Annotated in this window: 107 protein-coding genes and 5 tRNA genes (2 of these 112 cut by a window edge); 41 read left to right on the top strand and 71 right to left on the bottom strand. The window is 57.8% G+C overall.

All coding sequences use genetic code 11. From position 1 onward, the window contains the following. The 9 genes from nrdF to leuA form a co-directional block, all read left to right on the top strand. Positions 1 to 141 carry the 3' portion of a class 1b ribonucleoside-diphosphate reductase subunit beta gene (nrdF, locus tag P346_RS08965; protein WP_023333169.1) on the top strand. 819 nt of this gene lie to the left of the window's left edge, so only the last 141 of its 960 coding nucleotides appear in the window; its start codon lies off the left edge, out of view; its stop codon occupies positions 139 to 141. A 331-nt stretch (positions 142 to 472) separates the two neighbouring features. Further along, positions 473 to 1,684, top strand: coding sequence for a glycine betaine/L-proline ABC transporter ATP-binding protein ProV (gene proV / locus P346_RS08970; RefSeq protein ID WP_032660399.1), 1,212 nt, complete (start codon positions 473 to 475; stop codon positions 1,682 to 1,684). Beyond that, complete coding sequence (gene proW / locus P346_RS08975; protein WP_032660396.1) at positions 1,668 to 2,738, top strand: glycine betaine/L-proline ABC transporter permease ProW; 1,071 nt, start codon at positions 1,668 to 1,670, stop codon at positions 2,736 to 2,738. Before proV ends, proW begins: the two co-directional genes overlap by 17 nt. Before the next feature lie 9 nt (positions 2,739 to 2,747). Further along, on the top strand, positions 2,748 to 3,743 hold the full coding sequence (gene proX / locus P346_RS08980) for a glycine betaine/L-proline ABC transporter substrate-binding protein ProX (RefSeq protein WP_032660394.1): 996 nt from the start codon (positions 2,748 to 2,750) through the stop codon (positions 3,741 to 3,743). Positions 3,744 to 3,951: 208 nt separating this feature from the next. Then, positions 3,952 to 5,136, top strand: a complete 1,185-nt coding sequence (locus P346_RS08985; protein WP_029742048.1) for an MFS transporter — start codon at positions 3,952 to 3,954, stop codon at positions 5,134 to 5,136. A 313-nt stretch (positions 5,137 to 5,449) separates the two neighbouring features. Further along, positions 5,450 to 5,980, top strand: a complete 531-nt coding sequence (gene mprA / locus P346_RS08990; RefSeq protein ID WP_023308933.1) for a transcriptional repressor MprA — start codon at positions 5,450 to 5,452, stop codon at positions 5,978 to 5,980. Between the two features lie 126 nt (positions 5,981 to 6,106). Continuing rightward, positions 6,107 to 7,279 carry a multidrug efflux MFS transporter periplasmic adaptor subunit EmrA gene (gene emrA, locus P346_RS08995; protein ID WP_029742047.1) on the top strand — a complete coding sequence of 391 codons (1,173 nt, stop codon included), beginning with the start codon at positions 6,107 to 6,109 and terminating at the stop codon, positions 7,277 to 7,279. A 16-nt stretch (positions 7,280 to 7,295) separates the two neighbouring features. After that, a complete protein-coding gene (gene emrB, locus P346_RS09000; protein ID WP_032660391.1) occupies positions 7,296 to 8,843 on the top strand; it encodes a multidrug efflux MFS transporter permease subunit EmrB in 1,548 nt (515 codons plus the stop codon). Positions 8,844 to 9,040: 197 nt separating this feature from the next. Next, on the top strand, positions 9,041 to 10,696 hold the full coding sequence (gene leuA / locus P346_RS09005) for a 2-isopropylmalate synthase (RefSeq protein WP_032660389.1): 1,656 nt from the start codon (positions 9,041 to 9,043) through the stop codon (positions 10,694 to 10,696). Here the strand turns inward: leuA and P346_RS09010 are convergent. The 19 genes from P346_RS09010 to mltB form a co-directional block, all read right to left on the bottom strand. Next, on the bottom strand, positions 10,683 to 11,447 hold the full coding sequence (locus P346_RS09010; protein WP_032660386.1) for an AraC family transcriptional regulator: 765 nt from the start codon (positions 11,445 to 11,447) through the stop codon (positions 10,683 to 10,685). The genes leuA and P346_RS09010 overlap by 14 nt on opposite strands. A 54-nt stretch (positions 11,448 to 11,501) precedes the next feature. Further along, the gene (gene luxS, locus P346_RS09015; protein ID WP_032660384.1) at positions 11,502 to 12,017 is read right to left on the bottom strand and encodes an S-ribosylhomocysteine lyase; all 516 of its coding nucleotides are present in this window, start codon (positions 12,015 to 12,017) and stop codon (positions 11,502 to 11,504) included. Positions 12,018 to 12,170: 153 nt separating this feature from the next. Further along, positions 12,171 to 13,715, bottom strand: coding sequence for a glutamate--cysteine ligase (gshA, locus tag P346_RS09020; RefSeq protein ID WP_023333180.1), 1,545 nt, complete (start codon positions 13,713 to 13,715; stop codon positions 12,171 to 12,173). 83 nt (positions 13,716 to 13,798) lie between these two features. Further along, positions 13,799 to 14,227, bottom strand: coding sequence for a YqaA family protein (locus tag P346_RS09025; RefSeq protein WP_008499541.1), 429 nt, complete (start codon positions 14,225 to 14,227; stop codon positions 13,799 to 13,801). After that, positions 14,224 to 14,790, bottom strand: a complete 567-nt coding sequence (yqaB, locus tag P346_RS09030) for a fructose-1-phosphate/6-phosphogluconate phosphatase (protein ID WP_032660381.1) — start codon at positions 14,788 to 14,790, stop codon at positions 14,224 to 14,226. The genes P346_RS09025 and yqaB overlap by 4 nt, the downstream gene beginning before the upstream one ends. Positions 14,791 to 15,040: 250 nt before the next feature. Continuing rightward, positions 15,041 to 15,117, bottom strand: a tRNA-Arg gene (locus P346_RS09035). Positions 15,118 to 15,277: 160 nt separating this feature from the next. After that, positions 15,278 to 15,354, bottom strand: a tRNA-Arg gene (locus P346_RS09040). Between the two features lie 29 nt (positions 15,355 to 15,383). Then, positions 15,384 to 15,460: transfer RNA gene (locus P346_RS09045), tRNA-Arg, on the bottom strand. Positions 15,461 to 15,524: 64 nt separating this feature from the next. After that, positions 15,525 to 15,601, bottom strand: a tRNA-Arg gene (locus P346_RS09050). A 4-nt stretch (positions 15,602 to 15,605) separates the two neighbouring features. Then, positions 15,606 to 15,698, bottom strand: a tRNA-Ser gene (locus P346_RS09055). A 342-nt stretch (positions 15,699 to 16,040) separates the two neighbouring features. Beyond that, entirely contained in the window at positions 16,041 to 16,226 is a 186-nt protein-coding gene (gene csrA, locus P346_RS09060) for a carbon storage regulator CsrA (RefSeq protein ID WP_000906486.1), read from the bottom strand. A gap of 241 nt (positions 16,227 to 16,467) precedes the next feature. Next, positions 16,468 to 19,095 carry an alanine--tRNA ligase gene (gene alaS, locus P346_RS09065; protein WP_032660380.1) on the bottom strand — a complete coding sequence of 876 codons (2,628 nt, stop codon included), beginning with the start codon at positions 19,093 to 19,095 and terminating at the stop codon, positions 16,468 to 16,470. Positions 19,096 to 19,226: 131 nt separating this feature from the next. Continuing rightward, complete coding sequence (gene recX / locus P346_RS09070) at positions 19,227 to 19,727, bottom strand: recombination regulator RecX (protein WP_032660377.1); 501 nt, start codon at positions 19,725 to 19,727, stop codon at positions 19,227 to 19,229. A gap of 68 nt (positions 19,728 to 19,795) precedes the next feature. Continuing rightward, a complete protein-coding gene (gene recA / locus P346_RS09075) occupies positions 19,796 to 20,854 on the bottom strand; it encodes a recombinase RecA (RefSeq protein WP_023308943.1) in 1,059 nt (352 codons plus the stop codon). Positions 20,855 to 20,943: 89 nt separating this feature from the next. Then, positions 20,944 to 21,441: a nicotinamide-nucleotide amidase gene (gene pncC / locus P346_RS09080; protein WP_023308944.1), complete on the bottom strand. Its 498-nt coding sequence runs from the start codon at positions 21,439 to 21,441 to the stop codon at positions 20,944 to 20,946. A gap of 129 nt (positions 21,442 to 21,570) precedes the next feature. After that, the gene (locus P346_RS09085) at positions 21,571 to 22,449 is read right to left on the bottom strand and encodes a metal ABC transporter substrate-binding protein (RefSeq protein WP_032660375.1); all 879 of its coding nucleotides are present in this window, start codon (positions 22,447 to 22,449) and stop codon (positions 21,571 to 21,573) included. Between the two features lie 14 nt (positions 22,450 to 22,463). Continuing rightward, entirely contained in the window at positions 22,464 to 23,324 is an 861-nt protein-coding gene (locus P346_RS09090) for a metal ABC transporter permease (protein ID WP_032660373.1), read from the bottom strand. Next, entirely contained in the window at positions 23,321 to 23,974 is a 654-nt protein-coding gene (locus tag P346_RS09095; protein WP_032660370.1) for a metal ABC transporter ATP-binding protein, read from the bottom strand. The genes P346_RS09090 and P346_RS09095 overlap by 4 nt, the downstream gene beginning before the upstream one ends. Before the next feature lie 269 nt (positions 23,975 to 24,243). Next, complete coding sequence (mltB, locus tag P346_RS09100) at positions 24,244 to 25,344, bottom strand: lytic murein transglycosylase B (RefSeq protein WP_173651697.1); 1,101 nt, start codon at positions 25,342 to 25,344, stop codon at positions 24,244 to 24,246. Between the two features lie 252 nt (positions 25,345 to 25,596). Between mltB and srlA the strand changes: the two genes are divergently transcribed. From srlA to gutQ, 7 genes are all read left to right on the top strand, one after another. Continuing rightward, positions 25,597 to 26,160, top strand: a complete 564-nt coding sequence (gene srlA, locus P346_RS09105; protein ID WP_023333189.1) for a PTS glucitol/sorbitol transporter subunit IIC — start codon at positions 25,597 to 25,599, stop codon at positions 26,158 to 26,160. After that, positions 26,157 to 27,116 carry a PTS glucitol/sorbitol transporter subunit IIB gene (gene srlE, locus P346_RS09110; RefSeq protein WP_023308950.1) on the top strand — a complete coding sequence of 320 codons (960 nt, stop codon included), beginning with the start codon at positions 26,157 to 26,159 and terminating at the stop codon, positions 27,114 to 27,116. Before srlA ends, srlE begins: the two co-directional genes overlap by 4 nt. Positions 27,117 to 27,128: 12 nt before the next feature. Beyond that, positions 27,129 to 27,491: a PTS glucitol/sorbitol transporter subunit IIA gene (gene srlB, locus P346_RS09115; RefSeq protein ID WP_032660367.1), complete on the top strand. Its 363-nt coding sequence runs from the start codon at positions 27,129 to 27,131 to the stop codon at positions 27,489 to 27,491. Positions 27,492 to 27,505: 14 nt separating this feature from the next. Beyond that, positions 27,506 to 28,285, top strand: coding sequence for a sorbitol-6-phosphate dehydrogenase (gene srlD / locus P346_RS09120; RefSeq protein ID WP_023294411.1), 780 nt, complete (start codon positions 27,506 to 27,508; stop codon positions 28,283 to 28,285). 106 nt (positions 28,286 to 28,391) lie between these two features. Further along, positions 28,392 to 28,751: a transcriptional regulator GutM gene (gutM, locus tag P346_RS09125; protein ID WP_032660364.1), complete on the top strand. Its 360-nt coding sequence runs from the start codon at positions 28,392 to 28,394 to the stop codon at positions 28,749 to 28,751. A 63-nt stretch (positions 28,752 to 28,814) separates the two neighbouring features. After that, positions 28,815 to 29,588, top strand: coding sequence for a glucitol operon DNA-binding transcriptional repressor SrlR (srlR, locus tag P346_RS09130; RefSeq protein ID WP_032660362.1), 774 nt, complete (start codon positions 28,815 to 28,817; stop codon positions 29,586 to 29,588). Beyond that, entirely contained in the window at positions 29,581 to 30,546 is a 966-nt protein-coding gene (gutQ, locus tag P346_RS09135) for an arabinose-5-phosphate isomerase GutQ (protein ID WP_032660360.1), read from the top strand. The genes srlR and gutQ overlap by 8 nt, the downstream gene beginning before the upstream one ends. Here gutQ and norR read toward each other — a convergent pair. Continuing rightward, positions 30,543 to 32,057, bottom strand: coding sequence for a nitric oxide reductase transcriptional regulator NorR (norR, locus tag P346_RS09140; protein WP_032660358.1), 1,515 nt, complete (start codon positions 32,055 to 32,057; stop codon positions 30,543 to 30,545). The two genes, gutQ and norR, sit on opposite strands and share 4 nt — an antisense overlap. Before the next feature lie 186 nt (positions 32,058 to 32,243). On the opposite strand from norR, the gene norV reads away from it, so the two are divergent. Together norV and norW are read left to right on the top strand one after the other, a co-directional pair. Next, positions 32,244 to 33,689 (top strand): anaerobic nitric oxide reductase flavorubredoxin, encoded by a 1,446-nt coding sequence (gene norV / locus P346_RS09145; RefSeq protein WP_032660355.1) that lies wholly within the window; start codon positions 32,244 to 32,246, stop codon positions 33,687 to 33,689. Further along, a complete protein-coding gene (gene norW, locus P346_RS09150) occupies positions 33,686 to 34,819 on the top strand; it encodes an NADH:flavorubredoxin reductase NorW (protein WP_032660353.1) in 1,134 nt (377 codons plus the stop codon). Before norV ends, norW begins: the two co-directional genes overlap by 4 nt. Positions 34,820 to 35,268: 449 nt before the next feature. Here norW and P346_RS09155 read toward each other — a convergent pair whose 3' ends face one another. From P346_RS09155 to P346_RS09170, 4 genes are all read right to left on the bottom strand, one after another. Further along, positions 35,269 to 36,291: a HoxN/HupN/NixA family nickel/cobalt transporter gene (locus tag P346_RS09155; RefSeq protein ID WP_029742064.1), complete on the bottom strand. Its 1,023-nt coding sequence runs from the start codon at positions 36,289 to 36,291 to the stop codon at positions 35,269 to 35,271. Position 36,292: 1 nt separating this feature from the next. Next, a complete protein-coding gene (gene hypF, locus P346_RS09160; RefSeq protein ID WP_032660350.1) occupies positions 36,293 to 38,509 on the bottom strand; it encodes a carbamoyltransferase HypF in 2,217 nt (738 codons plus the stop codon). 5 nt (positions 38,510 to 38,514) lie between these two features. Then, positions 38,515 to 39,060, bottom strand: a complete 546-nt coding sequence (gene hydN, locus P346_RS09165) for an electron transport protein HydN (protein WP_023308960.1) — start codon at positions 39,058 to 39,060, stop codon at positions 38,515 to 38,517. A 134-nt stretch (positions 39,061 to 39,194) separates the two neighbouring features. Beyond that, positions 39,195 to 40,208: a LacI family DNA-binding transcriptional regulator gene (locus P346_RS09170; protein ID WP_032660347.1), complete on the bottom strand. Its 1,014-nt coding sequence runs from the start codon at positions 40,206 to 40,208 to the stop codon at positions 39,195 to 39,197. 214 nt (positions 40,209 to 40,422) lie between these two features. Here P346_RS09170 and ascF point away from each other — a divergent pair, with 214 nt between their 5' ends. Both ascF and P346_RS09180 read left to right on the top strand, forming a co-directional pair. After that, a complete protein-coding gene (gene ascF / locus P346_RS09175) occupies positions 40,423 to 41,874 on the top strand; it encodes a PTS cellobiose/arbutin/salicin transporter subunit IIBC (protein WP_032660344.1) in 1,452 nt (483 codons plus the stop codon). 18 nt (positions 41,875 to 41,892) lie between these two features. After that, positions 41,893 to 43,317: a 6-phospho-beta-glucosidase gene (locus P346_RS09180; RefSeq protein ID WP_032660341.1), complete on the top strand. Its 1,425-nt coding sequence runs from the start codon at positions 41,893 to 41,895 to the stop codon at positions 43,315 to 43,317. An 88-nt stretch (positions 43,318 to 43,405) separates the two neighbouring features. On the opposite strand, the gene hycI is transcribed toward P346_RS09180, so the two are convergent. The 9 genes from hycI to hycA all read right to left on the bottom strand — a co-directional run bounded on the left by hycI (position 43,406) and on the right by hycA (position 51,184). Then, entirely contained in the window at positions 43,406 to 43,861 is a 456-nt protein-coding gene (gene hycI, locus P346_RS09185) for a hydrogenase maturation peptidase HycI (protein ID WP_032660338.1), read from the bottom strand. Beyond that, positions 43,854 to 44,264 (bottom strand): formate hydrogenlyase maturation HycH family protein, encoded by a 411-nt coding sequence (locus tag P346_RS09190; RefSeq protein ID WP_032660335.1) that lies wholly within the window; start codon positions 44,262 to 44,264, stop codon positions 43,854 to 43,856. Before P346_RS09190 ends, hycI begins: the two co-directional genes overlap by 8 nt. Continuing rightward, positions 44,261 to 45,028 (bottom strand): NADH-quinone oxidoreductase subunit B family protein, encoded by a 768-nt coding sequence (locus tag P346_RS09195; RefSeq protein ID WP_032660333.1) that lies wholly within the window; start codon positions 45,026 to 45,028, stop codon positions 44,261 to 44,263. The genes P346_RS09190 and P346_RS09195 overlap by 4 nt, the downstream gene beginning before the upstream one ends. After that, positions 45,028 to 45,570 carry a formate hydrogenlyase complex iron-sulfur subunit gene (locus tag P346_RS09200; protein ID WP_032660330.1) on the bottom strand — a complete coding sequence of 181 codons (543 nt, stop codon included), beginning with the start codon at positions 45,568 to 45,570 and terminating at the stop codon, positions 45,028 to 45,030. Before P346_RS09200 ends, P346_RS09195 begins: the two co-directional genes overlap by 1 nt. Positions 45,571 to 45,579: 9 nt before the next feature. Further along, complete coding sequence (gene hycE, locus P346_RS09205) at positions 45,580 to 47,289, bottom strand: formate hydrogenlyase subunit HycE (RefSeq protein ID WP_032660327.1); 1,710 nt, start codon at positions 47,287 to 47,289, stop codon at positions 45,580 to 45,582. 15 nt (positions 47,290 to 47,304) lie between these two features. After that, complete coding sequence (locus P346_RS09210) at positions 47,305 to 48,228, bottom strand: respiratory chain complex I subunit 1 family protein (RefSeq protein WP_032660325.1); 924 nt, start codon at positions 48,226 to 48,228, stop codon at positions 47,305 to 47,307. A 1-nt stretch (position 48,229) separates the two neighbouring features. After that, positions 48,230 to 50,044: a formate hydrogenlyase subunit 3 gene (hycC, locus tag P346_RS09215; protein ID WP_032660322.1), complete on the bottom strand. Its 1,815-nt coding sequence runs from the start codon at positions 50,042 to 50,044 to the stop codon at positions 48,230 to 48,232. Then, entirely contained in the window at positions 50,041 to 50,649 is a 609-nt protein-coding gene (locus P346_RS09220) for a 4Fe-4S dicluster domain-containing protein (RefSeq protein ID WP_032660320.1), read from the bottom strand. Before P346_RS09220 ends, hycC begins: the two co-directional genes overlap by 4 nt. A 70-nt stretch (positions 50,650 to 50,719) precedes the next feature. Continuing rightward, positions 50,720 to 51,184, bottom strand: a complete 465-nt coding sequence (gene hycA / locus P346_RS09225; RefSeq protein ID WP_029739532.1) for a formate hydrogenlyase regulator HycA — start codon at positions 51,182 to 51,184, stop codon at positions 50,720 to 50,722. 211 nt (positions 51,185 to 51,395) lie between these two features. Between hycA and hypA the strand changes: the two genes are divergently transcribed. The 6 genes from hypA to flhA all read left to right on the top strand — a co-directional run bounded on the left by hypA (position 51,396) and on the right by flhA (position 57,146). Continuing rightward, positions 51,396 to 51,746 carry a hydrogenase maturation nickel metallochaperone HypA gene (gene hypA / locus P346_RS09230; protein ID WP_032660317.1) on the top strand — a complete coding sequence of 117 codons (351 nt, stop codon included), beginning with the start codon at positions 51,396 to 51,398 and terminating at the stop codon, positions 51,744 to 51,746. Positions 51,747 to 51,749: 3 nt separating this feature from the next. Further along, on the top strand, positions 51,750 to 52,613 hold the full coding sequence (gene hypB, locus P346_RS09235) for a hydrogenase nickel incorporation protein HypB (RefSeq protein ID WP_032660315.1): 864 nt from the start codon (positions 51,750 to 51,752) through the stop codon (positions 52,611 to 52,613). Next, positions 52,604 to 52,876: a HypC/HybG/HupF family hydrogenase formation chaperone gene (locus P346_RS09240; RefSeq protein WP_010434489.1), complete on the top strand. Its 273-nt coding sequence runs from the start codon at positions 52,604 to 52,606 to the stop codon at positions 52,874 to 52,876. The genes hypB and P346_RS09240 overlap by 10 nt, the downstream gene beginning before the upstream one ends. 3 nt (positions 52,877 to 52,879) lie before the next feature. Beyond that, positions 52,880 to 54,001, top strand: a complete 1,122-nt coding sequence (gene hypD / locus P346_RS09245; protein WP_032660313.1) for a hydrogenase formation protein HypD — start codon at positions 52,880 to 52,882, stop codon at positions 53,999 to 54,001. Continuing rightward, positions 53,998 to 55,008, top strand: a complete 1,011-nt coding sequence (hypE, locus tag P346_RS09250; RefSeq protein WP_032660310.1) for a hydrogenase expression/formation protein HypE — start codon at positions 53,998 to 54,000, stop codon at positions 55,006 to 55,008. The genes hypD and hypE overlap by 4 nt, the downstream gene beginning before the upstream one ends. Positions 55,009 to 55,073: 65 nt before the next feature. Beyond that, complete coding sequence (gene flhA / locus P346_RS09255; RefSeq protein WP_032660308.1) at positions 55,074 to 57,146, top strand: formate hydrogenlyase transcriptional activator FlhA; 2,073 nt, start codon at positions 55,074 to 55,076, stop codon at positions 57,144 to 57,146. Here flhA and P346_RS09260 read toward each other — a convergent pair. Continuing rightward, entirely contained in the window at positions 57,143 to 57,538 is a 396-nt protein-coding gene (locus P346_RS09260) for a nitrous oxide-stimulated promoter family protein (protein WP_032660306.1), read from the bottom strand. The genes flhA and P346_RS09260 overlap by 4 nt on opposite strands. Before the next feature lie 175 nt (positions 57,539 to 57,713). On the opposite strand from P346_RS09260, the gene P346_RS09265 reads away from it, so the two are divergent. Together P346_RS09265 and mutS are read left to right on the top strand one after the other, a co-directional pair. Next, on the top strand, positions 57,714 to 57,944 hold the full coding sequence (locus P346_RS09265) for a SymE family type I addiction module toxin (RefSeq protein WP_023308980.1): 231 nt from the start codon (positions 57,714 to 57,716) through the stop codon (positions 57,942 to 57,944). Positions 57,945 to 58,057: 113 nt separating this feature from the next. After that, positions 58,058 to 60,619, top strand: coding sequence for a DNA mismatch repair protein MutS (gene mutS, locus P346_RS09270; RefSeq protein WP_032660303.1), 2,562 nt, complete (start codon positions 58,058 to 58,060; stop codon positions 60,617 to 60,619). 138 nt (positions 60,620 to 60,757) lie between these two features. Here the strand turns inward: mutS and P346_RS09275 are convergent, their stop codons facing one another. The 3 genes from P346_RS09275 to P346_RS09285 are packed head-to-tail and all read right to left on the bottom strand — an operon-like array spanning position 60,758 to position 63,009. After that, on the bottom strand, positions 60,758 to 60,979 hold the full coding sequence (locus P346_RS09275; protein WP_003862116.1) for a non-oxidative hydroxyarylic acid decarboxylases subunit D: 222 nt from the start codon (positions 60,977 to 60,979) through the stop codon (positions 60,758 to 60,760). A 10-nt stretch (positions 60,980 to 60,989) separates the two neighbouring features. After that, positions 60,990 to 62,417, bottom strand: a complete 1,428-nt coding sequence (locus tag P346_RS09280; protein ID WP_032660301.1) for a non-oxidative hydroxyarylic acid decarboxylases subunit C — start codon at positions 62,415 to 62,417, stop codon at positions 60,990 to 60,992. After that, positions 62,407 to 63,009 carry a non-oxidative hydroxyarylic acid decarboxylases subunit B gene (locus P346_RS09285; protein WP_008499595.1) on the bottom strand — a complete coding sequence of 201 codons (603 nt, stop codon included), beginning with the start codon at positions 63,007 to 63,009 and terminating at the stop codon, positions 62,407 to 62,409. Before P346_RS09285 ends, P346_RS09280 begins: the two co-directional genes overlap by 11 nt. 171 nt (positions 63,010 to 63,180) lie before the next feature. On the opposite strand from P346_RS09285, the gene P346_RS09290 reads away from it, so the two are divergent. Next, on the top strand, positions 63,181 to 63,588 hold the full coding sequence (locus tag P346_RS09290) for a MarR family winged helix-turn-helix transcriptional regulator (protein ID WP_023308984.1): 408 nt from the start codon (positions 63,181 to 63,183) through the stop codon (positions 63,586 to 63,588). Here the strand turns inward: P346_RS09290 and P346_RS09295 are convergent. Beyond that, complete coding sequence (locus tag P346_RS09295; protein ID WP_032660298.1) at positions 63,585 to 64,472, bottom strand: LysR family transcriptional regulator; 888 nt, start codon at positions 64,470 to 64,472, stop codon at positions 63,585 to 63,587. The genes P346_RS09290 and P346_RS09295 overlap by 4 nt on opposite strands. Positions 64,473 to 64,580: 108 nt before the next feature. On the opposite strand from P346_RS09295, the gene P346_RS09300 reads away from it, so the two are divergent. After that, the gene (locus P346_RS09300) at positions 64,581 to 65,783 is read left to right on the top strand and encodes an MFS transporter (protein ID WP_032660296.1); all 1,203 of its coding nucleotides are present in this window, start codon (positions 64,581 to 64,583) and stop codon (positions 65,781 to 65,783) included. Next, complete coding sequence (locus P346_RS09305) at positions 65,780 to 66,157, top strand: DUF4440 domain-containing protein (RefSeq protein WP_032660293.1); 378 nt, start codon at positions 65,780 to 65,782, stop codon at positions 66,155 to 66,157. The genes P346_RS09300 and P346_RS09305 overlap by 4 nt, the downstream gene beginning before the upstream one ends. Before the next feature lie 52 nt (positions 66,158 to 66,209). Here the strand turns inward: P346_RS09305 and rpoS are convergent, their stop codons facing one another. From rpoS to cysG, 13 genes are all read right to left on the bottom strand, one after another. Then, a complete protein-coding gene (gene rpoS / locus P346_RS09310) occupies positions 66,210 to 67,202 on the bottom strand; it encodes an RNA polymerase sigma factor RpoS (RefSeq protein WP_008499600.1) in 993 nt (330 codons plus the stop codon). Between the two features lie 59 nt (positions 67,203 to 67,261). Next, positions 67,262 to 68,386: a murein hydrolase activator NlpD gene (gene nlpD, locus P346_RS09315; protein WP_029741538.1), complete on the bottom strand. Its 1,125-nt coding sequence runs from the start codon at positions 68,384 to 68,386 to the stop codon at positions 67,262 to 67,264. 116 nt (positions 68,387 to 68,502) lie between these two features. Continuing rightward, positions 68,503 to 69,129 (bottom strand): protein-L-isoaspartate(D-aspartate) O-methyltransferase, encoded by a 627-nt coding sequence (locus tag P346_RS09320; protein WP_023308989.1) that lies wholly within the window; start codon positions 69,127 to 69,129, stop codon positions 68,503 to 68,505. After that, the gene (surE, locus tag P346_RS09325) at positions 69,123 to 69,884 is read right to left on the bottom strand and encodes a 5'/3'-nucleotidase SurE (RefSeq protein WP_023308990.1); all 762 of its coding nucleotides are present in this window, start codon (positions 69,882 to 69,884) and stop codon (positions 69,123 to 69,125) included. The genes P346_RS09320 and surE overlap by 7 nt, the downstream gene beginning before the upstream one ends. After that, complete coding sequence (gene truD / locus P346_RS09330; RefSeq protein ID WP_032660288.1) at positions 69,865 to 70,914, bottom strand: tRNA pseudouridine(13) synthase TruD; 1,050 nt, start codon at positions 70,912 to 70,914, stop codon at positions 69,865 to 69,867. Before truD ends, surE begins: the two co-directional genes overlap by 20 nt. Continuing rightward, positions 70,911 to 71,390, bottom strand: a complete 480-nt coding sequence (ispF, locus tag P346_RS09335; RefSeq protein WP_032660285.1) for a 2-C-methyl-D-erythritol 2,4-cyclodiphosphate synthase — start codon at positions 71,388 to 71,390, stop codon at positions 70,911 to 70,913. The genes truD and ispF overlap by 4 nt, the downstream gene beginning before the upstream one ends. Then, positions 71,390 to 72,100, bottom strand: a complete 711-nt coding sequence (gene ispD / locus P346_RS09340) for a 2-C-methyl-D-erythritol 4-phosphate cytidylyltransferase (RefSeq protein ID WP_032660284.1) — start codon at positions 72,098 to 72,100, stop codon at positions 71,390 to 71,392. Before ispD ends, ispF begins: the two co-directional genes overlap by 1 nt. Positions 72,101 to 72,119: 19 nt before the next feature. After that, positions 72,120 to 72,431, bottom strand: coding sequence for a cell division protein FtsB (gene ftsB, locus P346_RS09345; protein ID WP_008499609.1), 312 nt, complete (start codon positions 72,429 to 72,431; stop codon positions 72,120 to 72,122). 166 nt (positions 72,432 to 72,597) lie between these two features. Then, positions 72,598 to 72,924 carry a DUF3561 family protein gene (locus P346_RS09350; protein WP_008499610.1) on the bottom strand — a complete coding sequence of 109 codons (327 nt, stop codon included), beginning with the start codon at positions 72,922 to 72,924 and terminating at the stop codon, positions 72,598 to 72,600. A gap of 58 nt (positions 72,925 to 72,982) precedes the next feature. Then, entirely contained in the window at positions 72,983 to 73,588 is a 606-nt protein-coding gene (gene cysC, locus P346_RS09355; protein ID WP_032660281.1) for an adenylyl-sulfate kinase, read from the bottom strand. Next, positions 73,588 to 75,012, bottom strand: coding sequence for a sulfate adenylyltransferase subunit CysN (gene cysN / locus P346_RS09360; protein WP_032660279.1), 1,425 nt, complete (start codon positions 75,010 to 75,012; stop codon positions 73,588 to 73,590). Before cysN ends, cysC begins: the two co-directional genes overlap by 1 nt. Positions 75,013 to 75,021: 9 nt before the next feature. Continuing rightward, positions 75,022 to 75,930, bottom strand: coding sequence for a sulfate adenylyltransferase subunit CysD (cysD, locus tag P346_RS09365; RefSeq protein ID WP_010434549.1), 909 nt, complete (start codon positions 75,928 to 75,930; stop codon positions 75,022 to 75,024). A gap of 9 nt (positions 75,931 to 75,939) precedes the next feature. Then, a complete protein-coding gene (gene cysG, locus P346_RS09370) occupies positions 75,940 to 77,298 on the bottom strand; it encodes a siroheme synthase CysG (RefSeq protein WP_032660276.1) in 1,359 nt (452 codons plus the stop codon). Positions 77,299 to 77,535: 237 nt separating this feature from the next. On the opposite strand from cysG, the gene P346_RS09375 reads away from it, so the two are divergent. Beyond that, positions 77,536 to 78,579 (top strand): aminopeptidase, encoded by a 1,044-nt coding sequence (locus P346_RS09375; protein WP_032660274.1) that lies wholly within the window; start codon positions 77,536 to 77,538, stop codon positions 78,577 to 78,579. Positions 78,580 to 78,650: 71 nt separating this feature from the next. Here the strand turns inward: P346_RS09375 and cysH are convergent, their stop codons facing one another. The 3 genes from cysH to cysJ form a co-directional block, all read right to left on the bottom strand. Continuing rightward, positions 78,651 to 79,385, bottom strand: coding sequence for a phosphoadenosine phosphosulfate reductase (gene cysH / locus P346_RS09380; protein ID WP_023308999.1), 735 nt, complete (start codon positions 79,383 to 79,385; stop codon positions 78,651 to 78,653). Positions 79,386 to 79,484: 99 nt separating this feature from the next. Beyond that, positions 79,485 to 81,197, bottom strand: a complete 1,713-nt coding sequence (gene cysI, locus P346_RS09385) for an assimilatory sulfite reductase (NADPH) hemoprotein subunit (protein ID WP_032660271.1) — start codon at positions 81,195 to 81,197, stop codon at positions 79,485 to 79,487. Next, entirely contained in the window at positions 81,197 to 83,002 is a 1,806-nt protein-coding gene (gene cysJ, locus P346_RS09390) for an NADPH-dependent assimilatory sulfite reductase flavoprotein subunit (protein ID WP_032660269.1), read from the bottom strand. Before cysJ ends, cysI begins: the two co-directional genes overlap by 1 nt. A 306-nt stretch (positions 83,003 to 83,308) precedes the next feature. On the opposite strand from cysJ, the gene queD reads away from it, so the two are divergent. Then, the gene (queD, locus tag P346_RS09395) at positions 83,309 to 83,671 is read left to right on the top strand and encodes a 6-carboxytetrahydropterin synthase QueD (RefSeq protein ID WP_023309002.1); all 363 of its coding nucleotides are present in this window, start codon (positions 83,309 to 83,311) and stop codon (positions 83,669 to 83,671) included. 85 nt (positions 83,672 to 83,756) lie between these two features. Here the strand turns inward: queD and queE are convergent, their stop codons facing one another. The 3 genes from queE to P346_RS09410 are packed head-to-tail and all read right to left on the bottom strand — an operon-like array spanning position 83,757 to position 86,749. Continuing rightward, complete coding sequence (queE, locus tag P346_RS09400) at positions 83,757 to 84,428, bottom strand: 7-carboxy-7-deazaguanine synthase QueE (RefSeq protein ID WP_023333236.1); 672 nt, start codon at positions 84,426 to 84,428, stop codon at positions 83,757 to 83,759. A 54-nt stretch (positions 84,429 to 84,482) separates the two neighbouring features. Further along, positions 84,483 to 85,190 (bottom strand): N-acetylmannosamine-6-phosphate 2-epimerase, encoded by a 708-nt coding sequence (locus tag P346_RS09405; RefSeq protein WP_032660267.1) that lies wholly within the window; start codon positions 85,188 to 85,190, stop codon positions 84,483 to 84,485. Further along, positions 85,190 to 86,749 (bottom strand): PTS transporter subunit EIIC, encoded by a 1,560-nt coding sequence (locus tag P346_RS09410; RefSeq protein ID WP_032660264.1) that lies wholly within the window; start codon positions 86,747 to 86,749, stop codon positions 85,190 to 85,192. The genes P346_RS09405 and P346_RS09410 overlap by 1 nt, the downstream gene beginning before the upstream one ends. 165 nt (positions 86,750 to 86,914) lie before the next feature. Between P346_RS09410 and P346_RS09415 the strand changes: the two genes are divergently transcribed. Further along, positions 86,915 to 87,739, top strand: coding sequence for a MurR/RpiR family transcriptional regulator (locus P346_RS09415; RefSeq protein WP_032660262.1), 825 nt, complete (start codon positions 86,915 to 86,917; stop codon positions 87,737 to 87,739). Positions 87,740 to 88,086: 347 nt separating this feature from the next. Continuing rightward, on the top strand, positions 88,087 to 89,196 hold the full coding sequence (locus P346_RS09420; protein WP_032660260.1) for an SDR family oxidoreductase: 1,110 nt from the start codon (positions 88,087 to 88,089) through the stop codon (positions 89,194 to 89,196). Positions 89,197 to 89,249: 53 nt separating this feature from the next. Here P346_RS09420 and eno read toward each other — a convergent pair whose 3' ends face one another. From eno to rlmD, 5 genes are all read right to left on the bottom strand, one after another. Continuing rightward, positions 89,250 to 90,548 (bottom strand): phosphopyruvate hydratase, encoded by a 1,299-nt coding sequence (gene eno, locus P346_RS09425; protein WP_023309012.1) that lies wholly within the window; start codon positions 90,546 to 90,548, stop codon positions 89,250 to 89,252. An 82-nt stretch (positions 90,549 to 90,630) separates the two neighbouring features. Further along, positions 90,631 to 92,268, bottom strand: coding sequence for a glutamine hydrolyzing CTP synthase (gene pyrG, locus P346_RS09430; RefSeq protein WP_023309013.1), 1,638 nt, complete (start codon positions 92,266 to 92,268; stop codon positions 90,631 to 90,633). A gap of 223 nt (positions 92,269 to 92,491) precedes the next feature. Beyond that, complete coding sequence (mazG, locus tag P346_RS09435; RefSeq protein WP_032660259.1) at positions 92,492 to 93,283, bottom strand: nucleoside triphosphate pyrophosphohydrolase; 792 nt, start codon at positions 93,281 to 93,283, stop codon at positions 92,492 to 92,494. Positions 93,284 to 93,352: 69 nt separating this feature from the next. Next, positions 93,353 to 95,584, bottom strand: coding sequence for a GTP diphosphokinase (gene relA, locus P346_RS09440; RefSeq protein ID WP_023309015.1), 2,232 nt, complete (start codon positions 95,582 to 95,584; stop codon positions 93,353 to 93,355). A gap of 51 nt (positions 95,585 to 95,635) precedes the next feature. Beyond that, the gene (gene rlmD / locus P346_RS09445) at positions 95,636 to 96,934 is read right to left on the bottom strand and encodes a 23S rRNA (uracil(1939)-C(5))-methyltransferase RlmD (protein WP_032660257.1); all 1,299 of its coding nucleotides are present in this window, start codon (positions 96,932 to 96,934) and stop codon (positions 95,636 to 95,638) included. Positions 96,935 to 96,991: 57 nt separating this feature from the next. On the opposite strand from rlmD, the gene barA reads away from it, so the two are divergent. Next, on the top strand, positions 96,992 to 99,751 hold the full coding sequence (barA, locus tag P346_RS09450; protein ID WP_032660256.1) for a two-component sensor histidine kinase BarA: 2,760 nt from the start codon (positions 96,992 to 96,994) through the stop codon (positions 99,749 to 99,751). A gap of 95 nt (positions 99,752 to 99,846) precedes the next feature. Here barA and P346_RS09455 read toward each other — a convergent pair whose 3' ends face one another. The 8 genes from P346_RS09455 to syd form a co-directional block, all read right to left on the bottom strand. Beyond that, positions 99,847 to 100,986 (bottom strand): glycerate kinase, encoded by a 1,140-nt coding sequence (locus P346_RS09455; RefSeq protein WP_032660254.1) that lies wholly within the window; start codon positions 100,984 to 100,986, stop codon positions 99,847 to 99,849. 77 nt (positions 100,987 to 101,063) lie between these two features. Next, on the bottom strand, positions 101,064 to 102,401 hold the full coding sequence (gudD, locus tag P346_RS09460) for a glucarate dehydratase (protein WP_032660253.1): 1,338 nt from the start codon (positions 102,399 to 102,401) through the stop codon (positions 101,064 to 101,066). Between the two features lie 15 nt (positions 102,402 to 102,416). Then, positions 102,417 to 103,757: an enolase C-terminal domain-like protein gene (locus tag P346_RS09465; RefSeq protein ID WP_032660521.1), complete on the bottom strand. Its 1,341-nt coding sequence runs from the start codon at positions 103,755 to 103,757 to the stop codon at positions 102,417 to 102,419. Then, a complete protein-coding gene (gene gudP / locus P346_RS09470) occupies positions 103,757 to 105,112 on the bottom strand; it encodes a galactarate/glucarate/glycerate transporter GudP (protein WP_023309021.1) in 1,356 nt (451 codons plus the stop codon). The genes P346_RS09465 and gudP overlap by 1 nt, the downstream gene beginning before the upstream one ends. 335 nt (positions 105,113 to 105,447) lie before the next feature. Further along, positions 105,448 to 105,897 carry a flavodoxin gene (locus P346_RS09475; RefSeq protein WP_032660251.1) on the bottom strand — a complete coding sequence of 150 codons (450 nt, stop codon included), beginning with the start codon at positions 105,895 to 105,897 and terminating at the stop codon, positions 105,448 to 105,450. A 24-nt stretch (positions 105,898 to 105,921) separates the two neighbouring features. Continuing rightward, the gene (gene truC / locus P346_RS09480) at positions 105,922 to 106,698 is read right to left on the bottom strand and encodes a tRNA pseudouridine(65) synthase TruC (RefSeq protein WP_032660250.1); all 777 of its coding nucleotides are present in this window, start codon (positions 106,696 to 106,698) and stop codon (positions 105,922 to 105,924) included. Beyond that, entirely contained in the window at positions 106,695 to 107,024 is a 330-nt protein-coding gene (locus tag P346_RS09485) for a YqcC family protein (RefSeq protein WP_032660248.1), read from the bottom strand. The genes truC and P346_RS09485 overlap by 4 nt, the downstream gene beginning before the upstream one ends. 630 nt (positions 107,025 to 107,654) lie before the next feature. Further along, positions 107,655 to 108,200: a SecY-interacting protein gene (gene syd / locus P346_RS09490; protein ID WP_032660247.1), complete on the bottom strand. Its 546-nt coding sequence runs from the start codon at positions 108,198 to 108,200 to the stop codon at positions 107,655 to 107,657. Positions 108,201 to 108,269: 69 nt separating this feature from the next. Between syd and queF the strand changes: the two genes are divergently transcribed. The 5 genes from queF (at position 108,270) to xni (ending at position 114,705) form a co-directional block, all read left to right on the top strand. Continuing rightward, positions 108,270 to 109,112: an NADPH-dependent 7-cyano-7-deazaguanine reductase QueF gene (queF, locus tag P346_RS09495; protein ID WP_021241894.1), complete on the top strand. Its 843-nt coding sequence runs from the start codon at positions 108,270 to 108,272 to the stop codon at positions 109,110 to 109,112. Between the two features lie 116 nt (positions 109,113 to 109,228). Next, a complete protein-coding gene (gene ppnN, locus P346_RS09500; protein WP_023309027.1) occupies positions 109,229 to 110,593 on the top strand; it encodes a nucleotide 5'-monophosphate nucleosidase PpnN in 1,365 nt (454 codons plus the stop codon). 515 nt (positions 110,594 to 111,108) lie between these two features. Beyond that, positions 111,109 to 112,404 (top strand): HAAAP family serine/threonine permease, encoded by a 1,296-nt coding sequence (locus P346_RS09505; RefSeq protein ID WP_024909280.1) that lies wholly within the window; start codon positions 111,109 to 111,111, stop codon positions 112,402 to 112,404. Between the two features lie 65 nt (positions 112,405 to 112,469). Next, positions 112,470 to 113,837 (top strand): L-serine ammonia-lyase II, encoded by a 1,368-nt coding sequence (sdaB, locus tag P346_RS09510; protein WP_023333255.1) that lies wholly within the window; start codon positions 112,470 to 112,472, stop codon positions 113,835 to 113,837. Positions 113,838 to 113,949: 112 nt separating this feature from the next. Further along, positions 113,950 to 114,705, top strand: coding sequence for a flap endonuclease Xni (gene xni / locus P346_RS09515; protein ID WP_032660246.1), 756 nt, complete (start codon positions 113,950 to 113,952; stop codon positions 114,703 to 114,705). 60 nt (positions 114,706 to 114,765) lie between these two features. Here the strand turns inward: xni and rlmM are convergent, their stop codons facing one another. Next, a protein-coding gene (gene rlmM, locus P346_RS09520) for a 23S rRNA (cytidine(2498)-2'-O)-methyltransferase RlmM (RefSeq protein ID WP_023309030.1) crosses the window boundary here: on the bottom strand, positions 114,766 to 115,343 show its 3' portion. 523 nt of this gene lie beyond the right edge of the window; the window shows 578 of its 1,101 coding nt (coding positions 524-1,101); its start codon lies off the right edge, out of view; the stop codon is at positions 114,766 to 114,768.

Genomic DNA, 115,343 nt, shown 5'->3' with positions numbered 1-115,343 from the left:
GAGATGGCGGAGGTGAACCCGGCGATTCTCGCCGCGCTGTCGCCCAATGCCGACGAAAACCACGATTTCTTCTCGGGATCCGGCTCATCGTACGTGATGGGCAAAGCGGTAGAAACCGAGGATGAAGACTGGGATTTTTAATGAACGCTAACGTTCGTTAATTTAATATAAACCCAACAATTCTCTCTCTAATATTTACAAAACAACTACACTGTAATTTCCACGTCATATTCGCCTGAATCATTCCGGTTCAGGCGAAATTTCCCGATGCAGCAGCAAAAAATTGAGAAAAATTCAAACCACCCTCAGCCCTTTATTCATGGGAAATTCAGCCGTTTCGCTTATGTCAAAATTCTTCCCTCAGCCCGACTCAGGGTTGTCTCAGATTCTCAGTATGTTAGGGTTATGCCCGTTAACAATTTACCATGGTAATCATATCGGCATAAACAAATAACAGGACACTCTCTATTGCATGGCAATTAAATTAGAAGTGAAAAATCTTTATAAAGTATTTGGCGAGCACCCGCAGCGCGCATTCAAATATATTGAGAAAGGCCTTACGAAAGAGCAAATTCTGGAAAAAACCGGGCTATCGCTTGGCGTTAAAGACGCCAGTCTGGCCATTGAAGAAGGCGAGATTTTTGTCATCATGGGATTATCCGGTTCGGGTAAATCCACTATGGTTCGCCTTCTCAATCGCCTGATTGAACCCACCCGCGGGCAGGTGCTGATTGACGGCGTGGACATCGCCAGAATATCAGACGCAGAGCTTCGCGAGGTGCGCAGAAAGAAGATCGCAATGGTGTTCCAGTCATTCGCGCTGATGCCGCACATGACGGTGCTGGATAATACCGCTTTCGGCATGGAATTAGCCGGCACGCCGGCTCAGGAACGTCAGGAAAAAGCCCTTGATGCGCTGCGTCAGGTCGGGCTGGAAAATTATGCGCATGCGTACCCGGATGAACTTTCCGGCGGTATGCGTCAGCGCGTGGGATTAGCCCGTGCATTAGCCATTAATCCAGACATATTATTAATGGATGAAGCCTTCTCAGCCCTCGATCCGTTAATTCGCACCGAGATGCAGGATGAGCTGGTAAAATTACAGGCTAAACATCAGCGCACTATTGTCTTTATTTCCCACGATCTGGATGAAGCCATGCGTATTGGCGACCGCATTGCCATTATGCAAAACGGTGAAGTGGTGCAGGTCGGCACGCCGGATGAAATTCTCAATAATCCGGCGAACGATTATGTCCGCACCTTCTTCCGCGGCGTGGATATTAGCCAGGTCTTTAGCGCCAAAGATATTGCCCGTCGAACGCCAAACGGCATTATCCGTAAAACGCCAGGCTTCGGCCCGCGCTCGGCGCTTAAGCTGCTGCAGGACGAAGACCGTGAATACGGTTATCTGGTTGAACGCGGCAATAAATTTGTTGGCATTGTCTCCATCGACTCCCTGAAAACGGCTCTCACTGAGAACCAGGGAATCGATGCGGCGTTAATTGACGCTCCGCTTGCCGTGGACGCCGAAACGCCGCTCAGCGAATTGCTCTCTCACGTGGGCCAGGCGCCTTGCGCCGTGCCGGTCGTGGGTGAGGAACAACAGTACGTCGGCATCATCTCAAAACGGATGCTGCTGCAGGCTTTAGATCGCGAGGGGGCAAACAATGACCGATCAATCTAACCCGTGGAGCGCCACTGAGGCAGCGGACAGCGCTGCGCAATCCGCCGACGCGTGGGGTTCCACGCCAGCGCCGACCGATGGCGGCGGCGCCGCAGACTGGCTCAATAGCGCACCCGCGCCTGCGCCAGAACACTTCAACATTATGGATCCGTTCCACAAAACGCTGATCCCGCTGGATAGCTGGGTCACGGAGGGGATCGACTGGGTTGTCACCCACTTCCGTCCAGTCTTCCAGGGGATCCGCGTCCCGGTGGATTACATCCTGAACGGCTTCCAGCAGCTGATGCTGGGCATGCCTGCACCGGTGGCGATTATCCTGTTCTCCCTGATCGCCTGGCAGTTCGGTAGCGCAGGGATGGGGATCGCCACGCTGATCTCGCTGATTGCCATTGGCGCAATTGGCGCGTGGTCGCAGGCAATGATCACCCTGGCGCTGGTGCTGACCGCCCTGCTCTTCTGCATTGTCATCGGCTTACCGATGGGGATCTGGCTGGCGCGCAGCCCGCGAGCGGCGAAGATTATTCGTCCGCTGCTGGATGCGATGCAGACCACCCCGGCGTTCGTCTATCTGGTGCCTATCGTGATGCTGTTCGGCATCGGCAACGTGCCGGGGGTGGTGGTGACCATTATCTTCGCCCTGCCGCCGATTATTCGTCTGACCATTCTGGGGATCAACCAGGTGCCTGCGGACCTGATCGAAGCGTCACGCTCGTTCGGCGCCAGCCCGCGCCAGATGCTGTTTAAGGTTCAGCTCCCGCTGGCGATGCCAACCATCATGGCGGGCGTTAACCAGACGCTGATGCTGGCCCTGTCGATGGTGGTGATCGCCTCGATGATCGCCGTTGGCGGTCTGGGTCAGATGGTGCTGCGCGGCATTGGCCGTCTCGATATGGGGCTGGCCACCGTCGGCGGCGTCGGCATTGTGATCCTCGCCATCATTCTTGACCGCCTGACCCAGGCCGTCGGTCGTGATTCACGCAGTCGCGGCAACCGTCGCTGGTATACCACCGGTCCTGTCGGGTTACTCACCCGCCCTTTCACGAAATCAAAATAAGGAACAACGATGCGACATAACGTACTTTTTGCCACAGCGTTTGCCACCCTTGTCTCCACCAGCGCGTTTGCGGCTGACCTGCCTGGCAAAGGCATTACCGTACAGCCGGTGCAGAGCACCATTTCGGAAGAGAGCTTCCAGACCCTGATCGTCAGCCGCGCGCTGGAGAAGCTGGGCTACACGGTTAACACGCCGAGCGAAGTGGATTACAACGTGGGCTACACCTCGATTGCCTCCGGTGACGCCACCTTTACCGCGGTAAACTGGCAGCCGCTGCACGACGACATGTATGCCGCCGCCGGTGGCGACAAGAAGTTCTATCGCGAAGGGACCTTCGTGACGGGTGCGGCGCAGGGGTATCTGATCGACAAGAAAACCGCCGATAAGTACCACATCACCAATATTGAACAGCTGAAAGATCCGAAGATCGCCAGGCTGTTCGACACCAACGGTGACGGCAAGGCCGACATGATGGGCTGTTCGCCGGGCTGGGGCTGTGAAGCGGTGATTAACCACCAGAACAAAGCGTTCGATCTGGCGAAAACGGTCGACGTGAGCCACGGCAACTACTCCGCGATGATGGCCGACACCATTGCCCGCTTCAAAGAGGGTAAACCGGTGATCTACTACACCTGGACGCCGTACTGGGTGAGCGACGTGCTGAAGCCGGGCAAAGACGTGGTGTGGCTGCAGGTGCCGTTCTCCTCCCTGCCGGGCGAGCAGAAGGATATCGACACCAGGCTGCCGAACGGCATGAACTACGGCTTCCCGGTGAACACCATGCATATCGTGGCCAACAAAGCCTGGGCGGAGAAAAACCCGGCGGCGGCGAAGCTGTTCTCGGTAATGAAGCTGCCGCTGGCGGACATCAATGCCCAGAACGCGATGATGCATGCGGGCAAATCGTCTGAAGCGGATGTGAAAGGTCACGTCGACGGCTGGATCAAAGCCCACCAGCAGCAGTTTGACGGCTGGGTGAAAGAGGCGCTTGAAGCGCAGAAGTAAAACGTTTTTCCTCACCCTAACCCTCTCCCAAAGGGAGAGGGGACTATGACCTCCCTCTCCCCCTGGGAGAGGGCCGGGGTGAGGGGGCACCAGACCGCACCCAACCTAAACCGCACAATACATCACCCAACAATCCCCCAACTTTCACAATCATTAGCTATTATGGTTTCCGGAAAAATAATCACTCAACTAACGATTCCTGAAACTAATGACAAAAACAACTCAAGGGCTTAGCCCCGCACTCATCCTTTTAATGTCCGTGGCAACGGGTCTGGCGGTCGCCAGCAACTATTACGCGCAGCCTCTTCTCGACACCATCGCCCGCGCGTTCAATCTCTCCGCCAGCTCCGCAGGCTTTATCGTCACAGCTGCACAGCTGGGCTATGCCGCCGGGCTGCTGTTCCTGGTGCCGCTCGGCGATATGTTTGAACGCCGCATGCTGATCGTCTCCATGACCCTGCTGGCCGCCGGTGGGATGCTGATCACCGCCAGCAGCCAGTCGCTGACGATGATGATCGTCGGTACCGCGCTAACGGGGCTGTTCTCCGTGGTGGCGCAAATCCTGGTTCCGCTCGCCGCGACCCTCGCCTCCCCGGAAAAACGCGGCAAGGTGGTGGGCACCATCATGAGCGGCCTGCTGCTGGGGATTTTGCTGGCGCGTACCGTTGCAGGGCTGCTGGCAAGCCTCGGCGGCTGGCGCACCGTATACTGGGTGGCGAGCGTGCTGATGGTCATCATGGCGCTGGCGCTGTGGCGCGGGCTGCCAAAGGTGAAGCAGGAAAATCACCTGAACTATCCTCAGCTGCTGGCCTCCGTTTTCAGCCTGTTTACGCAGGACAAGCTTCTGCGCACCCGCGCTCTGCTGGGCTGTTTCACCTTCGCTAACTTCAGCATTCTCTGGACGTCGATGGCGTTTCTGCTGGCCGCGCCGCCGTTCAACTATTCCGAAGGGGTGATTGGCCTGTTCGGCCTTGCCGGCGCCGCAGGCGCACTGGGCGCGCGTCCCGCAGGCGGGCTGGCCGACAAGGGCAAATCCCACCTGACCACCTCCGCAGGGCTGGTTTTACTTCTGCTCTCCTGGGCGGCAATCTGGTACGGACACATCTCGGTGCTGGCGCTGATCGTCGGTATCCTGGTGCTCGATCTCACCGTTCAGGGCGTTCACATCACCAATCAGACCGTCATCTATCGCGTGAAGCCAGAGGCGCGTAACCGCCTGACGGCCGGTTACATGACCAGCTACTTCATCGGCGGCGCGGCGGGTTCACTCATTTCAGCGTCGGCGTGGCAGCATGCAGGCTGGTCGGGGGTATGCGCGATCGGGGCCATCGTCGCTACCCTCAACCTGCTAGTATGGTGGCGCGGTTATCACCGTCAGGATGCAATTAACTAACATTTACATTGAGTTGGCCTCTTAGGGTGTTAAGAGGCCCTTCACTCTGTTAATGTAAACGTAATCATTTATCCCAGAAATTTTAATGTGGGTGACATATTTACAATCGGCATGAATAGTTCAGACCCCCGTCCTCACATCCTCTCTTCAGCGGGTTCACACCCAACGCTTTCTGTGCTCACCGGGTCACGGACTTACCCGGCGCTTTCTGATGGTGACATAAGTTTGGCGGATATAACCGCACAAATAATTCATTTACATTATTTGTCACTATCGTTACTATATCGGCTGTAATTAATGAGGTTATGCCCAAATGGATAGTTCGTTTACGCCCATTGAACAAATGCTTAAATTCCGCGCCAGTCGCCATGAGGACTTCCCGTATCAGGAAATCCTGCTGACTCGCCTGTGCATGCACATGCAGGGTAAGCTGCTGGAAAACCGTAATAAAATGCTGAAAGCTCAAGGGATTAACGAGACGTTGTTTATGGCGTTGATTACGCTGGAGTCTCAGGAAAATCACAGCATTCAGCCTTCCGAACTGAGCTGCGCGCTGGGCTCCTCCCGTACCAATGCGACCCGTATTGCCGATGAACTCGAAAAGCGCGGCTGGATTGAGCGCCGTGAAAGCGACAACGATCGCCGCTGCCTGCATCTGCAACTGACCGATAAAGGTCACCAGTTCCTGCGTGAGGTGCTGCCACCTCAGCACAATTGCCTGCACAAACTCTGGTCTGCCCTCAGCACCGCCGAGCGCGACCAGCTTGAGCACATCACTCGCAAGCTGCTCACCCGTCTGGACCAGATGGATGAAGACGGCGCCGTTCTTGAGGCGCTGCGCTAAGGCGACGACACGCTCACCATTCCAGATTCATAAGAAAACCGACAGGCCAGCACGTCACACTGCTGGCCTTTCTGACAACAGGTCGGCTCAGCCGATGTGAAAATAAGAAGATCGTGGAGAACTACAATGAGCGCAAATGCGGAGAGCACTACCCCGCAGCAGCCGGGCAACAAGAAAGGCAAACGTAAGAGCGCCCTTCTTCTGTTGACCTTGCTCTTTATCATTATTGCCGTGGCATATGGGATCTATTGGTTTTTAGTACTGCGTCATGCTGAAGAGACTGACGACGCGTACGTGGCAGGGAACCAGGTACAAATTATGGCGCAGGTGTCGGGCAGCGTGACGAAAGTCTGGGCTGACAACACCGACTTTGTGCAAAAAGGCGATGTGTTGGTGACCCTCGATCCAACCGACGCCCAGCAGGCGTTTGAAAAAGCACAGACCGCGCTGGCCTCCAGCGTCCGTCAGACCCGCCAGCTGATGATCAACAGCAAACAGCTGCAGGCCAACATCGACGTGCAGAAAACGGCGCTGGCGCAGGCGCAGAGCGACCTGAACCGCCGCGTTCCGCTCGGCACCGCCAACCTGATTGGCCGTGAAGAGCTGCAGCACGCCCGCGACGCCGTTGCCAGCGCTCAGGCGCAGCTGGATGTGGCCATTCAACAGTACAACGCCAACCAGGCGATGGTGCTGGGCACCAGCCTGGAAAACCAGCCTGCCGTACAGCAGGCGGCGACCGAAGTGCGCAACGCGTGGCTTGCCCTGCAGCGTACCAAAATCGTCAGCCCGATGACCGGCTATGTCTCCCGTCGTTCCGTCCAGCCAGGGGCACAGATTAGCCCAACCACGCCGCTGATGGCGGTCGTGCCGGCAGACAATCTGTGGGTAGACGCCAACTTTAAAGAGACGCAGCTTGCCCATATGCGTATCGGCCAAACCGCGACGGTTGTCAGCGACATCTATGGCGATGACGTGAAGTACACCGGTAAAGTGGTCGGTCTGGACATGGGGACCGGCAGCGCCTTCTCCCTGTTGCCTGCGCAAAACGCCACCGGTAACTGGATCAAAGTGGTTCAGCGTCTGCCCGTGCGTATTGAGCTGGATGCCAAACAGCTGGCGGATCACCCGCTGCGTATCGGCCTCTCTACGCTGGTGACGGTCGACACCGCCAACCGCGACGGTCAGATCCTGGCAAGCCAGGTGCGCAGCAGCCCGGCTTATGAAAGTAACGCCCGTGAAATTAGCCTCGATCCGGTCAACAAGCTGATCGATGACATCGTGAAGGCAAACGCCGGTTAATCCGAAGGTGAGCGTTATGCAACAGCAAAAGCCGCAAAAACCGCTGGAAGGCGCGCAGCTGGTCATTATGACCATCGCGCTGTCGCTGGCGACATTCATGCAGGTGCTGGACTCCACCATCGCGAACGTGGCGATCCCGACCATCGCCGGTAACCTTGGCTCGTCGCTGAGCCAGGGGACCTGGGTCATTACCTCGTTTGGGGTGGCAAACGCCATCTCCATTCCGATTACCGGCTGGCTGGCAAAGCGCGTCGGTGAAGTGAAGCTGTTCCTCTGGTCGACGGTATTGTTCGTTCTTGCCTCCTGGGCGTGCGGCATGTCCAGCAGCCTGACGATGCTGATTTTCTTCCGCGTCATTCAGGGGATTGTGGCCGGGCCGCTGATTCCGCTGTCGCAGAGTTTACTGCTGAACAACTATCCGCCCGCCAAGCGCTCTATCGCGCTGGCGCTGTGGTCAATGACCGTGATTGTCGCGCCGATTTGCGGGCCTATCCTAGGCGGCTATATCAGCGACAACTATCACTGGGGCTGGATCTTCTTCATCAACGTACCGATTGGCGCCCTCGTGGTAATGCTGACGCTCCAGTCGCTGCGCGGCAGAGAAACCCGGACGGAACAGCGGCGTATCGACGCCATTGGTCTGGCACTGCTGGTTGTCGGCATCGGTAGCCTGCAGGTCATGCTCGACCAGGGCAAAGAGCTGGACTGGTTCAACTCCCGGGAAATCATCATCCTGACGATTGTCGCGGTGGTGTCGCTGAGCTTCCTGATTGTCTGGGAGCTGACGGACGATAACCCGATAGTCGACCTGTCGCTGTTTAAGTCGCGAAACTTCACCATAGGCTGTCTGTGTATCAGCCTCGCCTACATGCTCTACTTCGGCGCGATTGTACTGCTGCCGCAGCTGCTGCAGGAGGTATACGGCTACACCGCAACCTGGGCAGGTTTAGCCTCGGCGCCGGTTGGATTGATTCCGGTTCTGCTGTCGCCGATTATTGGCCGCTTCGCCCACAAGCTCGACATGCGCAGGCTGGTGACGTTCAGCTTTATCATGTATGCCGTGTGCTTCTACTGGCGCGCGTATACGTTCGAACCGGGAATGGACTTTGGCGCCTCCGCGTGGCCGCAGTTTATTCAGGGCTTTGCCGTGGCGTGTTTCTTTATGCCACTGACCACCATCACGCTTTCCGGTTTACCGCCTGAGCGCATGGCGGCGGCATCGAGCCTGTCGAACTTTACGCGAACGCTGGCGGGCTCGATTGGTACGTCGATCACCACCACCCTGTGGACGAACCGTGAATCGATGCACCATGCGCAGCTGACCGAAGCGGTGAACCCGTTCAACCCGAACTCTCAGCAGATGTACAATCAGCTGCAGGGAATGGGCATGACGGAGCAGCAGGCGTCAGGTTGGATTGCCCAGCAGATCACCAACCAGGGTCTGATTATCTCCGCCAACGAGATTTTCTGGATATCGGCAGGGATCTTTATCGTCCTGCTGGGGCTGGTGTGGTTTGCTAAACCGCCGTTTGGCGCCGGTAGCGGCGGCGGCGGCGCGCACTAGTCCTGTGCGCTGGATGCCGGGTGGCGGCTACGCCTTACCCGGCCTACGATAACCGGGCCATCATCCGTAGGCCCGGTAAGCGTAGCGCCACCGGGCAACCGCCCCGGTTGTCCAGAACGCGATAGCCATTGTCAGTTTCGATAAAGCAGCGCGCCTGAAATCAATTCACGATAGTGAAAAGACAACAGGAGCGCATCATGCTGAACACCCCCGCCGACAAGTACCAACCCTATCCGACCCTTTCCCTGTCCGACCGCCGCTGGCCGGAGCAACGCATCACCCGCGCGCCGCGCTGGCTCTCAACCGACCTGCGCGACGGCAACCAGGCCCTTGCCGAGCCGATGGACTGCACCCGCAAGCTGCAGTTCTGGGACCTGCTGCTGGGCTGCGGATTCAAAGAAATTGAGGTGGCTTTCCCATCCGCCTCGCAGACGGATTTCAACTTTGTTCGTCAGCTGATTGAAGAAAACCGCATCCCGGATGACGTCACGATTCAGGTATTAACCCAGGCGCGGGAAGATCTCATTCATCGCACTTTTGAATCCCTGCGCGGTGCGAAACAGGCCACCGTCCATCTGTATAACGCCACCGCCCCGCTGTTCCGTCGCCTGGTTTTCGGCATGGAGAAAGCGCAAGTCGTTGAGCTGGCGACGCGATCCACGCGGCTTATTCGTCAGCTGTGTGAAGAGAACCCGGACACCCGCTGGCAGTATGAGTATTCCCCGGAAACCTTCTGCTTTACCGAACCGGAATTTGCGCTGGAGATTTGTGAAGCCGTAGCGGAGATCTGGCAGCCGTGCGACGAACGGCCCATGGTGATCAACTTACCCGCAACCGTCGAAGTGAGCACGCCGAACGTCTATGCCGACCAGATCGAGTATTTCTGCCGCCACTTCAGCCGCCGCCGGGATGTCTGCATCAGCGTACATCCGCATAACGACCGCGGTACCGGCGTCGCCAGCGCCGAGCTGGCCGTGATGGCGGGGGCAGATCGCGTGGAGGGCTGTCTGTTTGGTAACGGCGAGCGCACGGGCAACGTCTGCCTGGTGACGCTGGCGATGAACCTCTACAGCCAGGGCGTCAGCCCGAATCTGGACTTTAGCGATATGAACCGGGTGGTGGAAGTGGTGGAAGCCTGCAACCAGCTGCCGGTGCATCCGCGCCATCCGTGGGCGGGTCGGCTGGCCTATACCGCCTTCTCCGGCTCGCACCAGGACGCGATCAAAAAAGGCTTTGATGCCCGCAGGCCTGGCGATCGCTGGGAGATGCCCTATCTGCCCGTCGATCCGCAGGATATCGGCTGCACCTACGAAGCGGTGATTCGCGTGAACAGCCAGTCAGGGAAAAGCGGCAGCGCATGGCTCATCGAACAGAATCATGGCCTGAAATTACCCCGCGCCCTGCAGCAGGATTTCAGCCAGCACGTGCAGCAGGAAACCGATCGCCACGGAAAAGAGATGACGCAAAATGCGCTGTGGCAGCTGTTCCGCACCCGCTACGGCCTGGTAGCCACGCCGCAGTTTGCGCTGCAATCCTACCGCAGCGACAGCCAGCAGGACGGCAAGCTGCGTTTGACGGCAAGCATCGTTACGCAGGGGGGAACGCGTCAGCTGGAAGGTCAGGGTAACGGTCTGCTCTCCGCCGCCGCTCACAGCTTAAGCCGCTGGGTCAGCGCCCCGTTCGTGATTAAGGATTATCACGAGCATACGTTAGGCGAACGCAGCGACAGCCGCTCGGTGGCCTACATCCGCTGCCTGTTCCAGGACGGGAGCAGCCGCTGGGGCGTGGGCATCGACAGCGACGTGGCGCGCGCGTCGCTTCAGGCGCTCTTAAACGCCGTCAGTCGTTCTTAAAGTAATCGCTGGGGGAGACGCCCATCACCCGGCGGAACATCGCCGTAAAGGCGCTGTGGCTGCCGTAACCCAGATCCAGCGCCACGCGCAATACCGGCTGGCCCTGCGCCAGCCGCACTAAGGCTTCCAGCAGGCGCGCCCTTCTCAACCACTCGCCGTAGCTTAATCCCGTCTGCTGCTGAAAATGGCGGTTCAGGGTGCGCTCGCTCATGTTCGTCATGCTCGCGGCCTGCGCGCTGCTCCAGCTTTCCCCCGCGTTTTGCCGGATTTGCAGACACAGGTGACGTAACGCCTCGCTTTCCGGCTCCGGCAGATGAAACGGCAGCACCGGCATAGTGCGGATTTCATCGAGAATGAGCTCATAGACGCGTTCATCCCGGCTTCCGGGTGAGTACGATTCAGGTAAAGCAAGAGAGACGAGGATCAGCTCGCGCAGCAGCGGCGCGATCTGCACGATCTGACAGGTGGCAGGGAGATCGGCCCGCGCCAGCGGATCGATGAACAGCGTTCGCGCCGCCACGTTGCCGGTGATGCGAAGCGAGTGCTGTGTCCCCGCCGGCAGCCAGACGCCGCGACCGGGAGGAACTACCCAACAGCCCGATGCCGTATCGACCCGTACCACGCCGCTCAGGGTGTGCAACAGCTGCGCGCAGTCGTGCTCATGCCACGGTTCGCTGTCGCCATGAACATAATCATGGGCGAACGGAACGAGGGGGCGATGGGTAAAGGAGAAGGTTGCGGTTGTGGTCATGGGGTTAAACAACCCTCACCCTACCCTCTCCCTGAGGGAGAGGGAAAAGGTGCACTAGATGTGCAGTTCCTGCAGTTTTTCTTTTGGCAGGGCCAGCTCTTCGTTGCTGTTCACGCGAACATCACGCTCGATGATGTGACGCGCGATTTCCTGCGCTTCTTCCAGAGAGTGCATCTGGTAAGTACCGCACTGGTAAACGTTCAGCTCAGGGATCTGGTTCTGCTCTTTCACCTTCAGCACGTCTTCCATCGCCGCTTTCCACGCATCTGCGACGCGTTTCTCTTCAGGCACACCAATCAGACTCATGTAGAAACCGGTACGGCAGCCCATCGGAGAGATATCGATGATCTCAACGCCGTTGCCGTTCAGATGGTCGCGCATGAAACCGGCGAACAGGTGCTCCAGAGTGTGAATGCCTTTCTCTGGCATCACTTCTTTATTTGGCACGCAGAAACGCAGATCGAAGACGGTGATCGTGTCGCCGTGCGGGGTGTGCATGGTCTTTGCCACGCGTACTGCAGGTGCTTCCATACGGGTATGGTCGACAGTAAAGCTATCTAATAACGGCATACGTCACCTCCGATAGTGATTTTTTTTAAAATAAACTGAACTCTTCTACAGAATGCACGTCTGAGTATATGAAAGACGCGCATTTGTTATCATCATCCCTGAATTCAGAGATGTATATTTTGGCCACAGCGATGTGGCCTTTTTCTTTTCTGCTTAAGCCTGCTTCGCCAGAAACGCCTCAAACGACTCGGTATCCGCCGCTTCAACCTCTTTCTGACGCACAACGGACGCATCGCGTTCCGCTACAAAATCCGCTTCGCTCAGCACTTCTAACGGCTCCTGCATCAGCATCTCACGGTATTCCGCTGAGAGTGAACGCCCCGTGCCGCCAATGCCCTGATCGATCATAGAACGCAGAATACGCGCTGAGAACGTCAGTTCCGGATTATCAAAACATTCCACCAGCTGGTCGCAGATCTGTTGATACGCGTCGCCGCCGTCGATGCTGTCCATTGTGCGGGCAACACGCTTCAGATCGCGGAACAGATCTTTGCCGACTTTGGTCAGTGGGAACTGTGCCGTTTCGCAGCCGATACCCAGCGTCAGACCCGGTTTACGCCCTTCCAGAATCACGCGATTCCAGTTCGTGCGGGTGCAGAGCAGTTCGTCTGAACTCATTTCCGGCGCATCCGCCAGCACGCACCAGACCATAAACAGATCCAGGAAGCGAATCTGCTGTTCATCAACGCCAATCGGTGAGAACGGGTTGATATCCAGCGAGCGTACTTCAATGTATTCAATCCCGCCGCGCTGAAGCGCATCCGACGGGGTTTCACCGCTGCGCGTTACGCGCTTAGGACGAATAGGCGCATACAGCTCGTTTTCAATCTGCAGCACATTGCTGTTGATTTGCAGGCGCTTGCCGTCTTTTTCGAGGCCGATTTTCTCGTACTCTTCCGACGGGGTTTTGATCGCCCGCTTCAATCCTGCCACATATTCGTGCAATTCGTTAAACGTAATACCGAGATTGCTTTGCGATTTATTGGTATAACCGAGATCGCTCAGGCGCAGAGAGGTCGCGTACGGGAGATAGTACATTCCGCACTCGGTCTTCTCGAACGGCAGCGTGGTCGGTTTCCCCTGCAGGAACGAAGAACAGATCGCCGGGGAGGCACCAAACAAATACGGGATCACCCAGCCGAAACGGTAATAGTTGCGGATCAGGCGGAAATAGCCTTCAGAAATCGCGTCTTTATCCGTTTCACCGCATTTCGCCTGCCAGAAAGCCATTGGCAGCGAGAAGTTGTAATGCACGCCCGAGATCGTCTGCATCAACGCGCCGTAGCGGTTTTTCAACCCTTCGCGATAGAGCGTTTTCAGCCGACCGATATTTGACGTGCCATACTGCGCCAGCTCAATCTCCTGGCCCTGCTCGATATAGCACGGCATGCTGAGGGGCCACATACGTTCGTCGCCCATGTTGCGCGCGGTGTAGCGATGGATATCGCGCATGATCGTCAGCATATGATCAATATCACCCTCTACTGGCGTGATGAACTCCAGCAGTGCTTCAGCGAAATCGGTTGTGATCCATTTATGTGTCAGCGCCGAGCCTAACGCCTTCGGGTGACCCGTCGTCGCTAAGCTACCGTCCGCGTTAACGCGCAGCGTTTCACGCTCAAGACCACGCTGAATACCCTTCAATGCCTGAGGGTGGTTTTCCAGCCAGGCCAGCGCCTGAGATACGTCCGGGATCAAATTGACCTCCCGCCTGTCAAAGTAATGTTACTCAGCATAATTGTAATGGTTGACGATTGAAGGTCGCGTATTCATTCCACCAATTAGTGCCACCACGTCATACCCTGTAGTGTTGCCCACGCCACGAGAACATAGCGCAACGCCTTGCCAAGGCACAAAAAAAAGAGCACCGGTCCCCAGGAGATGCGCATCCATCCCGCCAGCAGACACAGTAAATCGCCTATTACAGGCATCCAGCTTAATAACAGCGTGGCAGCGCCATAGCGTTTTAGCCAGCCGACTGCCTTTTCCTGCCAGCGCGATTTTTCGCGCAGCGGAAAGAAACGCCCAAGAATAACGTTAGTCAGCCCTCCAAGGCTATTACCCATTGTTGCTATTAATACAAGCAGCCAGGGCTGACTCACGCCGGACAACAGCATCGCCACCAGCACCACTTCCGAATTTCCCGGTAACAGCGTGGCGCTTAAAAAACTGCTGGCGAATAATGAGGCAAGTGACAGCGCGTCACTCACAGTAAGCGCACATCCACCGCATCCATTCCGGCATCACGCGCGGCCTGGATACCAAAATCGGCATCTTCAAACACGACACATTTTGCCGCCGGGACGCCCATTAACTCAGCGCAAAGCAGGAAGGTGTCCGGTGCGGGCTTGTGATGTTTAACATGATCGGCGGCGACCACGGCAGAAAAATAGTGGCGCAGGCCAAGATGATTGAGCAAAGCTTCTGCAATCGAGCTTTCACTGCCTGTTCCGACCGACATCGGGCGGCGACCGTGCCACTCTTTTACCACATCAATCAGTGGCAGAGGGCGTACGGTATCTAAAAGCATGGCTTTTACCGCATCGGTTTTTTCGCGCGCGAGCAGATGCGGGTCGAGATCGGCCTGATTCAGTTCAATCACGGCCTGTGCAATACGCCAGGTGGGGGATCCGTTGAGGGCAATCATCGCCTGAAGATCGAAACGCATACCGTAGCGGCACAGGACGTCAGTCCAGGCTTGACGATGCGTGGGTTCGGTATCCAGGAGAGTGCCGTCCATATCGAAGATCAAACCGTCATACTGTGCGTACATCGTGCTCTCGCTAAACGATTAACAAAGCATTACTTTATCGTAAATGGTGATTTTTGTCGCTGATTGAGAGTGTGATTGCTGACGGAACGTCGAAGGAATAAACAAAGAAGGAGAAGATGGTGCATCCGGAAGGATTACTCGGCTTACGCCTCGCCCTGCGGGCCGTTGCTAAAGCAACGTTATCCTCCCTGGTGCTTGCGATTAACTCGCAGACCTTAAAACAACAGCATCGCTGTTATCCTGGAGAATATGGTGCATCCGGGAGGATTCGAACCTCCGACCGCTCGGTTCGTAGCCGAGTACTCTATCCAGCTGAGCTACGGATGCATCAGGGAACTACTTTCAGAAATAATAATGGTGCATCCGGGAGGATTACTCGGCTGCGCCTCGCCCTGCGGGCCGTTGCTGAAGCAACGTTATCCTCCCTGGTGCTCGCGATTAACTCGCAGACCTTGAAACAACAGCGTGGCTATTATCTCGGAGAATATGGTGCATCCGGGAGGATTCGAACCTCCGACCGCTCGGTTCGTAGCCGAGTACTCTATCCAGCTGAGCTACGGATGCATCAGGGTACTGCTTTCAGAAATAGTAAATGGTGCATCCGGGAGGATTCGAACCTCCGACCGCTCGGTTCGTAGCCGAGTACTCTATCCAGCTGAGCTACGGATGCATCGGGATTTACTACTGTACTGCTCGATATTCATATCACTTCTAAAGCAATATGAAGTAATAGATGGTGCATCCGGGAGGATTCGAACCTCCGACCGCTCGGTTCGTAGCCGAGTACTCTATCCAGCTGAGCTACGGATGCATAATGGCGGTGAGGCGGGGATTCGAACCCCGGATGCAGCTTTTGACCGCATACTCCCTTAGCAGGGGAGCGCCTTCAGCCTCTCGGCCACCTCACCACACAACGCCTCTTTCGAGTGCTTCGAGTTACTCGTTAAGAGCTTCTCGTCGCTGCGTGGCGCATATATTACTTTCTGGGACTTATAAGTCAAACAATTTTCCAAAAGCTTTTATCGTTTGCACAAATCACACGCAATTCGCATGTAAAAGCCGCAAAGAGGGTGTTTTATAAGCGGATTTTGCAGGCATCTTCACAGAAAACCTTTGCAGAAATAGCGGCTCAGGGACGAGTTTAGGGTAACAGAGTGGTTAAAAAGAGAGCGTTTGAAATTAAACGGTAACGTTGAGCAGGAAAAATGACAGGAGGGTTGCGTCTCGCCCGACAGCGAGACGCGACAATATCAGTAACTGGACTGCTGGGATTTTTCAGCCTGGATACGCTGGTAGATCTCTTCACGGTGGACAGATACTTCTTTAGGAGCGTTAACACCAATACGTACCTGGTTACCCTTTACCCCTAAAACTGTCACGGTGACCTCATCCCCAATCATGAGGGTCTCACCAACTCGACGAGTCAGAATCAGCATTCTTTGCTCCTTGAAAGATTAAAAGAGTCGGGTCTCTTGTATCCCGGCATTATCCATCATATAACGCCAAAAAGTAAGCGATGACAAACACGTAAAGTGTAAGCAGTCACGGCATCACATTCTGTTAAACGTAAGTTTAGCCGATATACACAAACTCAACCTGACTTTATCGTTATCGATAGCACAGTGAACAAGACGCCATAACGTTACCGCTATGGCGTCTGCTTGTGCTTTGTAGTTATTACAGTTTCGCGCTTACCCAGCTTTCAACGCTGGCCAATGCCGCAGGAAGTGCCGCCGCATCCGTACCACCGGCTTGCGCCATGTCCGGACGACCGCCACCCTTGCCGCCCACCTGCTGAGCGACCATACCAATCAGTTCCCCTGCTTTTACGCGGTCGGTCACATCCTTAGAGACGCCCGCAATCAGAGAAACCTTACCTTCTGCCACTGTCGCCAGCACGATAACGGTAGAACCAAGCTGGTTCTTGAGATCGTCGACCATAGTACGCAGCATCTTAGGCTCAACGCCCGCCAGATCGCTGACCAGCAGTTTGACGCCCTTAATGTCTACAGCCTTGCTGGAGAGGTTTGCACTCTCCTGCGCCGCAGCCTGCTCTTTCAGCTGCTGCAGCTCTTTTTCCAGCTGGCGCGTGCGATCCAGCGCAACGCGCACTTTCTCGCCCAGGTTCTGGCTATCGCCTTTCAGCAGCTGCGCGATGTCGTGCAGCTGATCGCTCTGCGCATGCAGGCTGGCAATCGCACCTTCACCGGTCACCGCTTCAATACGACGCACGCCTGCCGCCGTACCCGACTCGGAAACAATGCGGAACAGGCCGATGTCACCGGTGCGCGATGCATGCGTACCGCCGCACAGCTCGGTAGAGAAGTCGCCCATGCTCAGCACGCGAACGCGGTCGTCATATTTCTCACCAAACAGCGCCATCGCACCTTTTTTCTTCGCGTCCTCGAGTTCCATGATGTGGGTCTCGATTGGCAAGTTACGACGGATCTGCGCGTTCACCAGATCTTCCACCGCGCGGATTTCAGACGGTTTCATCGCTTCAAAATGCGAGAAGTCGAAGCGCAGCACTTTATCGTTAACCAGAGAACCTTTCTGTGCAACGTGGGTACCGAGTACGTCGCGCAGGGCAGCGTGCATCAGGTGGGTTGCAGAGTGGTTCAGACGAATGCGCGCGCGGCGAGCTTCATCCACGTTAGCCTGTACGCCCTCGCCCACTTTCAGAGAACCGGAAACCAGTTTGCCCTGGTGACCAATCGCCTGACCGTATTTCTGGGTGTCGCTGACGCTGAAGCTGAAGCCGTTGCCTTTCAGTTCGCCTTTATCACCAACCTGACCGCCGGATTCCGCATAGAACGGCGTTTTGTCCAGAATGACAACCGCATCCTGACCCGCGCTAATGCTGTCCACGGCTTTACCGTCAACAAACAGGGCGGTCACTTTGCCGGTCAGTTCCAGTGCGTCATAACCTTTGAATTCAGACGCGCTATCAACGCGGATCATCGCGTTGTAGTCTGCACCGAAACCGCTGGATTCACGCGCGCGACGACGCTGCTCTTCCATCGCGGCTTCGAAGCCCGCTTCGTCAACTTTGATGTTGCGCTCGCGACAAACGTCCGCCGTCAGGTCAACCGGGAAGCCGTAGGTGTCGTACAGGCGGAAAGCGGTTTCGCCATCCAGCGTGTCGCCCTTGAGATTCGCCAGCTCTTCGTCCAGCAGCGCCAGACCGCGCTCCAGTGTACGCGCAAACTGCTCTTCTTCGGTTTTCAGAACCTGCTCTACCTGCGCCTGCTGGCGTTTCAGCTCATCACCGGCAGCACCCATCACGCCAATCAGTGGCCCAACGAGTTTATAGAAGAAGGTGTCCTTCGCGCCCAGCATGTTGCCGTGACGGATGGCACGACGAATGATACGACGCAGCACGTAGCCACGGTTTTCATTCGACGGGATAACGCCGTCGGCAATCAGGAACGCACAGGAACGAATGTGGTCCGCGATAACGCGCAGCGATTTGTTGTTCAGGTCAGTCGCGCCGGTAACGCTCGCAACGGCTTTGATCAGGGTGCTGAACAGGTCAATTTCGTAGTTGGAGTTAACGTGCTGCAGAACCGCGGCAATACGCTCCAGACCCATACCGGTATCGACGGAAGGCTTCGGCAGCGGCTCCATCGTACCGTCGGCCTGACGGTTGAACTGCATGAACACGATATTCCAGATCTCAATGTAGCGATCGCCGTCTTCTTCCGGGCTGCCTGGAGGGCCACCCCAGATGTGGTCGCCGTGATCGTAGAAGATCTCGGTGCACGGACCACAAGGGCCGGTATCACCCATCTGCCAGAAGTTATCAGACGCGTATGGCGCGCCTTTGTTATCACCGATGCGAATAATACGCTCGCGCGGGATCCCGACTTCTTTTTCCCAGATTTCGTAGGCTTCGTCATCGGTTTCATAGACGGTAACCCACAGACGCTCTTTCGGCAGGTTGAACCAGTTTTCACCGGTCAGCAGTTCCCACGCATATTGAATGGCATCGTGTTTGAAGTAGTCGCCGAAGCTGAAGTTACCCAGCATTTCGAAGAACGTATGGTGACGCGCGGTGTAACCGACGTTTTCCAGGTCGTTGTGTTTACCGCCCGCACGCACGCAACGCTGTGAGGTTGTGGCGCGGGAATAATTACGCTTGTCGAGACCAAGGAACACATCCTTGAACTGGTTCATCCCGGCGTTGGTAAACAGCAGAGTCGGATCGTTGTTCGGTACCAGGGAGCTGCTGGCAACAACCTGGTGTCCCTTACTATGGAAAAAATCGAGAAACGCCTGACGGATCTCAGCGGTGCTCTTGCTCATAATTATCCTGAAATCAAGCTAACGAAATGTCGTAGCCAGCCTGTATAGGTAAACCGTTGGACAGACCAGCTACTGGAAAAAGTGGGAATAAGATAAGTTTTCTTTAGTGGGAAGTAAAATCCCGCATGCGTTCAATCGGCAAAATTACGCCAGATATCCTGAATATCTTCCATCAGAAAGCCGCGGTAGAGCAAAAAGCGCTGGATTTTGACTTTTTCTGAAAATTCACGCGGCAGCGGTTCGCCGTATTTACGTATCGCCTGTTCTCTGGCCAGCTCGCACCAGTCAATATCGCATTCGCGCATCGCTTTTTCGATGGATTCCCGGGCCACACCTTTCTGGTTCAGCTCCTGCCGGATGCGCGCGGGCCCATATCCTTTACGGCCGCGGCTGGCGAGAAACCGTGAGGCAAAGCGCTCGTCATCGAGATAACGATGCTCATAGCACCAGGCAATCACGCGGTCATAATCTTCCGCCGTGGCATCAATTTCTTCCGGCCCGTTTTTACTCATCACCGGAGCCGACAGTTTTCGCCGCAGCTCCTGTTCACTGTGGTCACGAACGGCCAGAATGCGCACCGCGCGGTCCAGTAAGCGTGCATACGCCGGTCGACGTGTTGTCGGTTCACTCATAAAAAACCTGCTGACTCAGAAATGCAAAAAGGGCCGCATCAGCAGCCCTTCATTTTTAAACGAAAGAATTAAAAGTCTTCGTTAGTTTCTTCAGCATCCGCGGCATCCACCACGAAATCAGGTTTGGAGTCCTGGTTGTTCAGCAGAAGCTCACGTACCTTCTTCTCAATCTCTTTCGCCGCAGCCGGGTTCTCTTTCAGCCAGGAAATCGCATTCGCTTTACCCTGACCAATCTTGTCACCGTTGTAGCTGTACCAGGCGCCCGCTTTTTCAATCAGCTTCTCTTTCACGCCCAGGTCAACCAGCTCGCCGAGGAAGTTGATCCCTTCGCCGTAGAGGATCTGGAATTCAGCCTGTTTGAACGGCGCGGCGATTTTGTTCTTCACAACCTTCACGCGGGTTTCGCTACCGACCACGTTCTCGCCCTCTTTCACCGCGCCGATACGGCGGATATCCAGACGGACAGAGGCGTAGAATTTCAGTGCGTTACCACCGGTAGTGGTTTCCGGGTTACCGAACATCACACCAATTTTCATACGGATCTGGTTGATGAAGATCAGCAGCGTGTTGGACTGCTTCAGGTTACCCGCCAGCTTACGCATCGCCTGGCTCATCATACGTGCCGCGAGGCCCATGTGAGAGTCACCGATTTCACCTTCGATTTCGGCTTTTGGCGTCAGTGCGGCAACGGAGTCGACCACGATAACGTCAACGGCACCAGAACGCGCCAGCGCGTCACAAATTTCCAGCGCCTGCTCACCGGTGTCCGGCTGAGAACACAGCAGGTTGTCGATATCCACGCCCAGCTTGCGGGCATAAACAGGGTCCAGCGCGTGCTCGGCATCGATAAACGCACAGGTTTTACCTTCGCGCTGTGCCGCGGCAATCACCTGCAGCGTCAGGGTGGTTTTACCGGAGGATTCTGGCCCGTAGATTTCTACGATACGGCCCATAGGCAGACCGCCAGCGCCCAGCGCGATATCCAGAGAAAGCGAACCGGTGGAGATGGTTTCCACATCCATGGAACGGTCTTCACCCAGGCGCATGATGGAGCCTTTACCGAATTGCTTTTCGATCTGGCCCAGTGCTGCCGCCAACGCTTTCTGTTTGTTTTCGTCGATAGCCATTATTACTCCTGTCATGCCGGGAGAAGCGACTGTGCTTCACCGTGGATTTCTGTTCTGTTGGTGCAATTATACTGTATGGTCATACAGTATCAAGTGTTTTGTAGAAATTGTTGCCAGAGCGTTTTTAACGCATAAACGGTTGCCTGACGACGCACGCTTTCGCGATCGCCGCTGAAGCACTCCCGGCGGGTGATCCCTTCCCCTTTGGAGGTGGCGAACCCAAACCAGACGGTGCCGACAGGCTTCACGTCGCTGCCGCCGTCCGGCCCCGCAATGCCGCTAATGGAAATCGCGTAATCTGCGCGCGCCTCTTTGAGCGCGCCAATGGCCATCTCGATCACCACCGGTTCGCTGACCGCGCCATGCTGTTCAAGCGTGGATTCACGCACGCCAATCATCTGTGCTTTAGCTTCGTTACTGTAGGTCACAAAACCGCGTTCAAACCAGGCGGAACTGCCGGCAATATCGGTAATCGCTTTCGCCACCCAGCCGCCGGTGCAGGATTCCGCAGTGGTGATTGTCGCGCCACGCTGCTTCAGCGCAAGGCCAACGATCTCGCTAAGCTGCATCAATTCATGGTCAGTCATTCTCGCTCCAGGCATCAGAAAAACGTGCTGCACAAGATAGCACTTTCTCATCAGATGTGGGGATGCACTTCAGGTTTTACGAGGGGGCTTCAGAAAAAAGCCGGTACGGACGCACCGGCGGTGGAAAGATTATTTCATGCTCTCAGCGAGGGTGTTCACATTATGGCGAAACGCCTTAACGTAGGTGTCAGCCACCCCACCTTTTGCCGACAGCGCTTCGGGGTAAAGCTCACCCCCGGGCTGTGCGCCCGTCGCCGACGCAATCTGCTTAACCAGACGCGGATCGAGCTGATTTTCCATGAACCAGGTTTTCACGCCGTCGGCTTTAATCTGATTGATAATCCCGGCGACCTGTGCCGCGCTGGCTTCGCTCTCAGACGACAGCCCCTGCGGCGCCATAAACGTCACGCCGTAGGCGCGGCTGAAATAGCCGAACGCGTCATGGCTGGTCAGCACTTTACGCTTCGCCGGCGGGATCTGGCTAAAGCGCGTTTTGGCCCAGTTATCCAGCTGGCTAAGCTGCGCGATATACGTTTTGCCAGAGGCTTCCAGCGCGGCTTTGTCATCCGGATCGGCTTTCACCAGCCCGTTCAGAATATTTTGTGCATAGAGCGCACCGTTCGCCGCGCTGTTCCACGCGTGCGGATCGGTGACGGTTTTGCCGTCCTCTTCCAGGGTGTGGGTTTTCACCCCGGCTGAAGCCACCACCAGCTGCCCCTTGAATCCGGAGGCTTTTACCAGACGGTCAAGCCAGCCTTCCAGCCCCAGGCCGTTTACCACCACCACATCAGCCTTACTCAGGGCCGCGCTGTCTTTCGGCGACGGTTCAAAGGTATGCGGATCGCCATCCGGACCGACCAGCGTCGTCACGTTCACATGGTCACCGCCTACCTCCCGCGTGATATCCCCCAGTATCGAAAAGCTGGTGACCACATTCAGCGTTTTCGCCATCACGCCGTGCGACATCATCCCCAGCGCGAGCGCCACTACAAATCCTGTACGTTTCATCGTTTCCCCTTGCGTTAAAAAAGCGCGCGCAGGCTGCCAGCGAGCCTGCTTCGCGTACCCAGTAAAATGGAAATAAAGAACAGCGCGCTGGCGGTGAGCACGATGGATGGCCCGGCCGGTAGGCTCATCGCCCAGGAGAGACTCAGCCCCAGCCATGCGCAGAAGATACCGCTGATACCCGCCATCAGGAGTAAGGCTGGTAACGTGCGCACCCAGCAGCGTGCCGCCACGGCCGGAAGCATCATCAGCCCGACGGCCATCAGCGTGCCGAGCACCTGAAAACCGGCCACCAGGTTAAGCACCAGCAGCGCCAGAAACAGTCCGTGCAGCAGGCCAGGCAGCCAGCGAGCGTTCACCTGGAGCCAGGCGGTATCAAACGCTTCTGTAACCAGCCCGCGATAAAACAGCGCCAGCGTAATAAGGGTGAACATACAAACGCCCGTGACAAACAGCGCGGCGTCGTTGTCCACGGCAAGGATGGAGCCAAACAGCAGATGCAGCAGATCGACATTCGACCCGCGCAGCGACACCAGCGTGACCCCCAGCGCCAGCGAGCCAAGATAAAACCCGGCAAAGCTGGCATCTTCTTTCAGCGGCGTGCGTCGACTGACCAGACCGGCCAGCAGCGCCACGGTAATTCCCGCGATAAAACCGCCAATACTCATCGCCAGCAGCGACATCCCGCTGAGCAAATACCCCACGGCGACACCCGGCAAAATGGCGTGAGAAAGGGCGTCGCCCATCAGGCTCATCCGACGCAGCTGAAGAAACACGCCGAGCGCGGTAGTGCTGACGGAAAGCGCCAGGCAAACCACCAGCGCGCGACGCATAAAGCCGTACTCAATAAACGGCTGAAAAAAGAGATGCCAGATCATGCCACCCTCACCCGCTCGGTTTTCCACTGGGGAACGTCAGCATCCAGCCGCAGCGTCTGCGGGAAATGGCGCGACACGCGCTCGCTGTCGTGCAGTACCGCGAGCAGCGTTTGCCCCTGCATATACATCTCCAGCATCAAATCCATCAGCACGCTGCAGGTAGCTTCATCGACCCCGGTAAAGGGTTCATCCAGCATCACCAGCGGCGCCTGCTGCACCAGGACGCGGGCAAAGAGCATGCGCTGAAACTGACCGCCGGAGAGTTCATCGATGGTGGATAACGCCATGGACTCAAGCCCAACGCGCTCAAGCGCGCTGGCAATGCGCAGCCGCGTTTCGCGACGAAACCCGGAAAAAAGCGACATGCCCGGCCAGCAGCCCATGCTTACCACGTCCTGTACGGTCAGCGGAAACTGCGCCTCCAGCGCGTGACGCTGTGCCAGCCAGCCGATTACCGGACGCTTACCCTGCCAGCGGAAGCCGCCGCTGACGGGAGGAAGAAACCCCGCCAGCGTTTTCAGCAGCGTGGATTTCCCGCAGCCGTTAGCGCCGATAATGGCGGTCATGCTTCCGCGCTCAATCGTGCCCGAGAGGGGTCGCGTAACGGGCTGGCGTTCATAACCCGCGACCAGTTCGTTCATCACGATCATGGCAGTGCCACCGCCCAGCGCACGGCCAGCCCGATAAAGACAACCAGCACCAGCGCCAGCAAAAGCCGAACCAGAGCAGACAGAGAAAAAAGGGACGTTGACATGTCGACACCACATTAAATGTTATAACATAACAATAATAAAAGGCGGATAAGATGTAAATGGCGGGTTTGAAAAGGGAGTGTGGCGAAATGTTTCTGCGGGAAATAGGTGCGCGCGGGTGCCCTCACCCCAGCCCTCTCCCACAGGGAGAGGGGGAATAAGATGACTTACTGACTAAACGGCGACGCCGCAGGAACGCGCGCCTGAGACACCGCCAGCCCCAGCTGCCACACCGCCATTGCATAGTGGGTGCTATGGTTATAGCGGGTGATGGTGTAGAAGTTCGGCATGCCGTACCAGTACTGATAGCCCGTCCCGACATCCAGACGCAGCAGGCTTACCTGATCAACATTGCCCAGCGGCTGGGTTGGCGTTAAGCCTGCCGCCGTAAGCTGTGCAACGCTGTATTTGGTTTTGAAGCCGTTTTCCAGGCCAAACGCCTCGCCGTTTGCCTGCACCGCAACTTGCCCACCCGGCGTCCAGCCGTGCGCTTTAAAGTAGTTCGCCACGCTGCCGATGGCATCCACCGGATCCCACAGGTTGATATGACCATCGCCGTTAAAGTCGACCGCGTACTGCTTATAGGAGGACGGCATAAACTGGCCGTAGCCCATTGCGCCGGCAAACGACCCTTTCAGATCGAGCGGATCGTCCTGCTCGCTGCGCGCCATCAGCAGGAAGGTTTCCAGCTCGGAAGAGAAATACTCCGCGCGGCGCGGGTAGTTAAAGGAGAGCGTCGCCAGCGCGTCCAGGATGCGGGTTTTACCCATCACGCGGCCCCAGCGGGTTTCCACGCCAATAATCCCGACGATGATTTCCGGCGGTACGCCGTACACCTGCCACGCGCGGTTGAGCGCATCTTCATACTGATTCCAGAACACCACGCCGTTTTGCACGTTGTCCGGGGTAATAAACTGTTTGCGATAGCGCAGCCACGCGCCGTTCGGCCCGCTCGGCACCTGGGCCGTCGGCGCCTGACGGTCCATCAGGCGCAGCACGTAGTCCAGACGCTTGGCCTGAGACAAAATTTCGTGCAGCTGCTGTCTGTCAAAGCCGTGTTTGCTCACCATTTTATCGATGAACTGCTCGGCCGCCGGGTTATTCGCGAAGTCGCCGCCCATCTGCATCATATTGTGCTGCGGCTCCAGCAGGAATCCTCCGGAAGGCGCGCCCGCAGTTTGCTGAACGGCTTCGGTCTTAGGTTTGCTACTACAGGCAGACAGCAGAATAAGCGCAGGCAACAGCGCTGCATAACGACGCTTGAACATGAGACATCCATTTAACGGGTTCGATAAGAACCCAGTATGGTAAAGCATCCGCAACACCTCAAGGAAGCGGTACGCACCTCCCCCACGCAAATCCGCGCTTTTTTCCACCGAAAATCATTCACCCCATCAATAAACTTTCAAAATAATCCATTTTTCTTTCACTGTGAGATCCAATTAACACTTTAAAACCTTTCAAAGTGATTATTATTAGCCCAGTCAGACAAAAACAAAAAAGCCCCACAGGAGAGAAGAATGATAGAAACCATCACCCACGGCGCCGAGTGGTTCATCGGGCTGTTTCAGAAAGGCGGAGAAGTGTTCACCGGCATGGTGACCGGGATCCTGCCCCTGCTGATCAGCCTGCTGGTGATCATGAACGCGCTGATCAACTTTATCGGCCAGCAGCGCATTGAACGCTTCGCCCAGCGCTGTGCCGGGAATCCGCTGTCCCGCTACCTGGTACTGCCGTTCATCGGTACCTTCGTGTTCTGTAACCCGATGACCTTAAGCCTCGGTCGCTTCATGCCGGAAAAGTACAAGCCGAGCTATTACGCCGCCGCCTCCTACAGCTGCCATTCGATGAACGGCCTGTTCCCGCACATTAACCCCGGCGAGCTGTTTGTTTATCTCGGGATCGCCAGCGGCCTCACCACCCTTGGCCTGCCGCTCGGCCCGCTGGCGGTGAGCTATCTGCTGGTCGGCCTGGTCACCAACTTCTTCCGCGGCTGGGTGACCGACCTCACCACCGCTATTTTTGAGAAAAAAATGGGCATCCAGCTTGAACAGAAAGTCCATCTTTCAGGAGCCACAGCATGAACCGGATCCGCATTGAGAAAGGCACGGGCGGCTGGGGCGGCCCGCTGGAGTTCGACGCCACCGAAGGCAAAAAGATCGTCTACATCACCGCAGGGACGCGCCCGGCGATCGTCGACCGGCTGCGCGAGCTGACCGGCTGGGAAGCGGTCGACGGCTTCAAGGAAGGCGAGCCGCCGGAAGCGGAAATAGGCGTGGCGGTAATCGACTGCGGCGGCACGCTGCGCTGCGGTATCTATCCGAAGCGCCGCATCCCAACGGTGAATATTCACTCCACCGGAAAATCCGGCCCGCTGGCGCAGTACATCCTTGAGGACATTTATGTCTCAGGCGTAAAGGAGGACAACATCACGCTGGTGAATGGCACTGCCGCGCCGCAAAAAGCGGCCCCGCGCGAGTACGACACCAGCAAGAAAATCACCGAGCAGAGCGACGGCCTGCTGGCGAAGGTCGGGATGGGCATGGGTTCCGCCGTGGCGGTGCTGTTCCAGTCCGGGCGAGACACCATCGACACGGTGCTGAAAACCATCCTGCCGTTTATGGCGTTCGTCTCGGCGCTGATCGGCATCATCATGGCGTCCGGTCTGGGCGACTGGATTGCCCACGGCCTCGCCCCGCTCGCGAGCCACCCGCTCGGGCTGGTTACGCTGGCGCTGATCTGCTCCTTCCCGCTGCTGTCGCCGTTCCTCGGCCCGGGTGCGGTGATTGCCCAGGTCATCGGCGTGCTGATTGGCGTGCAGATTGGTCTGGGGAACATTCCCCCGCACCTCGCCCTGCCCGCCCTGTTTGCCATTAACGCCCAGGCGGCGTGTGACTTCATCCCCGTTGGGCTGTCGCTGGCGGAAGCGCGCCAGGACACCGTGCGCGTGGGCGTGCCGTCAGTGCTGGTGAGCCGCTTCCTGACGGGCGCGCCGACGGTGCTGATTGCCTGGTTTGTCTCCGGCTTTATTTATCAATAAGAGGTTCCTGCGATGACCGTGATTTACCAGACCACCATTACCCGCATCGGCCAGAGCGCGGCCGACGCGCTGAGCGACCAGATGCTGATCACCTTCCGCGAAGGTGCCCCGGCGGATATCGAAGAGTTTTGCTTTATCCACTGCCACGGCGAGCTGAAGGGCGAGCTGAAAGCAGGAAGCCGGCTTGAGCTGGGCGAGGCGCGCTATGCCGTCACCGCCGTCGGCGACGTGGCCGAGCAAAACCTGCGAGAGCTGGGGCACATCACCCTGCGTTTCGACGGCCAGCCGCAGGCCGAGTATCCCGGCACGGTTCACGTGGCGGGCCCGGTTCCGCAGGCTGTCACCCCAGGCTGCACGTTAAAATTTGTTGCGTAATTAAGGAGAAACACATGAGTCAGGTTGCCGTTGTCATTGGTGGAGGACAAACCTTAGGCGAGTTCCTCTGCCGTGGGCTTGCCGCAGAGGGCTACCGCGTGGCGGTAGTGGACATTCAGAGTGAAAAAGCCGCCCGGGTAGCGGACACCATTAACACCGAGTTTGGCGAAGGGATGGCGTACGGGTTTGGTGCCGACGCCACCAGCGAGCAGAGCGTAATGGCGCTGGCCCGCGGCGTGGACGAGATTTTTGGGCGTACCGACCTGCTGGTCTACAGCGCGGGGATTGCGAAAGCGGCCTTTATCAGCGATTTCGAACTGGGGGATTTTGACCGTTCGCTGCAGGTGAATCTGGTGGGCTATTTCCTCTGCGCCCGCGAGTTTTCCCGTCTGATGATCCGCGACGGCATTCAGGGGCGCATCATTCAGATCAACTCTAAATCAGGGAAAGTGGGCAGCAAGCATAACTCCGGCTACAGCGCGGCGAAGTTTGGCGGCGTGGGGCTGACGCAGTCTCTGGCGCTGGATCTGGCAGAGTACGGCATTACCGTGCACTCGCTGATGCTGGGCAACCTGCTGAAATCGCCGATGTTCCAGTCCCTGCTGCCGCAGTATGCCACCAAGCTCGGCATCAAGGCTGAGGAAGTGGAGCAGTACTACATCGATAAAGTGCCGCTGAAGCGCGGGTGCGATTACCAGGACGTGCTGAACATGCTGCTGTTTTACGCCAGCCCGAAAGCCTCGTACTGCACCGGGCAATCGATTAACGTCACCGGTGGGCAGGTCATGTTCTGATCGAACGGTATTGCCCGGTGGCGCTACCGCTTACCGGGCCTACAAAAACCTTCAAACCGTAGGCCGGGTAAGGCGCAGCCGCCACCCGGCAATTAAAGGAGTCGATATGGTAACCGCACTCATCACCGTCGCCGCCCTCGCCTGGCTGTGCCAGATGGCGTTTGGCGGCTGGCAGATCCACCAGTTTAACCGCGCGTTTGATGCCTTGTGCCAGAAAGGTCGCGTCGGGGTCGGGCGTTCCGGCGGACGCTTCAAACCGCGCGTGGTCGTCGCCGTTGCGCTGGACGAGCACGACCAGGTGTGCGATTCCCTGATCATGCGCGGCATGACCGTCTTCGCCCGTCCGGTGAAAATCCAGGCAATCAACGGCATTTCGCTGCAGGAATTACGGCCTGATGTGATCTTTCCCCATGATCCACTCTGTCAGAATGCACTATCATTAGCGCTTAATCTGAAACATGGATAATTTCGTTGTGAAAGCTATAGACTTGCGAAATTATCATTTCGCAACCTAAGGAACGAAGCGCCTATGAAACCTCGTCAGCGGCAGGCGGCCATTCTCGAACATCTGCAAAAGCAGGGAAAATGCTCGGTTGAGGATCTGGCCCACTACTTTGACACCACCGGCACGACAATACGCAAGGACCTGGTATTGCTCGAAAACTCTGGCGCCGTCATTCGAACCTACGGCGGCGTGGTGCTCAATAAAGACGAAGCCGACCCGCCTATCGATCACAAAACGCTGATCAATACCCACCAGAAAGCGCTGATTGCCGAAGCCGCCGTAAAATTTATCCACGACGGCGATTCCATCATTCTGGACGCAGGCAGTACCGTCCTGCAGATGATCCCGCTGCTCAGCCGCTTTAACAACATCACGGTGATGACCAACAGCCTGCACATCGTCAACGCCCTGTCAGAATTCGACAGCGAGCAGACCATCCTGATGCCCGGCGGCACCTTCCGCAAAAAATCGGCGTCGTTTCACGGCCAGCTGGCGGAGAATGCCTTCGAGCACTTCAGCTTTGATAAACTCTTTATGGGCACCGACGGCATCGACCTGAACGCGGGCGTGACGACGTTCAACGAGGTGTTCAGCGTCAGTAAAGCCATGTGCAACGCCGCGCGGGAAGTGATTTTGATGGCAGACTCGTCGAAGTTTGGCCGCAAAAGCCCCAACATTGTCTGTAGCCTTGAAAGCGTTGATAAGCTGATTACCGACGCGGGTATCGACCCGGCGTTCAAGAAAGCGCTGGAAGAGAAAGGAATCGACGTGATCGTAACCGGAGAAAGAGATGAGTGATTTTCTGTTAGAAACGGGCCGCCAGACGCTGATGCTGGAACTGCAGGAAGCCAGCCGCCTGCCGGAACGTCTGGGCGAGGATTTTGTCCGCGCCGCCAACACCATTATCCACTGCGAAGGCAAAGTGATCGTGGCGGGCATCGGTAAATCCGGCCATATTGGCAAAAAGATTGCCGCGACGCTCGCCAGCACCGGCACCCCGGCGTTCTTCGTGCATCCCGCTGAGGCGCTGCACGGCGATCTGGGAATGATTGAAAGCCGCGACGTGATGCTGTTTATCTCCTACTCCGGTTCGGCCAAAGAGCTGGACCTGATTATTCCGCGCCTGCAGGAAAAATCGGTCGCCCTGCTGGCGATGACCGGCAAATCCCGCTCGCCGCTGGCGCTGGCAGCCAAAGCGACGCTGGATATTTCCGTTGAGCGTGAAGCCTGTCCGATGCACCTCGCCCCGACCTCCAGCACCGTTAACACCCTGATGATGGGCGACGCGCTGGCAATGGCGGTGATGCAGGCGCGGGGCTTTAACGAAGAAGATTTTGCCCGTTCGCATCCGGCGGGCGCACTCGGCGCACGCCTTCTCAACAAGGTTCACCACCTGATGCGCACCGACGATGCCATTCCGCAGGTCAAACTCGATACCAGCGTCATGGATGCGATGCTGGAGCTGAGCCGCACCGGTCTGGGGCTGGTAGCAGTCTGCGATGACAACGGGAGCGTCAAGGGCGTGTTCACCGACGGCGACCTGCGCCGCTGGCTGGTGGGCGGCGGCAGGCTGGAAACCAACGTGTCGGACGCCATGACCAAAGGCGGGCTGACGCTCAACGCCGAGAGCCGCGCCATTGAAGCCAAAGAGGTGCTGATGAAGCGCAAAATCACCGCCGCACCGGTGGTTGATGATTCCGGAAGGCTGTGCGGCGCCATCAACCTGCAGGATTTCTATCAGGCCGGCATTATCTAACCCTTCAGTCCGAGACGCTTCGCCAGCCTGTGCAGGTTGGCGACGTCCATCTCCAGCGCCCGCGCGCACGCCGCCCAGCTGCGGTTATTCTGCTCCAGCGCGCGGGTAATCATCTGACGCTGAAACGCCTCCGTGGCTTCACGCAGATTTTCATTCGCTATCTCTGGCGCAGCCTGCGCGATTGCCGGTGCGGTTTCATCCTGCAGCGCAAAATGCCGCGCGTGGATCACCACTTCGTCACCCGAACGCGTCGCCCGTGCCAGCACCACCGCGCGGTGGATCGCATGCTCCAGCTCGCGCACGTTGCCCGGCCAGCCGTAGCTCAGCAGATGCGACCGTGCCCCCGGGCTCAGCACCACGCGGGAAAGCCCCATCCTGAGGCGGCACTGCTCGCAGAAAAAGCCCGCCAGCAGCACCACGTCATCCCCGCGCTCGCGCAGCGGCGGCACGGTAAGCGGGAACACGCTCAGGCGATGAAACAGGTCGGCGCGAAACTGCCCTGCCAGCACCGCTTCACGCAGATCGCGGTTGGTCGCCGCCAGCACGCGAACGTCCACTCTGTGACTGCGGTCATCCCCCACGCGCTGGATGTCGCCGTACTGCAGCACTCGCAGCAGCTTGGCCTGCAGCGACAGGGAGAGCTCGCCGATTTCATCCAGAAACAGCGTGCCGTTATCGGCCATTTCGAACTTGCCGCTGCGGTTGCTGATGGCCCCGGTAAACGCCCCCTTAACGTGACCAAACAGCTCGCTTTCCGCCACGCTTTCCGGCAGCGCGGCGCAGTTGAGGTACACCAGCGGGTTCACCGCGCGCGGCGAGGCTTCGTGAATGGACTTCGCAACCAGCTCCTTGCCGGTGCCGGTTTCCCCGAAGATCAGCACGTTCAAATCTGAGGCGGCGACAATCTCAATCTCTTTTTTGAGCTGCGCCATGCCCGGAGAGAGTCCGATCATCTCCGTGTGCGTTACCTGCTCAAACGCCGCCGGACTGCCGGGAAGAATGTTCTGGCTCTCGAGCTGTTCAATCAGCAGGGCATTGTTCAGCGCCCCGGCGGCCAGGGCGGCAATCAGGCGCAGCTCTTCGTCGCTAAAGGTGTCGAACTGGTCCGGCGACAGGCCGTCGAGGGTCAGCGCGCCGATCAGATTTTGTCCGGCAAATAAAGGCAGGCCGATACAGGCGTGCACCTTCAGGCTCTCCTGTCCGGGAATCAACCCGTCGTACGGGTCGGGCAAGTCGCTGTCCGCCGGGAAACGCACCACGTCACCCGCGCGGGCGATAGTTTCGAGACGCGGATGGCCCTCAAGGGTAAAACGCCGTCCGAGCACGTCCTTCGCCAGCCCGTCGATTGCCAGCGGAATAAACTGCCGCCCCTCGTAGCGCAGCAGCGCCGAGGCGTCGCACGCCAGCACGTGGCGCAGCGTGGAAATCAGCCGCTGAAAGCGGTCCTGATGGCCGATACCGGTCTGCAGCTCAATGGCGATCTTCGCCAGCACGTCTACGGAAAAGCTCATATTGGCCTCGCTGTCATTTTGACAATCCATGTTGTCATATTGACACTGTTTTTGATAGTCAAAATGACTACCCATTACGGATCATAAAAATATTAATTAAGTAAAATCAATAAATTAAAAACTGGCACGCAACTTGATATAGGCAAACCATCTTATTTGAAAATGCTGTATTACGTAGAGGTTGCTATGTCTATTCTGGTTAAAAATAACATTCATTGGGTCGGTCAACGTGACTGGGAAGTGCGCGATTTCCACGGGACGGAATACAAAACGCTGCGCGGCAGCAGCTACAACAGCTATCTCATCCGCGAAGGTAAAAACGTGCTGATCGATACGGTCGATCATAAGTTCAGCCGGGAGTTCGTGCAGAACCTGCGCAGTGAAATCGACCTGGACGCCATCGACTACATCATCATCAACCACGCGGAAGAAGATCACGCCGGTGCGCTGACCGAGCTGATGTCTTACATTCCGAACACGCCTATCTACTGCACCACCAACGCCATCGACTCGATCAACGGCCACCACCACCATCCGGAGTGGAACTTCCACACCGTGAAAACCGGCGACGCGCTGGATATCGGCAACGGCAAACAGCTGATCTTTGTGGAAACCCCGATGCTGCACTGGCCGGACAGCATGATGACCTACATGACCGGCGACGCGGTGCTGTTCAGCAACGACGCCTTCGGCCAGCACTACTGTGACGAGCGCCTGTTCAATGACGAAGTGGACCAGACCGAACTCTTCGAGCAGTGCCAGCGCTACTACGCCAACATCCTGACGCCCTTCAGCCGCCTGGTGACGCCAAAAATCACCGAGATCCTCGGCTTTAACCTGCCGGTGGACATGATTGCCACCTCCCACGGCGTGGTATGGCGTGAGAACCCAACCCAGATTGTGGAGCTGTACCTGAAATGGGCGGCGGACTATCAGGAAGACCGCATCACTATTTTCTACGACACCATGTCCAACAACACCCGCATGATGGCGGACGCCATTGCCCAGGGCATCAACGAAGTTGACCCCAACGTGGCGGTGAAAATCTTCAACGTGGCGCGCAGCGATAAGAACGAGGTATTGACCAACGTGTTCCGCTCTAAGGGCGTGCTGGTGGGCACCTCCACCATGAACAACGTGATGATGCCTAAAATTGCCGGTCTGGTGGAAGAGATGACCGGCCTGCGTTTTCGCAACAAGCGCGCCAGCGCCTTTGGCTCCCACGGCTGGAGCGGCGGCGCGGTAGACCGTCTGTCTACCCGCCTGCAGGATGCCGGTTTTGAAATGTCCCTGAGCCTGAAGGCGAAATGGCGCCCGGATATCGACGCCCTGGAGGTCTGCCGCCAGCACGGTCGCGACATTGCCCGTCAGTGGGCGCTCGCCCCCCTTCCGCAAGCGGCACAACCATCCGAACAGCAGGAAGCCTGCGCCTGTGCAGCCGCGGCAGCCGCCGATCTCGGCCCGCGCATGCAGTGCAGCGTCTGCCAGTGGATTTACGATCCTGAGCTGGGCGAACCGCTGCAGGATGTTGCCCCGGGCACGCCGTGGCGCGACGTACCGGACAACTTCCTCTGCCCGGAATGTTCCCTCGGAAAAGATGTTTTTGACGAACTGGGTACGGAGGCAAAATGAGCAACGGTATCGTCATCATCGGCTCGGGCTTTGCCGCCCGCCAGCTGGTGAAAAACATCCGCAAGCAGGACGCCAGCGTGCCGCTGACGGTGATAGCCGCCGACAGCATGGACGAGTACAACAAGCCCGATCTAAGCCACGTCATTAGCCAGAATCAGCGCGCCGAAGACCTCACCCGCCAGACGGCGGGGGAGTTCGCGGAACAGTTTAACCTGCGTCTGTTCCCGTATACCTGGGTCACCGACATCGACGCCGCCGCCCGCGTGGTGAAAGCAAAAGAGAAAACCTGGCAGTACGACAAACTGGTGCTGGCCACGGGTGCCTCTGCGTTTGTGCCGCCGGTTGAAGGCCGCGAGCTGACAATCACGCTGAACAGCCAGCAGGAGTATCAGGCCAGCGAAACGGCGCTTCGCGACGCGCAGCGGGTGATGATTGTCGGCGGCGGGCTGATAGGCACCGAGCTGGCGATGGATTTCTGCCGGGCGGGTAAATCCGTGACTCTGGTCGACCACGCGGCAAGCATTCTGTCGTCGCTGATGCCCGCAGAAGTAAGCAGTCGCTTACAGCATCGCCTGACCGACATGGGGGTGCATCTGCTGTTGAAATCGCAGCTGCAAAGCCTGAGCAAAACCGAAGGCGGCATTCGTGCCACGCTTGACCGCAGCCGCAGCGTTGAGGTGGATGTGGTAATCGCGGCGACGGGCCTGCGCCCGGAAACCGCGCTGGCGCATCGCGCAGGCGCCGAAATACAGCGTGGCGTGAAGGTAAATAGCTACCTGCAAACCACGCAACCTGATATTTACGCGTTAGGTGACTGCGCTGAGATTAACGGTCAGGTACTGCCCTTTTTACAGCCAATTCAATTAAGCGCGATGTATCTGGCGAAAAACCTGCTCGGCGGCAGCGCGCCGCTGAAATTACCCGCCATGCTGATTAAAGTCAAAACACCGGAATTACCGCTCCATCTTGCCGGTGAAACGCAGCGTCAGGATCTGAACTGGCAAATTACCCTCGAACCGCAGGGAATGGTCGCGCGCGGCGCGGATAACGAGGGTCAGATTCGCGCTTTTGTGGTTAGTGAAGACCGGATGAAGGAGGCTTTCGCTCTGCTGAAACTGTTACCTGCTTAACCCTCGCGTTGCCGGGCGGCGCTTCGTTTACCCGGCCAACAACGAGTCTACGCTGACTTAACTTTTGAATTTTATTATTCACCGCCCCGATATTCCGGGGCTTTTTCTTACGCATTCTATTCATCAAATAAATGCAAAGTAGATATATCATCACCATCAATCCATTATTTATTATTTTCGTAAATGCTTTAATATGAAACAGCTTAAAAACATCATCCTGTTTTATTACTGGCAGCCAACTCAGTCTAAAAGACATCATCAGCTGGAGGCGAATCATGGCGAATTTTTATAAATAACTCAATTATCTTTCTCGCTATTTCACACGAGCGAAGAATGCGGAATATATTTATTCCGCAAAAGTCCTACATTTTCAGCATCTGTTTTATCTGTATGCCGCTATGCGCCAGCCATTGAGGAAGTCGCGGAGGTTGCGCCGTGCAGGAGCCGGTTCAGGAACGTACCACCAGCGCGTCGTAGCCGCGCCAGCGGTAGTTGACCATGGAGATCAGCCAGCAGGCGACAAACAGCCCGACCACTACAAACCCGGCGTTGCCCAGGTTGTCGTTTACCGCGCCAATCAGATCCCACACGCCGCCGCTGAGGGCAAATTTGTCCATCAGCAGACCCAGCGCTTCCAGCCCGCCGATAAACAGCGCCACCACCACGGAGGTGCCGGTGATGGTCATGTTGTAGTAGAGCTTGCGCTGCGGCTTGTTAAACGCCCAGCCGTAGGCGCCGACCATCAGCAGGTTATCGAGGGTATCCACCAGCGCCATGCCGCTGGCGAAGAGCGCCGGGAAGACCATGATTGACCACACCGACATCCCGCTTGACGCGCTGGCGGCAGAGATCCCCAGCACGCCAATCTCGGTGGCCGTGTCAAAGCCGAGGCCAAACAGGAAACCGACCAGGTACATCTGCCAGCTTTTATTCACCAGGCGGAAGGTTTTGCCAAACAGCCAGTTCATGACGCCGCCCTGGGCAGGGAGCGTGATGTCGCCCTGCACGGGCCTGCCCTGTTTCAGCGCCTGAAAACTGCGCCAGACGCCGCGCAGGATCACCATGTTCACCAGCGCCATCGCCAGCAGGAAGGTGGCGGAAACCGCAGTGCCGATCAGGCTGCCGGTTTCGTGGAACCATTCCATGTTTTTCTGAAACGCCGTCGCGGTAGCGGCGATAGCAATGGAGGCCAGCACCACGATTGTGGAGTGCCCCAGCGAGAACCACGCCCCCACGCCGGATGGACGTTTGCCCTGCTGCATCATCTTACGCGTCACGGTATCAATGGCCGCGATGTGGTCAGCGTCCACCGCGTGACGCAGCCCGTAGCACCACGCCAGCAGGCTGGCGGCCATCAGCGCCGTGCTGCCGCTAAAAGCGTGCCATGCCCATCCCCAGGCCAGCAGGTTTGCCATTACCAGAGCCAGCAGCAGAAGCGCGGCGCGAGGTTCATTGCGTAAGAGTCGTAACATTTTAAGTCCTTTGTGAACATGACCGGGCAGCGGCGATCGCCGCCTGCCCGAAGGAGATCGCTCCGTCACCTGCGGGCAGGCGCGAAGGAAAAAGAAGCGTAAAGTCAGAGAGATAATGACGCAGGCGCGCGCGCAGCAGACGGTTGTGCAGCACGCCGCCGCTGAGACAGATGGTCGACAGCGACAGGCGTCGGGCATGGCGCGCGGCGAGTTCCGCCAGCCCCTTTGCCAGCGCGTCGTGAAACGCCCACGCGCGATCGCGCGGCTCCGCCTGCCAGCTCAGCCACTGCTGCCAGAAAAGCGCGAGGTTATCCGCGTCCAGCGTCACCGGATGGTCCACACCCGCGCACTGCGAGGCCAACGCTTCCAGCCTGCAGGCGGCTTCACCTTCCCAGGATTGGGTTTCAATACCCAGCGCGCAGGCGACCGCATCAAACAGGCGACCACAGGACGAGGCCTGCGGCGCGTTGATGCCGCGCCCGATCGCCATCGCCAGCAGCGGCCAGTTCTGGCGCTGTACCGCGCGCGTTTCCGGATACTGCTGCCAGTCAGGGACAAAGGCCAGACAGTGGGCGAGTAAATTGCGCCACGGCTGCCGCGCCGCCAGATCGCCGCCCGGCAGCGCAACGGCAGGCAGCCCGCCAAGACGCTCGCACGCGAGATAGTTCACCCGCAGGCACTCCCCGCCCCACAGCGCGCCGTTCTCGCCCATGCCGATCCCGTCCAGCGTCAGGGCGATAACGTCTCCGCCCTCACGCGGCCAGCCGTTCTCCGCCAGGCACGCCGCCGCGTGGGCGTGATGATGGAGCACGGTTTCGACCGGCAGCCCCTGCGCCTGCGCCCATCGTTGAGTGTGATAGCCCGGATGGGCGTCGCACACCACGCGCTTCGGCTGAAAGGCGTAAATTTTCTGCATCAGCGAGAGCGCGCCGCGCCACTGCGCTTCGACGCCCTCGTCGCCGAGATCGCCAAAATGCTGGCTCAGCACCGCCTGGCTGCCACGCACCAGGCAGAAGGTGTTTTTCATCTCCGCGCCGGTGCATAGCATGGCGGGGATATTCTCAAAACCCTCAGGCAGCGTGACGGCATCGGGCACAAAACCGCGCGCGCGGCGAAGCATCGTGCCGTCCCGATCCATCACCGAATCGTCCATCCGCTGCAGGATATCGCGGTTGTGCAGCAGGAAGCCGTCCGCGATGTTGCCGAGCTCATTCAGCGCCTGCTGGTTGGTCATGGCAGGCGGTCTGCCGCTGAGGTTGCCGGAAGTCATCACCAACGGGCGCCGGCAGTCCATCATCAGAAGGTGTTGCAGCGGGTTAGCGGGAAGCATGATGCCCACGCTATCCATACCCGGTGCGATAGCCTCAGGGAAGTCAGGCAGCCAGGCTTTTGGCGTGAGCACGATGGGTGCAGCGGGTGAGCCGAGCAGCGTCTGAAGCGACTCAGGCAGCTTATCCGCCTGCGGGATCATCACCGCCAGCGGCTTTGACGGGCGCTGCTTGCGTAACCGCAATTTCAGTATCGCCTGCGGGTTTTGCGCATCGCAGACGAGGTGAAACCCCCCCAGCCCTTTAACCGCAACGATGCCTCCGCTTTTCAGCATCTCTACCGCCGCACGCAGCGCCGTTTCGCGGATGGCAATAACGTCGCCCGCACGCCATTCCAGCGCTGGCCCGCAGTCCGGGCAGGCTACCGGCTGGGCGTGAAAACGTCGATCGGCGGGATTGCGGTATTCCGCTTCGCACGGCACGCAGAGGGGAAATGCGGCCATTGACGTGGCCGGACGGTCATAGGGCATCGCGCGGATAATGGTAAACCGCGGCCCGCAGTGCGTGCAGTTGATGAACGGATAGCGATAGCGGCGCTCGGCAGGGTCGCGCATTTCAGCCAGGCACGCCGGACAGGTCGCGGCATCGGGTACAATCTGGGTGTCCATCGTCCCGCCCGCGCTGCGGCGGATGGTAAAGTCCTCCGGCACCTGCGCCCACGTAAACGGCTGCGTTTCAACGTGGTCGATGCGTGCCAGCGGTGGGCAGTCCTGATGCAGCCTCGCGGTAAAGGCCCCCCCATTACCCGCGAGGCGCACCAGCACGCCCTCTCCATCATTGCAGACGTCACCGGTCAACTGAAGCGCCTGCGCCAGCTGCCAGACGAAGGGGCGAAACCCCACGCCCTGCACCTTGCCGCGCACGCGCAGCTGGACACCGTTACTGCACATACGGTTCAGAACAGCAGCGATGACGACGTGTCGAATGCCGCGCGACGGCGCTTTTCGGCGCTCATCTGCTCAAGCTTGTCGCGATCCACGCAGACCAGCGCATGCGTCGGGCAGGCTTCCATGCAGGCCGGACCGGCGTCGCGGTGATAGCAAAGATCGCATTTGTTGGCTTCGGCTTTCTCCGCACGTACGCTCAGCCCCATGCCGCTGTTGCGTACCACCGGACGAACAACCACCTCCATCGCGCCGTACGGGCAGGCGACCACGCAGGTTTTGCAGCCAATGCAGCGCTCCTGCATGACGTGCACAAAGCCTTTCTCACGTTTAATCGCCCCGTTCGGGCAGACGTTCGCGCACGGTGCGTCTTCGCACTGGCGACAGATGGCGGCGGTGGAAATATTCACGCCTTTGATGACGTGGATACGCGGCAGGAACGTGTCAGGGGTAAGCGACGCGCAGTCCTGCTCCGCCTGATGGGAAACCACGCACGCCACTTCACAGGTACGGCAACCAATACACTTACTGGCATCGGCCATAATAAAACGGTTCATCTGCTTCTCCAGCATTACAGTTATGCGCGGAGATATTCATAAACCGTGCCAATAATTAACTTATTGATTTTATAAGAATTTAAAAATTACGGCGGCGCTGTCATCGTCACTTATGACGATGACAGCTGTCGACATCAGCGGTGCGGGCCGTCAATAACGGAGTCGCGCAGGATAAGTTCGCCGGAGAAGGTTTGCTGATACTTAAACTCACCGCCGTCGAGCATGAAGATCAGGCGGCTGATGGTCTCTTTGATCATCTCCGTCACCGGAATACGCACGCTGGAAAGCGACGGCACGATGTAGGGCGCGATGGCCACGTCGTCGAAACCGATCACCGACACCGCGTCCGGTGCGGCCACGCCGCTGTCGTGCAGCTGCTTCATGGCGCCGATCGCCATGTCGTCATTACTCGCCACCAGCGCCGTAAACCGTTCACCGCGAGCAAGCAGTTCGGCAACCGCCGCCGCGCCGCTGGCGGGGTTCCACTTCCCCTGCGCAATAAGGCCCTCGCGCAGCGGAATACCGTGCTGCGCCAGCGCGTCCCGGTAGCCGGAGAGACGCTCAACCCCGGTGGGAGAATCCAGCGAGCCGGTGATAAACGCAATCTCCCGGTGCCCTTTCGCAATCAGCTGCGACACCGCCTCCTGACTGGAGGCTTTATGATCTGACCAGACGCTGTGGCTGCTGTTTTTCCGCAGGCGACGGTTGAGCACCATAATGGGCTGCTCGCACTTCTCGACGATCTCATCCATCTCTTCCACGCTCAGGAAACGCGGATAGATAATCACCGCGTCGCAGCGCATATCGAGCAGGTACTGGATCGCCTCGCGCTCTTCATCCGCGCTGTGCTTGCCGTCCGCGAGGATCAGCTGGCGCCCTTTCTCTTCCGTCATGCGCGCGGCGTGAAACAGCAGTTCGCTAAAGTAGACGCCGTGATAGAGGGTGTTAGTCACCACCAGCCCCAGCGTCTGGGTACGTTTGGTCGCCAGGTTCCTCGCCAGCAAATTCGGGCGATAGCCGCTCTCTTCAATGGCCTGAAACACCCGGTCTTTGGTCTCCTGGCTGACGTAGCCATTTCCCGACAGCACCCGGGACACCGTGGCTTTCGAAACGCCTGCCCGCTTCGCCACTTCAAGCATCGTGGTCATATTATTATTCCGTCTGAATCTGATGGAGCGCAGTGTACTGCACTGCAAAAAAATTGTCGCAGCGGTGAAATCACGCTTTCGCTACCCCATTGCGATCTGCATCACGAAACGAAAAAATGGTCAAAAAGCGATCTTGTTTCATTCGCAGAAACTCATGATGATTATGTGGAACCGGTTTCCTACATGTCTCACAACAATAACAGGATCACATCCGATGGCCAAAAATTACGCTGCGCTGGCGAACGACGTTATCAGCGCGCTGGGCGGTAAAGAGAACATCGTCGCCGTCACCCACTGCATGACGCGTCTGCGTTTCGTACTGAAAGACGAAAGCCTGACCGACGCAGCGCGCCTGAAAAGCATCAGCGGCGTCCTCGGCGTAGTGCGCAACGACAACCAGTGCCAGGTCATTATTGGCAACACGGTTTCACAGGCGTACCGCGAAGTGGTGAGCCTGCTGCCCACGGACCTGCAGCCCGCAGTGCCGGAAGGTCCGCAGAAGATGACCTTACGCCGAATTGGCGCCGGGATCCTCGACGCGCTGATCGGCACCATGTCCCCGCTGATCCCGGCGATCATCGGCGGCTCGATGGTCAAGCTGCTGGCGATGATCCTCGAGATGACAGGCGTGCTGCCAAAAGGCGCGCCGACGCTCACTATTCTGACCGTCATCGGCGACGGCGCCTTCTTCTTCCTGCCGCTGATGGTGGCGGCCTCGGCGGCGGTGAAATTCAAAACCAACATGTCGCTGGCGATTGCCATTGCGGGCGTGCTGGTGCACCCGAGCTTTATCGAGCTGATGGCGAAAGCCGCGCAGGGCGAGCACGTTGAGTTCGCCTTTATTCCGGTGACGGCGGTGAAATACACCTACACGGTGATCCCGGCGCTGGTGATGACCTGGTGCCTGTCGTATATCGAACGCTGGGTGGATCGCATTACCCCGGCGGTGACGAAAAACTTCCTCAAGCCGATGCTGATCGTGCTGATTGCCGCCCCGCTCGCCATTGTGCTGATTGGCCCGCTGGGGATCTGGATCGGTAGCGCCATCTCCGCGCTGGTCTACACCATTCACGGCTATCTGGGCTGGCTCTCCGTCGCCATCATGGGCGCGCTCTGGCCGCTGCTGGTGATGACCGGGATGCACCGCGTGTTTACGCCGACCATCATTCAGACCATCGCCGAGACGGGCAAGGAAGGGATGGTGATGCCGTCGGAAATCGGCGCCAACCTGTCGCTCGGCGGCTCGTCGCTGGCGGTGGCGTGGAAAACCAAAAACCCGGAGCTGCGCCAGACGGCGCTGGCGGCGGCGGCCTCCGCCATCATGGCGGGGATCTCTGAACCGGCCCTGTACGGCGTGGCGGTGCGTCTGAAACGTCCGCTGATTGCGAGCCTGATCAGCGGCTTTATCTGCGGCGCGGTCGCCGGCATGGCCGGACTTGCCAGCCACTCGATGGCAGCACCGGGGCTGTTCACCAGCGTGCAGTTCTTCGACCCGGCCAACCCGATGACCATCGTCTGGGTGTTCGGCGTGATGGGGCTGGCAGTGGTGCTGTCGTTTGTTCTGACCCTGCTTTTAGGGTTTGAGGATATCCCGGTCGAAGACGAGGCTGAAAAAGCGCGCGCCCTGCAGACAGCACCGGTACAGAACAACGCAGCAAAAGCATAAATTGAAAGCGAGGTAAGAATGTCTGTTTTTCCACAAGGATTTTTATGGGGCGGCGCGCTTGCCGCCAACCAGAGTGAAGGGGCTTACCGTGAAGGCGGCAAAGGACTGACGACGGTCGATATGATCCCCCACGGCGCGAACCGCCTGGCGGTGAAGCTCGGTAAGGAAAAGCGTTTTTCGCTGCGTGACGACGAGTTCTACCCGAGCCACGAAGCGATTGATTTTTACCATCGCTATAAAGAAGACATCGCCCTGATGGCGGAGATGGGCTTTACGGTGTTCCGCACCTCAATTGCCTGGAGCCGCCTCTACCCGAACGGCGACGAACCGCTGCCGAACAAAGAGGGCATTGCCTTCTATCGCGCGGTGTTCGAGGAGTGCAAAAAGTACAACATCGAGCCGCTGGTAACGCTCTGCCACTTCGACGTGCCGATGCACCTGGTGACGGAGTACGGCTCCTGGCGCAACCGCAAGATGGTCGATTTCTTTGCCCGCTACGCCCGCACCTGCTTCGAGGAGTTTAACGGGCTGGTGAAATACTGGCTGACCTTCAACGAAATCAACATCATGCTGCACAGCCCGTTCTCCGGCGCGGGGCTGGTGTTTGAGGAAGGTGAAAACGAAGACCAGGTGAAATACCAGGCCGCGCATCACGAGCTGGTGGCAAGCGCGCTGGCGACCAAAATCGCCCACGAGGTGAACCCGGAAAACCAGGTCGGCTGCATGCTGGCGGGCGGAAATTTCTATCCGTACTCCTGCAAGCCGGAAGACGTGTGGATGGCGCTGGAGAAAGACCGCGAGAACCTGTTCTTTATCGACGTGCAGGCGCGCGGCAGCTATCCGGCCTACTCCGCCCGCGTGTTCCGCGAGAAAGGCGTGGTGATTGTGAAAGATCCCGGCGACGACGAACTGCTGAAAAACACCGTCGACTTTGTTTCGTTCAGCTATTACGCCTCGCGCTGCGCGTCGGCGGACATGAACGCTGGAAATACCAGCGCGGCGAATATCGTGAAGTCCCTGCGTAACCCGCATATTCAGGTGAGCGAATGGGGCTGGGGCATCGACCCGCTCGGCCTGCGCATCACCATGAACATGATGTACGACCGCTACCAGAAGCCGCTGTTCCTGGTGGAAAACGGCCTCGGGGCGAAGGACGTCATTGATGAAAACGGCGAGATCAACGACGACTACCGCATCAGCTACCTGCGCGAGCATATCCGCGCGATGGGCGACGCGATTGAGGACGGCGTGCCGCTGATGGGCTACACCACCTGGGGCTGCATCGACCTGGTGGCCGCCTCAACCGGCGAGATGAGCAAGCGCTACGGGTTTGTGTACGTTGACCGCGACGACGCCGGAAACGGCACGCTGGACAGAAAACGCAAGAAATCGTTCTGGTGGTATAAGAAGGTGATTGCGAGTAACGGGGGGGATCTCGAGTAGCCTGTTCCCCTCACCCCGGCCCTCTCCCACAGGGAGAGGGAGATGGGTTTGGTAGGCCGGGTAAGGCGAAGCCGCCACCCGGCACTGCTCAGAGCTGAGAAAAACCTCCATCCCCAACCCACTCCGCAAGCCGTGAATAGACCACTTCCACCGCCTGCTTAACCGGCGGCGTCATCGGGTAATAGAACCCGACAATGTCCGGCTGGATCCCCAAAAACAGCACCTCGCCCACGTCGTCTTTAATCTGATCGACCAGGTAGTTCAGCGGCATATTGTGCGTCGTCATCATAAACATCTCGGCGATGTCGTCCGGGTCAATCAGGCGGATCTCGCCGGGGTTGAGCCCCATATCGGTGGCATCGACGATTAACAGCCTGTCCGGGCACAGCTCGCGTATGGCGACCACGTCGTTTTCCGGCGCGCTGCCGCCGTCGATAACTACCCAGCTGCCCTGCGGGTTCGCGGCGCACATATCTGCCAGCAGCGGGCCCGCGCCGTCGTCGCCCATCATGCTGTTGCCGACACACAGTAAAACGTCAGTCACGTAATCTCCTCACCATCAGGTAGATGGCGCTCTCCTGATGAATATCGTGCAGCATGCCGAGCAGCGTTTTGCTCCACGCCTGCTGCTCGGGGGTTTGCCTGCTCAGCGCCGCGTCAAAGGCGTTGGCAAGCATCGCAATATGGTTGGCGTCGATGACGATCTCGCCGTATTTCGGCACGCCCTCCATTTTGCGCCGCGCCGTGCTGCCCTCCTCCAGCGTAGCGATCCACGCCAGGTACTCGGGCCACGGGCAGCTCAGCGCCGCCTCCAGGCAGTCAATCACCCCGAGGTGATGCCCAATCGCCAGGCTGTAATAGACCACCTGCTGCGCCGCGTCGGGCGTGGCATCGTTCTCATCAATAAACTTACGGCTCAGCTGGCTGAACACCACCGTTTCACTCATCGGATACGCGCCTCATCCACGATGCTGTTCAGGTTCGCCACGATCTCATTGAGACGCGGATCGTTTTCCGCCTCCAGCCAGCGCGCCACCTGATGGTCTCCCTGGCTCAGCAGGCGCAGATAATCATCGGCAATCTGACGCCCGTAGCGATAGCCCGCCAGCCTGCGCGCCGTGCGGTCGATCTTCACCCGCAGCGGCTGCACCATGTCCGGGTGCAGGATGGCCGCAGGCCGGTTGTCCAGCTCGCCCGGCGCGCGGGCGTGGATTTTCTGCTCCAGCAGGCCGAGCGCCATGGCAAAGCCGTACAGCGTCGCGGCGGGCGTTGGCGGACAGCCGGGAATGTAGACGTCCACCGGCACGATTTTGTCGGTGCCGCCCCAGACGCAGTAAAGGTCGTGGAAGATGCCGCCGCTGTTGCCACAGGCGCCGTAGGAGATGCAGATTTTCGGGTCCGGTGCGGACTGCCAGGCGCGCAGCGCGGGCGAGCGCATGGCGCGGGTGACGGCCCCGGTAAACAGCAGGATGTCCGCATGACGCGGGGACGGCACCACCTTGATGCCGAAGCGCTCGGCGTCAAACAGCGGGGACAGCGTAGCGAAGATCTCAATCTCGCAGCCGTTGCAGCCGCCGCAGTCCACGCGGTAGACGTAGGCCGAGCGTTTGATTTTTTTTAGCAGCGACGCCTTCATGCTGGCGATGGATTCCTCCACCGTCATCGGCACCGGAATGCCGTTAGCGTCGCGCGGGCCGAGTAAATTTTCCATCAGCTGGCCTCTCTCATATGGCGGGTGATATCAATGCGGTCGGACGGCAGCAGGCACTTCTGACGCTTGCACTCCGGGCAGGTTTCAAAGCTTTCGCGGTGATGCTCCGCGCGGGCGTCACCGTTGTGCTGCAGCAGCGCGATGGCGTAGTCGATCTCTTTCTGCACGGCGAACGGGCGTCTGCAGACGCGGCAGCTGCACAGGTCAAAGCGCGACTGCTGCAGAAAATCCTCTTTCTTCCACACCGCCAGCTCGTACTCCTGCGACAGGCGAATGGCGACCGTCGGGCAGACCTCCTCGCAGCGGCCGCAGAAGATGCAGCGCCCGAGGTTAAACTGCCAGGCCAGCTCGCCGGTTTTGAGATCCGTTTCCACCGTTAAGGCATTCGACGGACAGGCATTCACGCAGGCCGCGCAGCCGATGCACTGCTGCGGATTGTGCTCCGGCTTGCCGCGAAAGTTTTTATCTACCGGCATCGGCTCCAGCGGATAGCTGCTGGTCTGCGTGCCGGTTTTGATCGCTTTTTTGATAAAGGTAAACATGGCGAGTCCTTATTTCAGCGGCGAGTTTTTACGCTCGATGCTGTAGCGCTCAAGCTCTTTGTACGGCACCACCTGGCTTTTCTTCTTGCGCACGTCCACCACGGTCATACGGTCGGTGCAGGAGTAGCACGGGTCGAGGCTGCCGATGATCAGCGGCGCATCGGAAACCGTGTTGCCGCGCAGCATGTAGCGCAGGGTTGGCCAGTTGGCGTAGGTGGCCGCGCGGCAGCGCCAGCGGTAGAGCTTCTGGTTGTCGCCGGTCATGCTCCAGTGGATATCGTCCCCGCGCGGCGCTTCGGCAAAGCCGAGAGCAAAGCGGTTCGGGATGTAGGTGAACCCCTCCACCATCAGCGGGCCGCCCGGCAGGTTATCAAGGCCGTAGTCGATCATGTTCAGGGCGGTGAACACCTCGTTGATGCGCACCTTGAGGCGCGAGATGACGTCGCAGCCCTGCTCGCTGTGCACGGTCATCGGCAGCAGACCGTAGCCGACGAACGGATGGTCGGCACGCGTGTCGCGAGCGTGGCCGCTGGCGCGCACCATCGGGCCGACGTTGCTGAAGTCGCGGGCGATTTCCGGGTCAAGGCGCCCGATGCCGACGGTGCGCTGCTCGATGTTTGGCGTGCTGAGCAGCATATCCACCAGCTCCTGCACGTCGCGGCGCATCTGCTGCGCCAGCTGGCGGGTCTGGATCATGTCGTCCTTCAGCAGGTCGCGGCGGATCCCGCCGATCAGATTCAGGCCGTAGGTTTTACGCGCCCCGGTGAGGATCTCCGCCATCTTCATCGACGCCTCGCGCACGCGGAAGAACTGCATAAACCCGGAGTCAAAGCCGACAAAGTGGCAGGCCAGGCCGAGGTTCAGCAGGTGCGAGTGCAGGCGTTCCACCTCCAGCAGAATGGCGCGGATCATCTGTGCGCGCTCCGGCACCACGATCCCCATGCCGTTCTCCACCGAGGTGGTGTAGGCGGTGCTGTGGGCGAAGCCGCAGATGCCGCACACGCGGTCAGAGAGGAACGTCACTTCGTTGTAGCCCATGCGGGTTTCCGCCAGCTTTTCCATGCCGCGGTGGACGTAGAACAGGCGGTAGTCGGCGTCGATGATGTTCTCGCCGTCGACGAACAGGCGGAAGTGGCCCGGTTCGTCGGAGGTGACGTGCAGCGGGCCGATCGGCACCACGTTGTTCTTCTTGCTGCCCAGCTCGTTGATGAATTCGTAGGTTTCGCTGTCGGTGGTCGGCGCCGGGCGCTGGCGGTAGTCCATGCTGTCTTTGCGCAGCGGATAGAGTTCGTCCGGCCAGTCGTCCGGAAGCACCAGGCGGCGCTCGTCCGGCAGGCCGACCGGCACCAGGCCGTACATGTCGCGCACTTCGCGCTCGCCCCAGACTGCGGCAGGCACGCGCGGCGTGACGGACGGATATTCCGGCTTGTTCGGATCGACTTCGACGCGCACGGTGAGCCAGCACTTTTCGCCCTGCTCCATCGACATCACGTAGTACACCGCATAGTTCCCGCACAGCTGGCGCTCGTCGTTGCCGAACAGCACCGACAGCCAGCCGCCCTGCTGGTAGTACAGAAACTCGACCACTTCCGGCAGATAATTCACCTTAATGGTGACGGTTATCTGGTCTTTGGTTTGCCAGGACTCCTCCAGCACCACGCCGGGGAAAGCCTGATGCAACGCGGCGAGATACTGCTGACCTTTCTTTTCTTCAGACATAAATACTCTCTTTAATCACGCCACCAGCAAGGAGACGAACGCTAAAAATGCAAAACCAAAACCGGCCCAGGTGATGCGCGACGTTTCCACAAAACGCAGGCGCGCCATGCTGTTTTCAAACAGGGCAATCACCAGCACGCCGACCAGCAGCTTGAGGGCGGCAACCACGACGGCCAGCACCAGGCCGCCCACGGAGAAGTGCGTCATCTGCCCCCATGGGAAGAAGACGCCGACAAACATCTGCAGCACCACCAGCTGTTTGAGGCTGATGCCCCACTTCAGCACCGCAAAGCCGTAGCCGCTGTATTCGGTAAGCGGCCCTTCCTGCAGCTCCTGCTCGGCTTCCGCCAGATCGAACGGCAGTTTGCCCATCTCAATAAACGTGGCGAACGCGCAGGCGCACAGCGCCAGCACCAGCGGGATCGAGCGAGCCACCGGCCAGTGGTAAACGGTGTGGGTGATAAAGCTGATGTGGGTGGAACCCGCCACCTGCGCGGCGACCCACAGCCCCAGCAGCAGGATCGGCTCAACCAGCACGCCGAGCATCGCCTCGCGGCTGGCGCCGATGCCGGTAAACGGGCTCCCGGTGTCCAGGCCCGCAATCGCAAAGAAAAAGCGGGCGATGGCAAAGAGGTAAATAAGCGTGATCAGATCGCCAAGCACGGGCAGCGGCGACGCCACCGTCACAACCGGCAGCGCGGTGGCGATGGTCAGCATGACGCCCACCATCACAAACGGCGTCAGGCGGAAGACCCAGCCTGCGGCATCCGGCGCGACGCTCTGACGGGAGAGCAGTTTAAAGAGATCGCGGTACTCCTGGAGCACCCCAGGCCCGCGACGGTTGTGCATTCGGGCGCGCGCCACGCGCGTGATGCCCGACAGCAGCGGCGCAGCGGCGAACAGCACCAGCGCCTGAAGAATTGCCAGTAACAGACTCATGTCAGGCTCCTCGTGAAATCACAATGACCACCAGCACCGCCAGCTCGATGACCGCCAGACGGCGAAACAGCGCGGGCGCGGCGGCACTCTGCCAACCGGGTACCCAGCCCACCGGGTTCAGCCAGTGGCGCAGCTTCAGCACGGCGGCGAAGTTCTCCTTCACCGGCATGGCGAAACCGTGGGCGGTGATAACCATCGACTGTTCGTGTTCGTAGCCGCAGGCCCACGCCGTACCGCGCGAGCGGGAGGCGAGCCGGTCGCGTTTGAAGAACAGCATCAGGACGAGCGGCAGCAGCGGTGCGCCAATCAGCAGCAGCGCGATCATCGGCTGAGAGACGGTGGTATTCGCCACGGTCAGCGGCAGCGGAATGGCGTTGCCCAGCAGCGGCAGCAGCCACGGCGCGGCGACGCCGCCCGCGATGCAGCACAGCGCCAGCGCGACCACGCTCACGCCCATCAACAACGGCGCGCAGCAGGCGTTTTCAGCTTCGCGGGTGCGCGGCGCGCCGAGGAAAGTGACGCCATAGACTTTCGCCATGCACATCACCGCCAGCGCCCCGGTAATCGCCAGCCCGACAGCCAGCAGCGGGCCGAGCAGGCGCGCGATAAATGCGTCGCTCTGGCCGAGCGCGAAGAAGGACTGATAGATCACCCACTCCCCGGCAAAGCCGTTCAGCGGCGGCAGCGCGGCCATTGCCATCAGACCCACCAGCATGGCGAGTGAAATGACGGGCATCTTTTTGCCAATCCCGCCCAGCTTTTCGATATCCCGATGACCGGTGCGGAACCAGACGCTGCCCGCCCCGAGGAACAGGGTGCTTTTAAACAGGCTGTGGTTGACGAGGTGATACAGACCGCCGATAAACCCGGCGGCAATCAGCGCCGGATGATTGAGCGCAAGCCCGGTCACGCCCGCGCCAATACCGAGCAGGATGATGCCGATATTTTCCAGCGTGTGGTACGCCAGAAGACGCTGGATATTGTGCTCCATCAGCGCGTACAGGCCGCCGACGAATGCGGTAATCATTCCGGCGACCAGCAGCACGACGCCCCACCACAGCGGCGGCTGTCCGCCGGTCAGCGTAATCGCCAGAATCCCGAACAGACCCACTTTCATCACCACCACAGAAAACAGCGCGGCGGCGGGCGCGGAGGCATTCGCATGCGCCTGCGGCACCCAGCCGTGCAGCGGGATGATGCCGGCGAGCAGGCCAAAGCCGAGCACGCCCAGCAGCCAGACGTCGTTCCCCAGCGGATGCCCGTTGAGCGCAGCGAAGTCCAGCGTGCCAAAGCGTTGCCACACCAGCCAGCAGGCCAGCGCCAGCAGCAGCGTCCCGAGGCGTCCCAGCGCAAACCACAGCTTGCCGGAGGCGCTGCAGCCCGTCAGGAACACGCCGCACAGCGCCATGATTTCCGCCATCACCACCAGCGCGCCGAGGTTGCTGGCGATAACGGTGCAGACCGCCGTCGCCATCAGCAGGTTAACCAGCAGGCCGTTAGCCCTGGCGTGCGGATGGCGGTGCCAGTCGATATTGAACAGGCTGATAAACAGCCCGCACAGGCCAAAGGTCACCAGCCAGATGGCGTTCAGCGGCGTGATCTCAACCGTGTGGCGAATCAGCGGCATTACGGTCTCTGCTGACTGGCCGCCGAGCAGGACAACGCCACCTGCAGCCAGCGTCATCAGGCTAGCGGCTGCCCCGCCGATCCCGGCGATCGCGCCGCTGAGGGCTTTATGGAATGAGAAAATCAGCGCCAGAACAGCGGCGCCAGCAAAACAGGCTACCGCGCTGGTAATCATCATCGCCGCGTTCATTTCGCCCCCTCGTTAAGCGCCTGTAGCAGAGAAAGGTCGCCAAAATCACTGTTGATAGTCAGCTCGCGTTTACGCTTGCTGGTACGGGCAATGTCGCGAATGTTAACCAGAATCAAGGCCTTAGTCGGGCAGGTGCGTACGCATGCCGGGCCCTGCTCATCGAAGCTGCACAGGTCGCATTTCACCGCAACGGCACGGATGCCGGGCACACAGTCCAGCAGCGTGCTTACGCGTGCCGGAGCCGGTGGCGCGGGCGGGGCTTTTGGCGAGTTGGCATTCGCCGGAATGTGCAGCGGACGGCTGCCGGAAAATTCAATTGCGCCGAACGGGCAGGCAATGCCGCACAGCTTGCAGCTTACGCACAGGCTTTCGTTCAGTTGGACAGCGCCATCAATGCGGGTGATGGCATTCACAGGGCAGACGCCCGCGCAGGGGGCGTCTTCACAGTGATGGCAGAGCTGCGGGGCAGACTCTTTTTCATTACGCATGACGTGCAGGCGCGGCATGGACTGCAGCCCATGCAGGCGATGCGTTTCCGAACACGCCGCCTCACAGGTTCGACAGCCAATACAGACCGTCGAGTCAGCAATTACAAAACGGTTCACCGGGTTATCCTCTGGTGATAGTCATTTTTGACGAAAAACTGTCTTGTCGACACTTCTCGACACGCAAGGGTCAGGCCACGTTCGCTGAGGCATTTCCGTCCATCAGCTGCTTCAGGTTGACCGGAAGATCGTGTTCAACGGCGGCGTAAAGGCCGTTATAGACCGGCGCGATTTTTTCCAGATAGTGCTCCAGCACCTGCTGGCGATCGCGGTTGCTGACGTGGCCGTCCACCATGCCGTCGGCCATCAGCTGCGCCTTCGCAATACACTGTTTTTCGCCGTCTTTTGTCTCGAGGTGGTACTCAATGGTGTGGCTGTTGAAGTTATCCGCCAGGGTAACGTTGATGGTGAAATGGCCGAACAGGACGAAGCGCATGTCGCCCTGCGCCGCGCAGCTCATCGCGTGGTGAAGACGCGCTTTCGAGAGGGTTATGCCCTGAACCAGAGAGTTGCAGTAGAGGTGCCACTGGTCCTGCAGCTGCTGATGACGCTGCGCGATGTAATCCGCTTTTTCGCTGATTTCCCAAATAGTCATAGAAGGTATCCGTTTAGTGGAGATAGCGGCTGTTAAGCAGATTCCATGCCAGTTTTTATCTTGCTGATTTTAAATAGATTTAATTACAAAACCGCTGTCAGCTTCGCGGTGTCGACGTGTCATTTCGACAGCGTTGACATCGTCACGCCTTAACAAAAATCAAGCTGGCACCGTTATTGCATTCAATGGCGCAATTCATTGAGGAGGCGTCATGCACGAAATCACCCTCTGCCAGCGGGCTCTGGAACTTATCGAACAGCAGGCAGTGCAAAACCACGCGAAGCGCATCACAGGCGTCTGGCTGAAGGTCGGGGCGTTTTCCTGCGTCGAGACCAGCGCCCTGCATTTCTGTTTTGAGCTGGTGTGTCGCGGCACGCTGGCGGAAGGCTGCGAACTCCATATCGAAGAGCAGCAGGCGGAGTGCTGGTGCGAGCAGTGCCAGCAGTACGTCACCCTGCTGTCATCAAAGGTTCAGCGCTGTCCGCAGTGTCAGAGCACCGGTCTTCGCATCGTGGCGGACGACGGCATGCAGATCCAACGCCTCGAAATCGAGAAGGAGTAAAGTATGTGTAGCACCTGCGGTTGCGCCGAAGGCAACCTGTATATAGAAGGGGATGAACACCGTCCCCATTCCGCGTTTCGCTCCGCGCCATTTTCGCCTGCCCCACGCCCTTCTGCGATTCTGACCGGGATCGCTTTCGTCCCGCAGCGCTCCGAGGCGGGCGATCTCCACTACGGCCACGGCGAAGCGGGTACCCACGCGCCGGGCATCAGCCAGCGCCAGATGCTGGAGGTGGAAATCAACGTGCTGGACAAAAATAACCAGATCGCCGCCCGCAACCGCGCGCGCTTTGCCGCCCGCAAACAGCTGGTTCTGAACCTGGTCTCCAGCCCCGGCTCCGGCAAAACCACGCTGTTAACGGAAACGCTCAAACGCCTGAACGGACGCGTCTCCTGCGCGGTGATCGAAGGCGATCAGCAAACCGTTAACGACGCGGCGCGCATTCGCGAAACCGGCACCCCGGCGATTCAGGTTAATACCGGCAAAGGCTGCCACCTGGATGCGCAGATGATTGCCGACGCCGCCCCGCGTCTGCCGCTGGCGGATAACGGCATTCTGTTCATTGAAAACGTCGGCAACCTGGTCTGTCCGGCGAGCTTCGATCTGGGCGAACGCCACAAAGTGGCGGTGCTTTCGGTGACCGAAGGCGAAGACAAACCGCTGAAATACCCGCATATGTTTGCCGCCGCGTCCATCATGCTGCTGAACAAAGTTGACCTGCTGCCGTACCTGAACTTCGATGTGGATAAGTGCCTGGCGTATGCCCGTGAAGTGAATCCGGAGATTGAGATCCTGCTGGTCTCCGCCACGCGCGGTGACGGCATGGACGGCTGGCTACAGTGGCTGGAGAACGAACGATGTGCATAGGCGTCCCCGGACAAATTCACACCATCGACGGTAATCAGGCCAAAGTCGAGGTCTGCGGCATCCTGCGCGACGTAGACCTGACGCTGGTGGGCAGCAGCGATGAAACGGGCGCCTCGCGTCTCGGCCAGTGGGTGCTGGTTCACGTGGGGTTTGCCATGAGCGTGATTAACGAAGCGGAAGCCCGCGACACGCTGGATGCATTGCAAAACATGTTCGACGTGGAGCCGGACGTGGGCGCACTCCTGTACGGCGAGGAGCGTTAGCACATGCGTTACGTTGATGAATATCGCGCGCCGGAGCAGGTGCTGCAGCTTATCAGGCACCTGACAACGCGCGCGGCGCTGCTGAACTACACGAAAGAGAGACCGCTGCGGATCATGGAGGTGTGCGGCGGACACACGCACGCCATCTTCAAATTTGGCCTTGACCAGCTGCTGCCGGAGAACATCGAGTTTATCCACGGCCCCGGCTGCCCGGTGTGCGTGCTGCCGATGGGACGCATCGACAGCTGCATCGAAATTGCCAGCCAGCCCGACGTCATTTTCTGCACCTTTGGCGACGCGATGCGCGTGCCGGGGAAAAACGGCTCGCTGCTGCAGGCGAAAGCGCGCGGAGCCGACATCCGGATCGTCTATTCGCCGATGGATGCCCTGACGCTGGCGGAGGACAACCCCGCGCGCAAGGTGGTGTTTTTTGGCCTGGGATTTGAAACCACCATGCCCGCCACCGCCATCACGCTGCAGCAGGCGAAAGCGCGCGGCGTCGAAAATTTTTTCTTCTTCTGCCAGCACATTACGCTCATTCCCACGCTGCGCAGCCTGCTGGAAGAGCCGGGAAACGGCATTGACGCCTTTCTGGCACCGGGGCATGTCAGCATGGTGATTGGCACAGACGCCTACGGTTTTATCGCTGAACAGTACAATCGTCCGTTAGTGGTCGCTGGTTTCGAACCACTTGATCTACTGCAAGGTGTGACCATGCTGGTTGAGCAGAAAATAGCGGCCCTGAGTGCAGTGGAAAACCAGTACCGCCGCGTGGTGCCGGATGCGGGAAATGAACGGGCGCAGCAGGCGATAGCCGACGTGTTTAGCGTTGAGGGCGACAGCGAGTGGCGTGGTCTGGGGCTGATTGCCGAATCCGGCGTGCACCTGACGTCAGCCTATCGCGCGTTCGACGCCGAAGCGCATTTCCGCCCGCAGCCGCAGCAGGTTTGCGACGATCCCCGGGCCCGCTGCGGCGACGTGCTCACCGGTAAATGCAAACCTCATCAATGCCCGTTATTTGGCAATACCTGTAACCCGCAAACGGCGTTTGGCGCGCTGATGGTCTCCTCCGAAGGGGCGTGTGCCGCGTGGTATCAGTATCGCAACCAGGAGAGTGAAGCATGAATACGGTTGAAATGGCGCACGGCAGCGGCGGGCTGGCGATGCAGCAGCTGATTAACCGGCTGTTTATGGAAGCCTTCAACAACCCCTGGCTCGCCGAACAGGAAGACCAGGCGCGGATTGACCTCGCCAGCCTCACCGCACAGGGCGACAGGCTGGCCTTCTCCACCGACAGCTACGTGATCGATCCGCTGTTCTTCCCCGGAGGGGATATCGGCAAGCTCGCCGTCTGCGGCACGGCCAACGACGTGGCGGTCAGCGGTGCCGTTCCGCGCTACCTCTCCTGCGGGTTTATCCTCGAAGAGGGATTACCAATGGAGACGCTCACGACGGTGGTCAACAGCATGGCGCAGACCGCGCGCGAGGCGGGGATAGCTATCGTCACCGGCGATACCAAAGTGGTGCAGCGCGGCGCGGCCGACAAGCTGTTTATCAACACCGCCGGCATGGGGGCGATCCCCGCCGATATTCACTGGGGCGCGCAGCAGCTTAGCGTGGGCGACGTGCTGATCGTGACCGGAACGCTGGGCTGCCACGGGGCGACCATCCTTAACCTGCGCGAAGGTCTGGGGCTGGACGGGGAACTGCGCAGCGACTGTGCGGTGCTCACCCCGCTGATTCAGACGCTGCGTGCCGTGCCCGGCGTGAAAGCCCTGCGGGACGCTACGCGAGGCGGCGTGAATGCCGTAGTCCATGAGTTTGCGGCAAGCTGCGGGTACGGGATTGAACTCACCGAGCGCAGCCTGCCCGTTAAGCCTGCCGTTCGCGGGCTTTGCGAGCTGCTGGGCCTTGACCCGCTTAACTTCGCAAATGAAGGCAAACTGGTGATTGGCGTTGAACGCGCGGCCGCGGAAGCCGTTCTTGAACAGCTGCGGGCTCATCCGTCAGGGAAAGAGGCGGCGATGATTGGTGAAGTGGTTGAGCGCAAAGGGGTGCGCCTGACCGGGCTTTATGGCGTGAAGCGGACGCTTGATCTGCCGCACGCGGAACCCTTACCCCGTATTTGCTAGAACCGCGCCAAAAGCGGTCAGCACAGAATGTCTCTTTTTTTTGCCAGTTTCTATTGGAAAGCAATATGCCGTATACACCGATGAGCGATCTTGGACAGCAGGGCCTGTTTGACATCACGCGCACACTTTTACAGCAGCCCGACCTCGGTGCGCTGAGCGATGCCCTGACGCGGCTGGTCAGGCAATCGGCGCTGGCGGACAGCGCCGCGATTGTGCTCTGGCATAGCGGAACGCACCGCGCGAGCTACTTCTCGACGCGTGATAATGGCAAAACGTTTGAATACGAAGACGAAACGTATCTGGCGCATGGCCCGGTGCGCCGCATACTCTCCCGGCCTGAAGTGCTGCACTGCAACTTTGCGGAGTTCCGCCAGGCGTGGCCGAAGCTGGCACAGAGCGACCTCTATCAGCCTTTCGGGCATTACTGCATGCTGCCGCTGGCGGCTGAGGGCCAGATTTTTGGCGGCTGCGAGTTTATCCGCACGACCGACCAGCCCTGGAGCGAGGCGGAATACGAGCGCCTTCATACCTTTACCCAGATTGTGGCCGTCGTCGCGGAGCAGATCCAAAGCCGCGTCACCAATAACGTCGATTACGACCTGCTGAGCCGCGAGCGCGACAACTTCCGCATTCTGGTCGCCATCACCAACGCCGTGCTCTCCCGCCTGGACATGGACGAACTGGTCAGCGAAGTTTCGAAAGAGATCCACCACTATTTCAAAATCGACGCCATCAGCATTGCGCTGCGCGGGCATCGCAAGGGCAAGCTGAACATCTACTCCACGCACTATCTCGATGAAGCCAACCCGGCGCACGAGCAGAGCGAGGTGGACGAAGCGGGCACCCTGTCTGAACGGGTCTTCAAAAGCAAAGAGATCCTTCTGCTCAACCTGAACGAGCAGGACCCGGTCGCGCCGTACGAGCGGATGCTGTTTAACACATGGGGCAATAAAATTCAGACCCTGTGCCTGCTGCCGCTGATGTCCGGCAACACCATGCTGGGCGTGCTGAAGCTGGCGCAGTGCGAGGAGGGCGTGTTTACCACCGCCAACCTGAAGCTGCTGCGCCAGATCGCCGAGCGTATTTCCATCGCGCTCGATAACGCCCTCGCCTATCAGGAAATTCATCGCCTGAAAGAGCGGCTGGTGGATGAGAACCTGGCCCTGACCGAACAGCTCAACAACGTGGACAGCGAGTTTGGTGAAATCATCGGGCGCAGCGACGCCATGTACAGCGTGCTCAAGCAGGTTGAGATGGTGGCGCAAAGCGACAGCACGGTGCTGATCCTCGGCGAAACCGGTACGGGTAAAGAGCTGATTGCCCGCGCTATCCATAACCTGAGCAACCGCAACAGCCGACGGATGGTGAAGATGAACTGCGCCGCGATGCCTGCGGGACTGCTGGAAAGCGATCTGTTTGGCCACGAGCGCGGTGCATTCACCGGGGCCAGCAGCCAGCGGCTGGGCCGTTTTGAGCTGGCGGACAAAAGCTCGCTGTTCCTCGACGAAGTGGGCGATATGCCGCTGGAGCTACAGCCGAAACTGCTGCGCGTCCTGCAGGAGCAGGAGTTTGAGCGCCTTGGCAGCAACAAGCTTATCCAGACCGACGTGCGGCTGATTGCGGCCACCAACCGCGACCTGAAAAAAATGGTCGCCGACCGCGAGTTTCGCAGCGACCTTTACTATCGCCTGAACGTCTTCCCGATCTTCCTGCCGCCGCTGCGCGAGCGCCCGGAGGATATCCCCCTGCTGGTCAAAGCCTTTACCGCGAAGATCGCGCGCCGGATGGGGCGAAACATCGACAGTATTCCTGCCGAGACGTTGCGTACCCTTTCATCGATGGAATGGCCCGGCAACGTGCGCGAGCTGGAAAACGTCATCGAACGCGCGGTGCTGCTGACGCGCGGCAATGTGCTGCAACTCTCCCTGCCTGAGGTTACGCTTCCTGACGTAACCGCGCCCGCCGCCGAGACAGCAAAAGAGGGAGAAGATGAATATCAGCTCATTATGCGCGTGCTGAAAGAGACCAACGGCGTGGTCGCCGGGCCAAAAGGTGCCGCCCAGCGCCTGGGGTTAAAACGCACCACCCTGCTGTCGCGCATGAAGCGTCTCGGGATTGATAAAGAGAGCCTGGTTTAATCTGTTTCGCCTGGCGGTAGTTCTCTGATACCGCCTTTGGTGAGGGCCTTTTTTTTCGGACGGTACTTCTCCGGCAGTTCCGGCACGGGACGACGGTCATCCATCAGATGACGAACGGTCAGAACAGGATGACGACATAACATACGCGGGCCTGCCCAGCGCATAACCTGCTTCATCTCTTCACGTCTGGCAGGCTGGTAGCAGTGTACCGGACACTGCTTGCAGGCCGGCTTGTCCTCACCGAAAACGCATTTATCCAGGCGCTTATCGGCATACGCGTTGAGCGCCTGATAATGCCCTTCCTCCTGAGATGCCTGCGGGCACTGCTTTTCATACAACGCGATCATTTTCGCGATGGTCTCTTTTTCTCGTGAGATGCGTTTACCGGACATAGCGGATTACCGAATAATAAAGTGCATCGATAATACACCTTTCAGCACTGAATTTCAGCGGTTGCATTTCGTTTCCTGAAGCCTGATTCCAGTTTTAGCCCTGCATCGGCTAACAATCACTGGTATTTTATACAGGCATCAGAAATGTCCTTTGTCCATGTTGTCTGGAGACCCTATGCAAGAGCTCGCGATCGGCAAACCCTATCGCCATTTAAAAGTGGGATATTTTAGAAAGCGCCATGAAGACCGCAATACCAAGATACCGAAGCGCTACAGCGTGCATGCGGCGCTGAGCTTAAAAGGTGACTGGCTTGAAAAAGCGGGATTTACGACCCATTCCCGAGTCAGGGTGGGCGTCGAGCATGGAAAAATTGTCATCGAATTAATGTCGGAAGATGCCTCGTAAAGCCACGACATTTTTCTGCGCCGGACCTTTTTTTCATGCGACAATAGAAGGAACAAACGGCCCTTGAGCCCATCAAAACGGTTTATTTTCAAAGAAATGGACATCATAACTCCATGAGCACAATCGACAATTTCGACGCCCATACGCCGATGATGCAGCAGTATCTGAAGCTGAAAGCACAGCATCCGGAAATTCTGCTGTTTTACCGTATGGGCGATTTTTACGAGCTGTTTTATGACGATGCTAAGCGTGCATCGCAGCTGCTCGATATCTCGCTGACCAAACGTGGCGCATCGGCAGGCGAACCCATTCCTATGGCAGGTATCCCGCACCACGCGGTAGAAAACTACCTGGCGAAGCTGGTGAATCAGGGCGAGTCCGTTGCCATCTGCGAACAGATCGGCGATCCGGCGACCTCAAAAGGCCCGGTGGAACGCAAAGTCGTGCGCATCGTCACGCCTGGCACCATCAGTGACGAAGCCCTGTTACAGGAGCGCCAGGATAACCTGCTGGCAGCGCTGTGGCAGGACGGTAAAGGGTTTGGCTACGCGACGCTGGATATCAGCTCCGGACGTTTTCGCCTGAGTGAACCTGCTGACCGTGAAACGATGGCCGCCGAACTGCAGCGCACCAACCCGGCAGAATTGCTCTATGCCGAAGATTTCGCCGAAATGGCGCTGATTGAAGGTCGTCGCGGGCTGCGTCGTCGTCCGCTGTGGGAATTCGAAATTGATACCGCGCGCCAGCAGCTGAATCTGCAGTTTGGCACCCGCGATCTGATTGGCTTTGGCGTTGAAAACGCACCGCGCGGACTGTGTGCGGCAGGTTGCCTCCTGCAGTACGTGAAAGATACCCAGCGCACCGCCCTGCCGCATATCCGCTCTATCACCATGGAGCGCCAGCAGGACAGCATCATCATGGATGCCGCCACGCGCCGTAACCTGGAGATCACGCAGAACCTGGCGGGTGGCGTAGAAAATACGCTCGCGTCGGTCCTTGACAGTACGGTTACGCCAATGGGCAGCCGCATGCTGAAACGCTGGCTGCATATGCCGATCCGCAATACCGAGACGCTGGTTTGCCGTCAGCAGACGATTGCCGCGCTGCAGGATCGCTATACCGAGCTGCAGCCGGTTCTGCGCCAGGTGGGCGATCTGGAGCGTATCCTTGCGCGTCTGGCACTACGAACAGCGCGACCACGCGACCTCGCGCGGATGCGTCATGCTTTCCAGCAGCTGCCGGAACTGCGCGCGCAGCTGAGTGACGTTGACAGCGCGCCGGTACAGAAACTCCGCGAAACCATGGGCGAATTTACCGAGCTTCGCGAACTGCTGGAGCGCGCTATTATCGATGCGCCTCCGGTTCTGGTGCGTGATGGCGGCGTGATTGCCCCAGGCTACAACGAAGAGCTGGACGAATGGCGCGCGCTGGCCGACGGTGCGACGGACTACCTCGACAAGCTGGAAATCCGCGAGCGCGAGCGTCTTGGGCTCGACACCCTGAAAGTGGGGTATAACGCGGTACACGGTTACTATATTCAGATCAGCCGCGGGCAGAGCCACCTGGCGCCGATTCACTACGTGCGCCGCCAGACGTTGAAAAACGCCGAACGCTACATCATTCCTGAACTGAAAGAGTACGAAGACAAAGTCCTCACCTCGAAAGGTAAAGCGCTGGCGCTGGAAAAACAGCTGTATGACGAGCTGTTCGACATGCTGATGCCGCACCTGGGTGACCTGCAGCAGAGCGCCAGCGCGCTGGCGGAGCTGGACGTGCTGGTCAATCTGGCAGAACGCGCTGAAACGCTGAACTACACCTGCCCGACCTTTACCGATAAGCCAGGTATTCGCATCACTGAAGGCCGTCACCCGGTGGTAGAGCAGGTGCTGAATGAACCGTTCATCGCCAACCCGCTGAGCCTGTCACCGCATAGAAGAATGCTGATCATTACCGGTCCGAACATGGGCGGTAAGAGTACCTATATGCGTCAAACGGCGCTGATCGCGCTGCTCGCGTATATCGGCAGCTACGTGCCGGCGCAAAACGTGGAGATTGGCCCTATCGACCGCATCTTTACCCGCGTTGGGGCAGCGGACGATCTGGCGAGCGGACGCTCAACCTTCATGGTCGAGATGACCGAAACGGCAAACATTCTGCATAACGCGACGGAGCACAGCCTGGTGCTGATGGACGAAGTCGGACGCGGAACGTCAACCTATGATGGTCTGTCCCTGGCATGGGCCTGTGCGGAAAGCCTTGCGAATAAAATCAAGGCCATGACGCTTTTTGCCACCCATTATTTCGAACTGACGCAGCTGCCGGAGAAAATGGAAGGGGTTGCGAACGTTCATCTGGATGCGCTGGAGCACGGCGATACCATTGCCTTCATGCACACGGTGCAGGATGGCGCGGCGAGCAAGAGCTATGGCCTGGCCGTCGCGGCGCTGGCAGGTGTGCCGAAGGACGTGATCAAGCGCGCGCGTCAGAAACTGCGTGAACTGGAAAGCCTGTCACCGAATGCGGCGGCGACGCAGATTGATGGCACCCAGATGTCGCTGCTGGTGCCTGCGGAAGAGACGTCCCCAGCGGTGGAAGCACTGGAGAACCTCGACCCGGATTCACTGACGCCGCGTCAGGCGCTGGAGTGGATTTATCGGTTGAAGAGTCTGGTTTAGTTTTCTGCGGTCTGTTTTGTCGGGTGGCGGCTTCGCCTTACCCGACCTACAAAACCGTAGGCCCGGTAAGCGCAGCGCCGCCGGGCAAAAGACCGCACAATATTATCGCCCGGTAAGCGCAGCGCCACCGGGCTTTTTTTACAGCAGCGGCGGGATTGTCGGCACCTGCGGCGCCTCGTCAATATCCTTCTGCGTCATGCGGAACGCTTCCGGGTAATGCTCGCGGCTGGTACGACGCAGCGGTTCGGTATCGCGCCAGGTATACAAACAATGCTGGCACTGGTAAACGGTCCAGACCCCTTTTACCGGCGACGTCGCCATCACTTCAATATGCTCATCGGCACAACGTGGACAAATCATCTTTTCCTCCTTATTGGCGTGCTGCCAGCATCGCGGTCAGTTTTTCGGCCCAGGCTTTGGTTTCAGGCAGATCCTGTACCGGCTGGCTGTAGTGGCCCCGGGTGTCCGGCGCGACAGGCGTGGTGGCATCGATAATCAGCTTGTCGGTAATGCCCGCCGGGCTGGAACCAGGGTCAAGCTCAAGGACAGACATGTTCGGCAGCTGCACCAGATCGCCTGCCGGGTTCACTTTCGACGACAGCGCCCACATCACCTGCGGAAGGTTGAACGGATCGACATCCTCATCCACCATGATTACCATCTTCACGTAGCCCAGACCGTGCGGCGTGGTCATGGCACGTAAACCGACCGCGCGGGCAAAACCGCCGTAGCGTTTTTTGGTGGAGATAATCGCCAGCAGACCGTGGGTGTACATCGCGTTCACCGCCTGCACTTCCGGGAATTCTGCTTTCAGCTGCTGGTAGAGCGGCACGCAGGTAGCCGGTCCCATCAGATAGTCAATCTCGGTCCACGGCATGCCGAGGTAAAGGGATTCGAATATCGGTTTGGTGCGGTATGAGACTTTGTCGATACGGACCACCGTCATGTTACGGCCACCGGAATAGTGTCCGGTAAACTCGCCGAACGGCCCCTCGATTTCACGCTTGCGGCCCTCAATCACCCCTTCCAGGATCACTTCAGAACCCCAGGGCACATCGAAGCCGGTCAGCGGCGCGGTGGCAATCGGGTACGGGCTTTCACGCAGCGCGCCGGCCATTTCATACTCGGACTGATCGTACTTCAGCGGCGTGGCGCCCATCAGGGTGATGATCGGGTCGTTGCCCAGCGTAATCGCAATCGGCAGGTCTTCACCACGCTCTTCCGCCTTGTGCAGATGCAGGGCGATATCGTGCATCGGAACCGGCTGGAGGCCGAGCTTGCGCTTGCCCTTCACTTCCATACGGTAGATCCCGACGTTCTGCTTGCCGAAGTTGTCCGGGTCGAGCGGATCGCGCGAGACTACGCACGCTTTATCGAGATAAAAACCGCCGTCACCGTCGTTCAGGCGAAACAGCGGCAGAATATCGAACAGGTTAATGTCCTCTCCGTCGACCGTATTCTGCGCCCAGGCCGGGTTGGCGCGGCGCTCCGGTGTGACGGGGAATTTATCCCAGCGACGGATAAATTCGTCGATCTGTTTTTTTACCGGAGTGTTCGCAGGCAGCCCCATCGAAATGGCGTGGTTCTGCCAGGAGCCGATGGTGTTCATCACCACGCGGGCATCGGTAAAGCCACGAATGTTGTCGAACCACAGCGCGGGCGCGCCGTCGCCAATGCGGCCGGTCGCGTTGGCCGCCGCCGCGAGATCGGGCTCGGCGTTAACCTGCTCCTCAATTTTCAGCAGTTGCCCTTGCTCATCGAGCGCCTGCAGGAAGCTTCTCAAATCATCAAATGCCATCTTTATTCTCCTGTGAAAAATGTTTCGCCTCCCGCAGCCCGTTCCAGCGGCGCGCCTTTTTATGCTCCAGGCCGAACTGATCGAGCACGCGGGTCACGATGTGCTGGGTAATGTCATCGGCGGTTTGCGGGTGGTTGTAATACGCAGGCATGGGCGGCACCATCGCCACGCCCATGCGGGAAAGGGCAAGCATGTTCTCAAGATGAATGGTGCTGAGCGGCGTTTCACGGGGCACCAGCACCAGCTTGCGCCCCTCTTTCAGCACAACGTCCGCCGCGCGTCCCACCAGCCCTTCGGCGTAGCCCGCGCGGATACCCGCCAGCGTTTTCATGCTGCAGGGAATGACGATCATGCCGTCGGTGCGAAACGAGCCGGAGGAGATGGTGGCGGCCTGGTCAGCCGGACTGTGGACAACGTCAGCCAAAGCAGCAACGTCCTGCGCGGTGTAGGGCGTTTCCAGCTCAATGGTGGTTTTTGCCCACTTCGACATCACCAGATGGGTTTCCACCTCCGGCATTTCCCGCAGCGCCTGCAGCAGCGCCACGCCCAGCGGCGCACCCGTTGCTCCCGTCATTCCTACTATCAATCTCATTCATCACCTCAATTATTTGTTCGTACACGAACATTATAAATAAACTACTCCAGGATTGTTTTACTGACAAGATCGTTCGCATACGATCACACGAATGGCTAAAAGATGCCGCGTTAAAATTGAGAGCAATAGCGGCTATCATAGGGGGAGATTTTTTCCGTCGGAGTGTTCATGGAACTAAGACAAGAGGCGTTCCACCTGTTACGTCAGCTTTTTCAACAGCATACCGCACAGTGGCAACATGCCTTACCGGAACTGACCAAGCCACAGTATGCGGTGATGCGCTCTATTGCCGAGCATCCGGGTATTGAACAGGTGGCACTGACCGAAGTGGCGGTCAGTACGAAAGCGACCCTGGCGGAGATGCTCAGCCGCATGGAGGCGCGCGGGCTGGTCAAACGCGAGCACGATCCGGCCGATAAGCGCCGCCGGTTTGTCTTCCTTACGCCGGAAGGTGAAGCCCTGCTTGCTGGCTGTAAACCGGTTGGCAACGAGGTGGATGAGGCGTTTTTAGGACGTCTTAACAAGGCCGAGCGCGAGCAGTTCTCCGCGCTCATCAAAAAGATGATGCACGATTAATTCACGCTGGCACGCATAAAATCGATAAAGGTGCGCACCTTCGCTGACACATGCCGGGCATCAGGATAAACCGCATAGATGCCCTGCTGCGCAAAGGTATATCCCGGTAAAACCGGGACCAGTTTTCCCGCATCAAGCGCATCGCGCGCCAGCCATTCCGGCAGTAACGCCACGCCTCCGCCTGCGAGCGCAAAAGCCATAAGGGCCTGAGCGCTGTCGGCAAACAGGCGCGGCGCTTTTTTTATCTCCAGCGTTTCAGGCGCACCGCTGGCATCCTTCACCTGCCAGCGCAGCGGTGAGGCCAGACGCTCGTGAATAATCCAGTCGGCGTGGGCCAGCTGCGCAAGCGTTTCGATCGGATGGTTAACCAGCCACCCGGGCGTCGCGACGGGGAGAATGGAGAAGTACGAAATAAGCGCGGCGTGGTTGCGCGAATCGGCAAGCGTTCCCAGCCGGATGGCCACGTCAAAGCGCTCCGAGATAAGGTCGGCGTGCAGGGACGACGAAACGTGCCGCACGCGAAGATCCGGGTGCTGCTGGCTAAACCTGGCCAGCAGCGGCACCACCACCTGTGAGCCATACTCGGGCGTAGTCGTGATCCGCAGTTCGCCAGTAAGCCCCGCATGATTCGCGCGGACATCATCCTGCAGCCGTTCCGCATCCTTCAGAAGCGCCACGCTGCGCTGATGAAAAAGCGCGCCCGCCTCGGTTAACGTCAGGCGGCGGGTGGAGCGCAGCAGCAGCGTAACGCCCAGCTCATCTTCAAGCTGGCGAATATTGAAGCTGACGACGGCTTTTGTCAGCCCCATCGCCTCGGCTGCAGCAGTGAAGCTGCCGGTATCGGCCACCGCGACAAACATCTGCGCCCGCTGCAGGTTAATCATCATCACGCCCTGTACTGTCAAAATTTTTTTGACAGTATATCGCGCTTTGTCAGGTTTATCCGTGCTTCCGGGGTCGATACGATACGCCACCTCACCGGAGGATCCACCATGACGTATCGCAGCAAAGTCGCCGCTGTTTATCTGCTGGGCTTTTTTCTTGATTTGATCAATATGTTCATTGCCAGCGTCGCGTTCCCGGCAATGGCTCATGCCTTTAACACCACGCCTTCAGCCCTTGCCTGGGTCAGTAACGGGTACATTGCCGGCCTGACGCTGGTGATCCCGTTCAGCAGCGTGCTCACGCGCCGCATCGGGCCAAAGCGCGTCATCCTGCTCTCGCTTTTTCTGTTCAGCGCAGCCTCCGCAGCGGCGGGCCTGTCTGCAACGCTTGAAGGTCTGATTGCCTGGCGAGTACTCCAGGGCGTGGGAGGAGGCTTACTGATCCCCGTCGGACAGGCGCTGACCTGGCAACAGTTTAAGCCTCACGAGCGTGCCCGACTCTCCTCGGCGGTGATGATGGTCGCGCTGCTTGCCCCGGCCTGCTCCCCGGCTATCGGGGGACTGCTGGTGCAGACGCTAAGCTGGCGATGGATATTTTTCGCCACGCTACCGGTCGCTGTCGTGACCTTTGTTTTAGCCTGCCTGTGGCTTAAACACGAAATGCCCGCGATGAAAGCGGCCAGACTGTTAAACCTGTCGTTGCTCGCGGACCCGCTTTTGCGTTTTTCCATGCTTGTCTATATCTGCGTACCCGGCATGTTTATTGGGGTGAACGTCACGGGCATGTTTTATCTTCAGCACGTGGCGCACATGAGCCCAGCCGCAACGGGGATGCTCATGCTGCCGTGGTCCGTAGCATCGTTTATCGCCATCACGGCAACGGGACGCTATTTTAACCGTATCGGCCCCCGACCGCTGATCGTCATCGGCTGCCTGCTGCAGGCGACGGGTATTCTGCTTTTGATTAACGTCGCTTCGGCTACGCTGCTACCTGCCGCTGCGTTTACCTTAATGGGCGCGGGGGGAAGCCTGTGCAGCAGTACGGCTCAGAGCAGCGCTTTTCTGACGACGCGCCGGGAAGAGATGCCGGATGCCAGCGCGCTGTGGAATCTTAATCGTCAGCTGAGCTTTTTTGCCGGTGCCCTGCTGCTGGCGCAGGCGCTGAACCTGGCGCAGGCCTGGCTGCCACCGCTAGCCGCCTGGCACGGGATGTTTATTTTTGCCGCAGGCATGACCTTGCTGCCTGTACCGTACGTTTTTCGTCTTAACAATACGCAGGTGCTCACCCAGCTGCGACAGGAGAATTCATGACGCCTTTCGAACACGACATTATCGACCTCCACATTGCGCTCGAAGACTGGTTAGGCAAAGGTGAAGGTGATTCCGACGCCCTGCTCGCCCGCTTCAGCCCAGATTTCCTGATGATCCCACCGGGCGGCGTTCATATCGACTATGCCGGTCTGGTCAGTTTTCTGGAAAAACAGCGCGGAAGCCGTCCCGGACTGAAGATCGTCATTGACGAATTATCCACGATCGAGCGCTGGGATCGTGGCGCGGTGCTGCACTACCGGGAGACGCAAACCCGGCCGGACCTGCCTGACAACGTGCGCTGGTCAACCGCGGTGCTCAATCAGGAAGGCGATCGGATAGTGTGGCGCCTGCTGCACGAAACGGCTAAGCCGTAGCGCAAAAGAAAAAGGCCCGTCTCACGACGGGCCTTTTTTGACGAAAGGTTGCTTATTCGCGGAACAGCGCTTCGATGTTCAGACCTTGCCCCTGCAGGATTTCACGCAGGCGGCGCAGACCTTCAACCTGAATCTGACGAACACGTTCACGGGTCAGGCCAATTTCACGGCCGACGTCTTCCAGTGTCGCAGCTTCATACCCCAGTAAACCGAAACGACGTGCCAGCACTTCACGCTGTTTGGCGTTCAGCTCGAACAGCCATTTGACGATGCTCTGCTTCATGTCATCGTCCTGCGTGGTGTCTTCCGGACCGTTGTCTTTTTCATCGGCCAGGATGTCCAGCAGCGCTTTTTCGGAGTCGCCACCCAGCGGGGTGTCAACGGAGGTAATGCGCTCGTTGAGACGCAGCATACGGCTTACGTCATCAACCGGTTTATCGAGTTGTTCGGCAATTTCTTCTGCGCTTGGCTCGTGGTCCAGTTTATGGGACAACTCGCGCGCGGTGCGCAGATAAACGTTCAACTCTTTGACGATGTGAATCGGCAGGCGGATCGTACGGGTCTGGTTCATGATAGCCCGTTCGATTGTCTGACGAATCCACCAGGTCGCGTAGGTTGAGAAACGGAACCCGCGTTCCGGGTCAAACTTCTCAACTGCGCGGATGAGACCTAAGTTGCCCTCTTCAATCAGATCCAGCAGAGCCAGACCACGATTGCCGTAACGGCGGGCAATTTTCACGACCAGTCGCAGGTTACTTTCAATCATGCGACGACGCGAGGCGACATCACCACGCAAAGCACGACGTGCGAAATAGACTTCTTCTTCGGCCGTTAGCAGTGGGGAGTAACCAATCTCCCCAAGGTAAAGCTGAGTCGCGTCCAGTACACGCTGTGTGGCGCCCTGCGATAACAGCTCTTCTTCAGCCAAATCGTTATCACTGGGTTCCTCTTCTACTAAGGCTTTTTCGTCAAAAGCCTCTACTCCGTTCTCATCAAATTCCGCGTCTTCATTTAAATCATGAACTTTCAGCGTATTCTGACTCATAAGGTGGCTCCTACCCGTGATCCCTGAACGAGACACCCTGGCTGGCATGCCCCGTCAAATTATCGCTGCGGCAAATACTGCAGCGGGTTTACGGATTTCCCCTTGTAACGAATTTCAAAATGCAAGCGTGTAGAACTGGTTCCGGTGCTACCCATGGTAGCGATTTTTTGCCCCGCCTTAACTTCTTGTTGTTCCCGGACCAGCATTGTGTCGTTATGGGCGTAGGCACTCAGGTAATCATCGTTATGTTTGATGATAATAAGATTACCGTAACCGCGCAGAGCGTTACCGGCATACACAACGCGCCCGTCTGCGGTCGCGATGATAGCCTGTCCTTTACTCCCTGCGATATCGATCCCTTTATTTCCCCCCTCGGAGGAAGAGAAGTTCTCGATAACCTTGCCGTCAGTTGGCCAGCGCCATGCAGAAATTGGCGAACTGGAGGTCATACTGCTGGCAGTCGGTTCAGTAGAGCTAACCACAGGTGCCGTTACCGGTGCTGTGACAACAGTCGCAGTCCCTTTATTATTCGGCAACATTTTGTTAGCAGTCTGATCACCTGAATCCTCAGAATACGTAATTACAGGTTGTGAAGCAACCACCGTGGTGGATTTTTGTGCAGGCTTAACGCTGTTATTTTGAGCCGTCACATCGGCCGCTGAAACGGTGTTGCCAGGCGTAAGCGGCGTGCCCGTTGCGTTACCGACCTGGAGCGTTTGCCCCACTTCCAGACCGTACGGGGCCTGGACGTTATTGCGCTGCGCGAGGTCACGGAAATCGTTCCCGGTGATCCACGCAATGTAGAACAGCGTATCGCCGCGTTTCACGGTATAGGTGCTGCCACCGGTATAGCTGCCTTTCGGAATGTTCCCATACTGACGGTTATAGACTATGCGGCCATTTTGGGTCTGAACAGGCTGTTCCACTGGCTGAATCTGTGTCGGCTGCGTCATTGGACGTTGAACCGGCTGAATTGGCGGATTTTGTTGCGCCGTAGAGGTACCCATTTTAGGCGGAGGTGTGATCAACATTCCGCTGGACGTGTTACCCGAGCCGCTGTTTCCGCCAACAGAACTGACGGGCGCAGGCGCGTTGTTAGAACTTGTACAGCCTGCCAGCCAGAGCGAAACCAGTGATAATGCCGCAACACGGCTGATGGTGAATTTAGGGCTTCCCGCGCTCATTTATCCCCCAGGAATGTGTTAACTACCAGTGACTTAAAATTTACCGTGATGGCACGAATCTTTCGCGCCACACCATACGCTGAATTTGCCTTAATAACCCTGGATAATTCCGAGTCTCAGGCCAACTCCCCCTTTACCAGAGGCACAAAGCGCACGGCTTCCACGGTGTCGATAATAAACTCGCCGCCGCGCCGACGAACGCGCTTCAAAAGCTGCTGCTCGTCCCCAACGGGCAGAACAAGAATGCCCCCCTCATCCAGCTGCGACAACAGGGCTGCAGGAATTTCAGGCGGGGCCGCCGTCACGATGATGGCGTCAAACGGCGCGCGCGCCTTCCAACCCTGCCATCCATCACCGTGTCGTGTCGAAACATTATGTAAATCAAGTTGTTTCAGGCGACGACGCGCCTGCCACTGTAAACCTTTAATCCGCTCAACGGAGCATACATGATGAACCAGATGCGCCAGGATCGCGGTCTGATACCCCGACCCGGTGCCAATCTCCAGCACGCGGGATTCCGGGGTTAGCTCCAGCAGCTCCGTCATGCGCGCTACCATGTAAGGCTGCGAAATCGTCTGACCCTGCCCGATGGGCAGCGCCACGTTTTCCCACGCTTTGTGTTCAAACGCCTCGTCTACAAATTTCTCACGCGGAACCTGAGCAAGCGCCTCAAGCACGTGCTCGTCGCGGATCCCCTGCGCGCGGAGTTGTTCCAGAAGAGTTTGTACACGTTTGTTTACCATTGCGCGTTCACTCCTGCGCGATCCAGCCAGCCCGACACCACATCATGCGCGCTATACGCGGTTAAATCTACGTGCAGCGGGGTAACCGAAACATAGCCTTCATCCACGGCGGCAAAGTCGGTATCCGGACCCGCATCACACTTATCGCCGGGAGGGCCAATCCAGTAAAGCGTGTTGCCGCGAGGATCCTGCTGCGGGATCACCTGATCGGCAGGATGTCGGCTTCCGCAACGGGTGACGCGAATGCCTTTAATTTCATCAAGAGGAAGATCCGGCACGTTGATGTTGAGGATGCGTCCGGTACGCAACGGCTCGCGGCCGAGCGCCCGCAGGATCGAACAGGTCACCGCGGCGGCGGTGTCGTAATGCGTGTGGCCGTTCAACGAGACCGCCAGCGCCGGGAACCCCAGATGGCGCCCTTCCATTGCGGCCGCCACGGTACCGGAATAAATCACGTCATCGCCGAGGTTAGGACCGGCGTTAATGCCGGAGACGACGATATCCGGACGCGGACGCATCAGCGCGTTCACGCCCAGAAAAACGCAGTCGGTTGGCGTGCCCATCTGCACGGCAATATCGCCATTTTCAAAGGTAAAGGTGCGAAGCGACGACTCCAGCGTCAGAGAGTTAGACGCTCCACTGCGGTTACGATCGGGTGCCACGACCTGCACATCCGCAAATTCACGGAGGTGTTTCGCCAGGGTCTGAATGCCTGGCGCGTGGATCCCGTCATCGTTACTCAGCAATATTCGCATAATCACCCGAGGTGTTGATAAGTTCCCTGACAACACTGGTGGCAAAGCTACCTGCCGGTAGCCAGAAGCGTAACTCGACGGTTACGTCATCCCACCAGTTCCAGCTTAACTGCTGCGGATAGAGCAGCATCGCGCGGCGTGCCGCTTCGACTTTTTCCCGCACCAGCAAGGATTGCAATTCTGGCGCATCCGCTACGGCTGACTGCTCGGCGGCCAGCGCGTCGCCCTGTGTTCCCCAGTCGCCCGTACCGGGCAGCGCGGCGGTAATCATCAGCGCTTTTGCGTCCACGCGCGATTGCACATCGGCCATTTCTTCGGCCGTTGCCACAAACCAGCTTCCGCGTCCCGCTAATTGTAGCGCATCGCCAACAACAACTTGATTCGCGTCCGGTTTTTTCAGCCTTTCGCTCACAATCTGATTAAACAACGCGCTGCGGGCCGCCGACAACCAAAAACTGCGTTTATTCCTGTCGCGCACCGGTGCATCGCTTTGCGCCCAGCGCAGCGCCCCCTGAAGGTTGCTGCCGCCAATGCCAAAGCGCTGTGCGCCAAAGTAGTTCGGTACGCCCAGCTCTTGAATCGCGCTCAGACGCTTCTCAACGTCTTCGCGGTGGGACACTTCACGCAGCACCAGCGTAAAGTCGTTCCCCTTCAATGCCCCCAGACGCAGCTTGCGCTTGTGGCGGGCGAACTCCAATAACTTACAGCCTTCAAGCTCAAATTTGCTTAAATCAGGCATCGTATTGCCGGGAACGCGCGCGCAGAGCCACTGTTCAGTGACGGCGTGTTTATCTTTCTGTCCGGCAAAGCTCACTTCGCGGGCATGAATTTTGAGGAATTTTGCCAGCGCGTCGGCCACAAAGCGGGTATTGCAGCCATTTTTCAGAATACGCACCAGGATATGTTCGCCTTCGCCATCCGGCTCAAAGCCCAGATCCTCCACCACGAGGAAATCTTCCGGGCTGGCTTTCAGCACCCCGTTCCCCTGCGGTTTACCGTGCAGGTATGTCAGGTTATCGAAGTCCGTCATTTGCTCGCCTTCAGCAGCAGCGCCACGGCTTCACAGGCAATCCCTTCGCCACGCCCGGTAAAGCCCAGCTTCTCGGTCGTCGTCGCTTTGACGTTCACGTCGTCCATATGGCAGCCCAGATCTTCTGCAATAAACACGCGCATTTGCGGAATGTGCGGCAGCATTTTCGGGGCCTGGGCAATAATCGTCACGTCGACGTTCCCAAGGATGTAGCCTTTCGCCTGAATGCGGCGCCACGCTTCGCGCAGCAGCTCGCGGCTGTCCGCCCCTTTAAATGCCGGGTCGGTGTCCGGGAACAGTTTGCCGATATCGCCCAGCGCGGCAGCGCCCAGCAGCGCGTCGGTCAGCGCATGCAGCGCCACGTCGCCATCAGAATGCGCCAGCAGTCCTTTTTCATAGGGAATGCGCACGCCGCCAATGATAATTGGGCCTTCTCCGCCAAAGGCGTGTACATCAAAACCGTGTCCAATTCGCATTATGCCTTCTCCTGATGGGTCGAACGGGTAAGATAAAATTCCGCGAGCTGTAAATCTTCCGGACGCGTCACTTTAATATTATCAGCGCGTCCTTCAACAAGCTCAGGGTGGAAACCGCAATACTCCAGCGCGGAGGCTTCGTCCGTGATGGTCGCACCTTCTCTAAGCGCACGCGTTAAGCAGTCGTGGAGTAATTCACGGGGGAAAAATTGTGGCGTCAGCGCGTGCCATAAATCGACGCGATCGACGGTGTGGGCGATCGCCTGATTGCCCGGCTCGGCGCGCTTCATGGTGTCGCGCACCGGCGCGGCCAGAATCCCACCGACCTTGCTTGTTTCGCTCAGGGCCAGCAGGCGCGCAAGGTCGTCCTGATGCAGACACGGACGCGCCGCGTCATGCACCAGCACCCATGGCGCGTTTCCGGCGGCCTGAATGCCCGCCAGCACGGAATCAGCGCGCTCGGCGCCACCGTCTACGACGGTAATCTGTGGATGATTTGCCAGCGGCAGCTCCGCGAAGCGCGCATCGCCAGGGCTGATAGCGATGATCGCTCGCGTCACCCGCGGGTGCGCCAGCAGCGCCGCCACGGCGTGCTCGAGGATCGTTTTATCGCCAATAGAGAGGTACTGCTTGGGACATTCTGTCTGCATGCGCCGGCCAAAACCTGCGGCCGGCACCACGGCGCATACGTCCGAAAAAGTTACTGCCATGTCGTAATCCTGGGCCTGATTATCGATTGTTTTGTGCTGAGCCCTGATTGCGTTTAGACGCATCCGGAACCAGACGATAAAAGGTTTCGCCCGGCTTAGTCATACTGAGTTCATTGCGTGCGCGTTCCTCAATCGCCTCTTGCCCGCCATTGAGGTCATCAATTTCAGCAAAGAGTTGATCGTTTCGCGCCTTAAGTTTGGCGTTTGTTGCCTGCTGAGCCGCGACGTCATCGCTCACCCGGCTATAGTCGTGCAGTCCGTTCTTACCGAACCACAGCGAATATTGCAGCCAGATTAGCAAAGCCAGCAACAGCAGCGTTAGTTTACCCATCCTGCCCCCTGAAAAACGGCATCATCATCCCAAGACTTCCCCAGAGCACTACGCCGGGGTAACAGAGATGCCGCAACATCGCGGGCAAATGTACCACATTTTTTCCGCAGAATCGTCCTGCACAATATCGTTACACAGTTGGTTACGGTTTGAATTATGGCTGAAGTTAGCCCATGAGCCACAAAAATAACAGACCAAACATCAGAACCACCGTCACAATCGTGACCACGGTGCTGTAGAGGAGCTTACCGTTGAGCAGCGAGTGCAGCGCAATGCCGACGACAACCGCCACGGGCATCAGCGCCAGAAAGAAAGGCCAGGTGTAGAGAAAGAAGAACAGCGTGTTGCCGCCGTAGATAAGAAACGGAATGCCAAGCGCCAGCAGCCATGAGACGAAGCCAATGATGGCCCCGGGAAATGACCAGGTCGTTTCGTCGTCGGTCGCTAGCGGCTCCGACCCGGTGGTGGTGATGTAATGTTCACTGTTGCGCATAGCTAATCCTGTGACCGTGACTCATCGTTCGGGAAGACAGCTCCCGAACGATACCGCCTCAGGATCTGATAATATCGTCCCGTCTGAGCAGGTCTAATAATTGGCTTACTAAATTTGTTACCAATTGTTGACCTTCCAGGTGAATCTCAGGCGATTCAGGCGCTTCGTATACCGCGTCAATTCCGGTGAAGTTGCGCAGTTCTCCGGCACGCGCTTTCTTGTACAGCCCTTTCGGGTCGCGCGCTTCGCAAATCTCCAGCGGCGTATCGACAAACACCTCGATAAAGCGATCCTGGCCCACGCGTTCGCGCACCATCTGGCGCTCGGCGCGGTGCGGAGAGATAAACGCGGTCAGCACCACCAGCCCGGCGTCAGCCATCAGGCTGGCGACTTCGCCCACCCGGCGGATGTTTTCTTTGCGGTCATCGTCGCTAAACCCTAAATCGCTGCACAGGCCGTGACGCACGTTGTCTCCGTCCAGCAGGTACGTGCTTACGCCCTGCTGATGCAACGCCTCTTCCAGCGCGCCCGCCACCGTTGATTTACCCGAGCCTGACAGCCCGGTAAACCACAGCACAACCCCACGGTGACCGTGGAGCCGTTCGCGCTGGGCGACGGTCACCGGATGAGGATGCCAGACGACGTTCTCATCATGGGCGGCCATTACTTGCCTCCCAGCAGATCGCGTGCGCCCCAGTGCGGGAAGTGTTTACGCACCAGCGCGTTCAGTTCCAGCTCGAAAGCGCTGAATTCAGACGTTGCGGCAGCCTGTTTAATCGGTTCGCGAACCATACCGGCCCCGACGGTAACGTTGGTCAGCCGGTCGATAAAGATCAGCCCTCCCGTGACCGGGTTCTGCTGATACGGATCCAGCACCAGCGGTTCATCGAAGGTCAGATCGACCAGACCGATGCCGTTCAGCGGCAGCTCGGTGACGTCCCGATGGGTCAGGTTGTTGATATCCACCTGGAACTGAATACCGTCCACGTGGGCGCGGGTTTTCTTGCCGGCAATTTTGATGTCATAGCTCTGGCCAGCGGTCAGCGGCTGTTCGGCCATCCAGACCACGTCTACGGAAGCCCCCTGCACTGCCGCCAGCGTTTCCTGCGCGTCTACCAGCAGGTCGCCCCGGCTGATATCAATTTCGTCTTTCAGCACCAGCGTTACGGCTTCACCGGCACCCGCGTCCTGCAGGTCACCGTCGAAGGTGACGATGCGGGCGATAGTCGATTCCACGCCGGATGGCAGCACCTTGACGCGCTGACCTACCTTCACGGAGCCTGACGCGAGAGTGCCCGAGAAACCGCGGAAATCGAGGTTTGGACGGTTCACGTACTGCACCGGGAAGCGCATCGGCTGGGTATCGACCACGCGCTGAATCTCAACGGTTTCCAGCACTTCCAGCAGCGTCGGGCCGCTGTACCACGGCATGTTCGCGCTCTGGGAGGCGACGTTATCCCCTTCCAGCGCCGAGAGCGGTACAAAGCGAATATCCAGGTTGCCCGGCAGCTGTTCGGCAAAGGTCAGGTAGCTCTGGCGGATCTCCTCGAACTTCTCTTCGCTGAAGTTCACCAGATCCATCTTGTTGACCGCCACCACCAGGTGTTTGATCCCCAGCAGCGTCGAGATAAAGCTGTGACGACGGGTCTGATCCAGCACGCCTTTACGCGCGTCCATCAGCAGGATCGCCAGGTCGCAGGTGGAGGCGCCGGTCGCCATGTTGCGGGTGTACTGCTCGTGCCCCGGGGTGTCGGCAATAATAAATTTGCGCTTCTCGGTAGAGAAGTAGCGGTAGGCCACGTCGATGGTGATGCCCTGCTCGCGCTCCGCCTGCAGGCCGTCCACCAGCAGGGCCAGGTCGAGTTTTTCGCCCTGGGTGCCGTGGCGCTTGCTGTCGTTATGCAGGGAAGAGAGCTGATCTTCGTAAATCTGGCGCGTATCGTGCAGCAGGCGGCCAATCAGGGTACTTTTCCCGTCATCCACGCTGCCGCAGGTCAGAAAACGCAGCAGGCTTTTGTGTTGTTGCGCGTGCAGATACGCTTCCACGCCGCCTTCGTTGGCAATTTGTTGAGCAATAGTGGTATTCATGGCGGCTCCTTAGAAATAACCCTGACGTTTCTTCAGCTCCATGGAGCCTGCCTGGTCGCGGTCAATCACGCGCCCCTGTCGCTCGCTGGTGGTGGACACCAGCATCTCTTCGATGATCTCCGGCAGCGTCTGCGCGCTGGATTCCACCGCGCCGGTCAGCGGCCAGCAGCCGAGGGTACGGAAACGCACCATCTGTTGTTTGATCACTTCGCCCGGCTGCAGGTCGATGCGATCGTCGTCGATCATCATCAGCATGCCGTCACGCTCCAGAACCGGGCGCTCGGCGGCCAGATACAGCGGAACGATCTCGATGTTTTCCAGATAGATGTACTGCCAGATATCCAGCTCGGTCCAGTTGGAGAGCGGGAAGACGCGAATGCTTTCGCCTTTATTAATCTGACCGTTGTAGTTGTGCCACAGCTCCGGACGCTGGTTTTTCGGATCCCAGCGGTGGAAGCGGTCGCGGAAGGAGTAGATACGCTCTTTGGCGCGGGATTTCTCTTCGTCACGGCGCGCGCCGCCGAAGGCCGCGTCAAAACCGTATTTGTTCAGCGCCTGCTTCAGCCCTTCAGTTTTCATGATATCGGTGTGCTTGGCGCTGCCGTGCACGAACGGGTTAATGCCCATCGCCACCCCTTCCGGGTTTTTGTGCACCAGCAGCTCGCAGCCGTAGGCCTTCGCGGTACGGTCGCGGAACTCGTACATTTCGCGGAATTTCCAGCCGGTATCCACGTGCAGCAGCGGGAACGGCAGCGTGCCCGGATAAAACGCTTTACGCGCCAGATGCAGCATGACGCTGGAATCTTTACCGATGGAGTACATCATCACCGGGTTAGAAAACTCGGCGGCCACTTCGCGGATGATATGGATACTCTCCGCTTCGAGCTGCCGCAGGTGTGTAAGACGTTTTTGGTCCATAACCGTTCCTTAAGCCAAATTTACAACAGAAGAACCAAAGCCTTCTGTATCGGTTGTGTGTTGGAACCAGGCGAGCGTGCTGTGCAGCTGCACCACTTCACCCACCACGATCAGGGCGGGCATCGGGGCGTCTTTCGCCAGGGTTGCAAGATGTTCCAGCGTGCCCGTCGCAACGTGCTGATCGACGCGCGTGCCGCGAGAAATGACGGCAACGGGCGTCGTCGCCTCGCGACCGTGCTGAATAAGCTGTTCGCTGATGTCCGCGGCCTTCATCGTGCCCATGTAGATCGCCAGCGTCTGGCGGCTCTGGGCGAGATGCGACCAGTCGAACGGCGTGCTGTCGGCCTTGTAGTGGCCGGTCACAAAGGTCACGCTCTGGGCGTAATCACGGTGGGTCAGCGGAATACCGGCGTAGGCCGTTACCGCAGAGGCCGCCGTGATGCCGGGCACCACCTGGAACGGTATGCCCGCTTCGGCTGCCGCCTGCAGCTCTTCGCCGCCGCGACCGAAGATAAACGGGTCTCCCCCTTTCAGGCGCACCACGGTTTTACCCGCCTTGGCGGCGTCAACCAGCATCTGGTTGGTGTCGTGCTGCGGCACCGAGTGCTCGCCAGCCCGTTTGCCGACGCAGATTTGCTCCGCGTCGCGACGGATCAGCTCGCGCACGCCGTCGGTGACCAGATGGTCGTAGAACACCACGTCCGCGTCCTGAAGCACCTGCAGGCCGCGCAGCGTCAGAAGCCCGGCATCGCCCGGCCCCGCCCCCACCAGAATGATCTCCCCGCCCGTGCTGCCGGGGTTATCCAGTTCGTCCTCGAGGATTTTCTGCGCCGCCGTCTCATTACCGGCATGCATCAGGCTGGCAAAGCGGCCGCGAAACACGCGTTCCCAGAAGCGACGGCGTTCCGTCACGCTGGTCAGGCGCGTTTTCAGGTGGTTGCGCCAGAAGCTGGCTTTTTCCGCCATGCGCCCGAGGCTGGTCGGCAGCAGCGCTTCGATTTTTTCACGCAGCACGCGCGCCAGCACCGGTGCGGTACCGCCCGAGGAGATCGCCACCAGCAGCGGAGAACGGTCAACGATCGACGGGAAGATAAACGAGCATAACGGCTGGTCATCCACCACGTTCACCAGGCGGTAACGGGCCTGAGCGGCGTCGGAAATCCGTCGGTTCAGGTCGCGATCTTCGGTCGCCGCAATTACCAGCACGACGCTGTCGATTTGTGATTCGTCAAAGTCCGCTTCTGCCACTACCCGCACCTGCGCCCCAGCGCGCTGCAAAAACGCGATTTTGCGATCGGCAATTTCACCCGTGCCAACAACCAGCACCGGCTTCTCTTTTATCGCGGCAAATAAGGGCAGATAGTCCACAAGCAACAACTCACTAACAACGAGGAATAAAGGGACTATAGGGGGCGGCTTAGACCGAATGAAATTACGAATTGGAATGAGTAGTTACTCAATGGAATAACGCCGTGAAAAAGCTAATACCAAAAAGTGCTTAACACGCGAAATATCGGGCATTTAAGAGCAATTCAAATTGTGTATGGGCGATCACAGTTTCATACTAGGCGGGTTAATATTTTGCTCTGTTTTTAAGGACTCACTATGTTTTCCGCAACGCGCCACCGTATTGCTGCCCTGGCGCTCGGCGTTTGCTTTATTCTTCCGGCCCAGGCAAAAAACCAACCTTATGGTGAAATCGCCACTATGCAGGCGCGGCATATTGCCACCGTCTTTCCCGGCCGCATGACCGGCTCGCCTGCGGAGATGCTCTCCGCGGACTATCTTCGCCAGCAGTTTGCCGGGATGGGATATCAGAGCGATATCCGGTCGTTTCACAGCCGCTACGTTTATACCTCACGAAATAAAACGAAAAACTGGCATAACGTGACCGGCAGTACGGTTATCGCGGCGCATGAAGGTAGCGCGGATGAACAAATTATTATTATGGCGCACCTTGATACCTACGCCCCGATGAGCGATGCCGATACGGATAACAACCTCGGCGGGCTGACGCTGCAGGGCATGGACGACAACGCGGCAGGCCTGGGCGTGATGCTCGAACTGGCCGAGCGGATGAAGGATATTCCAACCCAGTATGGTATTCGTTTTGTGGCCACCAGCGGGGAAGAAGAGGGCAAACTCGGCGCTGAGAATCTCCTTAAACGCATGAGCGCTGAGGAGAAGAAAAATACGCTGCTGGTGATCAACCTCGATAACCTGATCGTCGGCGATAAGCTTTATTTCAACAGCGGGCAGAGTACGCCGGGTACCGTGCGGAAACTGACGCGCGACCGGGCGCTGGCGATTGCCCGCAGCCATGGGGTTTATGCCACCAGCAACCCCGGCGGTAACCCGGGTTATCCGCGAGGAACGGGCTGCTGCAACGACGGGGAAGTGTTCGATAAGGCGGGCATTCCGGTGCTGTACGTGGAAGCGACAAACTGGGCACTGGGCAAGAAAGATGGCTATCAGCAGCGGGCTAAATCGAAAGCCTTCCCGGACGGGACAAGCTGGCACAACGTGATGCTGGATAATCAGCAGCACATTGACAGCGCGCTGCCGCAGCGGATTGAGCACCGCAGCCGTGACGTGGTGAAGGTGATGCTGCCGCTGGTGAAGGAGTTGGCAAAAGCGGGGAAAGCCTGAGGTTGTTAAGCATAGCGCGGCCTGATGCCCTCACCCCAACCCTCTCCCACAGGGAGAGGGAGGATAAAGGATTACCCTTCGTGCAGCCCGCACTCGCGCTTCAGCCCAAAGAATCGCGTCTCTTCTTCCGCCATTCCCGGTTCCCATTTGCGCGTGGTGTGGGTGTCGCCCACCGACAGATAGCCCTGGTCCCACAGCGGATGGTACTTCAGCCCGTGTTTTTGCAGATACTGATACACCGTCCGGTTATCCCAGTCGATAATCGGCAGCACTTTAAATACCCCGCGCTGGACCGCCAGCACCGGCAAGGTTGCACGGCTTCCGGACTGCTCGCGACGCAGGCCCGCAAACCACGTCTGAGCATTGAGCTCTTTCAGCGCCCGGTTCATCGGCTCAACTTTGTTGATCTCATTGTATTTCTCAATGCCCTCAACGCCCTGCTCCCACAGCTTACCGTAGCGCGCCTCCTGCCAGGCCGCGCTTTCCGTCGCGCGATACACTTTGAGGTTCAGCTTGAGCTTGTCCGTCAGCTCGTCAATAAACTGGTAGGTTTCCGGGAACAGGTAGCCGGTATCGGTGAGGATCACCGGAATGTCCGGACGGATCTGATTCACCAGATGCAGGCTGACCGCCGCCTGAATACCAAAGCTCGACGACAGCACATAGTCTCCCGGCAGGTTTTCCAGCGCCCACGCCACGCGCCCTTCGGCGTCCAGCTTTTCAAGGTGGGCATTGGTTTCTGCCAGCGCCAGAATGCGTTCGACTTTAGGCAGATCGTTAAGGGCGTTTAGATCGAGTACGGACATAAGAACCTCGTTTGCCTGTTTTGCCGGGCGGCACTGCGTTTGCCCGGCCTACAAAACCCGTAGGCCCGGTAAGCGAAGCGCCACCGGGCAAAGGATGGGTTACTCCCAGAAATCCCTTGCGGGATCGAGCACCGGGCGAATGATGCCCGCACGCACCGTAAAGTCGCCGAAGCCTTCACCCGCTTCGCGCTCTTTCGCCCAGCGCCCGACAAGCTCGTCGATGGAATCAAGAATTTCCGGTTCCGTAATATTTTCACGGTACATACGCGGAATGCGCGTCCCCATACGGTTACCGCCAAGGTGCACGTTGTAACGACCCGGCGCTTTCCCGACCAGACCCAGCTCGGCCAGCATCGCGCGGCCGCAGCCGTTCGGGCAGCCGGTGACGCGCATAACTATATGCTCGTCCGGAATACCATGTTTTTCCAGAATCGCCTCCACTTTGTCAGTGAATGACGGCAGGAAACGTTCCGCTTCGGCCATCGCCAGCGGGCAGGTCGGGAACGACACGCAGGCCATCGAGTTTTCACGCTGCGGCTTGACCGCATCCATTAACCCGTGGTCGCGCGCCAGCTTCTCGATCTTCGCCTTCTGGCTCTCCGGCACGCCGGCAATAATGAGATTCTGGTTAGCGGTAATGCGGAACTCGCCTTTATGGATCTTAGCAATTTCCAGCAGACCGGTTTTCAGCGGACGGCCCGGATAATCCAGAATACGGCCGTTTTCAATAAACAGCGTCAGGTGCCATTTATTATCGATACCTTTCACCCAGCCGATGCGATCGCCGCGACCGGTGAATTCGTAAGGGCGGATCGGCTCAAACTTGATGCCCGCACGACGCTCCACTTCCTCTTTGAACGTCTCAACGCCCACGCGCTCCAGGGTGTATTTGGTTTTCGCGTTTTTACGGTCGGTACGGTTGCCCCAGTCGCGCTGGGTGGTCACTACCGCTTCCGCCACGGCCAGCGTGTGCTCCAGCGGCAGGAAGCCGAACTCGCTCGCGGTGCGGGCGTAGGTTTTCTTGTTACCGTGCTCAATGGACAGGCCGCCGCCCACCAGCAGGTTAAAGCCGACCAGCTTGCCGTTTTCGGCAATCGCCACGAAGTTCATGTCGTTGGCGTGCAGATCGATATCGTTCTGCGGCGGGATCACGACAGTAGTTTTAAACTTGCGCGGCAGATAGGTCTGGCCAAGGATCGGTTCTTCGTCCGTGGTCGCGACTTTTTCCTGATCGAGCCAAATCTCCGCATAGGCGCGCGTGCGCGGCAGCAGGTGCTCGGAGATCTTCTTCGCCCACTCGTACGCTTCGGCGTGCAGCTCGGATTCATACGGATTCGAGGTGCAGAGCACGTTACGGTTCATGTCGTTGGCGGTCGCCAGCGCGTCCAGCCCGACGGAGTGGAGCATCTGGTGCACCGGCTTCACGTTCTTCTTCAGAATGCCGTGGAACTGGAAGGTCTGACGGTTGGTCAGGCGGATGCTGCCGTAAATCGTATTTTCACCCGCAAACTTGTCGATCGCCTGCCACTGTTTGGTGGTGATCACCCCGCCCGGCAGGCGGCAGCGCAGCAGCATCGCGTGACGCGGCTCCAGCTTCTGTTCAGCGCGTTCGGCGCGGATATCGCGATCGTCCTGCTGGTACATACCGTGGAAGCGGATCAGCAGGAAGTTGTCGCCTTTGAAGCCGCCGGTGAGACCGTCATTCAGATCTTCAGCAATGGTGCCGCGCAGATAGTTGCTTTCCAGCTTCATGCGCTCGGCGTCTGTCAGTTTACCTTCGACCACCAGTGGCCCTGGATGTTTTTCGCTCATTAGTAGACATCTCGCTGATAACGGCGCTCAACGCGCAGCTCACTTAAAAATTCATCCGCCGTTTCGGCATCCATACCGCCGAATTCGGCAATCACTTCCAGCAGTGCCTGCTCAACGTCTTTCGCCATGCGATTGGCGTCGCCGCAGACATAAATGTGGGCACCGTCATTGATCCAGCGCCACAGCTCTGCGCCCTGTGCGCGCAGTTTGTCTTGTACGTATACTTTTTCTTTCTGGTCGCGGGACCAGGCCAGATCGATGCGGGTCAGTACGCCTTCTTTAACATAGCGCTGCCACTCGACCTGGTAGAGGAAATCTTCGGTAAAGTGCGGGTTGCCGAAGAACAGCCAGTTTTTACCCGGCGCGCCGTCTGCCGCGCGCTGCTGCATAAAGGCACGGAACGGCGCGATGCCTGTGCCTGGGCCAATCATGATGACCGGCGTTTCCGGATTCGCAGGCAGGCGGAAGTTGTCGTTGTGCTCGATAAAGACGCGCACTTCGCCCTCTTCTTCCACGCGATCCGCCAGGAAGCTTGATGCCCCACCCGCACGGGCGCGGCCTTCGATGTCGTAGCGCACCACGCCGACGGTGACATGCACTTCACTCTCCACTTCGGCCTGCGAAGAGGCGATGGAGTACAGGCGCGGGGTCAGCGGTCGCAGCAGGCCGATCAGCGCATCGGCATCCAGCTGAGCCGGAGAGAAACGCACCATATCGACAATTGGCGTCGTCGCGGCGTAATGCTGCAGTTTCGCTTTGTCCCCCACCAGCGGCAGCAGGGATTCGCTGCGCGTTAAGGTGGCATAATTCTCGACGATATTCGGGGTATTCACCGTCAGCTCGAAATGCCACTGCAGCGCCTCTGAAAGCGGCTGGGTTTTGCCGTCAACGGTGACAGGCTCGTCACCCTTCAGCCACAGCAGCTCAACCAGCTCTTTCACCAGCGCCGGGTCGTTCTGGTACCAGATACCCAGCGCGTCGCCCGGCTGATAGCGCAGGCCAGAGTCACCGAGATCGATTTCGATATGGCGCACGTCTTTTTCCGAATCGCGGCCGGTAATTTTCTGGTTCACCGACAGGCTCGCCGTCAGCGGCGCCTCTTTGGTGTACGGGCTGGTGTGAATGTCGTTGACGGCACCCGTCGCGGTGAGCGCGGCCTGCGCCGACGTCTCTTTCGGCACGCGCGCTTTCAGCACTTCAACAATGCGGGCACGCCATTCGGCGGCGGCGGTCTGGTATTCGACATCCGCGTCAACGCGGTCCAGCAGGCGCTCCGCACCCAGCTCCGCCAGCTTGCTGTCGAAGTCTTTACCTGACTGGCAGAAGAATTCGTAGGAGGTATCGCCCAGGCCAAAGACGGCAAACGCCGTGCCGTCCAGCTTCGGCGCTTTTTTCGAGAACAGGAACTTGTGCAGCGCCACCGCTTCTTCAGCGGGTTCACCTTCCCCCTGCGTAGAGGCAACCACCACCAGCAGTTTTTCTGACGCGATTTGCTTAAATTTATAATCCCCGGCGTTGACCAGGTTCACGTTCAGTTTGGCGGCCAGCAGGTCGTCACGCAGCGCTTCGGCCACGCGGCGCGCATTGCCCGTCTGCGAGGCGGAAATCAGGGTAATGGCCGGAATTTCAACGGCCGTTACCGGTGCACCCGCCACAGCGCCAGGCTGCTGATTGAGCATTCCCCAGAAATAACCGGAGACCCAGGCAAGCTGAGTGGGAGAAAAATCAGAGGTGGCAGCCTGAAGGCGCGCCAGTTGCTCCGGGTTCAGGGGAAGCAAATTTGAAGGTGGGGCCTGTGTTGTCATGCGTCGTTATGTTCCAGTAGCCAAGCGGACTTTAAGCGAATAAATCCAAACTGAAGATAAGGTTAACGGCGAGGATAATAACAATTAAAGAAGGGATGGAAATAATAAATAACCAAATGGACTAACCTGTTTTAGTTGTCATACTTAGCGATAAAAGCGATTAATTAACTCTCTGAAAATTATCGATAAAAACCACAAAAAACGCCTATTAACGAGACGTCAGGCTTCAGAGCCGTTTTAGTTAATGCTAAAAATTGTGCTTTCCGGTACTATGCGGCGGTTTTTTCCGCATTACTGAGAGCGATCATGTCCACCACACTGTTTAAAGATTTCACCTTCGAAGCCGCCCACCACCTTCCGCATGTCCCTGAAGGGCATAAATGCGGCCGTCTGCACGGGCATTCGTTCATGGTGCGTCTTGAGATCACCGGTGAAGTTGATCCGCATACCGGTTGGATCATGGATTTTGCCGAGCTGAAGGCGGCGTTTAAGCCGACCTACGATCGTCTGGATCATTACTACCTGAATGATATCCCGGGCCTTGAGAACCCGACCAGCGAAGTGCTGGCGAAATGGATTTGGGATCAGATGAAGCCGCTGGTGCCGCTGCTGAGCGCGGTGATGATCAAAGAGACCTGTACCGCTGGCTGTATCTATCGCGGGGAGTGATGCTTGCCGGGTGGCGCTGACGCTTACCCGGCCTATAAGAGCCTCAAACCGTAGGCCCGGTAAGCGCTAGCGCCACCGGGCTTTTTTATGCAATATTCAGGTACTTGTGCGTCTGCATCGAAAGGCGCCAGTTACGCGCAATACAGGTTTCAATGCACAGGCGCGTCGCGTCGTCTTTCTGGCTGATCGGCTGTAGCGCAATGACGCGCTGCTTTTCATCCGTCAGCGTGGCCAGCAGTTCATCCAGCGCTTCGATATCACGCACGCGCCCAACCGGGTGCTTAATCTCATCCGCGCGTTCCAGCGCCTGAGACAGCACGTCATACCCGCCGCGCATATTCACTTTTGGCGATACCGTCACCCAGGTCGTGTGTGAACAGCGCACTTCATGGGTGCCGCTGGTCTCAATCTGGCAGCTGTAGCCGTTCTTCTCGAGCAGCTCGGTCAGCGGCGTCAGATCGTGGATGCAGGGTTCACCGCCGGTGATCACCACGTGGCGCGCCGTCCAGCCCTGACGACCAATAATGGCCAGCAGATCTTCTGAACTGCCCGCGCCCCACTTATCGCTCTCTTTGGTTTTCGCCAGAATGCTAAACAGCGACACTTCCCGATCTGCGAGCTTATCCCACGTATGTTTGGTATCACACCAGGCACAGCCAACCGGGCATCCCTGTAAACGAATGAAAATAGCGGGAACGCCGGTAAAGTAACCCTCGCCTTGCAGGGTCTGGAACATCTCGTTAATCGGGTACTGCATAGTCATCTCAGTAAAGGGGATAAACGATAAGTATCGCAGATCCCCGCCGGATGGTCATGCTCCATCGGTGCTTTGCGCGCCAATCGCCGCCATAAAACGCTCGGTAATTTGCTGCGGACGGGTGATCGCGCCGCCGACGACGACCGTATGCGCGCCCAGCGCCAGGCATCTGGCCGCGCGTTCAGGCGTATCCACGTTGCCTTCGGCAACCACGGGAACCGTCACGGCGACCAGCACGGCCTTCAGGAACGCGCAGTCATTCCCCGGAAGCGAATGGCCCGCCGTTTCCGCCGTATAGCCGTAAAGCGTGGTGCCGACGCAGTCAAAGCCAAGCGCCTGCGCCGTCACGGCTTCGTCCACGGTGGAAATATCGGCCATCAGCAGTACGGAGGGGTAGCGCGAGCGGATGCGCGCGACCAGCGTTTCCAGGGATTCACCACCGGGACGCTCCCGCGCCGTCGCATCAAGCGCAATGATTTCCGGAGAGACGGCCATGAGCTCATCCACCTCTTTCATCGTGGCGGTGATAAACACCTCGCTTTCCGGGTAATCCCGTTTGATAATGCCGATGACAGGCAAAGAGACCTGCTGCTTAATGGCCTCGATATCCACCACGCTGTTGGCACGAATGGCAGCGGCCCCGCCCTGCGCCGCCGCCAGCGCCATCCGCGACATAATAAACGGGCTATGCAGCGGTTCATTCTCCAGCGCCTGACAGGAGACGACCAGTTTTCCCTTCAGGTTATCCAGTACAGTTTTCATTACGATAAGATCTCTTCTACTTCGTTTTTGATAATCGTGACGTGCGGGCCATAAATGACCTGAACACCGTTACCGCGAACGATAACGCCGCGCGCGCCGGTGGCTTTCAGCGCCGCGTCATTCACTTTGCTGCCGTCCTTCACCGTGACGCGAAGCCGCGTGGCGCAGCAGTCCACCTCTTCCAGATTCTCTTTTCCGCCTAATCCCGCGATCACCGCAACGGCGCGCTCGCTCTGCGAGAAGGTCACCTCATCGGCCACCGCCTCCTTTTCCCGACCCGGCGTGGCGAAATCGAAGCGGTTAATCAGGTAGCGGAAGGTGAAGTAGTAAAGGAAGAACCACGGCACGCCGACCAGCGGAACGAACATCCAGTTGGTTTTGGCCTCTCCCTGCAAAATACCGAACAGCACGAAGTCGATAAAACCGCCGGAGAAGGTTTGCCCGATAGTGATATGCAGCATGTGCGCGAGCATGAACGCCAGCCCGTCAAACAGCGCATGAATGACGTAAAGCGCCGGCGCAATAAACAGGAAGGAAAACTCGATAGGCTCGGTAATCCCGGTCAGGAACGAGGTTAGCGCCGCAGAGAGCAGCAGCCCGGCAACGCGCTTTTTATTCTCCGGTTTTGCCGTGTGGTACATCGCCAGACACGCGCCGAGCAGGCCAAACATCATCGTAATAAAGCGCCCGGACATGAAGCGCGACGTGCCCTCATAGAAATGCTGCGTGTTCGGGTCGGCCAGCTGGGCGAAGAAGATCCGCTGTGTGCCCTCGACGAGGTGACCGTTAACAATCTCACTGCCGCCGAGCGCGGTGGTCCAGAACGGCAGATAGAAGATGTGGTGCAAACCAAACGGGCCCAGCATGCGTAAAATGAAGCCGTACAGCAGGGTGCCCAGATAACCGGTGGCATCCACCAGCCCGCCGAGACCAAAAATCAGTTTCTGGAAATGCGGCCAGACCACGGTCATGAGCGCGCCTACGAGTATCGCCGCCAGCGAGCTGATTATGGGAACAAAGCGCGACCCGCCAAAGAATCCGAGGAACTGCGGAAGCGCAATTTTATTAAACCGATGATGGAGCGTGCAGGTCACCAGACCAATCACCACGCCGCCAAATACGCCGGTTTCCAGCGTCTGAATCCCCAGCGTCATGCCCTGCCCCACAGCGCCCGGGTTCTCCTGCGCCAGTTTGCCGGTGAGGATCAGCAGCACGTTGATGGTGGCATTCATCACCAGAAACGCGAGCAGCGCCGCCAGCCCAGCCGTGCCCTTATCGCTTTTTGCCAACCCGACGGCAACACCAACCGCAAACAGCACCGAGAGGTTTGCAAACACGATTGAACCTGCGCTGCTCATGATGGTGAAAATAGCCTGAAGCCAGCCCACGTCTAAAAACGGATAAGCCGCCAGCGTGTTGGGATTCGATAACGCGCCGCCTACCCCCAGCAGCAGACCCGCCGCGGGCAACACGGCGATGGGCAACATAAAGGATTTACCAAAGCGCTGCGCTTTTTCAAACCATCCCCCCGAAGAAGCACCACTGAACATTTGCATCATTTTTTCATCTCCCCGTTAATTGATGAAAATTTTTACCACATAAATATTTTTAAGTGAAAATTATCACCAAAAACCAGGACGCCGATCATACTTTTTCAAAATGACTGGCATCTTTCCCCTCCTTTCCGCCACACTAGTCGCAGCGAAACACATTAAGGACGTGGCATGTCGGACCATGAAAATCTGCTGCTGAAGCTCCGCCAGGAGGCTTCCGGGTACAGCCCAACGCAACAAAAACTCGGCGAGTTTGTCCTCAGCGATCCTGGCCGGGTGCTCTACCTGACGATCACTGAACTGGCGCGCGAGAGCCACACCAGCGAGGCAAGCGTCACGCGCCTTTGCCGGACGCTGGGCTGCAAGGGCTATAACGAATTTAAAATGGCGCTTGCGCTGGATATTCAGCAGGGCCAGCCCGCGCGTCAGGCGGGGGATGAGATTGATAACGTCGTGGATGAGTCGGTGCAGGCTTTGCAGGATACCGCCAGACTCCTCGACCGCACGCTGCTTGAAAAAGCGGCGCTGGCGCTGCACCAGGCGCAATCCGTACAGATTTATGGCGTTGCGGCCAGCGCGATCCTCGGGGAGTATCTGCATTACAAGCTGCTGCGGCTGGGCAAACCCGCACAGCTGTTTAGCGATATGCACCGCGCGGCCATGAATGCGACAACGCTTTCGAAAGAGACGCTGGTTGTGGCCATCTCCAGTTCGGGTTCAACGCGGGATTTACTCCACGTGGTGAAGCTTGCCCGCAAGCGCGGCGTTAAGGTTCTGGCACTCAGCAATACGCCCCGCAGCCCGCTGGCGTCTCTGAGCGACATGCAGCTGGTTGCCGCCAAACCAGAAGGTCCTCTAAGTGCAGGCGCGCTCAATGCTAAGGTTGGAGTCATGCTGCTGGTCGAGCTGCTGACCACGTCCATGATTGCGCTGGATGGTCATTACGGCGACGTTAGCCAACAAACCGCCAGCGCCACGCTTCCCCTGTTGCTCTGAAAAACATTCGCAGGCTAAATAAATAGGCCTGCAAATGATTTCAGTTAAGTGGTGTTTAAATCATTTATTTGGTAAATGTTTGGTGTAACAAATTATTATATTTATTACATTTTGAATTAAGTTTACCTTTCGCCCCCCCTCTATAAAAAACATTAAATTCAATAAGTTAAAATTTTAATTCTAATAGAGTGAATTTTTACCCTTCCGCTAATGTCCAATCTATCCACCCGAATTCCTTTCCTTAAAATAAGCTTAAGATGCCATTGATTTCGGCGTTTTATTATTTAAATGCCGTTTACTTTTGCGCGCCTACAATCCGCCTCATCAATCATAATGAGACGGTATTAATGAAGATGTTATTGATTACAGGCGTGACAGGATTTCTGGGCGGTGCAGTTCTTGAAAAAATCCTGACCAGCGATCAACCCGCAAAACTCCTTTTGCTTGCGCGCGCCAGCGATCCGCAGAGCGGGCTGGAGCGCGTGCTGGAGAACATGCGCAAGTTCAACGTTCCCGAGGACAAACTGGCCACCCTGGAGGTGGATAATATCCTGATTGGCGACCTCAGCCAGCCTGAAGCCTTTCTCAACGATCCCCGTCTGGATCGGGTGACGCACGTGGTTAACTGTGCGGCCGTCGCCTCATTTGGTAATAACCCGCTGATCTGGAAGGTCAACGTTGAAGGTACGCTCGCGCTGGCGCGCCGTATGGAGCAGGTCACCGGACTGCAGCGTTTCCTCCACGTCGGCACAGCAATGTCATGCACGCCGGAGCAGGATTCACTGGTCGCCGAAAGCGCTGAATTCAGAGAGAATGCTGAACACCTGGTGGAATACACGTTTTCGAAGTCAACCATCGAACAGCTGATGCGCCAGGAGTGTCCGAACCTGCCGCTGCTCATCGCCCGTCCGTCCATCGTCGTCGGCCATACCCGTCACGGCTGCACGCCGTCGAGCAGCATTTTCTGGGTCTTTAGCATGGGCCTGATGCTGCAGAAGTTTATGTGCTCAATGGAAGACAGGATCGACGTTGTTCCTGTGGATTATTGCGCCGACGCGATGTTAATGCTGCTCAACAGCAACGCTCGTCCGGGAGAAGTGGTACACATTTCTGCGGGAGAAGAGAACAGCGTTCGCTTTGCGGATATCGATCAGGCAATGGCGCAGGCGCTGGAGAAAGCCCCCGTCGGGGATAAATATGCACAGGTCAGCTACGAAACGCTGGTAAGAATGCGCCGCGAGCTGAAACATATTTTTGGCCCGTGCAACGAACGTCTGATGCTGAAAGCCATGCGTTTATACGGTGCGTTTGCCACGCTTAACGTGCGCTTCAGCAACGATAAGCTGTTGAGCATGGGGATGCCGAAGCCGCCCCGGTTTACGGATTACATCGCCCGCTGCGTGCAAACCACCCAGGGGCTGACCATTCCGGAGCAAATGGCGGTCGATTTTAAATAGCCAAAAAAAATGCCAGTCATACGACTGGCATTTTCATTTTAAGGCTTAAGCAATTATGCCTGGCCTTTGATCTCTTTCAGACCGTTGTATGGTGCTTTTTCGCCCAGCGCTTCTTCGATACGAATCAGCTGGTTGTATTTAGCAACACGGTCAGAACGGCTCATAGAACCGGTTTTGATCTGGCCTGCAGCGGTACCCACAGCCAGGTCGGCAATGGTAGCGTCTTCAGTTTCGCCAGAACGGTGAGAGATAACAGCGGTGTAGCCAGCGTCTTTCGCCATTTTGATCGCAGCCAGAGTTTCGGTCAGAGAACCGATCTGGTTGAATTTGATCAGGATGGAGTTAACGATGCCTTTCTCGATGCCTTCTTTCAGGATCTTGGTGTTGGTTACGAACAGGTCGTCACCAACCAGCTGGATTTTGTCGCCCAGTACTTTAGTCTGGTATGCGAAGCCAGCCCAGTCAGACTCGTCCAGACCGTCTTCGATAGACACGATTGGGTACTGTTTGGTCAGGTCTTCCAGGAAGTGAGTGAACTCTTCGGAGGTGAACGCTTTGTTGCCTTCGCCAGCCAGAACGTATTTACCGTCTTTGTAGAATTCAGATGCTGCACAGTCCATCGCCAGGGTGATGTCTTTGCCCAGCTCGTAGCCAGCAGCTTTAACTGCTTCTGCGATAACAGCCAGCGCTTCTGCGTTAGAACCCAGGTTTGGCGCATAGCCACCTTCGTCACCAACAGCAGTGTTCATACCTTTAGCTTTCAGAACTTTAGCCAGGTTGTGGAACACTTCAGAACCCATACGTACCGCTTCTTTCAGGGATTTCGCGCCAACTGGCTGAATCATGAATTCCTGAATATCAACGTTGTTGTCTGCGTGCTCACCACCGTTGATGATGTTCATCATTGGTACAGGCATGGAGTATTTGCCTGGGGTGCCGTTCAGTTCAGCGATGTGCTCGAACAGTGGCATACCTTTCGCAGCTGCAGCCGCTTTGGCGTTCGCCAGGGAAACAGCCAGGATTGCGTTCGCACCGAAGTTAGATTTGTTTTCAGTACCGTCCAGATCGATCATGATCTTGTCGATGCCAGCCTGGTCTTTGGCGTCTTTGCCAAGGATTGCCTGAGCAATAGGACCGTTTACAGCGCCAACCGCTTTCAGTACGCCTTTGCCCAGGAAGCGAGATTTGTCGCCATCGCGCAGTTCCAGCGCTTCGCGAGAACCAGTAGAAGCACCTGATGGAGCAGCAGCCATACCAACGAAACCACCTTCCAGGTGAACTTCGGCTTCAACGGTCGGGTTACCACGGGAGTCGATGATTTCACGACCGATGACTTTAACGATTTTGGACATTAGATTTTCCTCAGTACAAGTTAAACTAAAACTCCAGACAAACAACGCGTACCAAAGGTACGCGTTGCCGTTCTAACTTTTTTTACTTCGCCTGACGCTTCTGGTAGTCGCTGGCGGCCTTCACGAAGCCTGCAAACAGCGGATGCCCGTCACGTGGCGTTGAAGTAAATTCCGGGTGGAACTGGCAGGCGACAAACCACGGATGGTTTGGCACTTCAATGATCTCGACTAACTGATCATCCCCGGAGCGGCCCGCAACACGCAGGCCCGCGGCTTCAATAGGTTTCAACAACATGTTGTTGACTTCATAGCGGTGACGATGGCGCTCGGTGATGACCGGCTCGCCATACAGCTTGCGAACCACGCTATCGTCAGACAGCTGGCAGGCCTGTGCGCCAAGACGCATGGTGCCACCCAGATCGCTCTTCTCGGTACGGACTTCGACGTTACCTTCTTCGTCACGCCATTCAGTGATAAGCGCCACAACAGGGTACTTACAGTCTGGCACAAATTCCGTAGAGTTCGCGTTTTCCATTCCCGCTACGTTGCGCGCAAATTCGATCAGCGCAACCTGCATACCCAGACAGATGCCGAGGTATGGAATATTGTTTTCACGCGCATAGCGCGCGGTGGCGATCTTGCCTTCTACACCACGGTAGCCGAAGCCGCCAGGGATGAGGATAGCATCCAGATCTTTCAGGATTTCAACGCCACGCGTTTCAACATCCTGCGAATCAATCAGCTTGATGTTCACGGAAACACGGTTCTTCAGACCACCGTGTTTCAGCGCTTCGATGACTGACTTATAGGCATCCGGCAGTTCAATGTACTTGCCGACCATACCGATAGTCACTTCGCCTGCCGGGTTGGCTTCTTCATAAATAACCTGTTCCCATTCAGACAGGTTAGCTTCCGGACAGTTCAAGCTGAATCGTTTACAAATATAATCGTCCAGGCCCTGCGATTTCAACAGGCCCGGGATTTTATAAATGGAATCGACATCTTTCATTGAAATAACGGCTTTTTCAGGCACGTTACAGAACAATGCAATTTTCGCACGTTCGTTCGCCGGAACTGCGCGATCGGAGCGGCAAACCAGGATATCTGGTTGAATACCAATGGAGAGCAGCTCTTTCACAGAGTGCTGAGTCGGCTTGGTTTTCACTTCACCAGCGGCGGCCATGTACGGCACCAGGGTCAGGTGCATGAACAGCGCGTGCTCACGGCCGATATCTACCGCCAGCTGACGAATCGCTTCCAGGAATGGCAGGGATTCGATATCACCCACGGTACCGCCGATTTCAACCAGCACCACGTCGTGGCCTTCGCCACCCGCAACAATGCGTTCTTTGATTGCGTTAGTGATGTGCGGGATAACCTGAACGGTTGCACCCAGGTAGTCACCACGGCGCTCTTTTCGCAGAACGTCGGAGTAGATGCGGCCAGTCGTGAAGTTGTTACGACGGGTCATTTTGGTGCGGATGAAACGCTCGTAGTGGCCAAGATCCAGATCGGTTTCAGCGCCGTCTTCAGTAACGAACACTTCCCCGTGTTGGATTGGGCTCATGGTGCCCGGATCGACGTTGATGTACGGATCCAGTTTCATCATGGTCACATTGAGGCCACGGGCTTCAAGAATGGCTGCGAGGGAGGCTGCGGCAATGCCTTTACCCAGAGAGGATACGACCCCGCCGGTCACAAAAATATAGTTCGTTGTCATGCTGAACCTGAGAAGTTAGGGTGAAACGATGGAATAACCAGGACGGGAAAGTAGTATACCCGAACACGGCGAGCGCCACAAACTTTCATTCTCCGTCTCCATTCCAGGCCATGACAAACATAAGGAGTGAGAAAATAGCCCCTTTTGGGTAAATGTTTTTGACGCAAATCAAGCGCTTGTCATTTAAAAAATCACACAAATTGCGCTTGATCGCAAAATCTCGTTAGAGATCAGATTCCTGGCGCTTTACTTCCTGCCAGACTTCTTCCATTGCCTCGAGGTCAATTCCGCTCATTTCCAGGCCTCGCGAGGCGACAATCCGCTCAACTTCGCGAAAGCGTCGTTCGAATTTTATGTTGGCTTTTTGCAGGGCGGTTTCCGCTTTTACACCCAGGTGGCGAGAAAGGTTGACGGTCGCAAACAGCAGGTCGCCCATCTCTTCCTCAAGCTTTGCTTCATCCACTACCGCCTGCTGCGCTTCGTGCATGACTTCGTCAATCTCTTCGTGCACTTTATCCAGCACCGGGCCGAGGGAGGTCCAGTCAAAACCGACGGCGGAACAGCGCTTCTGGATTTTATGCGCGCGCATCAGCGCGGGCAGGCTCAGCGGAATATCATCCAGCGCCGAGTGCTGGGATTTTTCCGCTCGCTCGGCGCTTTTGATCTGCTCCCAGCGGGCCAGCACCTCAGCGCTATTGCCTGCGGTGGCATCGCCGAAGATATGGGGATGACGGCGCTCAAGCTTGTCGCTGATGGCAGCGCAGATATCGTCAAAGTTAAAGCGCCCCTCTTCCTGCGCCATTTGCGCATAGAACACCACCTGGAACAGCAGGTCGCCCAGCTCGCCGCGCAGGTCATCAAAATCTTCACGGGAAATAGCGTCCAGCACCTCATAGGTCTCTTCAAGGGTGTACGGGGCGATGGTGGCGAAAGTCTGCTCTTTGTCCCACGGGCAGCCGTTTTCCGGGTCGCGCAGGCGTTTCATGATGCCGAGCAGGCGGTCGATTTGAGTCATGGTTATGTCCTGATAAAAAAATGCCGGGTGGCGGCTTACGCCTTACCCGGCCTACAAAAGAGGGAAATCTTATCCGCCGTGCAGACGACGCGCGTCAATCACATCCGGCACCTGGTTCAGTTTGCCAAGCACGCGGCCCAGCACCTGCAGGTTGTAGATTTCGATGGTCATATCGATAGTGGCAAGCTGCTCGCGGGTATCGCTGCGGCTGGCAACGCCCAGCACGTTGACCTTCTCGTTGGCGAGAATGGTCGTGATGTCGCGCAGCAGGCCGCTGCGGTCGTTGGCAGTGACGCGCACCACCAGCGAGTAGCCAGCGGAATAGCTCTCACCCCAAACCGCTTCCACGATGCGCTCCGGCGCATGCGACTGCAGCTCGGCAAGCTGATCGCAGTCGGAACGGTGAATGGAAATCCCACGCCCCTGGGTGATAAAGCCGACGATATCGTCGCCGGGAATAGGCTGGCAGCAGCGGGCAATGTGGTGCATCAGGTTACCTACGCCCTCGACCACCACGCGCCCGTTGTCTTTGCTGCGCTGCTGCGGCGCGTAGGTTTTCTGCTGCAGCTGCTTCAGCGCCGCCGCGTCCTGCTCTGCCGCGCTTGGCTTATTGAACTGCGCCTGCAGGAAGTTCACCATCTGATTCAGACGGATATCACCACCGCCAATGGCCGCTAGCAGCTCGTCAAGCTCGTTAAAGTTGTAGCGCGGCAGCAGGAATTTCTCCGCCTCTTTCAGGCTTATCCCGATATGCTCCAGCTCGTCGTCAAGGATCTGGCGGCCGGCAAGGATGTTCTTGTCACGATCCTGTTTACGGAACCAGGCGTGAATTTTCGAGCGCCCACGGCTGGTGGTGACGTAGCCCAGGTTAGGGTTAAGCCAGTCACGGCTCGGGTTGGGCTGCTTCTGGGTAATGATTTCAATCTGGTCACCCATCTGCAGCTGATAGGTGAACGGTACGATTCGTCCGCCGATTTTCGCCCCGATGCAGCGGTGTCCCACATCGCTGTGGATGTGGTAGGCAAAATCGAGCGGCGTAGAGCCCGCAGGCAGGTCGACAACGTCCCCTTTCGGGGTAAAGACGTACACGCGATCGTCAAAGACCTGGCTGCGCACTTCGTCGAGCATCTCGCCGGAGTCGGCCATCTCTTCCTGCCAAGCAATCAGCTTGCGCAGCCAGGCAATGCGGTCTTCATGTCCTGAACGCGCCCCGCCGGACGTGCCTTCTTTGTATTTCCAGTGCGCGGCGACGCCCAGCTCGGCGTCTTCGTGCATCTGTTTGGTGCGGATCTGAATCTCGACCGTTTTGCCGCCAGGGCCAAGCACAACGGTATGGATAGACTGATAGCCGTTCGGTTTGGGGTTGGCGACATAGTCATCGAACTCATCGGGCAGATGACGGAAGTGAGTGTGTACTATCCCCAGCGCGGCGTAGCAGTCCTGCAGACGCTCCGCCACGATACGCACGGCCCGCACGTCAAACAGCTCGTCAAAGGCGAGGTGTTTCTTCTGCATTTTGCGCCAGATGCTGTAGATATGCTTAGGCCGACCGTAGACTTCGGCGCGCACGTTCTCTTCTTTCATCGCCTGGCGCAGCCCGCCGACAAATTCCTCGATATAGTGCTCGCGGTCGATACGGCGCTCGTGCAGGAGTTTGGCAATACGTTTATATTCCGCCGGGTGCAGATAGCGGAAGCAGTAATCTTCCAGCTCCCATTTCAGCTGACCAATCCCTAAGCGGTTCGCCAGCGGCGCGTAGATATTTGTACACTCTTTAGCCGCCAGCACGCGCTCATCTTCCGGCGCATCCTTCACCTCACGCAGGTGGGCAATCCGCTCGGCAAGCTTGATGACCACGCAGCGGAAATCATCCACCATGGCCAGCAGCATTCGGCGAACGTTATCGACCTGCTCAGAGGAGACGGAATCGGTGTGCGCGGCTTTGAGCTGGCGGATGGCCGCCATATCGCGCACGCCGTGGATCAGCGCGACGACGGATTTCCCGACGCTGTCGCGCAACACGTCTTCGCTGACCACGTCCGCATCCGCGAGGGGGAAGAGAAGCGCGGCCTGCAGCGTTTCGATGTCCATGTTCAGCATGGATAAGATTTCCACCATCTCCACGCCGCGCCACAGGAGAAGATCGGCATCCGGATGCCCCTGCGTGGTGCGCAGACAATAGGCCCAGGTTTCGGTTAAGCGTTCACACGACTGCTGGCTGGAAATTCCCAGACTTGCGATCCATTTTTGTGGGTCAAATTCCCCAGCTTTATTGAGATGTGCACTTCTTACCGCAACCATTGTCCTCTCCTTTAGGGACCTGGGCCTGTCGAAGTCGACAAGCCAAACAAATTAGATGTGCTCGAACAACACCATCGATTCCAGATGTCCAGTGTGCGGGAACATGTCCAGCATTGCCAGACGCTGAATCTGGTAACCCGCGCTGATTAATGCCTCGCTGTCCCGGGCAAGCGTTGCCGGGTTACAGGAAACATAGACCACACGCTTCGGCGCGAGTTTAATAATATGTGCCATCACACCCGGGGCACCGGCGCGCGCCGGGTCGAGCAAAATTTTATCAAAGCCCTGTTTTGCCCACGGCTGTTGAGTGACATCTTCCTCAAGATTTTGATGAAAGAATGTCACATTTTGCAAGCCGTTCTGCTGCGCGTTCTCCTGCCCTTTAGCCACCAGCGCCTCAACACCTTCCACGCCTACGACGCTCGCCGCTTTTCGCGCCAGCGGCAGCGTGAAGTTGCCCATTCCGCAGAACAGATCGAGCACCCGATCGCTTTTCTGAACATCCAGCCACGTCAGCGCTTTCTCGACCATCAGTTGGTTAACGCCGTCATTCACCTGAATGAAATCCCGCGGGCTGAACGTTAAGCGTAGCCCGTTTGACGCATACCAGGGTGCCTCACCGGTAACCTGCTCAAGTATCTCGCTTTGTGGTGCGAGGAAAAGTGCCAGGTCGTGGGAATGCGAAAAGCGTTCCAGTTTTTCGCGATCTTTTTTCGACAGCGGCGCGGTATGGCGCAGGACCATCAGCGGTCCATTGTTTGCCATGACCAGTTCGACATGCCCGAGGTGGCGAACGCCGTCCAGCCCGGAGAGACAGGTGCGCACTTCCGGAAGCAACGCCTCAAGATGGGGCACCAAAACGGGGCATTGCTGCACATCAACAATGTCACTGGAACCGGCCTTGCGAAACCCCATCTCCAGCCGCGCCGTTTTTGGCTGATAGCTGAGGCTCAGGCGCGCGCGTCGACGATAGCCCCAGGGCACATCGGAAAGAATTTCGTTAACGTCATGCTTAAGCTGACGCGCCAGCGCGCGGCTTTTGCTTTTTTGCTGTAATTCTGTGCTCGCATGCTGTTGCTGGCAGCCCCCGCAAACGCCAAAATGTGGGCAGCGTGGCTTCACGCGCTCCGGGCTATCGTTGAGGCGACGCTTAACCTGTCCGCGCGCGAACTGGCGTTTATCTTCCGTCAGCGTAATTTCTGCTCGTTCTGTTGGCAGTAAACCTGTTATAAACAGAGCCTTACCGTTGTGACGTGCCACTCCCTGACCAAACGGATCGAGATCCGTGGCTTCAACAGTAATGATTTGACGCGTCGTCACGCGTCGCTTTGCAGAGTAGAATTGCGCCATCGCCGAGATTTTTCTCACATAAACATAATTATCTTAATTGTCCCATAACGGAACGCCATGACCAACTACAGCCTGCGCGCGCGCATGATGATTTTGATCCTCGCCCCCACCGTTCTCATCGGTCTGCTGCTGAGTATCTTCTTTGTGGTGCACCGCTATAACGATTTGCAGCGGCAGCTGGAGGATGCAGGTGCCAGCATTATCGAACCGCTTGCCGTTTCCAGCGAGTACGGCATGAACCTGCAAAACCGCGAATCCATTGGTCAGTTAATCAGCGTGCTCCACCGCCGCCACTCGGACATCGTACGCGCCATTTCCGTGTACGACGAACATAACCGCCTGTTTGTCACCTCGAATTTTCATCTCGATCCGGCGGCCCTGAAGATCCCGGACGGTACGCCGTTCCCGCGCCACCTCACCGTACTGCGGCGCGGCGATATCATGATCCTGCGCACGCCGATCGTGTCGGAAAGCTATTCACCCGATGAGTCTGCGCAATCCGACGCCAAATCCAGCAACAATATGCTGGGATACGTGGCGCTGGAGCTGGATCTCAAGTCGGTCCGGCTACAGCAGTATAAAGAAATATTCATCTCTGGCGTGATGATGCTGTTCTGCATTGGCATTGCGCTGATCTTCGGCTGGCGCCTGATGCGCGACGTGACGGGCCCCATCCGCAACATGGTCAATACGGTTGACCGCATCCGCCGGGGACAGCTCGACAGCCGGGTGGAAGGGTTTATGCTGGGTGAGCTGGATATGCTGAAGAACGGCATCAACTCGATGGCCATGTCGCTGGCGGCGTATCACGAAGAGATGCAGCACAACGTTGACCAGGCCACGTCCGACCTGCGCGAAACGCTGGAGCAGATGGAGATTCAGAACGTTGAGCTGGATCTGGCGAAAAAGCGCGCCCAGGAAGCGGCACGTATTAAGTCGGAATTCCTGGCCAATATGTCGCACGAGCTGCGTACGCCGCTGAATGGCGTGATCGGCTTTACCCGCCTGACGCTGAAAAGCGAGCTCAACCCGACTCAGCGCGATCACCTGCACACCATTGAACGTTCGGCCAACAACCTGCTGGCGATCATCAACGACGTGCTGGACTTCTCCAAGCTGGAAGCGGGCAAGCTGATCCTGGAGAGTATTCCGTTCCCGCTGCGCAGTACGCTCGATGAGGTGGTGACGCTGCTCGCGCACTCGTCGCACGACAAAGGCCTTGAGCTGACGCTTAATATTAAAAACGACGTGCCGGATAACGTCATTGGCGATCCGCTGCGTCTGCAGCAGGTCATTACCAACCTTGTCGGGAATGCGATTAAATTCACCGAAAGCGGTAACATCGACATTCTGGTAGAAAAACGCTCCATCAGCAGCAATAAGGTGCAGATTGAAGTCCAGATCCGCGATACCGGCATCGGTATTCCTGAGCGGGATCAGTCGCGTCTGTTCCAGGCGTTCCGTCAGGCGGACGCCAGTATCTCCCGCCGTCATGGCGGTACCGGCCTGGGGCTGGTGATCACGCAGCGTCTGGTGAACGAGATGGGCGGCGATATCTCCTTCCACAGCCAGCCGAATCGCGGTTCAACCTTCTGGTTCCACATTAATCTGGACCTCAATCCGAACGTTTTGACCGATGGACCGGTGACGGACTGCCTGAAAGGCAAGCGTCTGGCCTACGTCGAACCTAACGCGGCGGCAGCGCAGTGCGCGCTCGATATTTTAAGCACCACGCCGCTGGAGGTGGTCTACAGCCCAACCTTCTCAGCGCTTGCCGTTGAGCACTACGACATTCTGCTGATGGGGATCCCGGTCACCTTTACCGGCGAGCTGACCATGCAGCAGGAGCGGCTGGCGAAAGCCGCCTCAATGACCGACTATCTGCTGCTGGCGCTGCCCTGCCATGCCCAGCTCAATGCAGAAGAGTTGAAAAATGACGGGGCCGCCGCGTGTCTGCTGAAGCCGCTCACCTCGACCCGCCTCCTGCCCGCGCTCACGGAGTATTGTCGTCTTAGCCAGCATGCCCTCCCGCTGATTGACGATGAGCAAAAATTGCCGATGAGCGTGATGGCGGTGGATGATAATCAGGCCAACCTGAAGCTGATTGGCGCATTGCTTGAGGACCAGGTTCAGCACGTTGAGCTGTGCACCAGCGGCGCGCAGGCCGTTGAACAGGCGAAGCAGATGCAGTTCGATTTAATCCTGATGGATATTCAGATGCCGGGCATGGATGGCATTCGGGCCTGCGAGCTGATCCACCAGCTGCCTCACCAGCAGCAAACCCCGGTCATTGCGGTCACCGCGCACGCGATGGCCGGTCAGAAAGAGAAGCTGCTGAGCGCCGGAATGAATGACTATCTGGCGAAGCCCATCGATGAAGAGAAACTTCATAACCTGCTGTTACGCTATAAGCCGGGTCATATTGGCGGGACGTACACGGTTTCCAGCGAGCCGGTTGAAATCAGCGTTAACCAGAACGCCACCTTTGACTGGCAGCTCGCGCTGCGCCAGGCGGCAGGTAAACCCGATTTGGCCCGCGAAATGCTGCAAATGCTGGTCGCGTTTCTGCCGGAAATTCGCAATAAGGTGGAAGAGCAGCTGGTGGGTGAAAACCCGGAAGATCTGCTGGAAGCAATCCACAAGCTGCACGGTAGCTGCGGGTACAGCGGCGTGCCGCGGCTGAAAAATCTTTGCCAGCTGCTGGAGCAGCAGCTGCGTGCCGGCACGCCGGAATCGGAGCTTGAACCGGAGTTCCTGGAGCTGCTGGATGAGATGGATAACGTAACGCGGGAAGCGATGAAGGTATTGGGGAGCTGAGGTAAAAGCCCGGTGGCGCTACGCTTACCGGGCCTACAATTGCGGGTGCGGCCTGATGCCCTCACCCCGCCCCTTTCCCACAGGGAGAGGGAGAACTACATTCCCTGCCCCACTTTCAGCACCGCCGCGATATTCCTTGCGGCCATCCTGACGTTCTCGCTGGCATTTTCCAGCGCATCTTCCAGCGAGCAGATGGTGTAGATCACGCTAAACACCGCATCAATGCCGTGATCGTGTACCACGCCAACGTCCGCCGTCAGGCTGCCTGCAATGCCGATGACGGGTTTGTTAAAGCGTTTCGCCACTTTCGCCACGCCCACCGGGACTTTGCCGTGGATCGTCTGGCTGTCGATGCGGCCTTCTCCCGTGATCACCAGATCCGCATCGGCCACCTGGTCGGCCAGGTGTAGCGCATCGGTCACGATCTCAATGCCCTGGCGCAGCTGCGCGCCGCAAAAGGCGTACAGCGCGGCCCCCATACCACCCGCCGCGCCGCCGCCAGCAAGGTTTAGCACGTCGATATCCAGATCCCGGGCAATGACTCTCGCATACTGCGCCAGCGCGTTGTCCAGGGTGACGATCATCTCGGGAGTGGCCCCCTTTTGCGGGCCAAATACGGCTGACGCGCCATCCTTTCCGGTGAGCGGATTCGTCACATCACAGGCGACTTCTATCCGGCACTCCGCCAGACGTCTGTCCAGCCCACTCAGGTCGATACGCGCGAGTTTTCCCAGCTCGCCCCCGCCCTGACCAAGGGGCTGCCCGCTGTCGTCCAGCAGCTTTGCCCCCAACGCCTGCACCATCCCTGCTCCGCCGTCATTGGTGGCGCTACCGCCAATACCGATGATGATATGCTTAACGCCTGCATCCAGCGCGTGACGAATAAGTTCGCCCGTTCCCCACGAGGTGGTTTTCAGGGGATTACGCTGCGAAGGGACGACCAGCTCCAGGCCGCTTGCCGCCGCCATTTCAATAAAGGCACTTTGCTCGTCACCGGATAAGCCATAAAACCCTTCCACGCGCTCACCCAGCGGGCCGGTCACCGGAACATGTACAATGCGTCCCTGCGTTGCCGCGATCATCGCCTCTACCGTCCCTTCGCCACCGTCCGCGACCGGCAGTTTGACGTAAACCGCCTCGGGGAAGATCTCGCGAAAACCACGTTCTATCGCTGTCGCAACCTCAAGCGCACTCAAACTTTCCTTATACGAGTCCGGTGCGATAACAATTTTCATAAGCCATCCTTACGCATAGTCGTTACGTTAAGCATACACCACGTAAAAGACCGCCTGTGGGAGCGGTCCCAATGCGTTTATCGTACCATGCACGGGCGTTTATTGTCGAATGTCCAGTCGGGGATCAGATACTGCATCGCCATCGCGTCGTCGCGCGCGCCCAGACCGTGTTTTTGATACAGCTCGTGGGCCTTCATGACCTGGTCCATATCCAGCTCAACCCCCAGCCCCGGCGTGGAAGGCACCTGCACCATGCCACCTTTGATCTCAAACGGCTGCTTAGTCAGACGCTGATTACCTTCCTGCCAGATCCAGTGCGTGTCGATAGCGGTAATCGTGCCCGGCGCGGCGGCGGCAACGTGCGTGAACATCGCCAGCGACACGTCGAAGTGGTTGTTAGAGTGCGAGCCCCAGGTCAGGCCAAACTCGTGGCACATTTGCGCCACGCGCACCGACCCCTGCATCGTCCAGAAGTGCGGGTCCGCCAGCGGAATGTCGACGGACTGCAAGGACAGGGTGTGTCCCATCTGACGCCAGTCGGTCGCAATCATATTGGTCGCGGTCGGCAGCCCCGTTGCGCGGCGGAATTCCGCCATGACTTCACGTCCTGAGAAGCCTTGCTCAGCCCCACACGGATCTTCCGCATACGCCAGCACGCCTTTCAGCTGTTTACCGATCGCAATGGCCTCATTAAGCGACCATGCGCCGTTCGGATCCAGCGTCACGCGCGCCTGCGGGAAACGTTTTGCCAGCGCGGTGACGGCTTCCGCCTCTTCCTCACCGGCCAGCACGCCGCCCTTCAGTTTGAAATCGTTAAAGCCATATTTTTCGTACGCGGCTTCCGCCAGGCGCACCACCGCATCAGGGGTCATCGCCTCGTCGTGGCGAAGTCGATACCAGTCGCATTGTTCATCCGGCTGGCTCTGATAAGGCAATGGCGTCAGCCTGCGGTCGCCGACAAAGAACAGATAGCCCAGCATTTCCACTTCGCTGCGCTGCTGACCCTCGCCCAGCAGCGACGCAACGTTGACGCCCAGATGCTGACCCAGCAGATCCAGCAACGCGGATTCAATCCCGGTCACCACGTGAATGGTGGTGCGCAGATCGAAGGTCTGCAGGCCACGCCCTCCGGCATCGCGATCGGCAAAGGTATTGCGCACGGTGTTGAGGATATTTTTATACTCACCCAGCGTTTTGCCCACCACCAGCGGAATGGCATCTTCCAGCGTCTGGCGGATCTTCTCCCCGCCCGGAATTTCGCCCACGCCCGTATGGCCGGAATTGTCTTTGATAATGACAATATTGCGGGTGAAGAATGGCGCATGTGCGCCGCTCAGGTTCATCAGCATGCTGTCATGGCCCGCAACCGGAACGATCTGCATGGCGGTAACTACAGGGGTAGAAAAAGTACTCATCGTTCAATCCTTTTATCAGTGACGTCCGAAAACAGGGCGCTTACGGTCAAATGTCCAGCCGGGGATCAGGTACTGCATCGGGCCCGCGTCGTTACGCGCGCCGCCAGGTAGCTTTTTATACGCCTCATGGGCTTTATGGATCTGATCCCAGTCAATCTCCACGCCCAGGCCCGGCGCATCCGGTACGGCAATCTTGCCGTTGATGATTTCCAGCGGATTTTTCGTCAGGCGAGCTTCCCCTTCCTGCCAAATCCAGTGGGTGTCGATGGCGGTCGGGTTACCCGGCGCCGCCGCGCCAACGTGGGTAAACATCGCCAGCGAAATATCAAAGTGGTTGTTCGAGTGACAGCCCCAGGTCAGCCCCCAGTCATCGCACAGCTGCGCCACGCGAACTGCGCCTGAAAGCGTCCAGAAGTGAGGGTCCGCCAGCGGAATGTCGACGGCGTTCAGCATCACCGCGTGACTCATTTCACGCCAGTTGGTGGCGATCATATTGGTCGCGACAGGCAGCCCGGTGGCGCGACGAAACTCGGCCATGACTTCACGGCCCGAGAAGCCCTGCTCCGCGCCGCAGGGGTCTTCCGCATAGGTCAGGACATCCCCCAGCCCTTTGCATAGGTTAATCGCTTCATCCAGCAGCCAGGCGCCGTTGGGATCGACGGTGATCCGCGCATCCGCAAAGCGTTTTTTCAGCGCCCGGGCCGTTTCAATCTCCTGCTCGCCGGGCAGCACGCCGCCCTTCAGCTTGAAATCCTTAAAGCCGTAGCGATCCTGCGCCGCCTCGGCCAGCCGCACCACCGCGTCGCTGGAGAGCGCTTCCTGGTGGCGCAGGCGATACCAGTCGTGATCGCCCGTGGATCGCGCCAGATAGGGGAGATCGGTCTTATTGCGATCGCCAACGTAGAACAGATAGCCCAGCACGGTAACCGCATCACGCTGTTTGCCGGGCCCCAGCAGCTCGCAAACCGGAACATTGAGCGCTTTACCCAGTAAATCGAGCAGGGCGGCCTCCAGGGCGGCGACCGCGTTGACCCGCAGTTCAAACGTCCAGGCACCTTTACCGAACGTATCAAAGTCCGCCGACTGATTGCCCTTATGCACCCGCTGAACCACCTTGTTCAGACGGGCGACCTCCTGGCCTACGACCTGCGGAATGGCATCGACCAGCGTCTGGTAGATCACCTCTCCGCCCGGGGCTTCGCCCACACCGGTATTCCCTGCGCTGTCTTTCAGCACGACGATATTACGGGTAAACCAGGCGTTATGCGCACCGCCAATATTGAGCAGCATGCTGTCCTGCCCGGCCACCGGGATGACCTTCATCTCCGTGACGGTTGGACTCGATTGCGTTGTCATCATCCACGCTCCGCTACAGGTTTAAGTTCGACGCGTTTGATATCCCCCACCAGCACCAGGTAACTCAGCACCGCCACCAGCGCATGCACCCCAACATAGATCAGCGCACCGTTGAAAGAGCCGGTGGTGCCGACGATGTAGCCGATAGCGATTGGCGTCACAATCCCGGAGATGTTGCCGAACATGTTGAACAGACCGCCGCTCAGGCCGCTGATCTCTTTCGGTGCCGTATCCGCCATCACCGCCCAGCCCAGCGCGCCAATGCCTTTGCCGAAGAAGGCCATCGCCATAAAGCCGATAATCATCCATTCGGCGTTGACGTAGTTACAGAACACCATGGTCATGGAGAGCAGCATGCCGAGCACAATCGGGGTTTTACGCGCGATGTTCAGTGACCCCGTGCGGCGCATCAGCCAGTCGGAAATCACCCCGCCGAGCACGCCGCCGACGAAGCCGCAGATTGCCGGGACCGACGCGACAAATCCCGCTTTCAGAATCGACATGCCGCGTGCCTGCACCAGGTATACCGGAAACCAGGTGATGAAGAAGTAGGTTAAGGCGTTAATACAGTACTGGCCCAGATAGATACCGATCATCATGCGCGAGCCGACGAGCTGCTTGATCTGCGCCCATTTCTGGCTGAACGGGACTTTTGCTTTTGCGGATTTCTGATCCATGTTGATCAGCGCTCCGCCTTCCGCGATGTACTCCAGCTCTTTTTTGTTCACGCCAGGATGCTGGTTGGGTTCGTGGATCACTTTCAGCCAGACGAAGCTGATGACGATCCCAAGCCCGCCCATGAAGAAGAAGACGTGTGACCAGCCCACCTCATGCGTCAGCCAGCCCATGATTGGCGCGAAGATCACCGTTGCGAAGTACTGTGCTGAGTTGAAAATCGCCACCGCCGTTCCCCTCTCCTGCGCCGGGAACCATGCCGCCACAATTCGGCTGTTCCCCGGGAAGGAAGGTGCTTCCGCTAAGCCCACCAGGAAGCGCAGCGTGAAGAGCGCCACGATAATGCCGAAGCCGCTGAAGATATCGACGAAACCCTGCAACAGGGTAAACATCGACCAGATAAAGATGGACCAGAAATAGACGCGTTTAGATCCAAAACGGTCCAGCAGCCAGCCGCCAGGAATTTGCCCGATGACGTAGGCCCATGAGAATGCGGAGAAAACGTAACCCATGCCCACCGGATCGAGGCCGATATCTTTTGCCATTTCCGAACCGGCAATCGACAGCGTGGCGCGGTCACCATAGTTAAAGGATGTGACGATAAACAGCATCACCACTATCCAGTAGCGGGCATTGGTGCGCTTTTCAGCGCTGCTCGCTGCGTGGCTTAATGTACTCATTGTTGCACTCCTGAAACATAGCTTTCGCCTGGTTCATTCTGTACAGCACCGGTAGGGTAATCAGAATGAGATTGGTGTTTTGTCGTTTTGGTACGGCCTGACGCCGTTTTATAGTGACCGGAAAAGTATATGAAGGAGTGGCCCGTTCTCTCACCGTGCAAAAACACAGTATTGAAGGGTGCATGAGAGGTTGTTTATGGCATAAGCCCAGGGGAATGGAAGGTGGTTCACGGAATTGGCGTTTGGTGCGGTTTGTAGCGCCGGGCGGCGGCTACGCCTTACCCGGCCTGGAAAACCCGTAGGCCCGCGCAAGCGAAGCGCCGCCGGGCAGAGTGTTATTTGAGAAGTGAGGCCCAGTTCTCCACCCACGGGTTCGACTCGCTTTCTGGCTCCGGGTGCTCCCCGGCATCAATTAGCAGCATCTCGCCGACGCGCTGGGCGCTCTGTTCCTGCAGGAGCGCATCGAACTGCTTGCCGCCGCCGCAGAAGTTGGCGTAAGAGCTGTCGCCCAGGGCAATGATGCCGTAGTGCACGTCCGGCTGATAGCCAAGCTGGTCTTTAATGCCCTGGAACAGCGGCACGATGCTGTCCGGCAGATCGCCCTGCCCGGTGGTGGAGGTCACCACCAGAATGTATTTATCTTGATACTTTTCCCAGTCAGCCAGTTCCGGGTCTTCATAGACCGTGGCTTTATGGCCCTGGCTGGCGAGTATTGCCTCAGCCTCTTCCGCTACCAGCAGCGAGTTGCCGTACATTGTGCCGACAAAAATGCCTACTTCAGCCATGATATTTTCCCATAATGAATGCGTTTACCGTTCATCCTGAACGTTGCCCGATACAAACTCAACCCTTTCATTTTCGGGGAGTTGTCCCAGCCAGCCAAACTGTGACAGCGCCTGCATCCAGACGTCGTCCAGCTCCGCACGAATAGTCAGCGGTTCGCCGGTAAACGGGTGCGTCAGGCTCAGCTCGCTGGCGTGCAGCATCAGACGATGGCAGCCAAAGTGTTCGGCCGCACTGCGGTTCTGGCGCAAATCACCGTGTTTGCTGTCACCAATAATCGGATGGCGCAGGTGCGCAAGATGGCGTCGCAGCTGGTGCTTACGCCCGGTTTTAGGCAGAAGCTCAACCAGGCTGTAGCGTGTGGTCGGAAATTTGCTGGTTGCAACCGGCATTTCGGTCGTCGCCATGCCGCGATAATCCGTTACTGCGGGCTGCGGACCTTTGTCATCGCGGGCAAATTTATCGGCGATTTTGTCCAATTCCTCTACCAGCGGATAGTCCAGCGTGGCGGCTTCCGTCAGCCAGCCGCGCACGATCGCGTGGTAGCGCTTTTGCATCTGATGCTGTTCAAACTGCTGTGACAGCAGGCGTCCCGCCTCGCTGGAAAGCCCCATCAGCAGCACGCCTGAGGTCGGCCTGTCGAGACGATGGGCGGTAAAAACATGCTGACCAATCTGGTCGCGAACGGTCTGCATCACCACCACTTTCTCATCGCGATCGAGCCAGCTGCGGTGTACCAGCCAGCCTGACGGTTTATTTACCGCCACCAGCCACTCGTCCTGATAGAGGATCTCAAGCGTCATGCATCTTCACCGGCAAACAGGGCATCCAGTTTTTCCAGTTCGATCAGCATCACGTCGCGCGCCGGGTGCGTCGCCTCGAGCGCCATTTCATAGTAGGGAGAGACAGCAAACGCCTGCGGAAGCGGGTGACCGCCCTCAAGCAGGGCGTGCATGCGCGGAATTAACACCCACTGCAGCCACTCAAACGGGGCCAGCGTATCCAGGCAGAAGGGCTGAGTGCTCGCGAACGCTTCTGGCTGCGGCGCGGTCTCCTGCCACAGCTGATGTTGGCGCAAAAGGGCTTCGATGGCGTGCAACTGAGCACGAACGCTATCGTGTTGCGTCATAGTAACCTCAACTGAAAAAGTGAACGGCGCGCAGCATAGCATTGCGGAAGGCAGAAATAAAAAAAGGGAGCACTGTAAAAACAGTGCTCCCGGTTCGTTTCGCAGCATTCCAGCTACAATTCGTGCTCCCTGCTCATCCGTGACAACTTTTCCTGAAGCCCGAAGGCCTGGTCATCCGTAAGCCAATGCATCCTGCACACATCTTCCTGACGTGTTTGTTTCATCCCGAAACGTCCTGGCCTTCCTGACCCACCGATCATCCTGACCGGCTCTCGTTCTCCTTCCTGGAGGTGTCCCTTACGCATCCTGCGTTATCCACTTCGCTTCATCCTGAAGCCTTCCTGCAGCGCCATCCTGACGAGTCCTGAGTGAGAAACGCCATCATCCTGATGTTCGTTTCTCGTGTCGGCGTCCTGTCGACGGAGATAGAATCCGCTATTCCGCTTCGTCTTACAACCCACCCTTTCTGGGTTGTAAGCCGTAAGCAATCCCTGAAAACAACACAGTGAATAAGTAATTCATTGAAAAATAGACTGATATTAATCTGAATTAAATGAGGTAATACTGAATCTTCAGCGATCTCTCACAAACGTTGTAAGAGATCTCTCACACGCGCGATAGCATCATGGATTACAGAAGTGGCTCAAGACGGGTGAGGAAATCCGCAAGAGAGGGGGCGAGAGTCTCGCGATTGCGGGTGCCGATAGTCTCTTTAACCACTTCACCTGACAGGTTACAGACGGATAACACATCAAGTTCGCTGTCCAGCGTGGCAATAAAGAGCGTCGGAGAAAGCTTCAGGCGTTTTTGCGTGACCAGATGACCAATCAGGTTTTCCTGAACACGCTGCAGATCGTCTTCGCTCCAGGTCTGCAACAGCGTCAGCGTGATATCAGCAAAGCGCGCGGGCATATCCCCTGCGAACTGCGTGGTATAAAACGCATGAACCGCTGGTTGTACCACAATGTCCATTGCCCGTTCAACCGCATTTACATTTTGCTCGCCGTCGAAAGGTTTTGGCTGCCAGATAACGTAATCGTCGACTGAAGAGATAATGCACGGCGAAGGTACACCATACAAATCAGCACTTTGCGGCCAAGTCTGGTCCTTTTCATGCCATGCGTCGCAATAGCGGGCCGTGAAGGCAGTGAGGGCATTTGCAGTTTCGATGTCCACCGATTTCTCTCTTCTTGTCAGACAGGATAAACTCAGGCCATAAGTGTACCTGTAAAGTGGCTATGAAACATGTCTTACGAAAATCATCAGGCGTTAACCGGCTTAACGCTGGGTAAATCGACCGATTACCGCGATACCTACGATGCAAGCCTGCTGCAGGGCGTGCCACGCAGCCTGAACCGCGATCCTCTGGGCCTGCATGCGGATGCCTTGCCGTTTGTCGGCGGTGACATCTGGACGCTGTACGAACTCTCGTGGCTTAACGCGCGCGGTCTGCCGCAGGTGGCAGTGGGCCACGTTGAGCTGGATTACGCCAGCGTTAATCTCGTCGAGTCCAAAAGCTTTAAGCTCTATCTCAACAGTTTTAACCAGACAAAATTCAACAGCTGGGACGACGTTCAGCACACCCTGGAACGTGATTTAAGCGCCTGCGCGCAGGGAAAGGTGAGCGTTTCACTGTATCGCCTGCACGAGCTGGAAGGGCAGCCGGTCGCCCACTTCAACGGGACCTGCATCGACGATCAGGATATTGAGGTGGAGAATTATGAGTTCAGCGCCGACTACCTCGAAAACGCGGCGAGCGGAAAAGTGGTCGAAGAGACGCTGGTCAGCCACCTGCTGAAATCCAACTGCCTGATCACCCACCAGCCGGACTGGGGCTCGGTGCAGATCCAGTACCGCGGCCCGAAAATTGACCGGGAAAAATTGCTGCGCTACCTGGTGTCGTTCCGCCATCACAACGAATTTCACGAGCAGTGCGTGGAGCGTATCTTTAGCGATATTCAGCGTTTCTGCCAGCCAGAAAAACTGAGCGTTTACGCGCGCTACACCCGCCGTGGCGGTCTGGACATCAACCCTTGGCGCACCAACACCGATTTTGTGCCGGCAACGGGACGGCTGGTGCGTCAATAATATAAATATTTTCACAATATGCGCGGTATCTTCCGCGCTTTAGGTTGTGAAACGTCACGCGCCAGGGCTATTGTAATCAACAGGGAAAGACGATAATCGTCCCGTAAGGAGCTCACTTGATTACACATATTAGCCCGCTTGGCTCAATGGATATGTTGTCGCAGCTGGAAGTGGACATGCTTAAGCGCACGGCCAGCAGCGATCTTTATCAACTGTTTCGTAACTGTTCACTTGCCGTACTGAACTCCGGAAGCCTGACAGATAACAGTAAAGAACTGCTGTCCCGCTTCGAAAGCTTTGATATCAACGTGCTGCGCCGCGAGCGTGGCGTGAAGCTTGAAGTCATCAACCCGCCGGAAGAGGCCTTTGTCGACGGGCGCATCATTCGTTCACTTCAGGCTAACCTGTTTGCCGTACTCCGTGACATCCTGTTTGTTAACGGGCAGATCCACAACGCAGGCCGTTTCCAGCATCTCGACCTGGAAAGCTCGGTCCATATCACCAACCTGGTGTTCTCCATTTTGCGTAACGCCCGTGCCCTGCACGTTGGCGAAGCGCCGAACATGGTCGTCTGCTGGGGCGGCCACTCCATTAACGAAACCGAATACCTTTATGCGCGTCGGGTTGGCACCCAGCTTGGCCTGCGCGAGCTGAATATCTGTACCGGCTGTGGTCCGGGTGCGATGGAAGCGCCAATGAAAGGCGCCGCGGTAGGACACGCGCAGCAGCGTTATAAAGAGGGGCGCTTTATCGGCATGACCGAGCCGTCAATTATTGCCGCTGAGCCGCCTAACCCGCTGGTTAACGAGCTGATTATCATGCCGGATATCGAGAAGCGTCTTGAGGCGTTTGTCCGTATCGCCCACGGCATTATCATCTTCCCGGGCGGCGTGGGAACAGCGGAAGAGCTGCTCTACCTGCTGGGTATTCTGATGAACCCGGCCAACAAAGATCAGGTTCTGCCGCTGATCCTGACCGGGCCAAAAGAGAGCGCCGACTACTTCCGCGTGCTGGACGAGTTTATCGTGCACACGCTGGGCGAAGCCGCGCGTCGTCACTATCGCATCATCATTGACGATGCCGCGGAAGTGGCGCGCCAGATGAAAAAAGCGATGCCGTTGGTAAAAGAAAACCGTCGCGATACCGGCGATGCGTACAGCTTTAACTGGTCAATCCGTATCGCGCCGGATCTGCAGATCCCGTTCGAGCCAACGCACGAAAATATGGCGAACCTGAAACTCTATCCGGACCAGCCGGTGGAAGTCCTGGCTGCCGATCTGCGTCGTGCCTTCTCCGGGATTGTGGCGGGCAACGTCAAAGAGATGGGCATCCGCGCTATTGAACAGTACGGTCCGTACAAGATCCACGGCGACCCGGAGATGATGCGCCGCATGGACGACATGCTGCAGGGCTTTGTCGCTCAGCACCGCATGAAGCTGCCGGGCTCAGCCTATATTCCTTGCTACGAAATCTGCACATAACGCTCAGCAGCATCTGATCGAAGCCGGGTCGCCCTGTTGCGCGTCCCGGCTTTTTTATTACCGAGGTAATTCATACGCATCACTTATGTCTTTTACAAACTATGCGCAAACGCAAACGATTACCTTGTTTTTTCAACCGTAAATTATCAGCCTTAATCCAAATTACCCGCCAGAAAATACTAAAAACCCATTTCTTTACAGCTAAAGACACCTATATCACGGGTCAGTCTTTCAGCTCACATGTCGTTGGTGGTAGCCTTCGCGCCCGTAAATTCTCTTTGACGTTTTTTTAACAGATAAATGGTCTAAAGATGCCCACATCATAAGTGGATTATTGCATTTGGGATCAGGATCACTGATAGATTCATAACTAGAATGTATCTTTCCGCCCGCCAATAGTTACGGGCGAAAATTATTAAAAAACCGTCACTGAACGAATTTCATATTACCGTCAGGCACTTTTTCATCGGATTTGACTAAAAAACCTGACAATTCGCTTCCTCCAGGAGATACAGATGGAAACCACTCAAACCAGCACCGTTGCTTCGATTGAATCCCGAAGTGGTTGGCGCAAAACGGATACCATGTGGATGCTTGGCCTTTACGGCACGGCAATCGGCGCTGGTGTACTGTTCCTTCCTATCAACGCAGGCGTCGGCGGTCTGATCCCGCTGATCATTATGGCTATCATTGCTTTCCCGATGACCTTCTTCGCACACCGCGGTCTGACCCGCTTCGTGCTGTCCGGTAAAAACCCGGGCGAAGACATCACTGAAGTTGTTGAAGAGCATTTCGGCGTTGGCGCAGGTAAACTGATTACCCTGCTCTACTTCTTCGCGATTTACCCTATTCTGCTGGTCTACAGCGTGGCAATCACCAACACCGTTGAAAGCTTCATGATGCACCAGCTGCACATGACGCCGCCTCCGCGTGCGATTCTGTCTCTGATCCTGATCGTGGGCATGATGACTATCGTTCGCTTCGGTGAGCAGATGATTGTGAAAGCAATGAGCGTACTGGTCTTCCCGTTCGTGATTGCTCTGATGGTGCTGGCTTGCTACCTGATCCCACAGTGGAACGGTGCAGCGCTGGAAACCCTGTCCCTGAGCAGCGCATCGGCAACCGGTAACGGCCTGCTGATGACCCTCTGGCTGGCGATTCCGGTAATGGTGTTCTCTTTCAACCACTCCCCAATCATCTCTTCTTTCGCTGTGGCGAAACGTGAAGAGTACGGTAATGGCGCAGAGAAGAAGTGCTCCAGCATCCTGGCACGCGCTCACATCATGATGGTACTGACCGTTATGTTCTTCGTCTTCAGCTGCGTACTGAGCCTCTCCCCGGCGGATCTGGCGGCAGCGAAAGAGCAGAACATCTCTATTCTGTCTTACCTGGCGAACCACTTTAACGCACCGGTCATTGCGTGGATGGCACCAATCATCGCGATCATCGCCATCACCAAATCCTTCCTGGGCCACTACCTCGGCGCGCGTGAAGGCTTCAACGGTATGGTGATTAAATCTCTGCGCGGTAAAGGCAAGAGCATTGAAATCAACAAGCTGAACAAAATCACTGCGCTGTTCATGCTGCTCACCACCTGGGCGGTAGCAACGCTGAACCCAAGCATCCTGGGCATGATTGAAACCCTGGGCGGCCCGGTCATCGCGATGATTCTGTTCCTGATGCCGATGTACGCGATTCAGAAAGTCCCTGCTATGCGCAAGTACAGCGGTCATGTGAGCAACGTGTTTGTAGTAATCATGGGTCTTATCGCAATCTCTGCGATCTTCTACTCCCTGTACACCATGTTCTGATTATCACCCGCGCCGTCTACGGACGGCGCACTCCTCCCTCTCTGACTGAAAGCAATGGACGCATCATGATTAGCGTATTCGATATCTTCAAAATCGGTATTGGTCCTTCCAGCTCTCACACCGTCGGACCAATGAAAGCCGGTAAGCAGTTCACGGATGACTTGATTGCACGCGGCATCTTGCATGACATTACCCGCGTGGTTGTCGATGTATACGGCTCGCTTTCCCTGACCGGGAAAGGCCACCATACCGATATCGCCATTATCATGGGCCTGGCGGGAAACCTGCCGGATACCGTTGATATTGATGCGATCCCTGGCTTCATCCAGGATGTGAACACCCACGGTCGCCTGCTGCTGGCGAACGGTGAGCATGAGGTTGAATTCCCGGTTGACCACTGCATGAATTTCCATGCGGACAACCTGTCGCTGCACGAAAACGGCATGCGCATTACCGCGCTGGCCGGCGACAAAGCGGTATACAGCCAGACGTATTACTCTATCGGCGGCGGTTTTATCGTCGACGAAGACCACTTTGGTCAAACCGATAACGCTTCCGTCGAGGTGCCGTATCCGTACAAAACGGCGGCGGATCTTCAGCGTCACTGTCAGGAGACGGGCCTTTCCCTCTCCGGCCTGATGATGAAAAACGAGCTGGCACTTCACAGCAAAGAAGAGCTCGAACAGCACTTCACTAACGTCTGGGAAGTGATGCGCGGCGGTATTGAGCGTGGGATCACCACCGAAGGCGTTCTGCCTGGCAAGCTTCGCGTGCCGCGTCGCGCTGCTGCGCTGCGCCGTATGCTGGTGAGCACCGACAAAACGACGACGGACCCGATGGCCGTCGTAGACTGGATCAACATGTTCGCCCTGGCGGTGAACGAAGAGAACGCCGCAGGCGGCCGTGTGGTCACCGCGCCGACTAACGGTGCCTGCGGTATCGTTCCGGCGGTGCTGGCGTACTACGACAAGTTTATCCGTGAAGTGAACGCGAACTCACTGGCGCGCTACCTGCTGGTCGCCAGTGCGATTGGTTCGCTGTACAAGATGAACGCGTCCATTTCCGGTGCGGAAGTTGGATGTCAGGGTGAAGTCGGCGTGGCGTGCTCCATGGCGGCGGCGGGTCTGGCCGAACTGCTGGGTGCAAGCCCGACACAGGTGTGCATCGCTGCGGAAATCGGCATGGAACATAACCTGGGGCTGACCTGTGACCCGGTTGCCGGACAGGTACAGGTGCCGTGCATCGAACGTAACGCGATTGCCTCCGTGAAGGCGGTGAACGCGGCACGTATGGCGCTGCGCCGCACCAGCGAGCCGCGCGTCTGTCTCGATAAGGTTATCGAAACCATGTACGAAACCGGTAAAGATATGAACGCTAAATACCGCGAAACCTCTCGCGGCGGCCTGGCGATGAAGATCGTGACCTGCGATTAAGCCTCTCAGGAAGCCTCGTTTTGCGAGGCTTCTTCCTGTTTTCCCCACCATTCATAGTTTCGCGCTGCTGACAGTGTTACCCTTCACGCATGAGATAGAAGGGAGATTATCTGTGGCCGTTCATTTACTTATCGTCGATGCTCTTAACCTGATCCGCCGTATCCATGCGGTACAGGGGACGCCTTGTAAAGACACCTGCCTGCACGCGCTGGAACAGCTTATCCGCCACAGTGAACCCACCCACGCGGTCGCGGTATTTGATGACGAAGCCCGCAGCACGGGCTGGCGACACCAGCGTCTGCCGGACTACAAAGCCGGACGCGCCCCGATGCCGGACGATCTTCACGCTGAATTGCCCATGCTGCGCGCTGCATTTGAACAGCGTGGCGTTCCCTGCTGGGGTGCACAGGGAAATGAAGCCGACGATCTCGCGGCCACACTGGCCGTAAAGGTGGCAAGCGCCGGGCATCAGGCTACTATCGTTTCAACTGACAAAGGCTACTGCCAGCTGCTCTCTCCGACTATCCGCATTCGTGACTATTTTCAAAAACGCTGGCTGGACGCGCCGTTTATTGCCAGCGAGTTTGGCGTCTCGCCCGAGCAACTGCCGGATTACTGGGGGCTGGCAGGCATCAGCAGTTCAAAAGTTCCGGGTGTCGCCGGTATTGGGCCGAAGAGCGCCGCACAGCTGCTGACCGATTTTCAAAGTCTGGAAGTGATTTACGCCCGTCTGGATGAGGTGCCAGAAAAGTGGCGCAAGAAGCTGGAGGCGCATAAAGAGATGGCGTTTATCTGCCGGGAAATCGCAACGCTACAGACGGATTTACAGCTGGACGGGAATTTACAGCAGTTGCGGTTAGAACGTTAAAACGACTTCAGGGTTTTGTAGGCCCGGTAAGCGTAGCGCCACCGGGCAATAGAACACGGACTATCGCTCGTCGCGACGTCCGCCGACCGCAGCCCACCAGCGACGAATATGAACCGTCACCTCTTCACGGTCGTGATAGAGCTGACGCGCCTGGATCTCCACGTTAATTCCGTGTTCATCCATCTGCTCCTGAATGTAGGCCAGGTTCTGCGACACTTCCTCATAGCGCTTTTTCATCGGCAGCTTGAGGTTGAAAATGGTCTCACGACACCAGCCGTTGACCAGCCAGGAAGCCATCAGCGCGGCGACTTTTGCCGGCTTCTCAACCATATCGCACACCATCCACGAGATGTTATTACGGTTCGGGCGATAGCGGAAACCGTCTTCACGCAGCCAGGTGACCTGCCCGGTGTCCATCAGGCTTTGCGCCATTGGGCCGTTATCAACGGACGATACCCACATATTGCGTTTCACCAGCTGATAGGTCCAGCCGCCCGGGCACGCGCCAAGGTCGACGGCGTACATGCCGTTTGCCAGACGCTCATCCCACTCATCCGCCGGGATAAAGACGTGGAACGCCTCTTCCAGCTTGAGCGTGGAACGGCTTGGCGCATCGGACGGGAAGCGCAAACGCGGAA

The sequence above is a fragment of the Enterobacter sp. DC1 genome, assembly GCF_000568075.1.
In the GTDB taxonomy this organism is placed as follows: Bacteria; Pseudomonadota; Gammaproteobacteria; order Enterobacterales; family Enterobacteriaceae; genus Enterobacter; species Enterobacter asburiae.
Note: the sequence above shows the minus strand (reverse complement) of the source record. Positions and strands in the feature narration are given on the sequence as shown.

Coding starts and splice junctions, on each gene's coding strand:
- proV (WP_032660399.1), top strand. CDS start 473: ATGGCAATTAAATTAGAAGTGAAAAATCTTTATAAAGTATTTGGCGAG.
- proW (WP_032660396.1), top strand. CDS start 1,668: ATGACCGATCAATCTAACCCGTGGAGCGCCACTGAGGCAGCGGACAGC.
- proX (WP_032660394.1), top strand. CDS start 2,748: ATGCGACATAACGTACTTTTTGCCACAGCGTTTGCCACCCTTGTCTCC.
- P346_RS08985 (WP_029742048.1), top strand. CDS start 3,952: ATGACAAAAACAACTCAAGGGCTTAGCCCCGCACTCATCCTTTTAATG.
- mprA (WP_023308933.1), top strand. CDS start 5,450: ATGGATAGTTCGTTTACGCCCATTGAACAAATGCTTAAATTCCGCGCC.
- emrA (WP_029742047.1), top strand. CDS start 6,107: ATGAGCGCAAATGCGGAGAGCACTACCCCGCAGCAGCCGGGCAACAAG.
- emrB (WP_032660391.1), top strand. CDS start 7,296: ATGCAACAGCAAAAGCCGCAAAAACCGCTGGAAGGCGCGCAGCTGGTC.
- leuA (WP_032660389.1), top strand. CDS start 9,041: ATGCTGAACACCCCCGCCGACAAGTACCAACCCTATCCGACCCTTTCC.
- P346_RS09010 (WP_032660386.1), bottom strand. CDS start 11,447: ATGACCACAACCGCAACCTTCTCCTTTACCCATCGCCCCCTCGTTCCG.
- luxS (WP_032660384.1), bottom strand. CDS start 12,017: ATGCCGTTATTAGATAGCTTTACTGTCGACCATACCCGTATGGAAGCA.
- yqaB (WP_032660381.1), bottom strand. CDS start 14,790: ATGTACGCACAGTATGACGGTTTGATCTTCGATATGGACGGCACTCTC.
- csrA (WP_000906486.1), bottom strand. CDS start 16,226: ATGCTGATTCTGACTCGTCGAGTTGGTGAGACCCTCATGATTGGGGAT.
- alaS (WP_032660380.1), bottom strand. CDS start 19,095: ATGAGCAAGAGCACCGCTGAGATCCGTCAGGCGTTTCTCGATTTTTTC.
- recX (WP_032660377.1), bottom strand. CDS start 19,727: ATGAGTGAACCGACAACACGTCGACCGGCGTATGCACGCTTACTGGAC.
- recA (WP_023308943.1), bottom strand. CDS start 20,854: ATGGCTATCGACGAAAACAAACAGAAAGCGTTGGCGGCAGCACTGGGC.
- pncC (WP_023308944.1), bottom strand. CDS start 21,441: ATGACTGACCATGAATTGATGCAGCTTAGCGAGATCGTTGGCCTTGCG.
- P346_RS09085 (WP_032660375.1), bottom strand. CDS start 22,449: ATGAAACGTACAGGATTTGTAGTGGCGCTCGCGCTGGGGATGATGTCG.
- P346_RS09090 (WP_032660373.1), bottom strand. CDS start 23,324: ATGATCTGGCATCTCTTTTTTCAGCCGTTTATTGAGTACGGCTTTATG.
- P346_RS09095 (WP_032660370.1), bottom strand. CDS start 23,974: ATGATCGTGATGAACGAACTGGTCGCGGGTTATGAACGCCAGCCCGTT.
- mltB (WP_173651697.1), bottom strand. CDS start 25,344: ATGTTCAAGCGTCGTTATGCAGCGCTGTTGCCTGCGCTTATTCTGCTG.
- srlA (WP_023333189.1), top strand. CDS start 25,597: ATGATAGAAACCATCACCCACGGCGCCGAGTGGTTCATCGGGCTGTTT.
- srlE (WP_023308950.1), top strand. CDS start 26,157: ATGAACCGGATCCGCATTGAGAAAGGCACGGGCGGCTGGGGCGGCCCG.
- srlB (WP_032660367.1), top strand. CDS start 27,129: ATGACCGTGATTTACCAGACCACCATTACCCGCATCGGCCAGAGCGCG.
- srlD (WP_023294411.1), top strand. CDS start 27,506: ATGAGTCAGGTTGCCGTTGTCATTGGTGGAGGACAAACCTTAGGCGAG.
- gutM (WP_032660364.1), top strand. CDS start 28,392: ATGGTAACCGCACTCATCACCGTCGCCGCCCTCGCCTGGCTGTGCCAG.
- srlR (WP_032660362.1), top strand. CDS start 28,815: ATGAAACCTCGTCAGCGGCAGGCGGCCATTCTCGAACATCTGCAAAAG.
- gutQ (WP_032660360.1), top strand. CDS start 29,581: ATGAGTGATTTTCTGTTAGAAACGGGCCGCCAGACGCTGATGCTGGAA.
- norR (WP_032660358.1), bottom strand. CDS start 32,057: ATGAGCTTTTCCGTAGACGTGCTGGCGAAGATCGCCATTGAGCTGCAG.
- norV (WP_032660355.1), top strand. CDS start 32,244: ATGTCTATTCTGGTTAAAAATAACATTCATTGGGTCGGTCAACGTGAC.
- norW (WP_032660353.1), top strand. CDS start 33,686: ATGAGCAACGGTATCGTCATCATCGGCTCGGGCTTTGCCGCCCGCCAG.
- P346_RS09155 (WP_029742064.1), bottom strand. CDS start 36,291: ATGTTACGACTCTTACGCAATGAACCTCGCGCCGCGCTTCTGCTGCTG.
- hypF (WP_032660350.1), bottom strand. CDS start 38,509: ATGTGCAGTAACGGTGTCCAGCTGCGCGTGCGCGGCAAGGTGCAGGGC.
- hydN (WP_023308960.1), bottom strand. CDS start 39,060: ATGAACCGTTTTATTATGGCCGATGCCAGTAAGTGTATTGGTTGCCGT.
- P346_RS09170 (WP_032660347.1), bottom strand. CDS start 40,208: ATGACCACGATGCTTGAAGTGGCGAAGCGGGCAGGCGTTTCGAAAGCC.
- ascF (WP_032660344.1), top strand. CDS start 40,423: ATGGCCAAAAATTACGCTGCGCTGGCGAACGACGTTATCAGCGCGCTG.
- P346_RS09180 (WP_032660341.1), top strand. CDS start 41,893: ATGTCTGTTTTTCCACAAGGATTTTTATGGGGCGGCGCGCTTGCCGCC.
- P346_RS09190 (WP_032660335.1), bottom strand. CDS start 44,264: ATGAGTGAAACGGTGGTGTTCAGCCAGCTGAGCCGTAAGTTTATTGAT.
- P346_RS09195 (WP_032660333.1), bottom strand. CDS start 45,028: ATGGAAAATTTACTCGGCCCGCGCGACGCTAACGGCATTCCGGTGCCG.
- P346_RS09200 (WP_032660330.1), bottom strand. CDS start 45,570: ATGTTTACCTTTATCAAAAAAGCGATCAAAACCGGCACGCAGACCAGC.
- hycE (WP_032660327.1), bottom strand. CDS start 47,289: ATGTCTGAAGAAAAGAAAGGTCAGCAGTATCTCGCCGCGTTGCATCAG.
- P346_RS09210 (WP_032660325.1), bottom strand. CDS start 48,228: ATGAGTCTGTTACTGGCAATTCTTCAGGCGCTGGTGCTGTTCGCCGCT.
- hycC (WP_032660322.1), bottom strand. CDS start 50,044: ATGAACGCGGCGATGATGATTACCAGCGCGGTAGCCTGTTTTGCTGGC.
- hycA (WP_029739532.1), bottom strand. CDS start 51,184: ATGACTATTTGGGAAATCAGCGAAAAAGCGGATTACATCGCGCAGCGT.
- hypA (WP_032660317.1), top strand. CDS start 51,396: ATGCACGAAATCACCCTCTGCCAGCGGGCTCTGGAACTTATCGAACAG.
- hypB (WP_032660315.1), top strand. CDS start 51,750: ATGTGTAGCACCTGCGGTTGCGCCGAAGGCAACCTGTATATAGAAGGG.
- P346_RS09240 (WP_010434489.1), top strand. CDS start 52,604: ATGTGCATAGGCGTCCCCGGACAAATTCACACCATCGACGGTAATCAG.
- hypD (WP_032660313.1), top strand. CDS start 52,880: ATGCGTTACGTTGATGAATATCGCGCGCCGGAGCAGGTGCTGCAGCTT.
- hypE (WP_032660310.1), top strand. CDS start 53,998: ATGAATACGGTTGAAATGGCGCACGGCAGCGGCGGGCTGGCGATGCAG.
- flhA (WP_032660308.1), top strand. CDS start 55,074: ATGCCGTATACACCGATGAGCGATCTTGGACAGCAGGGCCTGTTTGAC.
- P346_RS09260 (WP_032660306.1), bottom strand. CDS start 57,538: ATGTCCGGTAAACGCATCTCACGAGAAAAAGAGACCATCGCGAAAATG.
- P346_RS09265 (WP_023308980.1), top strand. CDS start 57,714: ATGCAAGAGCTCGCGATCGGCAAACCCTATCGCCATTTAAAAGTGGGA.
- mutS (WP_032660303.1), top strand. CDS start 58,058: ATGAGCACAATCGACAATTTCGACGCCCATACGCCGATGATGCAGCAG.
- P346_RS09275 (WP_003862116.1), bottom strand. CDS start 60,979: ATGATTTGTCCACGTTGTGCCGATGAGCATATTGAAGTGATGGCGACG.
- P346_RS09280 (WP_032660301.1), bottom strand. CDS start 62,417: ATGGCATTTGATGATTTGAGAAGCTTCCTGCAGGCGCTCGATGAGCAA.
- P346_RS09285 (WP_008499595.1), bottom strand. CDS start 63,009: ATGAGATTGATAGTAGGAATGACGGGAGCAACGGGTGCGCCGCTGGGC.
- P346_RS09290 (WP_023308984.1), top strand. CDS start 63,181: ATGGAACTAAGACAAGAGGCGTTCCACCTGTTACGTCAGCTTTTTCAA.
- P346_RS09295 (WP_032660298.1), bottom strand. CDS start 64,472: ATGATTAACCTGCAGCGGGCGCAGATGTTTGTCGCGGTGGCCGATACC.
- P346_RS09300 (WP_032660296.1), top strand. CDS start 64,581: ATGACGTATCGCAGCAAAGTCGCCGCTGTTTATCTGCTGGGCTTTTTT.
- P346_RS09305 (WP_032660293.1), top strand. CDS start 65,780: ATGACGCCTTTCGAACACGACATTATCGACCTCCACATTGCGCTCGAA.
- rpoS (WP_008499600.1), bottom strand. CDS start 67,202: ATGAGTCAGAATACGCTGAAAGTTCATGATTTAAATGAAGACGCGGAA.
- nlpD (WP_029741538.1), bottom strand. CDS start 68,386: ATGAGCGCGGGAAGCCCTAAATTCACCATCAGCCGTGTTGCGGCATTA.
- P346_RS09320 (WP_023308989.1), bottom strand. CDS start 69,129: ATGGTAAACAAACGTGTACAAACTCTTCTGGAACAACTCCGCGCGCAG.
- surE (WP_023308990.1), bottom strand. CDS start 69,884: ATGCGAATATTGCTGAGTAACGATGACGGGATCCACGCGCCAGGCATT.
- truD (WP_032660288.1), bottom strand. CDS start 70,914: ATGACGGACTTCGATAACCTGACATACCTGCACGGTAAACCGCAGGGG.
- ispF (WP_032660285.1), bottom strand. CDS start 71,390: ATGCGAATTGGACACGGTTTTGATGTACACGCCTTTGGCGGAGAAGGC.
- ispD (WP_032660284.1), bottom strand. CDS start 72,100: ATGGCAGTAACTTTTTCGGACGTATGCGCCGTGGTGCCGGCCGCAGGT.
- ftsB (WP_008499609.1), bottom strand. CDS start 72,431: ATGGGTAAACTAACGCTGCTGTTGCTGGCTTTGCTAATCTGGCTGCAA.
- P346_RS09350 (WP_008499610.1), bottom strand. CDS start 72,924: ATGCGCAACAGTGAACATTACATCACCACCACCGGGTCGGAGCCGCTA.
- cysC (WP_032660281.1), bottom strand. CDS start 73,588: ATGGCCGCCCATGATGAGAACGTCGTCTGGCATCCTCATCCGGTGACC.
- cysN (WP_032660279.1), bottom strand. CDS start 75,012: ATGAATACCACTATTGCTCAACAAATTGCCAACGAAGGCGGCGTGGAA.
- cysD (WP_010434549.1), bottom strand. CDS start 75,930: ATGGACCAAAAACGTCTTACACACCTGCGGCAGCTCGAAGCGGAGAGT.
- P346_RS09375 (WP_032660274.1), top strand. CDS start 77,536: ATGTTTTCCGCAACGCGCCACCGTATTGCTGCCCTGGCGCTCGGCGTT.
- cysH (WP_023308999.1), bottom strand. CDS start 79,385: ATGTCCGTACTCGATCTAAACGCCCTTAACGATCTGCCTAAAGTCGAA.
- cysI (WP_032660271.1), bottom strand. CDS start 81,197: ATGAGCGAAAAACATCCAGGGCCACTGGTGGTCGAAGGTAAACTGACA.
- cysJ (WP_032660269.1), bottom strand. CDS start 83,002: ATGACAACACAGGCCCCACCTTCAAATTTGCTTCCCCTGAACCCGGAG.
- queD (WP_023309002.1), top strand. CDS start 83,309: ATGTCCACCACACTGTTTAAAGATTTCACCTTCGAAGCCGCCCACCAC.
- queE (WP_023333236.1), bottom strand. CDS start 84,428: ATGCAGTACCCGATTAACGAGATGTTCCAGACCCTGCAAGGCGAGGGT.
- P346_RS09405 (WP_032660267.1), bottom strand. CDS start 85,190: ATGAAAACTGTACTGGATAACCTGAAGGGAAAACTGGTCGTCTCCTGT.
- P346_RS09410 (WP_032660264.1), bottom strand. CDS start 86,749: ATGATGCAAATGTTCAGTGGTGCTTCTTCGGGGGGATGGTTTGAAAAA.
- P346_RS09415 (WP_032660262.1), top strand. CDS start 86,915: ATGTCGGACCATGAAAATCTGCTGCTGAAGCTCCGCCAGGAGGCTTCC.
- P346_RS09420 (WP_032660260.1), top strand. CDS start 88,087: ATGAAGATGTTATTGATTACAGGCGTGACAGGATTTCTGGGCGGTGCA.
- eno (WP_023309012.1), bottom strand. CDS start 90,548: ATGTCCAAAATCGTTAAAGTCATCGGTCGTGAAATCATCGACTCCCGT.
- pyrG (WP_023309013.1), bottom strand. CDS start 92,268: ATGACAACGAACTATATTTTTGTGACCGGCGGGGTCGTATCCTCTCTG.
- mazG (WP_032660259.1), bottom strand. CDS start 93,283: ATGACTCAAATCGACCGCCTGCTCGGCATCATGAAACGCCTGCGCGAC.
- relA (WP_023309015.1), bottom strand. CDS start 95,584: ATGGTTGCGGTAAGAAGTGCACATCTCAATAAAGCTGGGGAATTTGAC.
- rlmD (WP_032660257.1), bottom strand. CDS start 96,934: ATGGCGCAATTCTACTCTGCAAAGCGACGCGTGACGACGCGTCAAATC.
- barA (WP_032660256.1), top strand. CDS start 96,992: ATGACCAACTACAGCCTGCGCGCGCGCATGATGATTTTGATCCTCGCC.
- P346_RS09455 (WP_032660254.1), bottom strand. CDS start 100,986: ATGAAAATTGTTATCGCACCGGACTCGTATAAGGAAAGTTTGAGTGCG.
- gudD (WP_032660253.1), bottom strand. CDS start 102,401: ATGAGTACTTTTTCTACCCCTGTAGTTACCGCCATGCAGATCGTTCCG.
- P346_RS09465 (WP_032660521.1), bottom strand. CDS start 103,757: ATGACAACGCAATCGAGTCCAACCGTCACGGAGATGAAGGTCATCCCG.
- gudP (WP_023309021.1), bottom strand. CDS start 105,112: ATGAGTACATTAAGCCACGCAGCGAGCAGCGCTGAAAAGCGCACCAAT.
- P346_RS09475 (WP_032660251.1), bottom strand. CDS start 105,897: ATGGCTGAAGTAGGCATTTTTGTCGGCACAATGTACGGCAACTCGCTG.
- truC (WP_032660250.1), bottom strand. CDS start 106,698: ATGACGCTTGAGATCCTCTATCAGGACGAGTGGCTGGTGGCGGTAAAT.
- P346_RS09485 (WP_032660248.1), bottom strand. CDS start 107,024: ATGACGCAACACGATAGCGTTCGTGCTCAGTTGCACGCCATCGAAGCC.
- queF (WP_021241894.1), top strand. CDS start 108,270: ATGTCTTACGAAAATCATCAGGCGTTAACCGGCTTAACGCTGGGTAAA.
- P346_RS09505 (WP_024909280.1), top strand. CDS start 111,109: ATGGAAACCACTCAAACCAGCACCGTTGCTTCGATTGAATCCCGAAGT.
- sdaB (WP_023333255.1), top strand. CDS start 112,470: ATGATTAGCGTATTCGATATCTTCAAAATCGGTATTGGTCCTTCCAGC.